At 51.3% G+C, this 113,661-nt stretch carries 122 protein-coding genes, 1 tRNA gene and 2 pseudogenes (2 of these 125 cut by a window edge); 49 read left to right on the top strand and 76 right to left on the bottom strand.

Annotated features, from left to right (window positions below; all coding sequences use genetic code 11):
• The 4 genes from cydD to infA all read left to right on the top strand — a co-directional run.
• A protein-coding gene (gene cydD, locus OGY67_RS19800) for a heme ABC transporter permease/ATP-binding protein CydD (RefSeq protein ID WP_003831887.1) crosses the window boundary here: on the top strand, positions 1–1,618 show its 3' portion. The gene continues 149 nt to the left of window position 1, outside the view; 1,618 of the gene's 1,767 nt are visible here — the last part of the coding sequence; its start codon lies off the left edge, out of view; its stop codon occupies positions 1,616–1,618.
• Complete coding sequence (gene cydC / locus OGY67_RS19795) at positions 1,619–3,340, top strand: heme ABC transporter ATP-binding protein/permease CydC (protein WP_286574425.1); 1,722 nt, start codon at positions 1,619–1,621, stop codon at positions 3,338–3,340.
• Between the two features lie 44 nt (positions 3,341–3,384).
• Positions 3,385–4,089, top strand: a complete 705-nt coding sequence (gene aat / locus OGY67_RS19790) for a leucyl/phenylalanyl-tRNA--protein transferase (RefSeq protein WP_008784251.1) — start codon at positions 3,385–3,387, stop codon at positions 4,087–4,089.
• Between the two features lie 285 nt (positions 4,090–4,374).
• Complete coding sequence (gene infA, locus OGY67_RS19780; RefSeq protein ID WP_002211347.1) at positions 4,375–4,593, top strand: translation initiation factor IF-1; 219 nt, start codon at positions 4,375–4,377, stop codon at positions 4,591–4,593.
• Positions 4,594–4,672: 79 nt separating this feature from the next.
• On the opposite strand, the gene OGY67_RS19775 is transcribed toward infA, so the two are convergent.
• Positions 4,673–5,584: a LysR family transcriptional regulator gene (locus OGY67_RS19775; protein ID WP_003831675.1), complete on the bottom strand. Its 912-nt coding sequence runs from the start codon at positions 5,582–5,584 to the stop codon at positions 4,673–4,675.
• 108 nt (positions 5,585–5,692) lie between these two features.
• Between OGY67_RS19775 and OGY67_RS19770 the strand changes: the two genes are divergently transcribed.
• From OGY67_RS19770 to OGY67_RS19760, 3 genes are all read left to right on the top strand, one after another.
• Positions 5,693–6,553, top strand: a complete 861-nt coding sequence (locus OGY67_RS19770; protein WP_286574424.1) for a pirin family protein — start codon at positions 5,693–5,695, stop codon at positions 6,551–6,553.
• 16 nt (positions 6,554–6,569) lie between these two features.
• Positions 6,570–7,247 carry an isochorismatase family protein gene (locus tag OGY67_RS19765; protein ID WP_003831673.1) on the top strand — a complete coding sequence of 226 codons (678 nt, stop codon included), beginning with the start codon at positions 6,570–6,572 and terminating at the stop codon, positions 7,245–7,247.
• Between the two features lie 149 nt (positions 7,248–7,396).
• Positions 7,397–7,484: transfer RNA gene (locus tag OGY67_RS19760), tRNA-Ser, on the top strand.
• A 383-nt stretch (positions 7,485–7,867) separates the two neighbouring features.
• Here the strand turns inward: OGY67_RS19760 and OGY67_RS19755 are convergent.
• From OGY67_RS19755 to OGY67_RS19725, 7 genes are all read right to left on the bottom strand, one after another.
• Positions 7,868–8,974 carry a PTS fructose transporter subunit IIC gene (locus OGY67_RS19755; RefSeq protein WP_286574423.1) on the bottom strand — a complete coding sequence of 369 codons (1,107 nt, stop codon included), beginning with the start codon at positions 8,972–8,974 and terminating at the stop codon, positions 7,868–7,870.
• Between the two features lie 43 nt (positions 8,975–9,017).
• The gene (locus tag OGY67_RS19750) at positions 9,018–9,329 is read right to left on the bottom strand and encodes a PTS fructose transporter subunit IIB (protein ID WP_103284954.1); all 312 of its coding nucleotides are present in this window, start codon (positions 9,327–9,329) and stop codon (positions 9,018–9,020) included.
• A 55-nt stretch (positions 9,330–9,384) separates the two neighbouring features.
• Complete coding sequence (locus tag OGY67_RS19745) at positions 9,385–9,855, bottom strand: PTS sugar transporter subunit IIA (protein WP_286574422.1); 471 nt, start codon at positions 9,853–9,855, stop codon at positions 9,385–9,387.
• Between the two features lie 135 nt (positions 9,856–9,990).
• Positions 9,991–10,668: a D-allulose 6-phosphate 3-epimerase gene (gene alsE, locus OGY67_RS19740; RefSeq protein WP_267451511.1), complete on the bottom strand. Its 678-nt coding sequence runs from the start codon at positions 10,666–10,668 to the stop codon at positions 9,991–9,993.
• Positions 10,669–10,690: 22 nt separating this feature from the next.
• Positions 10,691–11,953 (bottom strand): PTS ascorbate transporter subunit IIC, encoded by a 1,263-nt coding sequence (ulaA, locus tag OGY67_RS19735; RefSeq protein ID WP_080625471.1) that lies wholly within the window; start codon positions 11,951–11,953, stop codon positions 10,691–10,693.
• A 31-nt stretch (positions 11,954–11,984) separates the two neighbouring features.
• Positions 11,985–12,251, bottom strand: a complete 267-nt coding sequence (locus OGY67_RS19730; RefSeq protein WP_286574421.1) for a PTS sugar transporter subunit IIB — start codon at positions 12,249–12,251, stop codon at positions 11,985–11,987.
• Positions 12,252–12,261: 10 nt separating this feature from the next.
• Positions 12,262–12,702 (bottom strand): PTS sugar transporter subunit IIA, encoded by a 441-nt coding sequence (locus tag OGY67_RS19725; protein WP_286574420.1) that lies wholly within the window; start codon positions 12,700–12,702, stop codon positions 12,262–12,264.
• Between the two features lie 222 nt (positions 12,703–12,924).
• Here OGY67_RS19725 and OGY67_RS19720 point away from each other — a divergent pair, with 222 nt between their 5' ends.
• Complete coding sequence (locus tag OGY67_RS19720; RefSeq protein ID WP_267441720.1) at positions 12,925–13,983, top strand: LacI family DNA-binding transcriptional regulator; 1,059 nt, start codon at positions 12,925–12,927, stop codon at positions 13,981–13,983.
• A gap of 88 nt (positions 13,984–14,071) precedes the next feature.
• Here OGY67_RS19720 and rlmC read toward each other — a convergent pair whose 3' ends face one another.
• The 10 genes from rlmC to OGY67_RS19670 form a co-directional block, all read right to left on the bottom strand.
• Complete coding sequence (gene rlmC / locus OGY67_RS19715) at positions 14,072–15,199, bottom strand: 23S rRNA (uracil(747)-C(5))-methyltransferase RlmC (protein WP_048214585.1); 1,128 nt, start codon at positions 15,197–15,199, stop codon at positions 14,072–14,074.
• Between the two features lie 41 nt (positions 15,200–15,240).
• Positions 15,241–15,729 (bottom strand): YbjO family protein, encoded by a 489-nt coding sequence (locus OGY67_RS19710; protein WP_003035378.1) that lies wholly within the window; start codon positions 15,727–15,729, stop codon positions 15,241–15,243.
• Between the two features lie 59 nt (positions 15,730–15,788).
• Positions 15,789–16,634, bottom strand: a complete 846-nt coding sequence (gene potI, locus OGY67_RS19705; RefSeq protein ID WP_008784246.1) for a putrescine ABC transporter permease PotI — start codon at positions 16,632–16,634, stop codon at positions 15,789–15,791.
• Positions 16,631–17,584, bottom strand: a complete 954-nt coding sequence (gene potH / locus OGY67_RS19700) for a putrescine ABC transporter permease PotH (protein WP_286574419.1) — start codon at positions 17,582–17,584, stop codon at positions 16,631–16,633. The genes potI and potH overlap by 4 nt, the downstream gene beginning before the upstream one ends.
• A gap of 9 nt (positions 17,585–17,593) precedes the next feature.
• Positions 17,594–18,727, bottom strand: coding sequence for a putrescine ABC transporter ATP-binding subunit PotG (gene potG, locus OGY67_RS19695; protein ID WP_003831665.1), 1,134 nt, complete (start codon positions 18,725–18,727; stop codon positions 17,594–17,596).
• 138 nt (positions 18,728–18,865) lie between these two features.
• Positions 18,866–19,978, bottom strand: coding sequence for a spermidine/putrescine ABC transporter substrate-binding protein PotF (gene potF, locus OGY67_RS19690; RefSeq protein WP_003831664.1), 1,113 nt, complete (start codon positions 19,976–19,978; stop codon positions 18,866–18,868).
• A gap of 433 nt (positions 19,979–20,411) precedes the next feature.
• Complete coding sequence (locus OGY67_RS19685) at positions 20,412–20,888, bottom strand: type III secretion system chaperone family protein (RefSeq protein ID WP_003831662.1); 477 nt, start codon at positions 20,886–20,888, stop codon at positions 20,412–20,414.
• A gap of 90 nt (positions 20,889–20,978) precedes the next feature.
• Positions 20,979–21,881 (bottom strand): 30S ribosomal protein S6--L-glutamate ligase, encoded by a 903-nt coding sequence (gene rimK, locus OGY67_RS19680; RefSeq protein WP_003831660.1) that lies wholly within the window; start codon positions 21,879–21,881, stop codon positions 20,979–20,981.
• A gap of 59 nt (positions 21,882–21,940) precedes the next feature.
• Positions 21,941–22,663, bottom strand: coding sequence for a nitroreductase NfsA (gene nfsA / locus OGY67_RS19675; RefSeq protein ID WP_008784243.1), 723 nt, complete (start codon positions 22,661–22,663; stop codon positions 21,941–21,943).
• Positions 22,647–22,937 (bottom strand): DUF1418 family protein, encoded by a 291-nt coding sequence (locus tag OGY67_RS19670; RefSeq protein WP_008784242.1) that lies wholly within the window; start codon positions 22,935–22,937, stop codon positions 22,647–22,649. Before OGY67_RS19670 ends, nfsA begins: the two co-directional genes overlap by 17 nt.
• 172 nt (positions 22,938–23,109) lie before the next feature.
• Here OGY67_RS19670 and OGY67_RS19665 point away from each other — a divergent pair, with 172 nt between their 5' ends.
• Complete coding sequence (locus OGY67_RS19665; protein ID WP_003035358.1) at positions 23,110–23,373, top strand: GrxA family glutaredoxin; 264 nt, start codon at positions 23,110–23,112, stop codon at positions 23,371–23,373.
• A 34-nt stretch (positions 23,374–23,407) separates the two neighbouring features.
• Here the strand turns inward: OGY67_RS19665 and OGY67_RS19660 are convergent, their stop codons facing one another.
• Positions 23,408–23,788, bottom strand: coding sequence for an inner membrane protein YbjM (locus OGY67_RS19660; RefSeq protein ID WP_003035356.1), 381 nt, complete (start codon positions 23,786–23,788; stop codon positions 23,408–23,410).
• Positions 23,789–24,057: 269 nt separating this feature from the next.
• On the opposite strand from OGY67_RS19660, the gene OGY67_RS19655 reads away from it, so the two are divergent.
• Entirely contained in the window at positions 24,058–25,743 is a 1,686-nt protein-coding gene (locus OGY67_RS19655; protein WP_003831652.1) for an aspartate:alanine antiporter, read from the top strand.
• A 264-nt stretch (positions 25,744–26,007) separates the two neighbouring features.
• On the opposite strand, the gene OGY67_RS19650 is transcribed toward OGY67_RS19655, so the two are convergent.
• Positions 26,008–26,265, bottom strand: coding sequence for a hypothetical protein (locus OGY67_RS19650; RefSeq protein ID WP_148362183.1), 258 nt, complete (start codon positions 26,263–26,265; stop codon positions 26,008–26,010).
• 75 nt (positions 26,266–26,340) lie between these two features.
• Here OGY67_RS19650 and OGY67_RS19645 point away from each other — a divergent pair, with 75 nt between their 5' ends.
• Positions 26,341–26,979, top strand: coding sequence for a GIY-YIG nuclease family protein (locus OGY67_RS19645; RefSeq protein ID WP_286574418.1), 639 nt, complete (start codon positions 26,341–26,343; stop codon positions 26,977–26,979).
• Positions 26,980–27,042: 63 nt separating this feature from the next.
• Here OGY67_RS19645 and OGY67_RS19640 read toward each other — a convergent pair whose 3' ends face one another.
• From OGY67_RS19640 to OGY67_RS19605, 8 genes are all read right to left on the bottom strand, one after another.
• Positions 27,043–27,258, bottom strand: coding sequence for an ogr/Delta-like zinc finger family protein (locus OGY67_RS19640; protein ID WP_089617627.1), 216 nt, complete (start codon positions 27,256–27,258; stop codon positions 27,043–27,045).
• Between the two features lie 67 nt (positions 27,259–27,325).
• Complete coding sequence (locus OGY67_RS19635) at positions 27,326–28,426, bottom strand: phage late control D family protein (RefSeq protein ID WP_286574417.1); 1,101 nt, start codon at positions 28,424–28,426, stop codon at positions 27,326–27,328.
• Positions 28,423–28,908: a phage tail protein gene (locus OGY67_RS19630; protein WP_286574416.1), complete on the bottom strand. Its 486-nt coding sequence runs from the start codon at positions 28,906–28,908 to the stop codon at positions 28,423–28,425. Before OGY67_RS19630 ends, OGY67_RS19635 begins: the two co-directional genes overlap by 4 nt.
• A complete protein-coding gene (locus tag OGY67_RS19625) occupies positions 28,905–31,970 on the bottom strand; it encodes a phage tail tape measure protein (protein WP_286574415.1) in 3,066 nt (1,021 codons plus the stop codon). The genes OGY67_RS19630 and OGY67_RS19625 overlap by 4 nt, the downstream gene beginning before the upstream one ends.
• The gene (locus OGY67_RS19620; protein ID WP_001397628.1) at positions 31,963–32,082 is read right to left on the bottom strand and encodes a GpE family phage tail protein; all 120 of its coding nucleotides are present in this window, start codon (positions 32,080–32,082) and stop codon (positions 31,963–31,965) included. The genes OGY67_RS19625 and OGY67_RS19620 overlap by 8 nt, the downstream gene beginning before the upstream one ends.
• Positions 32,083–32,096: 14 nt before the next feature.
• Positions 32,097–32,399, bottom strand: coding sequence for a phage tail assembly protein (locus tag OGY67_RS19615; protein WP_001744189.1), 303 nt, complete (start codon positions 32,397–32,399; stop codon positions 32,097–32,099).
• A gap of 54 nt (positions 32,400–32,453) precedes the next feature.
• Positions 32,454–32,969 (bottom strand): phage major tail tube protein, encoded by a 516-nt coding sequence (locus tag OGY67_RS19610; RefSeq protein ID WP_286574414.1) that lies wholly within the window; start codon positions 32,967–32,969, stop codon positions 32,454–32,456.
• Positions 32,970–32,978: 9 nt separating this feature from the next.
• Complete coding sequence (locus tag OGY67_RS19605) at positions 32,979–34,151, bottom strand: phage tail sheath protein (protein ID WP_286574413.1); 1,173 nt, start codon at positions 34,149–34,151, stop codon at positions 32,979–32,981.
• A 133-nt stretch (positions 34,152–34,284) separates the two neighbouring features.
• Here OGY67_RS19605 and OGY67_RS19600 point away from each other — a divergent pair, with 133 nt between their 5' ends.
• Positions 34,285–35,100, top strand: a complete 816-nt coding sequence (locus OGY67_RS19600) for a S1 family peptidase (RefSeq protein WP_286574412.1) — start codon at positions 34,285–34,287, stop codon at positions 35,098–35,100.
• Between the two features lie 107 nt (positions 35,101–35,207).
• Here the strand turns inward: OGY67_RS19600 and OGY67_RS19595 are convergent, their stop codons facing one another.
• The 6 genes from OGY67_RS19595 to OGY67_RS19570 are packed head-to-tail and all read right to left on the bottom strand — an operon-like array spanning position 35,208 to position 39,486.
• On the bottom strand, positions 35,208–35,681 hold the full coding sequence (locus OGY67_RS19595) for a tail fiber assembly protein (RefSeq protein WP_286574411.1): 474 nt from the start codon (positions 35,679–35,681) through the stop codon (positions 35,208–35,210).
• On the bottom strand, positions 35,656–37,062 hold the full coding sequence (locus OGY67_RS19590) for a phage tail-collar fiber domain-containing protein (protein ID WP_286574410.1): 1,407 nt from the start codon (positions 37,060–37,062) through the stop codon (positions 35,656–35,658). The genes OGY67_RS19595 and OGY67_RS19590 overlap by 26 nt, the downstream gene beginning before the upstream one ends.
• Positions 37,059–37,664, bottom strand: a complete 606-nt coding sequence (locus OGY67_RS19585) for a phage tail protein I (RefSeq protein ID WP_202195233.1) — start codon at positions 37,662–37,664, stop codon at positions 37,059–37,061. The genes OGY67_RS19590 and OGY67_RS19585 overlap by 4 nt, the downstream gene beginning before the upstream one ends.
• On the bottom strand, positions 37,657–38,565 hold the full coding sequence (locus OGY67_RS19580; RefSeq protein WP_286574409.1) for a baseplate assembly protein: 909 nt from the start codon (positions 38,563–38,565) through the stop codon (positions 37,657–37,659). The genes OGY67_RS19585 and OGY67_RS19580 overlap by 8 nt, the downstream gene beginning before the upstream one ends.
• Entirely contained in the window at positions 38,552–38,911 is a 360-nt protein-coding gene (locus OGY67_RS19575; protein ID WP_286574408.1) for a GPW/gp25 family protein, read from the bottom strand. Before OGY67_RS19575 ends, OGY67_RS19580 begins: the two co-directional genes overlap by 14 nt.
• Positions 38,908–39,486 carry a phage baseplate assembly protein V gene (locus tag OGY67_RS19570; protein WP_286574407.1) on the bottom strand — a complete coding sequence of 193 codons (579 nt, stop codon included), beginning with the start codon at positions 39,484–39,486 and terminating at the stop codon, positions 38,908–38,910. The genes OGY67_RS19575 and OGY67_RS19570 overlap by 4 nt, the downstream gene beginning before the upstream one ends.
• 75 nt (positions 39,487–39,561) lie before the next feature.
• On the opposite strand from OGY67_RS19570, the gene OGY67_RS19565 reads away from it, so the two are divergent.
• Positions 39,562–41,007 (top strand): hypothetical protein, encoded by a 1,446-nt coding sequence (locus OGY67_RS19565; protein WP_286574406.1) that lies wholly within the window; start codon positions 39,562–39,564, stop codon positions 41,005–41,007.
• A gap of 7 nt (positions 41,008–41,014) precedes the next feature.
• Here OGY67_RS19565 and OGY67_RS19560 read toward each other — a convergent pair whose 3' ends face one another.
• The 11 genes from OGY67_RS19560 to OGY67_RS19510 form a co-directional block, all read right to left on the bottom strand.
• A complete protein-coding gene (locus OGY67_RS19560) occupies positions 41,015–41,461 on the bottom strand; it encodes a phage virion morphogenesis protein (protein ID WP_286574405.1) in 447 nt (148 codons plus the stop codon).
• The gene (locus tag OGY67_RS19555) at positions 41,454–41,885 is read right to left on the bottom strand and encodes a phage tail protein (RefSeq protein WP_286574404.1); all 432 of its coding nucleotides are present in this window, start codon (positions 41,883–41,885) and stop codon (positions 41,454–41,456) included. Before OGY67_RS19555 ends, OGY67_RS19560 begins: the two co-directional genes overlap by 8 nt.
• On the bottom strand, positions 41,848–42,096 hold the full coding sequence (gene lysC, locus OGY67_RS19550; protein WP_286574474.1) for an Rz1-like lysis system protein LysC: 249 nt from the start codon (positions 42,094–42,096) through the stop codon (positions 41,848–41,850). Before lysC ends, OGY67_RS19555 begins: the two co-directional genes overlap by 38 nt.
• Complete coding sequence (gene lysB / locus OGY67_RS19545) at positions 41,981–42,409, bottom strand: Rz-like lysis system protein LysB (protein ID WP_286574473.1); 429 nt, start codon at positions 42,407–42,409, stop codon at positions 41,981–41,983. Before lysB ends, lysC begins: the two co-directional genes overlap by 116 nt.
• Entirely contained in the window at positions 42,406–42,921 is a 516-nt protein-coding gene (locus OGY67_RS19540; RefSeq protein ID WP_286574403.1) for a lysozyme, read from the bottom strand. Before OGY67_RS19540 ends, lysB begins: the two co-directional genes overlap by 4 nt.
• Positions 42,902–43,117, bottom strand: coding sequence for an HP1 family phage holin (locus OGY67_RS19535; RefSeq protein ID WP_286574402.1), 216 nt, complete (start codon positions 43,115–43,117; stop codon positions 42,902–42,904). Before OGY67_RS19535 ends, OGY67_RS19540 begins: the two co-directional genes overlap by 20 nt.
• 3 nt (positions 43,118–43,120) lie before the next feature.
• The gene (locus OGY67_RS19530; RefSeq protein WP_001397651.1) at positions 43,121–43,324 is read right to left on the bottom strand and encodes a tail protein X; all 204 of its coding nucleotides are present in this window, start codon (positions 43,322–43,324) and stop codon (positions 43,121–43,123) included.
• Positions 43,324–43,788 (bottom strand): head completion/stabilization protein, encoded by a 465-nt coding sequence (locus tag OGY67_RS19525; RefSeq protein ID WP_286574401.1) that lies wholly within the window; start codon positions 43,786–43,788, stop codon positions 43,324–43,326. Before OGY67_RS19525 ends, OGY67_RS19530 begins: the two co-directional genes overlap by 1 nt.
• Positions 43,789–43,881: 93 nt before the next feature.
• Positions 43,882–44,532, bottom strand: coding sequence for a phage terminase small subunit (gene gpM / locus OGY67_RS19520; RefSeq protein ID WP_286574400.1), 651 nt, complete (start codon positions 44,530–44,532; stop codon positions 43,882–43,884).
• Positions 44,533–44,535: 3 nt separating this feature from the next.
• Entirely contained in the window at positions 44,536–45,597 is a 1,062-nt protein-coding gene (locus OGY67_RS19515) for a phage major capsid protein, P2 family (RefSeq protein WP_286574399.1), read from the bottom strand.
• 16 nt (positions 45,598–45,613) lie between these two features.
• Positions 45,614–46,447, bottom strand: coding sequence for a GPO family capsid scaffolding protein (locus tag OGY67_RS19510; RefSeq protein WP_286574398.1), 834 nt, complete (start codon positions 46,445–46,447; stop codon positions 45,614–45,616).
• A 142-nt stretch (positions 46,448–46,589) separates the two neighbouring features.
• On the opposite strand from OGY67_RS19510, the gene OGY67_RS19505 reads away from it, so the two are divergent.
• Both OGY67_RS19505 and OGY67_RS19500 read left to right on the top strand, forming a co-directional pair.
• Positions 46,590–48,356 carry a terminase ATPase subunit family protein gene (locus tag OGY67_RS19505; protein ID WP_052946289.1) on the top strand — a complete coding sequence of 589 codons (1,767 nt, stop codon included), beginning with the start codon at positions 46,590–46,592 and terminating at the stop codon, positions 48,354–48,356.
• Complete coding sequence (locus OGY67_RS19500; RefSeq protein ID WP_286574397.1) at positions 48,356–49,390, top strand: phage portal protein; 1,035 nt, start codon at positions 48,356–48,358, stop codon at positions 49,388–49,390. The genes OGY67_RS19505 and OGY67_RS19500 overlap by 1 nt, the downstream gene beginning before the upstream one ends.
• 15 nt (positions 49,391–49,405) lie before the next feature.
• On the opposite strand, the gene OGY67_RS19495 is transcribed toward OGY67_RS19500, so the two are convergent.
• Positions 49,406–50,110, bottom strand: coding sequence for a DUF4145 domain-containing protein (locus tag OGY67_RS19495; RefSeq protein ID WP_286574396.1), 705 nt, complete (start codon positions 50,108–50,110; stop codon positions 49,406–49,408).
• A gap of 532 nt (positions 50,111–50,642) precedes the next feature.
• On the opposite strand from OGY67_RS19495, the gene OGY67_RS19490 reads away from it, so the two are divergent.
• Positions 50,643–51,182, top strand: a complete 540-nt coding sequence (locus OGY67_RS19490) for a hypothetical protein (RefSeq protein WP_286574395.1) — start codon at positions 50,643–50,645, stop codon at positions 51,180–51,182.
• Positions 51,183–51,484: 302 nt separating this feature from the next.
• Here the strand turns inward: OGY67_RS19490 and OGY67_RS19485 are convergent, their stop codons facing one another.
• The 6 genes and pseudogenes from OGY67_RS19485 to OGY67_RS19460 form a co-directional block, all read right to left on the bottom strand.
• Positions 51,485–51,673, bottom strand: coding sequence for a hypothetical protein (locus tag OGY67_RS19485; protein ID WP_279217030.1), 189 nt, complete (start codon positions 51,671–51,673; stop codon positions 51,485–51,487).
• Positions 51,674–51,827: 154 nt separating this feature from the next.
• Positions 51,828–54,191, bottom strand: a complete 2,364-nt coding sequence (locus OGY67_RS19480; protein WP_286574394.1) for a replication endonuclease — start codon at positions 54,189–54,191, stop codon at positions 51,828–51,830.
• A gap of 82 nt (positions 54,192–54,273) precedes the next feature.
• Positions 54,274–55,047 (bottom strand): annotated as a pseudogene (locus OGY67_RS19475) (DNA adenine methylase); the annotation flags it as partial.
• Positions 55,044–55,271 carry a TraR/DksA family transcriptional regulator gene (locus tag OGY67_RS19470; protein ID WP_286574393.1) on the bottom strand — a complete coding sequence of 76 codons (228 nt, stop codon included), beginning with the start codon at positions 55,269–55,271 and terminating at the stop codon, positions 55,044–55,046. The gene OGY67_RS19470 and the pseudogene OGY67_RS19475, both read right to left, overlap by 4 nt.
• On the bottom strand, positions 55,271–55,504 hold the full coding sequence (locus OGY67_RS19465) for a DUF2732 family protein (protein WP_200055073.1): 234 nt from the start codon (positions 55,502–55,504) through the stop codon (positions 55,271–55,273). Before OGY67_RS19465 ends, OGY67_RS19470 begins: the two co-directional genes overlap by 1 nt.
• Positions 55,505–55,571: 67 nt before the next feature.
• Positions 55,572–55,913 carry a DUF5347 domain-containing protein gene (locus OGY67_RS19460; protein WP_286574392.1) on the bottom strand — a complete coding sequence of 114 codons (342 nt, stop codon included), beginning with the start codon at positions 55,911–55,913 and terminating at the stop codon, positions 55,572–55,574.
• Positions 55,914–55,992: 79 nt separating this feature from the next.
• On the opposite strand from OGY67_RS19460, the gene OGY67_RS19455 reads away from it, so the two are divergent.
• Complete coding sequence (locus tag OGY67_RS19455; protein WP_071697275.1) at positions 55,993–56,241, top strand: hypothetical protein; 249 nt, start codon at positions 55,993–55,995, stop codon at positions 56,239–56,241.
• On the opposite strand, the gene OGY67_RS19450 is transcribed toward OGY67_RS19455, so the two are convergent.
• From OGY67_RS19450 to OGY67_RS19435, 4 genes and pseudogenes are all read right to left on the bottom strand, one after another.
• Positions 56,232–56,456 (bottom strand): hypothetical protein, encoded by a 225-nt coding sequence (locus OGY67_RS19450; RefSeq protein ID WP_223232882.1) that lies wholly within the window; start codon positions 56,454–56,456, stop codon positions 56,232–56,234. The two genes, OGY67_RS19455 and OGY67_RS19450, sit on opposite strands and share 10 nt — an antisense overlap.
• Positions 56,453–56,620: pseudogene (locus tag OGY67_RS19445) on the bottom strand (phage filamentation protein Fil family protein); the annotation flags it as partial. The gene OGY67_RS19450 and the pseudogene OGY67_RS19445, both read right to left, overlap by 4 nt.
• 7 nt (positions 56,621–56,627) lie before the next feature.
• Positions 56,628–57,137, bottom strand: coding sequence for a phage regulatory CII family protein (locus tag OGY67_RS19440; RefSeq protein ID WP_286574391.1), 510 nt, complete (start codon positions 57,135–57,137; stop codon positions 56,628–56,630).
• A 64-nt stretch (positions 57,138–57,201) separates the two neighbouring features.
• On the bottom strand, positions 57,202–57,405 hold the full coding sequence (locus tag OGY67_RS19435) for a regulator (RefSeq protein WP_070613007.1): 204 nt from the start codon (positions 57,403–57,405) through the stop codon (positions 57,202–57,204).
• Between the two features lie 146 nt (positions 57,406–57,551).
• Between OGY67_RS19435 and OGY67_RS19430 the strand changes: the two genes are divergently transcribed.
• The 4 genes from OGY67_RS19430 to OGY67_RS19410 all read left to right on the top strand — a co-directional run bounded on the left by OGY67_RS19430 (position 57,552) and on the right by OGY67_RS19410 (position 61,787).
• The gene (locus OGY67_RS19430) at positions 57,552–58,112 is read left to right on the top strand and encodes a phage repressor protein CI (RefSeq protein WP_286574390.1); all 561 of its coding nucleotides are present in this window, start codon (positions 57,552–57,554) and stop codon (positions 58,110–58,112) included.
• A gap of 28 nt (positions 58,113–58,140) precedes the next feature.
• Positions 58,141–59,652, top strand: a complete 1,512-nt coding sequence (locus OGY67_RS19425) for a KAP family P-loop NTPase fold protein (protein ID WP_286574389.1) — start codon at positions 58,141–58,143, stop codon at positions 59,650–59,652.
• Positions 59,653–59,736: 84 nt separating this feature from the next.
• A complete protein-coding gene (locus OGY67_RS23735) occupies positions 59,737–60,789 on the top strand; it encodes a phage integrase (protein WP_353622380.1) in 1,053 nt (350 codons plus the stop codon).
• 200 nt (positions 60,790–60,989) lie between these two features.
• Entirely contained in the window at positions 60,990–61,787 is a 798-nt protein-coding gene (locus tag OGY67_RS19410; RefSeq protein ID WP_286574388.1) for an SDR family NAD(P)-dependent oxidoreductase, read from the top strand.
• Here the strand turns inward: OGY67_RS19410 and OGY67_RS19405 are convergent.
• On the bottom strand, positions 61,774–62,334 hold the full coding sequence (locus OGY67_RS19405) for a TetR/AcrR family transcriptional regulator (RefSeq protein WP_003831648.1): 561 nt from the start codon (positions 62,332–62,334) through the stop codon (positions 61,774–61,776). The two genes, OGY67_RS19410 and OGY67_RS19405, sit on opposite strands and share 14 nt — an antisense overlap.
• Before the next feature lie 85 nt (positions 62,335–62,419).
• On the opposite strand from OGY67_RS19405, the gene OGY67_RS19400 reads away from it, so the two are divergent.
• The 3 genes from OGY67_RS19400 (at position 62,420) to OGY67_RS19390 (ending at position 64,832) form a co-directional block, all read left to right on the top strand.
• A complete protein-coding gene (locus tag OGY67_RS19400; RefSeq protein WP_267451997.1) occupies positions 62,420–63,628 on the top strand; it encodes an MFS transporter in 1,209 nt (402 codons plus the stop codon).
• Positions 63,628–64,443 carry a Cof-type HAD-IIB family hydrolase gene (locus OGY67_RS19395; protein WP_286574387.1) on the top strand — a complete coding sequence of 272 codons (816 nt, stop codon included), beginning with the start codon at positions 63,628–63,630 and terminating at the stop codon, positions 64,441–64,443. Before OGY67_RS19400 ends, OGY67_RS19395 begins: the two co-directional genes overlap by 1 nt.
• A 107-nt stretch (positions 64,444–64,550) precedes the next feature.
• A complete protein-coding gene (locus OGY67_RS19390; protein ID WP_003831642.1) occupies positions 64,551–64,832 on the top strand; it encodes a hypothetical protein in 282 nt (93 codons plus the stop codon).
• 217 nt (positions 64,833–65,049) lie between these two features.
• Here OGY67_RS19390 and OGY67_RS19385 read toward each other — a convergent pair whose 3' ends face one another.
• Positions 65,050–66,282, bottom strand: a complete 1,233-nt coding sequence (locus OGY67_RS19385) for an MFS transporter (RefSeq protein ID WP_008784235.1) — start codon at positions 66,280–66,282, stop codon at positions 65,050–65,052.
• Positions 66,283–66,579: 297 nt separating this feature from the next.
• On the opposite strand from OGY67_RS19385, the gene ybjG reads away from it, so the two are divergent.
• Positions 66,580–67,188: an undecaprenyl-diphosphate phosphatase gene (gene ybjG, locus OGY67_RS19380; protein ID WP_126956738.1), complete on the top strand. Its 609-nt coding sequence runs from the start codon at positions 66,580–66,582 to the stop codon at positions 67,186–67,188.
• Between the two features lie 64 nt (positions 67,189–67,252).
• Positions 67,253–68,011: a DNA-binding transcriptional repressor DeoR gene (gene deoR / locus OGY67_RS19375; RefSeq protein WP_250671137.1), complete on the top strand. Its 759-nt coding sequence runs from the start codon at positions 67,253–67,255 to the stop codon at positions 68,009–68,011.
• 45 nt (positions 68,012–68,056) lie between these two features.
• On the opposite strand, the gene dacC is transcribed toward deoR, so the two are convergent.
• On the bottom strand, positions 68,057–69,259 hold the full coding sequence (gene dacC, locus OGY67_RS19370; protein WP_286574471.1) for a serine-type D-Ala-D-Ala carboxypeptidase: 1,203 nt from the start codon (positions 69,257–69,259) through the stop codon (positions 68,057–68,059).
• A gap of 328 nt (positions 69,260–69,587) precedes the next feature.
• Between dacC and OGY67_RS19365 the strand changes: the two genes are divergently transcribed.
• Positions 69,588–70,214, top strand: coding sequence for a glutathione S-transferase family protein (locus OGY67_RS19365; protein ID WP_003831628.1), 627 nt, complete (start codon positions 69,588–69,590; stop codon positions 70,212–70,214).
• Positions 70,215–70,219: 5 nt separating this feature from the next.
• Here the strand turns inward: OGY67_RS19365 and OGY67_RS19360 are convergent, their stop codons facing one another.
• Both OGY67_RS19360 and bssR read right to left on the bottom strand, forming a co-directional pair.
• Entirely contained in the window at positions 70,220–71,317 is a 1,098-nt protein-coding gene (locus OGY67_RS19360; protein ID WP_153753443.1) for a PQQ-dependent sugar dehydrogenase, read from the bottom strand.
• Between the two features lie 102 nt (positions 71,318–71,419).
• The gene (bssR, locus tag OGY67_RS19355; RefSeq protein WP_008784229.1) at positions 71,420–71,803 is read right to left on the bottom strand and encodes a biofilm formation regulator BssR; all 384 of its coding nucleotides are present in this window, start codon (positions 71,801–71,803) and stop codon (positions 71,420–71,422) included.
• A 220-nt stretch (positions 71,804–72,023) separates the two neighbouring features.
• Between bssR and OGY67_RS19350 the strand changes: the two genes are divergently transcribed.
• Entirely contained in the window at positions 72,024–72,950 is a 927-nt protein-coding gene (locus OGY67_RS19350; RefSeq protein ID WP_286574386.1) for a LysR family transcriptional regulator, read from the top strand.
• Between the two features lie 32 nt (positions 72,951–72,982).
• Here OGY67_RS19350 and glgP read toward each other — a convergent pair whose 3' ends face one another.
• Positions 72,983–75,433: a glycogen phosphorylase gene (gene glgP, locus OGY67_RS19345; RefSeq protein WP_286574385.1), complete on the bottom strand. Its 2,451-nt coding sequence runs from the start codon at positions 75,431–75,433 to the stop codon at positions 72,983–72,985.
• A 51-nt stretch (positions 75,434–75,484) separates the two neighbouring features.
• A complete protein-coding gene (locus OGY67_RS19340) occupies positions 75,485–75,670 on the bottom strand; it encodes a glycine cleavage system protein T (RefSeq protein WP_239497869.1) in 186 nt (61 codons plus the stop codon).
• A gap of 231 nt (positions 75,671–75,901) precedes the next feature.
• Here OGY67_RS19340 and rimO point away from each other — a divergent pair, with 231 nt between their 5' ends.
• Positions 75,902–77,209 carry a 30S ribosomal protein S12 methylthiotransferase RimO gene (rimO, locus tag OGY67_RS19335; RefSeq protein WP_003831616.1) on the top strand — a complete coding sequence of 436 codons (1,308 nt, stop codon included), beginning with the start codon at positions 75,902–75,904 and terminating at the stop codon, positions 77,207–77,209.
• 92 nt (positions 77,210–77,301) lie between these two features.
• On the opposite strand, the gene gsiD is transcribed toward rimO, so the two are convergent.
• The 6 genes from gsiD to OGY67_RS19305 form a co-directional block, all read right to left on the bottom strand.
• Positions 77,302–78,213 carry a glutathione ABC transporter permease GsiD gene (gsiD, locus tag OGY67_RS19330; RefSeq protein ID WP_032942798.1) on the bottom strand — a complete coding sequence of 304 codons (912 nt, stop codon included), beginning with the start codon at positions 78,211–78,213 and terminating at the stop codon, positions 77,302–77,304.
• Between the two features lie 2 nt (positions 78,214–78,215).
• A complete protein-coding gene (gene gsiC / locus OGY67_RS19325) occupies positions 78,216–79,136 on the bottom strand; it encodes a glutathione ABC transporter permease GsiC (RefSeq protein ID WP_032942797.1) in 921 nt (306 codons plus the stop codon).
• A 46-nt stretch (positions 79,137–79,182) separates the two neighbouring features.
• Positions 79,183–80,721 (bottom strand): glutathione ABC transporter substrate-binding protein GsiB, encoded by a 1,539-nt coding sequence (gsiB, locus tag OGY67_RS19320; protein ID WP_286574384.1) that lies wholly within the window; start codon positions 80,719–80,721, stop codon positions 79,183–79,185.
• Positions 80,722–80,749: 28 nt separating this feature from the next.
• Positions 80,750–82,621 carry a glutathione ABC transporter ATP-binding protein GsiA gene (gene gsiA / locus OGY67_RS19315; RefSeq protein WP_057067350.1) on the bottom strand — a complete coding sequence of 624 codons (1,872 nt, stop codon included), beginning with the start codon at positions 82,619–82,621 and terminating at the stop codon, positions 80,750–80,752.
• A complete protein-coding gene (iaaA, locus tag OGY67_RS19310; RefSeq protein WP_060682495.1) occupies positions 82,608–83,573 on the bottom strand; it encodes a beta-aspartyl-peptidase in 966 nt (321 codons plus the stop codon). The genes gsiA and iaaA overlap by 14 nt, the downstream gene beginning before the upstream one ends.
• Positions 83,574–83,764: 191 nt before the next feature.
• Positions 83,765–84,553, bottom strand: a complete 789-nt coding sequence (locus OGY67_RS19305) for an aminoglycoside nucleotidyltransferase ANT9 (RefSeq protein WP_032942791.1) — start codon at positions 84,551–84,553, stop codon at positions 83,765–83,767.
• A 174-nt stretch (positions 84,554–84,727) separates the two neighbouring features.
• Here OGY67_RS19305 and moeA point away from each other — a divergent pair, with 174 nt between their 5' ends.
• Together moeA and moeB are read left to right on the top strand one after the other, a co-directional pair.
• Complete coding sequence (gene moeA / locus OGY67_RS19300; protein WP_008784221.1) at positions 84,728–85,963, top strand: molybdopterin molybdotransferase MoeA; 1,236 nt, start codon at positions 84,728–84,730, stop codon at positions 85,961–85,963.
• The gene (gene moeB, locus OGY67_RS19295) at positions 85,963–86,712 is read left to right on the top strand and encodes a molybdopterin-synthase adenylyltransferase MoeB (RefSeq protein WP_153753452.1); all 750 of its coding nucleotides are present in this window, start codon (positions 85,963–85,965) and stop codon (positions 86,710–86,712) included. The genes moeA and moeB overlap by 1 nt, the downstream gene beginning before the upstream one ends.
• 86 nt (positions 86,713–86,798) lie before the next feature.
• On the opposite strand, the gene fsa is transcribed toward moeB, so the two are convergent.
• The gene (gene fsa, locus OGY67_RS19290) at positions 86,799–87,461 is read right to left on the bottom strand and encodes a fructose-6-phosphate aldolase (protein WP_128611528.1); all 663 of its coding nucleotides are present in this window, start codon (positions 87,459–87,461) and stop codon (positions 86,799–86,801) included.
• Between the two features lie 132 nt (positions 87,462–87,593).
• On the opposite strand from fsa, the gene OGY67_RS19285 reads away from it, so the two are divergent.
• The 4 genes from OGY67_RS19285 to OGY67_RS19270 all read left to right on the top strand — a co-directional run bounded on the left by OGY67_RS19285 (position 87,594) and on the right by OGY67_RS19270 (position 93,386).
• Positions 87,594–88,493 (top strand): glycyl-radical enzyme activating protein, encoded by a 900-nt coding sequence (locus tag OGY67_RS19285; protein WP_286574383.1) that lies wholly within the window; start codon positions 87,594–87,596, stop codon positions 88,491–88,493.
• Positions 88,494–88,498: 5 nt separating this feature from the next.
• Positions 88,499–90,931: a glycyl radical protein gene (locus OGY67_RS19280; RefSeq protein WP_286574382.1), complete on the top strand. Its 2,433-nt coding sequence runs from the start codon at positions 88,499–88,501 to the stop codon at positions 90,929–90,931.
• A gap of 224 nt (positions 90,932–91,155) precedes the next feature.
• Positions 91,156–91,971: a Cof-type HAD-IIB family hydrolase gene (locus OGY67_RS19275; RefSeq protein ID WP_048235770.1), complete on the top strand. Its 816-nt coding sequence runs from the start codon at positions 91,156–91,158 to the stop codon at positions 91,969–91,971.
• A gap of 152 nt (positions 91,972–92,123) precedes the next feature.
• Positions 92,124–93,386 carry a DUF1479 domain-containing protein gene (locus OGY67_RS19270; RefSeq protein WP_286574381.1) on the top strand — a complete coding sequence of 421 codons (1,263 nt, stop codon included), beginning with the start codon at positions 92,124–92,126 and terminating at the stop codon, positions 93,384–93,386.
• 78 nt (positions 93,387–93,464) lie between these two features.
• Here the strand turns inward: OGY67_RS19270 and OGY67_RS19265 are convergent, their stop codons facing one another.
• Positions 93,465–95,057 (bottom strand): ABC-F family ATPase, encoded by a 1,593-nt coding sequence (locus OGY67_RS19265; RefSeq protein WP_008784214.1) that lies wholly within the window; start codon positions 95,055–95,057, stop codon positions 93,465–93,467.
• Positions 95,058–95,289: 232 nt separating this feature from the next.
• Here OGY67_RS19265 and ldtB point away from each other — a divergent pair, with 232 nt between their 5' ends.
• Positions 95,290–96,210, top strand: a complete 921-nt coding sequence (gene ldtB, locus OGY67_RS19260) for a L,D-transpeptidase (RefSeq protein ID WP_003035268.1) — start codon at positions 95,290–95,292, stop codon at positions 96,208–96,210.
• Positions 96,211–96,304: 94 nt separating this feature from the next.
• On the opposite strand, the gene OGY67_RS19255 is transcribed toward ldtB, so the two are convergent.
• Both OGY67_RS19255 and mntR read right to left on the bottom strand, forming a co-directional pair.
• Positions 96,305–97,414, bottom strand: a complete 1,110-nt coding sequence (locus tag OGY67_RS19255) for an anion transporter (protein ID WP_137377812.1) — start codon at positions 97,412–97,414, stop codon at positions 96,305–96,307.
• Complete coding sequence (mntR, locus tag OGY67_RS19250) at positions 97,411–97,884, bottom strand: manganese-binding transcriptional regulator MntR (RefSeq protein ID WP_003831586.1); 474 nt, start codon at positions 97,882–97,884, stop codon at positions 97,411–97,413. The genes OGY67_RS19255 and mntR overlap by 4 nt, the downstream gene beginning before the upstream one ends.
• Positions 97,885–98,070: 186 nt before the next feature.
• On the opposite strand from mntR, the gene mntS reads away from it, so the two are divergent.
• Positions 98,071–98,199: a manganase accumulation protein MntS gene (gene mntS, locus OGY67_RS19245; RefSeq protein ID WP_003831584.1), complete on the top strand. Its 129-nt coding sequence runs from the start codon at positions 98,071–98,073 to the stop codon at positions 98,197–98,199.
• Between the two features lie 276 nt (positions 98,200–98,475).
• Positions 98,476–100,056, top strand: a complete 1,581-nt coding sequence (locus OGY67_RS19240) for a phosphoethanolamine transferase (RefSeq protein WP_048214618.1) — start codon at positions 98,476–98,478, stop codon at positions 100,054–100,056.
• Between the two features lie 139 nt (positions 100,057–100,195).
• On the opposite strand, the gene ompX is transcribed toward OGY67_RS19240, so the two are convergent.
• Positions 100,196–100,711: an outer membrane protein OmpX gene (ompX, locus tag OGY67_RS19235; RefSeq protein WP_048214619.1), complete on the bottom strand. Its 516-nt coding sequence runs from the start codon at positions 100,709–100,711 to the stop codon at positions 100,196–100,198.
• A 411-nt stretch (positions 100,712–101,122) separates the two neighbouring features.
• On the opposite strand from ompX, the gene rhtA reads away from it, so the two are divergent.
• The 6 genes from rhtA to ybiO all read left to right on the top strand — a co-directional run bounded on the left by rhtA (position 101,123) and on the right by ybiO (position 107,801).
• Complete coding sequence (rhtA, locus tag OGY67_RS19230) at positions 101,123–102,010, top strand: threonine/homoserine exporter RhtA (protein WP_008784209.1); 888 nt, start codon at positions 101,123–101,125, stop codon at positions 102,008–102,010.
• Positions 102,011–102,313: 303 nt separating this feature from the next.
• Positions 102,314–102,817, top strand: coding sequence for a DNA starvation/stationary phase protection protein Dps (gene dps / locus OGY67_RS19225; protein WP_003035253.1), 504 nt, complete (start codon positions 102,314–102,316; stop codon positions 102,815–102,817).
• A gap of 365 nt (positions 102,818–103,182) precedes the next feature.
• Positions 103,183–103,929 (top strand): glutamine ABC transporter substrate-binding protein GlnH, encoded by a 747-nt coding sequence (gene glnH, locus OGY67_RS19220; protein WP_048235778.1) that lies wholly within the window; start codon positions 103,183–103,185, stop codon positions 103,927–103,929.
• Positions 103,930–104,066: 137 nt separating this feature from the next.
• The gene (gene glnP / locus OGY67_RS19215; protein WP_003035248.1) at positions 104,067–104,726 is read left to right on the top strand and encodes a glutamine ABC transporter permease GlnP; all 660 of its coding nucleotides are present in this window, start codon (positions 104,067–104,069) and stop codon (positions 104,724–104,726) included.
• Positions 104,723–105,445 (top strand): glutamine ABC transporter ATP-binding protein GlnQ, encoded by a 723-nt coding sequence (glnQ, locus tag OGY67_RS19210; RefSeq protein ID WP_003035246.1) that lies wholly within the window; start codon positions 104,723–104,725, stop codon positions 105,443–105,445. The genes glnP and glnQ overlap by 4 nt, the downstream gene beginning before the upstream one ends.
• 118 nt (positions 105,446–105,563) lie before the next feature.
• Complete coding sequence (gene ybiO / locus OGY67_RS19205) at positions 105,564–107,801, top strand: mechanosensitive channel protein (protein ID WP_286574380.1); 2,238 nt, start codon at positions 105,564–105,566, stop codon at positions 107,799–107,801.
• On the opposite strand, the gene rlmF is transcribed toward ybiO, so the two are convergent.
• Positions 107,798–108,724, bottom strand: coding sequence for a 23S rRNA (adenine(1618)-N(6))-methyltransferase RlmF (gene rlmF, locus OGY67_RS19200; RefSeq protein WP_048226015.1), 927 nt, complete (start codon positions 108,722–108,724; stop codon positions 107,798–107,800). The genes ybiO and rlmF overlap by 4 nt on opposite strands.
• Positions 108,725–108,934: 210 nt before the next feature.
• On the opposite strand from rlmF, the gene mcbA reads away from it, so the two are divergent.
• The 5 genes from mcbA to ybiJ all read left to right on the top strand — a co-directional run bounded on the left by mcbA (position 108,935) and on the right by ybiJ (position 113,395).
• Positions 108,935–109,195, top strand: a complete 261-nt coding sequence (gene mcbA / locus OGY67_RS19195; protein WP_048235782.1) for a DUF1471 family periplasmic protein McbA — start codon at positions 108,935–108,937, stop codon at positions 109,193–109,195.
• Between the two features lie 290 nt (positions 109,196–109,485).
• Complete coding sequence (locus tag OGY67_RS19190) at positions 109,486–111,771, top strand: catecholate siderophore receptor Fiu (protein ID WP_286574379.1); 2,286 nt, start codon at positions 109,486–109,488, stop codon at positions 111,769–111,771.
• A 43-nt stretch (positions 111,772–111,814) separates the two neighbouring features.
• A complete protein-coding gene (ybiX, locus tag OGY67_RS19185; RefSeq protein ID WP_048214623.1) occupies positions 111,815–112,492 on the top strand; it encodes a PKHD-type hydroxylase YbiX in 678 nt (225 codons plus the stop codon).
• Between the two features lie 75 nt (positions 112,493–112,567).
• Positions 112,568–112,834 carry a DksA/TraR family C4-type zinc finger protein gene (locus OGY67_RS19180; protein ID WP_286574378.1) on the top strand — a complete coding sequence of 89 codons (267 nt, stop codon included), beginning with the start codon at positions 112,568–112,570 and terminating at the stop codon, positions 112,832–112,834.
• Positions 112,835–113,134: 300 nt separating this feature from the next.
• On the top strand, positions 113,135–113,395 hold the full coding sequence (ybiJ, locus tag OGY67_RS19175; RefSeq protein ID WP_286574377.1) for a DUF1471 family protein YbiJ: 261 nt from the start codon (positions 113,135–113,137) through the stop codon (positions 113,393–113,395).
• 98 nt (positions 113,396–113,493) lie between these two features.
• On the opposite strand, the gene OGY67_RS19170 is transcribed toward ybiJ, so the two are convergent.
• Positions 113,494–113,661, bottom strand: the 3' portion of a protein-coding gene (locus OGY67_RS19170) for a malate/lactate/ureidoglycolate dehydrogenase (protein WP_258735705.1). 918 nt of this gene lie beyond the right edge of the window; only the last 168 of its 1,086 coding nucleotides appear in the window; its start codon lies beyond the right edge, outside the window; it ends in the stop codon at positions 113,494–113,496.

Raw genomic sequence — 113,661 nt, 5'->3', positions numbered from 1 at the left:
CCATATGATCATGGACAATATCCCCAGAGAGGCGCTTCTGCTCCCTTTCATTGTGCTGGTATTGATTTTCATCCTGCGGGCATGGGTCGTCTGGTTACGCGAACGCGTCGGGTTTCATGCTGGCCAACATATCCGCTTTGAGATTCGCCGACAGGTGCTTGACCGTCTGCAACAAGCAGGTCCCGCCTGGATACAAGGCAAACCAGCCGGGAGCTGGGCTACGCTGATCCTCGAGCAGATTGACGATATGCATGATTACTATGCACGTTATCTGCCACAAATGGCGCTGGCCGTATGCGTCCCCTTATTGATCGTAGCGGCGGTATTCCCGTCAAACTGGGTAGCCGCCCTTATTCTGCTTGGAACTGCCCCGCTGATCCCGTTATTTATGGCGATGGTTGGTATGGGTGCAGCCGATGCTAACCGCCGCAACTTTCAGGCTCTTGCCCGCCTCAGCGGCCATTTTCTCGATCGCCTGCGGGGCATGGAGACGCTAAGAATCTTTGGTCGCGGTGAAGCCGAAACAGAAAGCATCCGCGCAGCGTCACAGGATTTCCGCCAGCGCACGATGGAAGTCCTGCGCCTGGCGTTTCTGTCATCCGGTGTCCTTGAGTTCTTTACCTCCCTGTCCATCGCACTGGTCGCGGTTTACTTCGGTTTTTCCTACCTCGGTGAACTCGATTTTGGCCACTACGGGACGGGCGTCACATTGGCTGCTGGCTTCCTGGCGCTCATTCTGGCGCCGGAATTTTTCCAACCCCTGCGCGATCTGGGCACGTTTTATCACGCCAAAGCACAAGCCGTTGGTGCTGCAGACAGTCTGAAAACCTTCATGGAAACCCCGCTTGCACATCCTGAGCGTGGTGATATTGAGCTGACAACAAAAGACGCAGTTTCAATTGAAGCTGAAGATCTGGTCATCACCTCGCCGGAAGGTAAAGTGCTTGCAGGTCCGCTCAACTTTACCCTGCCAGCGGGCCAACGCGCGGTGCTGGTTGGCCGCAGCGGCTCCGGCAAAAGTTCGTTGCTCAATGTCCTGTCCGGTTTTCTCTCTTATCAGGGATCGCTGCGGATTAACGGCTTTGAGCTGCGCGACCTATCGCCTGATTGCTGGCGCAAACAGCTGTCCTGGGTTGGACAAAACCCGCAGCTCCCTGCCGCCACGTTACGCGATAACGTGCTGCTCGCTCGCCCCGATGCCAGCGAAGAACAGCTGCAAGCCGCACTCGACAGCGCCTGGGTCAGTGAGTTTTTACCACTTCTGCCACAGGGTGTGGATACACCAGTAGGCGATCAGGCTGCTCGACTTTCTGTCGGACAAGCGCAGCGCGTTGCCGTGGCTCGCGCCTTACTCAATCCATGTCAGTTGTTGCTGCTTGACGAGCCCGCCGCCAGCCTTGATGCACATAGCGAACAACGCGTGATGCAGGCGTTGAAAGCAGCGTCACGCCGCCAGACCACGCTGATGGTGACACACCAACTTGAAGATCTTGCCGACTGGGACGTTATCTGGGTGATGCAGGACGGACAGATCGTTGAACAAGGCACTTATGCCGAACTTAGCGCAGCCAACGGGGCGTTTGCGACATTACTGGCTCATCGTCAGGAGGACATTTAAATGCGCGCTTTGCTACCTTATCTGACGCTGTATAAACGTCACAAATGGATGTTAACCCTGGGGATCGTTCTGGCGATCGTCACACTGCTGGCAAGTATTGGTTTGCTGACGCTTTCCGGCTGGTTCCTGTCGGCTTCTGCTGTGGTGGGTGTCACCGGGATTTACAGTTTTAACTATATGCTCCCTGCTGCCGGGGTACGCGGTGCGGCAATCACCCGAACCGCGGGCCGCTATTTCGAGCGATTGGTCAGCCACGACGCGACGTTCCGCGTGCTGCAACATTTGCGTATTTATACCTTCAGCAAACTGCTGCCGCTCTCCCCTGCTGGCCTGTCCCGTTATGGACAAGGTGAATTGCTTAACCGCGTAGTGGCAGATGTCGACACGCTCGATCATCTCTATTTGCGCGTGCTCTCCCCGCTTGTGGGCGCTTTTGTCGTCATCATGGTGGTCACGCTGGGGCTGAGCGTTCTCGATTTCACGCTGGCTATCACTCTCGGCGGTATTATGCTGCTGACCTTATTTATCCTGCCCCCACTCTTTTATCAGGCAGGTAAAAGCACCGGGCAAAGCTTGACGCATTTACGTGGGCAGTATCGTCAGCAGTTAACATCCTGGCTGCAGGGCCAGGCTGAACTGACCATCTTTGGCGCCAGTGAACGTTACCGCGCCCAAATGGAAGCCACCGAGTTGCAGTGGCACGAAGCCCAACGACGTCAGTCTGAATTAACGGCGCTATCACAGGCAGTCATGCTGTTAGTCGGCGCACTGGCAGTGGTTGTAATGTTATGGATGGCCTCAGGCGGCGTGGGTGGCAATACCCAGCCTGGCGCACTGATCGCGCTGTTTGTCTTCTGTGCGCTGGCCGCGTTTGAAGCTTTGGCACCCGTCACCGGGGCGTTTCAGCATCTCGGACAGGTTATTGCCTCTGCGCTGCGCATCACCGAACTGACCGAACAACAGCCAGAAGTCACCTTCCCGGATACCGGTTCTCCAGTTTCTGAGCAGGTCACTCTCACGCTACACGATGTTTCATTCAGCTATCCGGGGCAAACACAAAAAGCACTCGACACCCTTTCGCTGCAGGCTCAGCCCGGTGAACACATTGCGATTCTCGGTCGCACCGGCTGCGGTAAGTCAACGTTACTACAATTGCTGACCCGCGCATGGGATCCGCAGCACGGCGAAATTCTGATTAATGAGCAGCCGATTTCAGCCCTCAGTGAAACCACGCTGCGCCAGAGCATCAGCGTCGTGCCACAGCGCGTGCACCTGTTCAGCGCGACGCTTCGCGATAACCTGCTGCTGGCAGCACCGCACGCCAGTGATGACACATTATCCGCAATGCTGTGCCGCGTCGGCCTGGACAAACTGCTAGAGGGGGATAGACTCAATGCCTGGTTAGGCGAAGGCGGTCGTCAGCTTTCTGGCGGCGAACTCCGTCGTCTGGCTATCGCCCGCGCCTTATTGCACGATGCCCCACTGATGCTGCTGGATGAACCGACCGAAGGGCTTGATGCCACAACAGAAAGCCAAATGCTTGAATTAATTGGCGATGTCATGCGCGATAAAACCGTACTGATGGTGACACATCGTCTGCGCGGCTTGTCACGTTTTGATCAAATAATAGTGATGGACAACGGACACATTATTGAGCAAGGTAATCACGCAGATTTGCTAGCCCGGCAGGGGCGTTATTACCAGTTTAAGCAACGTCTGTAAGCTATTATTGAACGATCAAACTCGCGTAGTGGAGTTTCGCTGTCATGCGCCTGGTGCAATTGTCCCGCCATTCTATAGCCTTCCCTTCACCGGAAGGCGCTTTACGCGAGCCTAACGGTTTGTTGGCGCTTGGCGGCGATCTCAGTCCAGCTCGACTGTTAATGGCCTACCAGCGCGGAATTTTCCCGTGGTTTTCACCTGGCGACCCCATCCTTTGGTGGTCGCCCGATCCACGCGCCATTCTTTGGCCCGAGAAATTTCATCTCAGCCGCAGCATGAAACGTTTTCATAAAAACTCACCTTATCGCGTGACGCTCAATTACGCGTTCGGTCAGGTGATTGAAGGCTGCGCGAACGACCGGGAGGAAGGTACCTGGATAACGCATGATGTGGTGGACGCATACCATCGCCTGCACGAACTGGGGCATGCGCACTCTATTGAAGTGTGGCGACACAATGAATTAGTGGGCGGTATGTATGGTGTGGCGCAAGGCACGTTGTTTTGTGGCGAATCGATGTTCAGCCGTCAGGAAAATGCGTCCAAAACCGCACTGCTTGTTTTTTGCGCTGAATTTATCCGTCAGGGCGGAAAATTAATCGACTGCCAAGTATTAAATAGCCACACAGCTTCGCTGGGAGCGGTCGAAACACCGCGTCGGGAGTACCTTGAGCACCTGAGCAGACTGCGCCAGCAGCGGCTACCGAGCCATTTCTGGGTTCCTAGGACGTTATTTTTACCTCAGGGGTGAATGTTTTCGGCACATTTTTTGTCGGGGTGTTATAATTGTCGCGCAGAGTTGGTTTAGCCCATTACCCCGCCGCCGTTAAGGAACAGTTCGCGTCAGGCAACGCCTATCGTTTATCTCCTCGTTCCCTTACACGTTGCGCTTTAAGTGCGGCTTTGCCGTGTGTGGTTAGAGTAATGCGCCAAACCCGATTTGCTGTGTTTTAAACGCACAAATCTTTACTTATTAAAAGAACTTCGGCATTATCTTGCCGGTTCAAATTACGGTAGTGATACCCCAGAGGATTAGATGGCCAAAGAAGACAATATTGAAATGCAGGGTACCGTTCTCGATACGTTACCTAATACCATGTTCCGCGTAGAGTTAGAAAACGGTCACGTGGTTACTGCACACATCTCCGGTAAAATGCGTAAAAACTATATCCGCATCCTGACGGGCGACAAAGTGACTGTTGAGCTGACCCCGTACGACCTGAGCAAAGGCCGCATTGTCTTCCGTAGTCGCTGATTGTTTTTAACGCCCGAATGGCGTCCAGATAATAAAAGGTCGGTTTAACCGGCCTTTTTTGTGGGCCAAGGTCAGGTATTTAATCCTCAATCATCCGCGCATATTCTTCTGTTAAGAAATCCACTAATGTGCGTACTGACGGCAATAATCCCCTGCGTGATGGAAAGACTGCGTGAATTATTTCTCGCTTCGGTTCCCAGCCGTCGAGCAATGCCACCAGTTCACCCGCGGCTACTTGATCTTTTACCATCAGCTGTGGAAGTTGAACTACCCCCACACCGGCAACTGCGGCTTCACGTAACGCCAGCATATCGGTGGTGATCATACGCGGCGTGAAATGCACCTCCGCACGTGCGCCCTGCGGCCCGAATAACTCCCAACGATGCACATGTTTACCCGTCGCCAGACTCAGGCCAGGCCAACGCGTCAGCTCCGCCGGAGAATGTAGCGTTCCCATTTGCTCGATTAACTGCGGGCTGGCATACAAACGATGTCCCCTGTCCGCCAGCACACGCATCACCAGGTCGCTATCCTCAAATGGTCGGGGCCTGACGCGAATCGCCACGTCCAGGCCCTCTCCAACCACGTCCACGCGGCGGTTAGTGGCCTCCAGTTGCACTGATACGTCGGGATAACGCGCCATAAAACGGGCAAGCATTGGCCCGATATGCACATGCAGCAGCGTGACCGGACACGTCAACTTCACCACGCCACGCGGTTCAACCTGTAACGCGGCAATCGCATCCTGCGCTGCCTGCGCTTCCACCAGCATCGCCTTACAGTGTTCGTAAAAGGTTTGCCCAACTTCCGTCACGTTAAACTGGCGGGTGGTTCGCTGAATCAGTCGAACTCCCAGCGTCTCTTCCAGTTGCGCTATCCGTCGGCTTAGTTTTGATTTCGGTTCATCAAGCGCCCGACCCGCCGCCGCGAATCCCCCTTCCTCTACAACATGTACAAACCATGCAAAATCATTGAGATCCGGCTTTGTCATTTTATTGTCCTATTAATGAGACAGTGAGGACTATTTTAGCTACTACTCAGCTCGCTGTCATGAATATAAGCTTATTTACATCAAGATTACGCCACAGAGGAGACACATATGAAACAAGTAACAGGCGTCTACACCGCACCTCGCCCACACTGGGTTGGCGATGGATTTCCGGTTCGCTCGATGTTTTCTTACCAGTCTCATGCTGAACAGCTAAGTCCGTTCCTGCTGCTGGATTACGCCGGCCCACATACGTTTACGCCGGGTAACGAAAAACGCGGCGTAGGTGAACACCCTCACCGTGGTTTTGAGACGGTGACCATCGTTTACAGCGGCGAAGTTGAACACCGTGATTCAACCGGTCGCGGCGGCATTATCGGCCCCGGTGACGTGCAGTGGATGACCGCAGGAGCAGGAATATTACACGAAGAGTTCCATTCACCTGAATTTACCCGTCAGGGTGGCGAACTGGAAATGGTACAGCTGTGGGTCAATCTGCCAGCAAAAGACAAAATGGCCGTTCCGGGTTACCAGGGCATCAGAAGCGATGTGATCCCCACTGTCACCCTGCCAGATGAAGCAGGGAGCGTTCGTGTGATTGCGGGCAGCTATCAGGATACAAAAGGCCCGGCACATACCTTCTCGCCGCTGAACGTCTGGGATATGCGTGTGCAACGTAATCATCAGCTCACGTTGTCCCAGCCGGAAGGATGGAGCACTGCCCTAGTGGTATTGAAAGGGAATATCACCGTAAACGGCACTACGTCTGCCAGCGAAGCGCAACTGGTGGTGCTGAGCCAGCAGGGGAAAACGCTGCATATTGAAGCCTCCAGCGACGCCAGCGTGCTGCTGCTTTCTGGAGAACCGTTGAACGAGCCGATTGTAGGTTACGGTCCGTTTGTAATGAACACGAAACAAGAAATCGCTGAAGCCGTACGCGATTTTAACACCGGCCGCTTTGGCCAAATCTGAATCGAAGGAGAAGAATATGTCCAGTCCTGCAAACTTTAATGGTTCACGTCCGGTCATCGATGTGAATGATTCCGTCATGCTGCTTATCGATCATCAGAGCGGGTTGTTCCAGACCGTCGGCGACATGCCAATGCCAGAACTGCGTGCGCGTGCCGCCGCGCTGGCTAAAATGGCGACTTTGGCGAAGATGCCGGTGATTACCACAGCATCCGTACCGCAGGGACCTAACGGCCCGCTGATCCCTGAGATCCACGCCAATGCGCCGCATGCCCAATACGTGGCGCGTAAAGGCGAAATCAACGCCTGGGATAACGAAGACTTCGTGAAAGCGGTCAAAGCAACGGGTCGTAAAACGCTGATTATCGCCGGTACGATTACCAGCGTGTGCATGGCTTTCCCGGCTATCAGCGCGGTTGCGGAAGGCTATAAGGTTTTCGCTGTGATCGACGCTTCCGGTACTTACAGCAAAATGGCGCAGGAAATCACCCTGGCTCGTGTTGTTCAGGCTGGCGTCGTGCCGATGGATACCGCCGCAGTCGCTTCTGAAATTCAGGGCACTTGGAACCGTGAAGACGCCGCCGAATGGGCGGAAGTGTATACCAAAGTCTTCCCGGCTTATCAGTTGCTGATCGAAAGCTACAGCAAAGCTCAGGAAGTCGTGACCAGCGGCGAAAAACTGGACTCTCAGCGCTAATCCTTTCCTCCGCGCCTGCCTGGGCGGAGGAATATGTATATTGCGTAACCAAACGAGAGTTAACACGTAAATTCTGCTTGACCGTTTTAGCGCAACTCCCTATAGTAGCGCCCCGTTGCCCCCCAAGCGGTCAGGCAGCAATACAATATGGTGAGGTGTCCGAGTGGCTGAAGGAGCACGCCTGGAAAGTGTGTATACGGCAACGTATCGGGGGTTCGAATCCCCCCCTCACCGCCATATTTTAAGAAGAGCTCGTACGAAAGTACGGGCTTTTTTTTTCGCATGTTGCAGATCTGCGGGGAGATGAGAAGCCCCGACCGGGGTTCGACACAAAATTGCCGGGAGCAATTTTGAACAGCGCATGCGCTGGCCCCGTAGGGGCAAGGCCCAGGGATGGGCCGAGTAGCGGCGCAGCCAGCTGGACAGACCGCGAACGGAGTGAGTGGGCTGCCCGAAGGGCGAGCAAAGCGAGTCAATCCCCCCCTCACCGCCATATTTTAAGAAGAGCTCGTACGAAAGTACGGGCTTTATTTTCGCATGTTGCACGCCAGTGGGGGATGTAAATCCCCCACTGTGTGATGAACGCTTTCAGATATACACGGAGTACTTTTATTACGTACTTAGCTTATTTTAATATCATCCCAATCGATATCTTCCTCTTCTTGATCATTATTTATAATTACATCCCGAGGAACATCTTTTTTGATAATGGCATAGACAGTAGCCGTGACAAATATATTAACTATCAATGCCATAATACCGGCCATTGGATGTGACATTGTAGGAATCATCAAAACACCACCAAAAGGTACTGTTGCATCTGCGCCATAAACCATGGTGATTGCACCACCACAAGCACCGCCTATTGCTGCAGCAGCAATACCACGAACGATATCATTCATAACTATGGGTATAGATCCTTCAACAATATTCACCACCCCCATAGGAACAGCCGATTTTAACATTTCGATTTCTTCGTTATTATAAATATTTTTTCGAAAAAGTTTGGCAATAAAGAATGCAAGCCCAAAACCGATAGGTGTTGCCGTGTTAACTAACTGCAGGGCCGTAATTGGTTCATTTATACCCTGCGCCTGGAGTGTTAAGACAAATGCAAAACACGTTTTATTTATCGGACCGCCAAAGTCAACGATACACAACGCTCCTATAACAGCACCTAATAGTAAATTAGATGAAGTTCCCATACTTCTCAGGAACGATGTAAGAGCGTCTGTAAAAATACCAATAGGCGTACCGATGATATAAACCATAATCAGGGCACTGAGAACGGATGCAAAAAATGGCACAACCAATGTGGGCATTAACCCCCTAGCCCAGTCAGGCACCTTCATATTTTTAATAATAGCAAGAGCAATATACCCAGAAATGTAGCCGCCGATCATGCCACCAATGAAGCCCGCACCAATAGCATTAGCCGCCAGACCAACGACAAAACCAGGGGCTATACCGGGCTTACCTGCGATAGAACCGGAAATCCCGATAGCTATAACGACGGGTAATAGTCCAAGCGCCTTGGCCCCCATAGTCGCGAAGGCCTGCCACAGATCAAATTGACCCGGTACTAAAGTGTCCTGAACCGTCCCCCCAAGACCCATACCAATTGCAATAATAAATCCAGCACCACAAACAATGGGAATCAAGAATGAGATGGCAGTAAGCAGATGACCCTTAGGGTTTGCTGCTTTCCATACTTCTTTAATATTCATAAATTACGCCCTTTAATTTATATAGGATACGCATAGGTAAAAGTTATGAATTTACTAATTCACTGAGTTTTTCAATAAGCTTATTGGGAGATTTAACTGCCATTTCAGTTGGCACTCTGACTACTTTCTTTCCAGCGAATCTTTCTTCACCAGAAACCTTAACATCGGCGGCTAACAGTACAATGTCGGCTTGTATGATCTCATCAGCGGTTAAGGCATTCTCGATACCTATAGTGCCTTGTGTTTCAATTTTGACATTATGCCCTGCTTTTTTCGCAGCTATTTCAATTTTCTTTTGCGCAATATATGTATGTGCAATACCTACAGTACAGGCTGTAACGCCAACAATATTCATAACTATTCTCCAGGATTTAATTATTTGCTATGCTATGGCAGAGGTGTTGATTAAATTAAGCGTTAATGCCTTCATCTTCAGGGATCAAAAGTTCGATGATTTTCTGAGGATCATTTTCTTTCAGCAATTTTTCTATTATTTCTTCATCTGCTAATGAGCCAGAGACTTGTGATAGTAAACGGATATGAGTTGCATTTTGATCCACTAGACAAACAGCAAATAAAATAATACAACGAACATCACTACCATCCATTGTTTCCCAGGGTATTTGATGCTGGGTTCGTCCAATAGCCAATGCAGTACGGGCCACGCCTGAGGATTTCCCATGTGGGATCGCAACATGATTCTCGAACCCAGTGGAGCCTTGTTCCTCGCGTAGCCAGACATCTTTTAGAAAATCATTTTTACTGATAACAACTCCATCAAGCACTAATAAGTTGGTTAATTCTTCAATGGCTTCTTCTTTTGTTTTAGCCATCATATTTAGCTTAATGTTCTTTGCATTAAGCACATCCGAAATATTCATAACTCACCTTCATTAATATAATAGGGTTACAGCGCCCTCAACCGAATAAATCAAGAGCGAGAGTAAAGAGACAGATCGGTTAAATAGACTCTTTACCCTAAGTAATGGCTTAATACGGTTGAGTACGCTGTAATTTTAGGCAGCGACTTCGCGCTGATAGATATCGACCATTTTATCCCAGGCATCACTGACATTATCCGCCAGGGAGAACAGGCCCGAGGTTCCCACAATATAGACGTCAACACCGGACCGGGAGATCACATTAAAAGTTTTCTCGTTGCAGGATCCATCAATCTCAGTCAAGTAGTGGTAGCCTTTATTTTCACGCATCGCAATCAGTTCTTTGATTTTGGTGAGTGATTCCGGAATAAACTTCTGCCCTGCGTAGCCGGGGTCAACCGACATAACGGTCACTTTATCCAGCAGATGTGCGTACTCTTTAATAGCATCCGCTGGAGTTGCCGGATTCAACACCACGCCACAGCGGCGACCAGCATCTTTAATCTGGTTCAGCAGGCGGAATATTTTGTTATTCGCCGTTTCCGGATGGAAACTGATAATATCGGCTCCCGCATCAATACACATTGGAATAATATCTTCAGGGTGATTCACCATCAAATGCACATCAATTGGTACATCGGTAATTTTCTTCAGGTTTTCGATAAAGAAGGGTGACAGCGTAATGTTCTTCACATAGCTACCGTCCATAATATCGACGTGATAAAAATCAGCCCGGCCGTTCATTGCCGTAATTTGTTCTCTGAACCGCGTTAAATCCATACACATTAACGAGGGCGAAAATTTAGCTGCCATACCCTACCTCTATAAGAATCAATTAGTTAAATAATGAAACGACATGCCCAAGTATGATGCCAACAACGCCGAAGTCCGCATCACCAAAGGTGGTGGATGCAAAACCAAGGTCGCCCATTAGAGGCAGCAAGATTGCAGGCAAAAACGAAATCAGCAGACCGTGAGCGAAGGCCCCCACCACCGCACCTCGGCGACCGCCGCAGATGTTGCCGTAAACGCCCGCCGTCGCGCCGCAGAAGAAGTGCGGTACCAAACCCGGAACAATGACGCTTAAACCAAACAGAGGGCATAGGAACATGCTCACCAGACCCGCGGCAAAACTTGACAGAAAACCGACGATTACGGCATTCGGGGCGAACGGAAAGACGGTTGGGCAGTCGAGCGCCGGTTTGGCGTCTTTCACCAACTTGTCGGCGATACCTTTAAAGGCTGGAACAATTTCGGCAATAATCATGCGTACACCCGCAAGGATGATCCACACGCCTGCCGCAAAGGTCAGCGACTGGATAACGGCGAAGATGATAAAGTTCTGACCACCACTGACGCTGCTCTCAACAAATTCCTTACCTGCAACCAGCACCAGAATTACAAACAGGATCATCATCGTCAGAGAGATAGCAACCGAGGAGTCCCGCAGGAAATTCAGTGATTTCGGCACCTGCATTTCTTCAATTGACGGGCTACCTTTACCGACCGCTTTTCCCACCAGCGCCGACAGCAGATAGCCAGTTGAACCAAAATGACCTAGTGCCAGATCATCAGTACCGGTTATTTTGCGAGTAAACGGCTGCAGAATGGCCGGAGAGACCACCATCATGATGCCGAGGATCACCGCCCCGACCAGTATCACCCAAAATGGTGACAAGCCGCCGACGGAGAGAATGACAGCCAGCATCGCCGCCATATACAGCGTGTGGTGCCCCGTCAGAAAGATGTATTTCAGCGGTGTAATGCGGGCAAGTACAATGTTAAACAGCATCCCCAGCACCATGATCATTGCCGTCGCGGTACCGTAGTTTTTCTGCGCCAACGCCGCCATGGCGTCAGTATTTGGCACAACTCCCTGAATATGGAATGAGTACTCAAACAACTGGCTAAACGTTGTTAACGTAGTGGCAACAATCGCCGCACCGGATGTTAGTATTACAAAACCCATTATAGTTTTAAGAGTTCCGGAAATAACCTCGGAGACTGCTTTTTTTTGCAATAATAAACCGATCATGGAAAACAGACCGACCAGTATTGCTGGTGTACCCAATACATCATGAATAATAAACTGCAGCATAGAATGACTCCGTAGGGCCGCAAAAAATTAGTCAGAGATTCTCGGAAAGAATTTCTTTGATTTTATTGTTATCCAGTAAATTAGATAAGCCAAAGACCTGTGCAGCATGGCTGGATAGATGTTCAGCAATATCTTTAGCGCTAAGAATAACATCTGCACTTTCACTTTTTGCCGACGTCAGGTCAGTATGTGAAACAATTGCTTCTTTATTTAGCTCTTTAATGATTTTTTTCACGTTCATTTCAACGATAAAACTGCTGCCTAAACCGTTACCACACACAATCAGAATTTTTTTCATCTTTACCTCATTATCCTTTGATAACGGCTTGAATTTTTTCCAATGAGGATGCTTTTAACAATGCTGAAAGTCTTTCATCATCGCTAAAAATATCCGCAAGGGCTGTGATCATATTAATGTGCTCATCTCCCGAAATCGCACATAACATAATCACCACATAAATAGGATCATTGTCTTCCGAGTCAAAAGAAATGCCTTGTTTAATATGCAAAAGCGATAAGCCATTTTTAATCCCACCCTGTTCCGGACGAGCATGGGGCATCGCCAGACCAGGTGCTAAAATATAATAAGGACCGAGTTCCTGATGGCTATTTAAAATGGCTTTAATATAAGCCTGAGTTATCGACTCTTTATCCAATAAAGGTTGTGCCGCTAACGTAATGGCCTGTTTCCAGTCACAGACTGAATCCGCAATTTGGATATTTTCTGTAGGTAACCAGGTCGTAATCATAAATACCCCGATAGCGTTGAAATTGAGCCTACTATAGAGGAATGCCTTCACGCCTTACCGTGATCTCTCTCGCAAAGTTAGCGCTAACACAATGGCGATGTTAAAATTCTTGTTACCGCTAACTTCATTAACCATACTTATCATTACTTTGCAGTTGGGCAATGCGCAAAACGCTAAACATCATTTACAATGGGAGCCCAGACAGGCTAAAGGAGGACATCAGTGCAGACGTTACAAGCGGACGATAACGATAGCGCGCGAGAAAAACGCAGGAAAAACACTGGCAAAATTACGCTCGCCGAAGTGGCAAAACTGGTCGGCGTTAGCACGATGACCGTGTCGCGCGCACTACGTATGCCTGAAAAAGTGAATCCTGAACTACGCACCCGCATCGAAGCAGCGGTGAACGAGTTGGGCTATGTGCCAAACCTGCAGGCCCGCAGCCTCGCCTCTGCTGACTCCAGTCTCGTAATGGGTGTGGTGCCTTCTTTTTCCTCCCCTGGATTTCTTGCCGTCTCCGAAACGCTACAGACGGTGATCGCGACCCAGGGCTACAGCATGATGTTTATCGAGTCCGGCCAGGGTGGACAAAGCGAAGAAAAAGCCTTTGCACAAATGCTCGCCTATAACCCGGCGGCGATTGTTCAGTTCAATATTGATAACATCAGCAGTTGTTCGCAGATGATAAGTAATACCGGCGTGCCGGTGGTTGAGATTGGTGCTATTAATCGCGATGCTAACTGGGTCAGCATCGGCGTTGACTACGCTGCGGCCATTAAAAAGCTGGTCACCTCCCTTGCGCATAGCGGATACAAAAATATCGGCTTGCTCTGCACCGCCTCCAATAACATTATGTTTCGCCAGGTGCTGAGCGGCTGGAACAGCGCCATGCTCTCGGTTAACCACTCCCCACATCGCGTGGTGACCTCTCACCTACCAGCAGGCATAACGACCGGTTTAAACCTGCTGGGAGATATTCGTATCACCTGGCCAGAGCTGGATGCGCTGATTTGTACATCTGATGAAATTGCCTGCGGCTGCATTATGGCCTGCCACGGTGCAGGACAAAAAGTGCCCAACTCCCTGGCATTGGCAAGCTTGAGTGGTGGTACTCTTGCCGCAGTTTGCTCACCTTCTCTGACTGCTGTCGAGTTCCCATGGAGTGAAACAGGAACTCGCGCAGGAAAAACGTTACTTGATCTCCTTGCTGGCAATTCGACGGATAAATTCATTGAATTACCATCAACGTTACAAGTTCGCGCGAGCACCAGAAAATTGTAATGCGGTAATATTTATTAATTTGTCATCCTGCCTACAGCCCTGCATATCTCCGTAGGCCTGATAAGCGAAGCGCCATCAGGCATGGCAGTTATTGTCGGCTGAGCAGCGTTAGCACTTCATAGTGCGCGGTGTGTGGGAACATATCGAAAAGTTGGACGCGTTCAATGCGATACCCGGGCAACTCACGAATATCCTTCGCCATGGTTTGCGCATTACAGCTGGAATAAACGATATAACGCGGTGCCATGCGGGAGAGAAAATCGCACAGCGGCTTTCCAATCCCGCGACGCGGCGGATTCACCAGCACCAGGTCAGGTACTTCACCCTGAGCGGTAGCAAACTGGGTTGAATCCAGCGCCTGAAAATGCAGATTCTGCAACCCAAGCTCCTGCGCTGACTGCTTCGCGCAGGTAATCGCTTCTGGCGCGATTTCAATCCCCGTCAGTTTCATTTGCGGTGTAGCACAGTGCAGACCAAAACCCCCGACGCCGCAAAACAAATCCCACATGTGATTAACCGGAAGCTGACGCACCCAGTCACGCGCCGTGGCATATAACTGCCCCGCTACCACCGGATTGGTCTGGAAGAAACTCTGCGGGCGGATCCACAACGGTACATCGTTAAAGCGTTCCGCCAGCGCCTGTTGTTCCGTCAGGAAGATTTCTGTCTCCCCTTCCATAATCGCCATATGCACCGGCTGAATATTGGCAGTGATCACTTTTAACTGTGGGAGTTGTGCCTGCAACCAGGGTAGCGCCGCGCGCAGTTGTGCCAGTTTTGCGTCAGAACGCAGGACAAAACGCAGCATCATACCGCCGTCGTATCGGCTTTCCGTTAACAGCAGATATTTCAGCTCCCCGCGTTTGCGCGCCACGTTATAGGGCGTCAGCCCCGCCCGAGCGATAAACGGCTTAAGCGCGGCAAATACGGGCGCAAAAGACTCAGGATAGAGCGGACAGTCGCACAAATCCTCAGGCGTACCGTCACGATGCAGCATTCCCAGCAGCGGTTTTTCCACGCTGCCGCTGACCACCATTTTGGCTTTATTACGAAACGCGCTTTCCGGACCACTGACCGGCGCGCACCATTCTCCGACCGGATACTCGGCCAGCAGATTCTGCAGATCGGCTGTTTTTTCGAAGAGTTGATCGGCGACAGGCTGTGTTATCCACTGACAGGAGCGGCAGCGTTCGGCGTCATATAGTGCGCACTGCATACAAAGACCTACAAATTAACCGGGGGCCAAGATTATACACGTTATTGCAAACGGAAGAACCGCCTGCTGGACGCAGGAACAAACAGCAGCAGCAATACCAGCATATCCGGCAGTTTTTGCATCACCAGCGTATGCAGGATTTCGCGTCTGGACTCCCCCGCAATGCTGAACAGTTCTGGATATCCGTAGCCCAGCGAAGCCGCCCACAGATAGACGCTGGCGATAATCTGGGTCAACAGATAGATCCAGCGTGCCCAGTTCCGTCCTTTTACCAGCGAAAATGCGCAGTAAATTTCGATAAATAGCAGCACCAGACTGCCCAGAAACACCAGCGTCAAATTCCAGGTCTGCACACTGCGATGAATAAACTCACTGGTTCCACGAAACCCAAGCGTATTAAAAATCATCAACAGATCGAGACAGCGGATCATGATAATAGCCAGCGCCGCCACCTGCACCAAAGCAGGGACGTTTAAGCGAGCATGTGATGTGGATGATTTCTTAAAAAATCCCAACGCGTCGTCTTCCATGAAAACGGCGCAACCACCACAGCTGCGCCGTATAGACAGGTTGGCAGATTTTAGTTTTTTCAGCCGCGTCTTGCACGTTGGATATCGCGGATCCGTTGTTTTTCTGTTCGCGCCATCAGATACCACGCGATAAATCCGATAATTCCTACCACACCAAGGATCAGCGTCGCCAGGGCGTTGATCTCCGGGTTCACCCCCATACGTACGCTGGAGAACACCAACATCGGTAACGTTGTGGCGCCAGGACCAGAGACAAAGCTGGCAATAACCAGATCATCGAGTGACAGCGTGAAGGCTAATAGCCAACCGGAAATCACCGCCGGCATAATCATCGGCAGGGTGATGACGAAAAAGACCTTCAGCGGCGTGGCGCCGAGATCCATCGCCGCTTCCTCAATGGAGTGATCCAGTTCGCGCAAGCGTGAAGAAATCACCACCGCTACGTACGCCGTACAGAAAGTGACGTGCGCCAGCCAGATGGTCAGCATGCCGCGATCCGCCGGCCAGCCGATGGCGTGAGCCAACGCAACAAACAGCAGCAGCAGCGACAAACCGGTAATGACATCCGGCATGACCAGCGGCGCGGTGATCATAAAGGCGAAACCATTCGAACCACGAAAACGACCAAAGCGCACCATTACCACGGCGGCGATGGTGCCAAGGATTGCCGCCATCGTCGCAGCGCCCGCAGCAATCGTTAAACTCATGCCGACGGCGCTTATCATCGCGCTATCGTGGAAAAGCTCGCCATACCAACGTGTTGACCACCCCGCCCAGACCGTCACCAGCTTCGAGCTGTTAAACGAATAGATAACCAACATCAGCATAGGCGCGTACAGGAAGGTAAAGCCCACTACCAGGATAAAAATACGCCACGGCGAGCGAACGACCGGTAAGTTATTCATCCGTGTTCCCCCACGCTTTTTTGCTGATATTTATGGAACCACATGATTGGCACAATCAGTAACAGCAGCATAATAATGGCGACAGCAGAAGCCACCGGCCAGTCGCGGTTATTGAAAAACTCTTGCCAAAGCACACGGCCAATCATGATGCTATCCGGGCCGCCCAACAGTTCCGGGCTCACAAACTCGCCAACAGCCGGAATAAATACCAGCATTGACCCGGCGATAATGCCGCCCTTGGTCAACGGTACAATCACGCTAAAGAAGGTCTTCAGCGGCCGGGCACCTAAATCCAGCGCAGCTTCCACCAGCGAGTAATCAATACGGGTCAGCGCGGTATAAATCGGCAGCACCATAAAGGGCAAATAGGCGTAAACAATACCGATGTAGACCGCCAGATTGGTGTGCAAAATCGTCAACGGTTGGTCGATGACGCCCAACCACATCAGGAAGTTGTTCAGCACGCCGTTGTTTTTCAGGATCCCCATCCAGGCATATACGCGAATTAAAAACGAGGTCCAGGACGGCAGGATCACCAGCAACAGCAGAATATTACGCGTTGAGGGTTTACTGTGCGCGACGGCCCATGCCAGCGGGTATCCCAGCAGCAGGCAGCAGATTGTCGAAATTCCCGCCACCTGTAACGATTGCATGTAGGCATCGAAATAGAGCGGATCGTCCGTCAATTGCAAAAAATTGCCTAAATTGAGCGTGATGGATAACTGATCGTCAGCCCATGAAACGAGGTCCGTATAGGGAGGAATAGCGCGCGCCATTTCAGCCAAACTGATTTTGAAGACGATCAGAAAAGGCAGCAGAAACAGGAGCAGCAGCCACACATACGGCAGCGCGATCACCAGCTTGCGCCCGTGCTTCATTTGCAGCCGCGACATAAACAGCGTGAATCGCCCTGCTTTATCCACGCGTGCTGGAGGTTCAAGTGTACTCATCTTCGCTCCTTAAACCGTCAACACCACACAGCTGTCCGCATCCCAACACAAACGGACCTCGTCACCCCAGGTTGGTAACCCTTTACGATAACGATGTTCATTTTGTAGCTGGGCGCTCAACATCTGGCCGCTTTTCAAACGTACGTGGTACACCGACAAATCCCCCAGATAGGCAATGTGCACCACTTCGCCTACAGCGAAGTTATAACCCTCTGGCGGAGGCGCTTCGCAGAGCATGATTTTTTCCGGGCGCAGCGCAACATACACCGGGACGTTATCGACAACAGATGCATCGGCGTCCACCTTCAGCGGATGCACCAGACCAGGAGACTCAATCACCAGACCATCTTCCTGGCGTTCTTTTAGCAGTCCCTCAAAAACGTTTACCGAACCGATAAACTCTGCGCTGTAACGCGTAGTCGGATGTTCATAGATCTCTTCCGGCTCGCCAATCTGGACAAATTTGCCACGGTTCATGATCGCAATACGGCCCGCCATCGTCATGGCTTCTTCTTGATCGTGTGTCACCATCACGCAGGTCACACCGACGCGTTCCAGGATATCCACCACTTCCAGTTGCATGCGATCACGGAGTTTTTTATCCAGCGCCCCCATTGGTTCATCCAGCAGCAGCAGCTTCGGGCGTTTTGCCAGGCTGCGCGCCAATGCCACGCGCTGACGCTGACCGCCAGAAAGCTGATGCGGCTTACGCTTGGCGAACTCCTGCATATGCACGAGTCCCAGCATCTCATTCACCCGACTGGCGATTTCAGCCTTCGGCAGCTTGTCCTGCTTGAGGCCAAAGGCAATGTTCTGCTCCACCGTCATGTGCGGAAACAGGGCATAGGACTGAAACATCATATTAATCGGACGCAGATAAGGCGGGACATGCGCTAAATCGACGCCATCCAGCATGATTTGCCCGGTAGTCGGCAGTTCAAATCCCGCCAGCATCCGTAGCAGAGTCGATTTGCCACAGCCGGACGCGCCGAGCAGAGCAAATATTTCACCTTTGTAGATAGTAAGATTGACGTCATCAACGGCGTGCTGACCGTCAAATGACTTGGTCAGATTGCGAATTTCAAGCAGCGGGGTCAGCGCCTTGCGGATTTTCGCTTGTGGGCGTGGGGTTGCATCATTCACTCAGGTGCTCTCCGGCATAAAACAAAGAAACGGTGCAAATAACGCACCATAACGGTGCGTATTGCCGGGTTATATGTGTCCGGGTTCAACGCTGCCCGGCAGGCAAAAATCCTGCCGGGTCATGTCCCAAACATCGGTTTATTTCCCGCTTTTTACCTTCGTCCATGCGCGGGTACGTACACGATCGATCTTCGGATCCTGTACTTTCAGTGTGAACAGCTTGGCGCGAACATCCGCAGGCGGGTAGATACCCGGGTTGTCACGAACTTCAGGGCTGACCAGAGCCGTCGCTTCTTTGTTGGCATTGGCATAAAACACGTGGTCGGAGATATGCGCAATCACATCAGGGCGCAGCAGGTAATTGAGGAACTGATAGGCTTCATCTTTGTTTTTCGCATCGGCAGGCATCGCGAATACGTCAAAGAACGCCATTGCACCTTCTTTAGGAATTGAGAAGGAGATATTGACGCCATTTTTCGCTTCTTTCGCACGGTTTGCCGCTTGCCATACGTCCCCTGCCCAGCCAATCGCGACGCAGGTATCACCGTTTGCCAGGTCGTTAATATATTGCGAGGAGTGGAAGTAGCGAATATTTGGGCGCAGCTTCAACAGCAGATCGGTTGCCGGTCCGGTGTAATCATCCGCTTTGGTACTGTTTGGGTCTTTACCCAAATAGTTCAGCACCGTGGCAAACACCTCTTCGGGCGCATCGAGGAAAGAGACGCCGCAGCTTTTGAGTTTTTCCAGATTTTCCGGTTTGAGGATTAAATCCCAGCTGTTAACCGGCGCATCTGGCCCCAGCACCGCTTTGACTTTATCCACGTTATAACCAATACCGGTCGTAGCCCACATATACGGCATCGCGAACTTGTTGTCCGGATCGTGTTTACCCACCAACTTCAGCAGTTCAGGATCAAGATTTTTCCAGCCCGGCAATTTGCTCTTATCAAGCGGCTGGAATACGCCCGCAGTCAGTTGACGCTCAAGGAAGCTGGCAGAAGGAACGACAAGGTCAAAGCCGGTACTGCCAGCCATGAGCTTACCTTCCAGTACTTCATTGGAATCAAATACGTCATAGATAACTTTAATTCCGGTCTCTTTTTCAAAATTAGCCACCGTGTCCGGGGCAATATAATCAGACCAGTTATATATATGCAGCGTTTTTTGTTCAGCAGCGAGCGTGCCGGCAGAGATGGCCATCAGAGCACCCGCAACCAGGCCTGATAACCATTTTTTATTTAAGGCGGTCATAATCTCTTTCCTTCTGAAAGTTCGTTAACAAACGAACAAAAATGTCACACTCTAATGATATGCAAGAAACGTGCATATTCTTTCATGCGGCACCGATGAAAAGAGAGACCTCTCCTCATGCCGCTGTTGCTCGCTGGCATCCGCCTATGCATTCAACACACATTGTGGCCACAGGTCAGGTCACAAGGGGCTGTTTAAATGATGACGTTGGTAAGCTTCGCAAGAATAACTTTAGCCAGGAATTGTGGATATAGCCCAGATTAAAAAACGTCTTTTATCAATTTTTTATGCAGGAATTGTCTATGACATAAAGCGGAAGGCGCTGAATCGAGGTGAATAATTCTTTAATGAAAGGTTAAATGCAGAATAAAAACAGGCAATACGCAACCGCTCTGGCAGCGGCTGCGCGATATATGTCCAGATTCAGGAAGAATTAATGGAGGAAATGAATTTCAGCGGTGCTGTTTTGCGCATCTTCTTCAGCATTAAATAACAGCTGATGCGCTCCGGCTTCGAGGATCACCATCGATATTTGCTCTTCGCTCTGGCGAACAAAACATTCAAACTGCTCAAACGTTACGCCCGGCGTAACGGATAAAGACTGGCAAACCACCAGCTTTGGCAGATTATCATCCTGCATATCCAGAAACGCTTTCACCGTCAGTGAACTGGCATTGATCGCAGACAGATCGGCTGCCAGTGGCAGCAATGCAGAAGGTCTGACTTCCGCCATCGCAGAAAACAGAATGACGTTATCGACCAAATCAACTTTTGCATCAAAGATGCCGTCAAAATTCTGCATGTGTGGCAAGTGCAGCGCCTGACAGGTATCGCATTCAAAAAAACTCATGCCCAGGTCGTCGAGCCATTGACGCAACGTATCCAGAGTGGGAACGACCAGTGATGTCATAATAATGTGCGACCTCTATTGATGAAAAAAATACCGGCACAGCTTACGCAAAAAGAGCGTGTCATACCACGATCGCAATCGATATTGCGCTTAGCCGCCGATTTTAAGACAAAATTCAGGAGTAGCATGGCGCTCGATCCACTGGATCATTTTCGCGGCAATGTCTATTCCGGTGGTTTTCTCCACGCCTTCCAGCCCCGGAGACGCGTTGACCTCCATGACCAGTGGCCCTCGATCAGCGCGCAGAATATCAACGCCTGCAACGTCCAGGCCCATCGTGCGGGCGGCTTTGAGCGCAATTTCTCTTTCGCGCGGCGTGATACTCGCAATAGTCGCCACCCCACCACGATGGAGATTAGAACGAAAATCGCCCTCTTTAGCCCGTCGTTCAATGGCGGCCACTACTTCATCGCCCACCACGAAACAGCGGATATCGCGCCCCTTCGCTTCTTTGATATATTCCTGAACCAGGATATGGGCATTCACCCCACGAAACGCATCTACCACGCTTTCTGCAGCCTGCCGCGTTTCCGCCAGCACCACGCCAATCCCCTGGGTGCCTTCAACCAGTTTCACCACCAACGGCGCACCGCCAACCATGTCAATCATGTCGCTGGTATCGTCCGGAGAGTGAGCAATTCCGGTGATGGGTAAATCAATTCCCTGACGCGCCAGCAGCTGTAGCGAACGCAGCTTATCGCGCGCTCGCGTAATCGCTACCGATTCATTCAACGGATAGCTACCCAGCATCTCAAACTGGCGCAGCGCCGCGGTCCCATAAAAGGTAATCGCGGAACCAATCCGCGGGATCACCGCGTCGAAATGGGGAAGCTGACGGCCCTTGTAATGAATAGAGGATGCCGCCGGGCTGATGTTCATATAGCAAGAAAGGGGATCGATAACTTCAACCAGGTGACCGCGCTGCATCGCCGCTTCACGCAGGCGTTTACAAGAATAGAGCGTTCCGTCCCGGGACAAAATGGCAATTTTCACCCTGCACCTCTCTGAATGACCTGGTAAAAGCTGGCGTATCATACACTGGGTTAAAATCTTTAGCGCGTGGCCCATCCCTGTTTATGCAAATATTCCAGGATAAAGGGGCGACTTTCTTTAATGATGGTACGGCGAATATGATCGCTCCAGGTGTCGCGGCGGGTATTGCTGCCTCGGGTCAGATAGTACTGCGCGAGCTGCTCATCATATTGCGCCAACACATCACTGTTGAGTGGCTGGTATTGGTTTTCATGCACCACAAGCGACGCGGGCAGGCGCGGCTTGATATCCGGGTTATCCGCAGGCCAGCCGAGGCACAATCCAAAGAGCGGCAGAACATGTTGCGGAAGCTTCAGCAGTTCGGTGACCGGCTCAATATTGTTACGCAAACCGCCAATAAACACGCCGCCAAGTCCCAGCGACTCTGCCGCCGTCAATGCATTTTGCGCCATCATTGCAGTATCAACCACGCCCAGCAGCAGCTGTTCCGCCAGCCCAAGTTGCGCGTCAGGGCAAATCTGCAAATGACGGTTAAAATCAGCGCAAAACACCCAGAACTCAGCGGCCTGAGCCACATGCTTTTGGCCGCCAGATAAGGTAGCCAGTGATTCACGCAGGGATTTATCCGTTATGCGAACGATCGTCGTGCACTGTAGAAAACTGGAGCTTGACGTTCCCTGAGCGGCGGCAATAATCGCCTCACGCTGTGCATCCGAAATGGCATCATCAGTAAAATGGCGAATGGAACGGTGGCTGCGAAGTAAATCAATGGTTGGAGTCATCTCTTTTGTCTCTGTCTGAATCAGTTGAATCACCGGGTGCGCGAGACATCAGTTGCGGTGCCAGCAGTTGAGCAACACGCCACATCAACGCCACCGCAGCAGGGAGCATCAGCAGTACGCCCAGAAATATCATCACCACACAGGCTAACGGGCTGTTAAGCGGTGCGGGCAAGGTGAGGTAATCGTTAAGCGATAGCAGCGCCAGCGATAACAAAACCATCCCAATTATTTCCAGCATCAATACGCTTTTGGGTAATACACCAATTGTGCGCATACGCGGCCTCCCGGCGAAATGGCTTCCATTATAAAACGTTCCGGCTTGCCGTGTTTAACAGATATAGCTTGAGGATATCAAAGCAACAGGCTGAACCTGCTTTCCATCCGTCACAAATCGCGGCATCATAACCAGTATTGCCATCCGGCCTGATAAGTTCGAGGAGAAAGAGATGTTTGCCGTTATTTTTGGTCGCCCAGGGTGCCCGTATTGCGTGCGCGCAAAAGAATTAGCAGAAAAATTAAGCAGTGAGCATGACGATTTTAACTTCCGCTACATTGATATCCATGCTGAAGGAATTACCAAAGCAGATCTGGAAAAGACGGTAGGTAAGCCAGTTGAAACCGTTCCGCAGATTTTTGTCGATCAAAAACACATCGGCGGCTGCACGGATTTTGAAGCTTGGGCAAAAGAGAACATGAATCTGTTCGCCTGATAGCGGTTTCTACGCCCTCACCTTGAGGGCGTCATCAGTTCTTTTTCCGCCGTTGATGCTGATTGAATAAGCTACTGATAAATAAAAAACATAATGCGCCAAGTGCGCACCAAAACACCGCACTAAACAACCACGCCAGCTCTTGCCACAATGAACGCGTCGGCATAAAAACGAACCGCATCAGTAACAGGCAGCACGGCGCCGCCAACATTGCACCAAGCAGGGGTTTGAGCACTTCCCGACGATGGGAAAAAAAGCTTGCTGCAGCACCAGGTAAGATAAAAAACAACAATCCGACCTCAGGATGCCCTGCCGCTCTGAATGCCCCTTTCACGTTCAGCGTTAATGAAAGACACACCACAATAAAGAGCACAAAGCAGCAGACCGCACTCGCCCAACTTTGCTTATGTTTCAATCGTTCCTCCTGACACATTCTCTATCGAACACTCTTTTCGCCCGCAGGCGTCCAGTCAGATAAAGTAACTCGGCATTCCATGCCAAAAACACACCCACACGATTCTTATAGCCGTTGATACGTAATGAGATTAAACTAACCGCATATATTGTTATGCTGCATTATTCGGGGCTGTGTACGATGCTATCGCCCCTTAATTTCTGGCAAAAACATTAGCGTAAATTGCCATTTCTTTCAATAGCTTACTAGTAAACAAGAAGTTAGTCTCCGTGAATATAAACGTCGCAGATTTGTTAAATGGGAATTACATCCTGTTATTATTTGTGGTCCTGGCTCTGGGCCTGTGTCTGGGCAAATTACGTCTGGGTTCAGTCCAACTCGGTAATTCCATTGGCGTTTTAGTGGTCTCCCTATTATTAGGTCAGCAGCACTTTAGTATTAACACCGATGCATTAAATCTCGGCTTTATGCTGTTTATTTTTTGCGTCGGCGTCGAAGCCGGTCCCAACTTTTTTTCGATTTTTTTTCGCGATGGGAAAAATTATCTAATGCTTGCCCTGGTGATGGTCGGTAGCGCAATGCTGATCGCGTTGGGGCTGGGTAAGCTATTTGGCTGGGACATCGGCCTGACGGCGGGTATGCTGGCTGGCTCGATGACCTCAACGCCGGTGCTGGTCGGCGCGGGTGATACCTTGCGCCATTCAGGAATGACAGGGACACAACTTTCAAGCGCTCTCGATAACCTGAGCCTGGGTTACGCCCTCACCTATTTGATTGGTCTGGTCAGCCTGATTGTTGGTGCGCGCTATTTGCCGAAACTGCAGCATCAGGATCTGCAAACCAGCGCCCAACAAATCGCGCGTGAACGAGGTCTGGACACCGACGCCAATCGTAAAGTGTACCTCCCGGTGATCCGCGCCTATCGTGTTGGCCCTGAGCTAGTGGCATGGGCCGATGGCAAAAATCTGCGCGAACTGGGTATTTATCGCCAGACCGGTTGTTACATTGAACGCATCCGTCGCAACGGCATTCTGGCCAACCCGGATGGTGATGCGGTGTTGCAAATGGGCGATGAGATAGCCCTGGTGGGTTATCCGGACGCCCATGCTCGCCTCGATCCCAGCTTCCGTAACGGTAAAGAGGTGTTCGATCGCGATCTGCTCGATATGCGCATCGTCACTGAAGAAATTGTGGTGAAAAACCACAATGCCGTTGGTCGTCGCCTGGCCCAGTTGAAACTGACCGACCATGGTTGTTTCCTGAACCGCGTGATCCGTAGCCAGATTGAAATGCCTATTGATGACAACGTCGTACTCAATAAAGGCGACGTGTTGCAGGTCAGCGGTGATGCTCGTCGCGTGAAAACCATTGCCGATCGTATCGGCTTCATTTCCATTCACAGTCAGGTGACCGATCTGCTGGCCTTCTGCGCCTTCTTTATCATCGGTCTGATGATCGGGATGATCACCTTCCAGTTCAGTAATTTCAGCTTCGGCATCGGGAATGCGGCTGGACTGCTGTTCGCCGGGATCATGCTGGGCTTCCTGCGAGCCAACCACCCCACATTTGGCTATATCCCACAGGGTGCGCTGAATATGGTGAAAGAGTTTGGCCTGATGGTATTCATGGCAGGCGTCGGTTTAAGCGCAGGCAGCGGCATTGGTAATGGCCTGGGTGCCGTCGGCGGTCAAATGTTGATTGCCGGTCTGGTAGTCAGCCTGGTTCCGGTTGTCATCTGTTTCTTGTTTGGTGCTTACGTATTGCGCATGAACCGTGCCCTGCTGTTTGGTGCCATGATGGGCGCACGTACCTGTGCTCCGGCAATGGAAATCATCAGCGACACCGCACGCAGCAACATCCCTGCGTTAGGCTATGCCGGGACCTACGCGATTGCTAACGTTCTGCTGACATTAGCGGGGACACTCATCGTCATTGTCTGGCCTGGCCTTGGGTAGCGCTGAAATTTTCCCTTAATTGAAAAATTTTTGCAGGTAAGCAGAACTTTTCTTCAAGGCGTCAGTCATAACTATTGCCACTGCTTTTCTTTGATGTCCCCAATTTGTGGAGCCCATCAACCCCGCCGTTTTGGTTCAAGGTTGATGGGTTTTTTGTTGCCTGAAATTCACGTCTTTTTTAATCAATCAGTTACACGCCCACTGTTCAACGCATGGCGACAAAGTGGCGACAGCAGTTTTAGCATGTCGGTGTAAGTCTTTGCTTTATGCTGTTTCAATCGCGTACAACAGCTCAACCAAAGCAACCGCGCCGACATCATCCCAGCGCAAATAACTCGCTAAAGAACTTGTTCCTGAATCCTTCCCTAAAACTTTCTGACAGATTGGCTGATGATCGGCTGATGCAGAAACCCAAACACCTCCACTTTGTTGGCAAAAGTAAGTAGAACCTTTCAAACCATCCCGCTGAATGCGTTTCTTCCAGGTATCCACCTGCTGTGTCGTGACTCTCAAACTCATCATTCCCCCTAAGTAAATCAAGCATTCCCAGTTGATGATCCCATAAAATATCAGGATGAATCAGCGCGGAGAATATGAGTGTTTAATTTTTATCCTGACAAAACATTCAGCAGAACAGATGTCATGAGTTGCCCCACACCTGTTCCTGCTGTGAATGGGATTTATTTCTGGTGGTTCAAAGAGATCCCCTCTGGCGTACCAACTGAAGGCTGCATAACTCAGAATGGATACACACTGCTCTATGTCGGTATTTCACCTGATAAAAAAGGCAAACCGAATAGCCGCGCCAATCTTCGACAGCGCATCAAAACCCACTATAGCGGAAACGCCGAAAGCTCAACACTCAGACGCACGCTCGGGGTTTTACTGGCGACGGAAAGCAATTTCCCGCTCCGTCGGGTTGGCTCGGGAAAGAGAACGACATTTACCCACCCTGGCGAGCAATGGCTGGACCAGTGGATGGAAAAGAATGCAAAAGTATATTGGGTAGCCAATGAAGAACCCTGGGTACTGGAAGAAACGCTAATTTCCAGCATTTCGCTGCCATTAAACATTCAGGGTAACAACCACGCCTTTAAACCTATCCTTTCAGCAATGCGCAGCAAAGCCATGGCAGAAGCCAAACTAATGGAAATTGCAGATGAAACAGGATTTAGCAGGAGTGTAGTTGCAGAAATGGTGAAGCAAGCTGTCCCGGTGGAATTAAGCCACATATGAAATCCGCCGCTACGTAATCCAGTTCAGTACTGAGAACCCTATTACGCCAGCGGCGGGTCAATATCAGTAAGCTAATTGTTCCTGCATCCCTTTCGGATGAGGTGGTGCAGCGCTGATTTTTTGTGGACGGCACACTGAACGAACAAACGTTTCATGCGTTACGAAGGTATGCCCACATTCTATGTTAGTGCACTGGTTGTACCGTTCTTTGGTTTCATTGGAAACCTGGAAGCTGCTTCGAGTATGTGCCGCCTGCCCGCACATAGGACAATTCATCATAATAATCAGCCCTCACTATTAACCAGTCCGCAATAATGATACATCATTGTTCTCAATTTGGAACTAATCATTCAATATCGAACTCATCTATTTTCACTTCAAGCTCCATGCTGGTCGTAAATCCATTATCCGGGCTGACAGAATGCGTCAGGGTGGTAATGGTCCATTCTGCATCATCAATCGGCTGCTTAAACCCCATCACCTTCACCGGCATTTCCGTATAGAGATCAGCCCGCCCCTCAGCGAGCTGCAGGGAAAATGAAGCAACCCCACGCTGCAGACGTTCCCACTGCATTTTTGCTGCGCGCTCTGCATTGCTCCGGTTGGCGTAGGTACGATTAAGAACCAGCACGTTTTCATCCGTTCCCACCAGATAATCTCCCTGTTTTGCTTCCGGCTCTTTGGGTGTGGTGGTTTTCTTTCGACGACGCTTAACACTGGTTGTCTCTTTTTTCCTGGGTTCACGCGTATGCAACCAGCTGGCAATAACGCCGGTATAGGCACCACGATCAGCAAGGGTGAACCGATGACCGTCACCGGCTTTGCGCGTGATGGTGATAACCGGCAGCGGCTTGCCGCTTGCCGTTCTTCCCTGTCCCTGCCGGATAAACAGCAGGTTCCCGTCCTTAACAGAAGCAATCGCCCCATACTGTCTCGCCAGTTTCATCAGAAAACTTGCATCGCTTTCATTGGTCTGGTCCAGATGATCCAGCGCCTTATCCGTCAGGTCTTTACCCAGCGCCACTTTGAGGTTATGCCGGGCGGCGATTTCCTTTACCACCTCCCCCACCGTTGTCTGATGCCATGATTTTTCGCGCCGTGTATTGAGGGTTTCACGGAAATCTGCGCTACGCGCCCGGATGGTCAGTCGGTCAGGGGCACCGCTGTGTTCAATTTCATCCACGGTAAAAGCCCCTTTAGGGAAAAGCGGCTGGCCTTTCCAGCCCAGCGCCAGCTGAATCACTGCCCCACGTCGCGGCAGAGCAATCAGACCGTCGGCGTCGTCCAGCTCCAAATCAAGCTGGTCCGCTTCAAAGCCCCGGTTATCCGTCAGCGTCAGACTCATCAGGCGCGTATCCAGCACGGTCGTCACGTCCTTACCTTCAATGACGATACTGAATGCCGGGCTTTTGCTGTTCAGATTCAGGAGATCAGAATTAACGTTCACTGCAGCAATCCTCCAGCCGTGTTTTTAATCCCCCCAATAGCAGAAGCTGCAGAGTCCTGCAGGTTGCTGAGCTGGTCACTCAGGTTCCCGAACATGTCAGACAGCGACTCATCAACCCGTTTGAGGGTGATCGTAAACTCAATGCGCCGGGGCATTCCGCCTGCAAAAAACTCCGTCTTTGTCTGGCTCAGACTCTCAATAACAAACATGCCGTAAATGGTTCCGCTGCCTTCAATCAAAGGCCAGGCTTTGCCCTGCTCTGCCATCAACTCCAGCGCCAGCAATGACAGCCTGCCACCGGTGACTTCCGGCAGCAGCACACCGGACAGGGTCAGCGAGTCGTTATCCGGGCCAAGAAACTGCGTGGAAGGACGGCGGTTTACCCGGCTGTTGACTGCATGGCGCCAGCTGCGCTGATACTGCAGTTCCTGATAAGGGACAGTGCGCAACATAAAGACATATAAACCCAGCACCATCATCATGATTCATACCCCCCCTGATCGCTGAAATTGCTGCGCGCTTTTGCCCTGGCCCTGCGTTCCCGCTCGTCAAGCTGGCGTGCCACTTCACGGGCAATATCCTGCGCACTCTGTCCCGGCTGCGCGACGATATGAATGGGCGCATTTATCTCATAACGAATAACTGACGGCGGGCTGTCAACCTTCACTGGCTGAGTCTGGTATGCCCTCGCAGGCAGACTGAACGGATGAAGCGGAGCCGCTTCTGCAGGTGCCGCAGCTACCCCCATCACGCCAGCAACGACAGAGGCAAGTGCAGCAGTACGCCGTCTGCTGGTGACATTTGCCGGTCCGTTCACAATTTCAGGGCCATTTTCTCCAACAATGCCAAACTGCCCGCGTGGAATGATCCCGCCCGTGTCGTACATCCCTGCGTAAGCCGGGAACCAGCCGGGCGGCAGCACCACTTTGCCGTCACTGTTCACTGTGGCGGATTGTTGCTGCGTGACCTGCGCAGGCAGTTTCGCCTTTGCCGCCTCCTTACTGACTATACCGAGCTTTTCCAGTAGCCATGACACACCGGATTTAAGAGACTCCAGCGGGTGCATCACCCTATTCAGACCTTCCGCCAGCGCCTCACCAAACCGGCGCCCCATTGCAGCTGCGCTGTTCAGTTCTTCGGAAGTGGATTTAACCGGGGTAAGTAAATCACTGAACCAGCCCCACAAGGCTTGCACCCTGTCACCAATCCACTGAAACACGGATCTGAGCGGCTCAAAGGCGGCGCTGATGGGTGCAGCAGCGGCTTTGAACCCTTCCACCACGCCCCCCAGAAATGCACTGATGGGCTGCCAGTATTTCCACACAACCAGCGCCACACCAGCCAGCGCAGCCACAACCAGCCCTATCGGACTGAGCAGCGCACCCAGCAGGCCAGAAATGCCAAACAGCGCACCGCGAAGTAATGCCAGCGGACCAGAAACAAGAAAACGCAACACGCCACCGGCAGCTGTCAGCCCACCCCGCAACGCCGCCAGCGGGTTCATCACCATACCGATAACATTACGGATGCCTGACATACCGGCACGGAACACGGCAAGCGGCGCACCTGCCACCGTTTTCAGTGCATTACCCGCCATTCCAACTGAGCGACGCAGGGAATTAAGCGGGGCACTCAGCAACCCGACACTGCCACCGGATGACGCCATCCCCCGACGCAACAGGGAAAGTGGCGCACCTGCCAGCCATGACAGGGCACCGCCAGTACGTGTTACTGCAGCAGCAACGGAAGGTAATGTTTTTACACCCAGCACAGACAGTCCAAACCGAATCACCGCAATCGGCCCCAGCACAGCAGCCATCGCCACGGCAAGTGTACCCAGCCCGACAGTGATAGCCGCCGTAGCCGCCGCCACTTTCATCAGCGTGCCAGCCAGCACGGGATTCTGCTCCACCCAACGACGCAGCGCCCCGGTCACGCCCTTAACCATGCCCATAATATCCATCAGTGGCTGACGCAACGTTTCCCCCAGGCTGCTGAAAGCGTTCTGCGCGCCCGTCTTAACCAGCAACCACTGCGCAGACAATGAATCCTTGTTAATGTCGGATTCTTTCTGCATGGAGCCATTAGCACCACTGCCTGATGTGAGTTTCAGCTGACGCTGCAGCTCAGGCAGGTTGTTAGCCAGCTTTGCCGCATCATCGCCAAACTCTTTACCAAAAATCATTGTCATGGCTGACAGGCGTTTATCCTGCGGCAGATTGTTGACCTTCTCCAGAACCCGCTGAATGGTGCCCATTGCATCGGTGGTCATCTGCTTTTCAATCTCCGCAGGATTGAGTTTCAGCATGTCCATACCTTCAAAGAAGCGTTTACTTTGCATGGTGGCAATGGACAGTTCACGCACCATGGCATTAGAGGCGCTGGCGGCGATTTCCGGGGCAGCCCCAAGAGAAAGGAATGTTGAACCCAGCGCCGCAGCCTTTCGGAAGTCAAGGCGGTCAGCCACGCCCCCCATGCGCTGCAGGACGTTGATAATGTCCCCGCCCTTTGACATGGCGTTATCGTCCAGGTAGTTCAGCGCATCGCCCAGTTGTTCAATATTGCGCGTCGGAACTTTATAGAGCTGCGCGATTTTTCCCAGCCCTTCCGCCAGCTCATCGGCTGGCAGCTCAAAGGCCGTTGCAGCTTTTGCCGCCGTGGATGCAAAGGCCAGCAGGTCACGTTTCTGGTCTTCGTAAGGATCATCCTGGCTGGTCACGCCCATGCGCGCGCCCCCCTCAACCAGCGCGGCATAGTCTATAGCGCCATTCTCCATCGGCAGCTGCTCACTGGCAGCCTTGATGGCATCCTGCATGTCATAAAACTGTTTTGTACGGTTGCCGTTATCGTCACGCAGCCCGTTTACCTGCTTTGCCACGCCTTTCATGGCATCTTCCATACTGGCGTAGCTCTTAACTGCAGCCATAACCGGCGCGCCCATTGCCAGCCCCGCAGCCGTGGTGGTGGCCCCGGCTCCGGCAATGCGATCCCTTACCTCAAGACTCCTGGAGTATGCCGCACGGGCGGCGTGCATTTTTCGCTGTTGCTCCCCGACACGTCGTAACCTTGCTTCCTGTTCAGAAAGTTGCCTGTTATAACGCATTGTTTCACGGGTAATGCGGGCCGTCGCGCTGGCACCATCACTGGCTGAAATACCGGCACGATAAAGCTCTGCACGCACAAGCGCAGTCTGCTGCTGCAGCTTTTTCTGGCGTTCTTCCAGACGCTGAACAGCCAGCTGTTGGCGGCCCAGAGCAACAACCTGCCGTTGGGAAGGTGGCCCCATCGCGCCCAGCTCATGACTGAGTAAATTTGCACGCTGGCGGGCATAGTTCAGCCGGTCGCCCAGTTTCTGATTTTCTGCCTGTAGCTTTCGGAAGCTGTCCAGACGGCTCCCGGCCTGATCAAGCTGCTTTATTGCATCGCGGGATTTTTTGACAGCAGCAGCCAGCTCCCTTGAGCTGGCCTGCGCGGATCGAAATGGGCGGGTGAGCTTGTCAACCGCATTCAGAATCACCTGCAGACGCAGGCTATTGTCACTCATCGCTGGCCCCGCTTCTCTGAATCGCTTTGTGCCGCCACTCCAGCACCTCAGTCAGCGGCATAACGTCAGTGATGGACGGCGACCAGTGAAAGATGGTGGCGATATCCGCCACCAGGTCATCAATCGTCAGGCTGTCGGTAAACCGGCAAGCACCGACTTCTTCAACAAAAAAGTCACCACCTCGACCGACAGCGCGGTGAGATCGGCGGGGTCCAGTTCAGCCATTTCCTGTGCGGTCAGTGTCGGGGTGGAAATACGCGGGATCACTGTCATCATGGCCCCCACGTCCATATCCATAATGGCCTGCAGGCGGGTGCCGCGCAGCGCACCGGACTGCGGCTTACGCAGCACTATTTCGGTGATTTGGGTTTTACCGCGCATGATGGGCGTATCCAGTTGTACGGTTTTTTCAGTCAGCTTGTCGCTCATGTTCGTTTCCTGTTAATCAGAGACTGGCGCGGGTCACCGCGCCGTTAAGTTAAATCAGAGGCCGAGGGCGTTACGGTGTGCTTCCATAAGGTCCACACCGTCCACGATTTCAATCATGTTGACCAGATCAACCTCATAGAGCACTTCGCCGTTAATGGTCAGCTTCGCGTAGCTGTTGGTGCTGCTGACCTTGGTGGTGCTGCTCTCGCCGGTTTTCCACTCGCCGGAATCCACTTCTTTATGACGCCCGCGCACAACCAGCTCAATGGCCTGCACTTCGCCGGTATCGTCACGCTGAATGGAACCGGTGAAACGCAGCTGGATTCCGTCAACGGTTGCCTTGCCCATCTGCTTGAATAACAGCAGTTCGGTGCCGCCGATTGAAAATTCCGTGTCCAGTGCGCCGTCATCCAGCCCCATATCCACATCCACCGCGCCCGGCATACCGCCGCCGCGATACTTCTCAAATTTGCGGGTGAATTTCGGCAGGGTCAGGGACTCAACGATCCCCCGCCAGTTGTTCCCGTCGTTGAACAGGTTCAGGTGTTTTAACTTGCGTGGTAATGCCATGTATCCCCCTTATGCGCTGACACGGCTGACAAAATCGACCAGGTAGCGATCGGTGATGCGCTGGCGCAGCATCAGATTTTCAAGCGGCGGCACAGGCGTGTAGTCGTAGTCGATGGTGAGTTTCCCGGCTTTCAGGGAGTCTTTATCGTTCACTGACTCATCCAGCCAGCAGTCCGCCCCGATGAGGTATCCCTGATTCACCAGGCTGCGTAATTTGGCGCGGATACCTTCGATAATGTCGCGGGCCAGTGACGGATTCAGTGGCTTATCCACCGCCCACATGTGCCCCTCTGCAATCGTGTCAGCCAGCACCTGCGCCGTGCGGGTGTAGTTCTCAAACGCAAACAAGGGATCGTCACTGAGGCAACGGGAACCCCAGAAGCGGAACCCGTCTTTGCAGATCAGCGTGGTGACGTCATTCTGGTTCAGCAGCCCCGCATCCGTTGCCGGATCCTGCAGATCCCAGAACACATCAGCGGAAATACCGGTGACACCATTCACACCCACGTTGGACAGGGTTTTGTGCCATCCGGTCTGTTCGTCGATTTTGGCGCGCAGACCGAGCGCACGGGCGGAGGCGTAAGCCGTTGCATCATCTTTCAGAACGGTGTCAAAGTTGATGAAATCAGGCCAGATCAGCATCCCCTCTCGCTGGCTGAAATTGTCCCGGTAAGCAATGGCTTCTTCCACCGTCTTGCAGCCATAGGCGGAGAGGTAGGCAAACCCTCGCAGACTCTGCGCCACACTCATCAGCTCAGTGGCTACCGCCTGCGTGTCATGCCCCGGCACACCGAGAATGCGCGGCTTAACTTTCAGCTGCGACTGCGCAGAAAGCAGCGCTTTCATACCCGTTTTTTTACCGTCGGACGTGACGCCACCGATAATATTGGAGGTGGTTTCCGCTTCGGTTTCGCCCTGCGCTACGCGCACAACGACGGTCACGGGTTTTGACTGGTCGGCAATCGCATCCAGTGAACGGGCCAGCGTGCCGGACTCGCCCGCTTTACCGCTGGCGGTCAGCACATCGGTCAGCAGAACCGGCTTATTGAGGGGAAACATGGACGCATCAGCATCATCGCCGGTGCAGACCATGCCCACGATGGCGGTGCTCACCGTGGTAATGGATCGGGTGCCGTCGTTGACTTCAACAACGCGCACCCCGTGGTGGTAATCCTGAGCCATAAAGATATCTCCAGTTATATTACTGAGATACATTGGCCTTATTGATGCTTTACATCATCCAGTTGACATTGTGCCATTGACGGTACAATCAGACTCAGGTAAGTGTTAGTCACATTTACATACAGGAGTCCACATGCTAATCCCTTCCTTCAATTATCCTTATCCATCTATATTAGAATTATACCCTTACGGTATAGATGATAACCTTGCATCACAACTTACAGAAAAATGGGAAAGAGCTTTTGTCTCATTCCATGCGCCAAAACCAAATAGCAGAAAAGAAACGCTTACAATGGGCAGTGGCTTTCTGATGCTATTAGGTGGCAATCCTTTTATAGTTACAGCAAGTCACGTCATTCATGATTTAAAAGACCTTGATAGCCGATATTTTAGAGTTGAAGATAAAGTATATCCTTTTGAGAAAGTCTCTGTTTTTTTCAATTCCGAACAAGACTATGCCTTCATTGAACTCCCAAAGGAAATGCTTACCTCTGGAAAAGGTTTTATATTTTTCACCGATAGCCCCCGTACTGATCTCATCCCCACATCTTCCATGATAATTTCTGGTTTTCCCTCATCGAAAAACAAAATCCATAAAGACAGACCAGGCAAAGGCTTGCAGCGATTTAATTTCGTGCACCATCATTTTGAATACAACACTCTAAATGAAGAGCTTCATTTCCCATTCGATTCAAGGCAAGGGAAAGGAACGCCTGTAAGGACAGAACCTGCCAGCACTTTCTCATCAGTGCCATTACTGGAAGGAATGAGTGGTGCACCGGTGTTACAAATAATGCAGAATATTCATACTGAAGCGTTGACACTTCGTGTCGTAGGGATATTTAAGGAGCATAGATCTAAAACTGAGAAATGTTTAGTGGCCTCAACCTTCATTCACTTTGCGGAAGAAACAAATAACATTCTCGATATTAAAAGCCCCTACGAATGAAAAAATCCGATTCAGCGAATGTAAATATACTGTTGCCCCCCATTTACTTTCCGCATTAAAAACACAGCAGCAAAATTTAGAGGCCCCCCGCAGATGCGGGGGATGTATTAATATTCCGGAGGCACAGGCCAACTGATAGCGTCCACATCTGAGATAGTCATTACATCCAGTATATCAAGATAATCCAGCCACAGATTATACTGTGCCAACTCGTTACCCCTCAGCCTGCCAATTGCCGCTTTACCTGGCCATTGTTTACTGTTCATATAGTCATTAGCCTGAGCAATAAGTACCTGCCTGGCTTTTTCCGCTTCGGCGATGAGTTGCTCTTTGCTCTTTGATGGCGCATCAATCCAGCAAGGCATACCGTTAGCATCGGAGCGTCTTATTTTCCCCTCTGGCGGTATTCCTGAATATTCAAAATAAATTTCGTCACTTGCACCGACAGGATCGCCAGGCCATGATGACGCCTTTTCATAATCCGCCCGCAAAGCAACAGGATAAAATAGATTACTGGTCGGGCTATAAACGTAATTACATGTTTTATCCATAGTTTTATTTCCCATATGCGATAAATCCATAATCAGCAATTGCCTGTGTCATTGATGAGTTATAAATAGTGATCTGGTTTTTTCCGCTCCATTTTATCCCCACACTTGCGTCAAATCCCGGACCTAACGCGCCGGTATAAGGTACAACGGCAAGAATGCCGGAAGGGAACGGGAAAGGAAGTTCAATCACTTTTGCTTCACCCGCTACCATTCCACCTGTATTGCCTCCAACCCATTGCCTGATTAGACCAGAAGGCTCTTTGGCATAGCCACTAAGGGACAACTTAGCCTCAAATGCGGACATATCCGGTATCTGGTTTACGCCAGTGCCCACGTTCCGTTTCGCCGCTTCTCCCAAACCAAGGTATTGTAGAAGGGCCGAAACACTTTTCCCGCTGAGGTTAGTCAAAGTGGCATCGAGGGGCTGTTTTCCCGCCAGCGCGTTCATCACTGTTGTCGCAAAGTTAGGATCATTCCCCAGCGCAGCAGCCAGTTCATTCAGTGTATCCAGCGCCTCCGGCGACGAACCGATCAGCCCCGCAACGGCAGATTTCACAAACGCGGTAGTGGCAATCTGCGTATTGTTCGTCGACTGAACTGCTGTTGGGGCCGTAGGCGTTCCAGTTAGGGCCGGACTTGCCAGCGGCGCTTTCAGTGCCAGCGCATTGTTAATGGTGGTACTGAAATTCGGGTCATTATTGATAGCCTCTGCAATTTCTTTCAGCGTATCCAGCGTTGCCGGTGCCCCCCCAATCAGGGCAAGAATAGCAGCCTGTACAAAAGCGGTGCTGGCAATGAGGGTGCTGTTGTTTCCTGCCGGTGGCGTTGGCGTTTTAGGCATCCCTGTCAGAGTTGGACTGTCTTTTGGTGCATACTGCGAATGGGGATCAACAGCAGCAAGATGCTTTGCCATCAGGTCATCCACATATACCTTAAGCTCCAGCACCTTATCATCCACATACTTGCGGGTTGCCAGGACCACAGCAGGGTCAATTTTCAGGGTGATGTTATCGGTGCTGCTGGTAATCAGTACCATACGCACGGTCTGTGTGCGACCACTGCCCTCCGCCAGCTTCGGCTTGTAGCTCTCCGGGCAGTTTCCCACGGCAATCAGCGCACCGGTTTCATCAAACAGGCCAACTTCACGGATCCACCACCCGCCCTCATTTTCCGGGATCACCTGCTCAGCAATAATCTGGCTGCTGTTCTGCGGGTCGATATACAGCATATTCAGCGCTGCGCGGCGCTCCTCTGCAACTAACGCGGTCTGTTGCGCGTTGGGTGTGGGCAGTACACCGCCACCACTACCCACCGCCATATGGGTAATTTTCAACGGGACACCGAGCGCGGCGGCGCTTGCCAGTTTCGCCGCGCCGATCTCCGTCAGCAGGGTATAAAATTTTGCGCTCATGGGTTCACTCTCATCGTGTCAATAACATGGACCGCTCCGCCCTCATAAGCGGTGCCGCCGGAAATAATGGTTTCGTTGATATACGGGTAGATCGTGATTTCTTCGCCGGTGTAGGTGGCTGCGCCCACAAAATACGGTCCGCCTGTCTGCAGGTTGATGGACATACCAACCAGATGACGGCTGCATGGTTTGGCGTCACCGATCAGGCGCTCCAGCTCCAGATAGGTTTCTTCTGTTATGCCCTGGTCCTGCACGCCAATATCCAGACGGAACGTCCCCGGCGTTTCGCCGGTCTGCCACCACTCAATGATGCGGATCAGGAAGCCGAATGGCTCCACCACGCGCCGCACGGCGCTGGTTGTCCCCTTGTGCTGATGGATATAAAAAGCGTCCTGCACAACGCGACGTTTGACGTTTTCTGTCCAGCTTTCATCCCAGCGGTCAACAGAAAACGCCCAGGCCAGATAAGGCAGGAATCTGATCGGACAGGTTGCCGGATTCCACAAATCACGCAGCGATACCTGCAGATCGGAAATCCCGCTGCAGGTCTGCGCCAGTCGGCGCTCAAGCGGCGACGAACCCGGCGGCAACAGACTATTCATCTGTGCCCCCGTTGGTGACGCTCCACTCTGTACAGGACGCCGCCTGCGTCTTATCCAGCACCACATCTTCCAGCGGGGACGCCAGCTCCACACGCTGGACGCCTTCCACGTGCAACGCGGCATAAATGGCGCTGCGGCGGATATCACGTCCCAGCCGCGTTTGACTGGCGATGTATTTCTGCAGACTGGCTTTTGCTTCTGCCATCACCGGCTCAGCCTCCGGCCCCGGATAAAGGAAGATCGTTGCATCCACGCTGTACGGAATAATTTCAGCGCTGCGCACCGTCAGGCGGTCTGCTACCGGGCGAACCTTTTCACTGTTAAGCGCTTGATCTACCACTGCCAGCAGGTCAGCCCCTGCCGTACCGTCACCCTCGCGGCTCAGTACGGTAAGCACCACCTCTGCCGGTGCCGGACTGGTTGCGCTGGCATCAGCCACGCGCCCGTCGGCGCTTCTGGCGTGGAACTCATAGGCTCCCGTCGGCCCTGCAACGGACAGCCCCTCAAATGCTGCAGGAATGCGCTGGCGTAATGCTTCATCACTTTCCATCACTGCGGCGACCGGCGGCACCGCGTCATTATCTGCAGGGACTACCGTCAGGCGCTTCACGTTGCAGTTGCCTGCCAGTTGCTCAAGGTCATTTCCCATTGAATAGGCCACCATGACCGCCTGCGCAGCCTCATTAATACGCTGGCGCAGCAGGATTTCGCGGTAAGTATTCTCCTGCAACAGTTTGGTGACAGGTTCTGACTCCAGCGCTAACGTGCGCATAACGGCCTCCTGTTCATCAGCCGGATGGAGGGCCACAAAGGCGGCCTTGCGTTCTGCCAGCAATGCCTCAAAGTCCGGCACATCCACAATCTGCGGCGGCGGTAGTCGGGAAAGATCAATGACTGCCATTGTCTGCTCCTGTTGATACGGAAAGGGAAACTGGCGCGCCGTTATCGCTGTGTCCGGTAAGTTCAACCACCATAGAGCCGTCAAAATTGCCGTTGATGGTGATGGAGTCCAGCGTAAGGCGCGGCTCCCAACGGTTCAGCGCCACATAGACCGCAGACATAATCTGCAGGCGCAGCGCCGGGTTCTGCGGCTGGTCAATCAGGGCAGACAGCAGGGAGCCATATTCCCGGCGGGCAAGACGGCTGCCCTGCGGCGTCAGCAGAATATCCCGCACCGACTGGCGCAGATGGTCTGTATCTGCAATGACCTGCCCGTCATTCCTGCTCATACCGATATACAACGTCATACCGGTCCCCCCGTGTTGTCGCGGCCTTTCAGAACACCACTATGCTCATGGTCATCAACCACGACTCCGTTAGAACTCATTGCGCCGCCGCCCTGGGTGACGCCGCCATTGATCACCACCTCACTGTTGATGCGGGTAGTGTCGGCCTCCACCACAAACTCCCCGGTTTTAAAGGTGACGTTATCTGCCGCCTCGATCACCATGGATTTAATGCCGCGCACGTACCAGCGTCCGGTGGAGGGTTCGTATTCAAACCAGCCGCCGTCGTCATACGCCGTCACGTTGCCGTCCTCAGAGTCTGAGGGTGGCGGAAACTGATTTGAGTAGACGGCAGGCAGGGCAAAGGCGGTTTCCAGATTGCCGCCCAGGCTGAACAGCACTACTTGCTCACCTACAGACGGTTTCCACCATGTCCGGGATTTCCCGGCACGGCAGGTCAGCCAGTTAATCCAGTTGGTTTCAAGGTCGCCCGTTTTCACCCGGCACAGCCAGTTAGCCCAGTCCACTTCCGTTACAGTTCCGGTGCGGATCAGGTTGGTGATAAGGCGCATGATTTCTGTTAGTTGTGTGTTCATTTAGTTATTATGAAAGAGTGAGATATGCCAAAATACTTCTCCTAATTGTCCTATTTTTTACACAATGGAGAGGTCATGAGTCAGCATCTTCTGGAATCAAAGTTGGTTACTTTTAATTTTTCGACTACAACGTTAGAAAATATTAGATGTGATATTTCAATTGATGACATCACTACTTGGAGCGGGATAAAAATAAAAACAAAAGACAGTGCCGCCCTTGCTTTAATTGACCAAAAAGATATCAACATCCGCATCCAGACCCATGGCGAAAAATCAGAAATAAATGATTATATATTTATCCACGATGCTTTCATCGACTCTTTTGAAAAATTCATGAACCACCCCAATTCTTATTATGAGTTCAAAGTAATCCCCAAAAATATCTATACTCATACTGAGTCATACACTAAAGAAACAGAAACACCAAGAACAATAAGGTTCTTTATTAATGACGCACCTTTAATTGCTCCATTCAGCCACTTCCAATCAACTGAAGATGGAGTCATTAGTCATTCCAAAGGTGAAGTATTTTCTGTCTGCATTGATGCTAAAAACATAGCAACAATGGATATAAAATTCACTAGCCACATAACGAACAAAAGTATAAATCTAGAAAAATATCAAATCATCGAAATACAAACCCTAGAATCTGAATACGACGTTGAAAAAATAAACTCAGAATTATTCAATAAAATTGACTCCCTTTGCGACATAATTTCATTAGCCCATGGTGAAAAGGTAATATGTACAAGTTGGTTGTACCAATCCCCAGAAAAAAGAATATTCTTCCACAGAAAGAACTATAAGGAACAACCAAATATTTCAACTGAGAGCAATAAAAGAATCATTGAAAAAAGAATGATAAAAGATTTTCTACAGCGTACATATGACAACTATATCTCCTCACCTTATTACGATAGTCTTCGTTTAGCAATTAACTCTTTAACTATCGACAGGATTTTTGTAGAGCAACAATACCTATCATTATTCCAAGCATATGAGTCTTTAGTCTTGAACTTCAAAAAGCAACAATGCCTTGAGAATATCATTAAGGCAGAAGATTTTTCAAAGCTCAGAAAGAAAATCGAGAAACAAATAAACAAAGATGACATACCTGACAAAGAAGCCAGATCCAGAATGAAGGCAAAACTTGCTGAATTAAACAGACCTTCACTTGAAGATATAACAAAACTATTACTTGAAGAAACAGAAATATCGAATAAAGATTTATGGCCTTTATTCAAAGATGGGAAAGGAATATCTTTATCCGAATTGCGCAACATCATCATACATGGAGAAATATTACCTCCCCATTGTATTATTGATTTACACATTGCATCTGAGCACTTAAAAATACATCTTTCTAGATTAGTATGCACATTGTTAAAATGGGAAATTAACAATACCAACATATCCGAAGAAAGATTGCAAAAACGATTTAATTTAACTGATAAATCTTTCTGCAATACCCACAGAAACTCATTATCCACAGCATGTGACAAAAATTTGAATCCACGATAGTTGAATATCAAATTACTAACCAACGTAATAGCATTTCATGGGTCAGCATTTTCGCTTCAATGCTGAAACCCAGCAGGTTTCGCTTAGCATAACGCACCTCCAGACCATTACGGCTGACGCGATCGCGCAGGCCGTAATGGTGGACGTGGGCAATGCGCTGCACCTTGCCCGCAAACTGCACGCTGGCTGAATCCGCGCTAGCGGCAGTTTTCAGGTATTTACCCGTACGAATTTTTGCAAACATCTGGCGTTTAATGCGCCCCTTTTTAGTCCGGGCAGTAACTTTTCGCGGCTCGTATCCGCTTCCGTCAGGATTGCGCTGCAGCCGGATATTGTTTTGCTGATTCCGGCGTAATTCCTGCGCCAGTTCGCGCATCATACTCTGGCGTGCGACAGGCTCCAGATTCGCCAGCAGCGCTGCCAGCCACTCATCCACTTTATGCAGATTATCCACATTTCACCGTCCACATTTCTTCGAGTTCGTTGGGTTCTGGCTCCGCCTCAACCGTTGAGATACCTCCGTCAGTGCTGACCAGCACACGCTCCGTCAGTTGTAGGTTCAGACTGATATCGCACACATCGTTGCGCAGAATATCCACTTCAAAGGTGAACAGTTTTTCGCGCAGCTCCGGGTTGTTGATGGCGTCCGGCTGGTTTTCTCTGAGCCACAGCAACACGGGAGCCATCAGCAGATTCTGGTCGCCGCTGAAATCCTCGATCACCACATTCAGGGTGTAGCGGTATTCCCATGACATAGAGCTGGCACCGGTTGCCACCAGTGAGCCGTTATCAACGAAAAGGTGCAGCTTATCCGGGTTGTTGCGGACATACGCCACCGCTTTATTCAGAGCGCTGCGCAGGGACTGCGGTTTGTTCACTGTTTCGCTCCTGACACGCAACTATCGTGTCGACTTTGTCAGCACAGACTGCCCAGGCGGCCTCTGTTTCATCCAGTGCCGCAATCAGATCGCCGTTACTGCGCGGCGCTGACCTTTCCAGGCGGCACTGCGTCACTCTGGGACAGCCATTCACGGTAAGCTGCACCTCCGGCAAGGGCCGGACGTTCGCGCAGCCGGATAATGTCAGCAGGCAAAGGAGCGTCAGCCCAGCGGCGTAAATCCTCGTTTTCACGTTTCAGTTCCTCGATCCGGCGCTGGCGGCTTCGCAGCAGTGTAGTGGTCTGTTCCGCTGCCGCATAAAGCCGCGTCTGCTCCCGGCTGTTGGTTTCGGTCAGAATGGACAGGCCGATCAACTGACTGTTTTTCTTCGTCAATTCCTGCCCTTTCGTTTCCAGTTCACGCCCCTGTGTCTCGATGGTGTGACTGGCATTGTTAAGCCGCCACGACTGCCAGCCCAGCGCCGCAAAAGCCAGCGCCAGCACTGCCGCCAGCAAGCGCGTCATGCCCCAGCTCCTTTTAAGCACCAGGCCAGTTCCCGCGCGCGGCGATTCTCCAGACCTTTATTTTTCACACCGTTAACGTAAATCCAGCGCGGTAGCTGGTTGCATGCCTGCCACCACTGCTGACGATTGATATATGACACCATGGTTGACCTGCAGATCGCGCCGGTCCCCACATTGAAACCAATACTCACCAGCGCATCGTAGACATGTTGCGGGGGCTTAACCGTCAGGCAGGCATCCAGCCTTTTTTCAGTCAGCAACACATTGTTTATTAACCCCTGCGCCGCCTGCCGTTCCGTGATAGCTTTCCCCGGCACCACCCCGGATGTATTGCCGATCCCGTCAGTCCAGACACCTGCGCTGCACTGATACGGCTGCAGACGACATCCCTCGTATTCGGCAATCAGTTTCAGCCCTTCAACGGAGGTTTTGAGCGACTGGAAACCGGGCAGCGTGGCGGCGATAGCCAGCACAGCCCCTACAAGGCAGCGCTTAACGATTGAAGGATTCATATTCCCCCTGTGAAATTTTGCCATCGCGCAGCAACCTGAAAGACTGGTGTTTGTAGTACCAGTTGATAGCCAGCATCAGCACACCAATCAGCACGCCGCCAACCGTTGACGCATCCTTGAGCGACAGATCGCCCAGCCATGCCAGCAGCACGGCGATGCAGTAAGTGATAAAGGCGCTGATTCGTTCAAGCGTCATAATTCAGTCCCATAGCTGGACGGTCTGCGCCGTGGTTGACGCCGTAATGTCCGGCAGTTCCACCTGCAGCCCGTGCGGTAAAAATGGGCCGTACTCTGCCAGCCCCGGATTTGCCTTCAGAACCTGCTCAGTGACCCCCTGCGTGCGCCCGTAATGACGCCAGCAAAGCGCGTCCACCGTATCATACTGATGCGCACGCACTTTCATCAGATAAGCTCCACCGTATAGTGCGGCGCATCCTGCACCCGGCTGATGGCCCAGCGGGCATCACGCCACAGATCACCGCTGGCCTCCGCCAGCTCCTCCCCCCGTGTCACACCTGACGCCGTGGCGTCATAGTCCTGATAACGCTCATTGAGTACGGCGCGCGTCCAGCAAAAAACGGCGTTATGGTAATGCCGGATACGCTCGCTTTTACCGTCCAGCATGTCCGCCGGAACCTCAGCCAGTGCCCGGTAGCCCAGCAGTTGCTGGCGGTTGCGGAAGTCGTACAGCTCAGCGTTAACCTCAGAAATAGCCGTCAACACAACCTGCTTTAAACGCGGCTGCGTCACCGTGCCGTCAGTTCGCATCACACTGCGAAATTCCGACAGGTCCACATCAGGCCAGAACGGCGTATTTTTGATGACCTCCGCCTGTTCCGGTGCCTGTTCGGGCGCAACAAACTTCATGCGGCTTTCTCCTGAATAAGTGGGCGGTGGACAGAATTTTGATGTGGCAGTGCCTTTCGCCATCCCGTGCCGCCCGTGCGCGGGGCACGTTCGTTAGCGACTGTCATTGCGCAGTCTGCGCTCCAGTTGCTGCTTTTCTTTTTTCACACCGCAGCGGGGATCAAGCTGCAGCGCTTGGTTAAGGTGATTCAGGGCAGATGCCGGGTTGCTTTCGCTCAGTACAGCGCCGATGGCTTTATGCAGGCGCGCCCGCGACTGGTCCGGCATATCCAGATCGGTTGTCAGGTCCAGCGTCTGCAGAAGCAAATCGGCATCAAATCCGGCAGCGGCTAGCAGAGCGCTTTGCGCCGCGTCTGCCATTTCTTCTGCCAGCACGGTCTGCACGTTACGGTTGCCCAGCGGCATCACCCAGCCATGGTGCAGAGCATGGCGCCCGATTTCCAGCGCACCGGCATAATCACCGGCGTCAATACGCCACAGCATCACGTACATCAGCACGTCATCCTGTTGCGTACCTCCGGCAGCCAGCACGCCGTCTGCCCAGGCGGCATATTTCGGCAGCAGCGCCACCTTAATCGCCGCCTTTTTCACCGTGGACTGGATACCCTTGAGGCGGCGACGGTCTTCTGCCAGTTGCAACAGCATCAGGTCATAGCCCGACGCATGGCGAACACTGCCGCCCTCACGGGCGGCCTGTTCGGCCTGAATGCGCAGGCGGTGCTGCCGTGCGGGACTCAGGCTCATGCGTTATTCCCCACCTTCCGGTGCAACAGGCACACTGAAATCACCGATTTCGATGTTTTCAACCAGCGCCGCGCAGCGGTAGTCCTCGACCACATACGCCTCGTTGACGGATTCAAAGTTTTCAATCCGGTCACGTTTCGGGTTATCGATAACAGAACGGCGGCGGGTGTCTTCCTGCCAGTAGATGGACAGGTTATCCAGACGGGTGATCAGCAGGGAATTTGCCGGGAAGAAAGGCGCGCGCACGGCCTGCAGGCCGCCCATGCGTTTCTGGCTAATGATCAGATCGGCAGAAATTTTTTCGCTGTTGTCCTGCTCTTTGTTGACCAGCGGGAAATATTTGTCAGATAACAGTTCACGACCACAGACAACCACCAGATCGTCATCATCCTGGTAAACCACGTCGATCAGCTCGTTGACGGCATCCATCACCAGTGCGTCCAGGTTGGCGTAGTCGCCCTCCTTGCCCACTTTCACTGCATCTTTGGTGGTTACGCCGTCTTTTGTGGTGCTGCCCATGACATGATCCGGCGCGTCTTCGCGGATTTTCTGCAGCCAGCCTTTATTGACGTCCTGCAGTAGCGGGTTTTCAGCACGACTGGAGGTTTTGGCGCGCTTCACGCCGTTAAAGCCAATCATGATGCGATCCAGCGCCTGACGCTTAACGATGGCGTTGCGGATACGCACCTGGAAGTCCTGGAACTTCGCCCACAGGTCCAGCTTTGCGTAGGTCAGCACTGTGTCAAAGTTGGTCTGTTCGCATTTATATTCCGCGTCCTCCATCAGCATCGGATCGGTAGGTTCGCGCTCTTTGGTGGTGGTGTCGGTGGTTCCGGCAATGGTGCTGCCAACGCCCAGCCCCAACAACTGACCGGACTGCTCCGTAACCGGCGTGATGTTAATCAGCGTCAGAAAAGCGGCAGACTGCTGGATCTGGTCTTCCAGCGTCTGCTGCACGGACGGCTCCACGGTGAACTTGCTGGAGAGTTCTTCAACCTCCACACCGTTCAGGCGCGCCAGTTGCTGCAGGTAAGCGTTAAAGGCAAAGCGGGTTTTCTTTTTCATTGGGTTTTATGCTCCATCAGCAATTGGTCAGGGTGCCTGCCGGTGCGTCACCGCCCGGCGCGCGCTGGCGGTAATCCTTGCGGCTGTCTTCACGGCTCAGCTGCTGCTGTAACTCGGCAAAGGCGGTCTGCTGTTCCTGCAGGGAGGACTCCAGCTCAGAAAGGCGCTGGTCCCGATCGGACAGGGATTTGTCAGTGCGCTCGCTCAGGAGCTGCTGCTCAGTAGCGACCAGCTCCACGGCTTTATGCACATCAGAGAAGCGCGCATCGTCGGTCTGTTCTTTTTTGGTGAACAGCGCGGTGACGCGGGCAAAGAGGGACGGCTTTTCGTCCTGGGCTTCTTCCAGTTCGATCTGCGTTTCTTCGGCAGCGGTAAAAAGGTTTTCAGGATTCTGCTTACGGTTTGCCAGCGGGTTATGTGCGGCACTGGCGCTGAATGCCAGCATTTCGGTGCCGAGACTTGCCGGATCATCTGTTGCAGCCAGTCCCACAAGATAGGCTTTACCGGTGTCAGCAAACTTCGGGCTGACCTCCATGGAGGTAAACAGCTTCTGGCCTTTTTTCACCAGTGCCACCAGGGAGTCCGTCGGTTCAACATCGGCGTAAAGTGCCATCTTGCCCGCCAGCGGACCGTCCTGGATTTCTTCCTCAACCAGCGCCGTCACTTTGCCGTAACGGTTGAAGGCACTGTCCGGGGAATAAGACTTGATGTGCTCAAGGTTAATCAGCGCGGTATAGACCGTCGGGTTGTAGCTGGCAGCCATCTGTACCAGCCATTCACGCTGGATCTCGCGCCCGTCAGTGGTGGCACCTTCCACCCCGATACGGAAACGCTTTGCTTTCACTGTCATGAGCCATGCTCCGTTAGAAATAACTTACTGGAGCCTTATGTTTGCGGTGATGGGGGGAGTGAGACAACGCGCTGTATTTGTACGGTAAACCACACAAAACGCAGCCGGGGAAAGCCGCCATACAAGGTCGTATGTTTGGGCCATGAACACGACACTGACCCCCGCAGACCTCGATCCCCGTCGGCAGGCTATGCTGCTGTACTTTCAGGGATACCGCGTAGCCCGCATTGCTGAAATGCTGGGCGAAAAAGTTGCAACCGTTCACAGCTGGAAAAAACGCGACAAGTGGGGCGACTATGGGCCGCTGGATCAGATGCAGCTCACCACCGCCGCACGTTACTGCCAGCTCATCATGAAGGAGCAGAAAGAAGGGAAAGACTTCAAGGAAATTGACCTGCTGGCGCGCCAGTCAGAGCGTCACGCCCGGATCGGAAAATTTAACGATGGCGGGAACGAAGCAGATTTAAACCCGAAAGTAGCCAACCGTAACAAAGGTCCGCGCAGGCAGCCGGAAAAGAACGTTTTCTCCGACGAACAGATCGAAAAGCTGGAAGAAGTCTTCCATGCCTCAATGTTCGACTATCAGCGTCACTGGTTTGAAGCAGGAAAAACAAACCGCATCCGCAATCTGCTCAAGTCGCGCCAGATTGGCGCCACGTTTTATTTTGCCCGTGAAGCATTGATTGACGCCCTGCTGACCGGACGCAACCAGATTTTCCTTTCTGCCAGTAAGGCACAGGCGCACGTTTTTAAGCAGTACATCATCGACTTTGCCAAAGAAGTTGAGGTGGAGCTGAAAGGCGATCCCATGGTGTTACCCAATGGTGCAGCTTTGTACTTTCTCGGCACCAACGCCCGCACGGCGCAGAGCTACCACGGCAATCTGTACCTGGATGAGTATTTCTGGATACCGAAATTCCAGGAGCTGCGCAAGGTGGCCTCCGGGATGGCCATTCACAAAAAATGGCGACAAACCTACTTTTCCACTCCATCCAGCCTGACCCACAGTGCCTATCCGTTCTGGTCCGGTGCGCTGTTCAACCGGGGCCGTGCCAAAGCGGACAAGGTGGATATTGACCTGACCCACAGCAACCTTGCGCGCGGCCTGCTCTGCCCTGACGGACAGTACCGCCAGATCGTCACCGTGGAGGATGCGGTGCGCGGAGGCTGTAACCTGTTCGACCTGGACCAACTGCGCATGGAGTACAGCCCGGACGAATACCAGAACCTGCTGATGTGCGAATTTATTGACGATCTGGCGTCAGTATTCCCGCTCAGCGAGCTGCAGGCGTGCATGGTGGACAGCTGGGAAGTCTGGACCGATTTTCAGGCGCTGGCGCTGCGCCCGTTTGGCTGGCGGGAAGTCTGGATCGGTTACGACCCGGCGAAAGGTACGCAGAACGGTGACAGCGCAGGCTGTGTGGTTATGGCGCCACCCACTGTACCTGGCGGAAAGTTCCGCATCCTGGAGCGTCATCAGTGGCGCGGGATGGACTTCCGCGCCCAGGCTGATGCCATCAAAAAGCTGACGCAGCAGTACAACGTGACTTATATAGGCATCGACTCGACCGGCGTTGGGCACGGCGTTTATGAGAACGTAAAAGCGTTCTTTCCTGCCGTGCGGGAGTTTGTCTACAACCCCAACGTCAAAAACGCCCTGGTGCTCAAGGCGTACGACATTATCAGCCACCGCCGTCTGGAGTTTGACGCCGGACACACCGACATAGCGCAGTCCTTTATGGCAATCCGACGCGCTACAACCGCCAGCGGAAACCGCCCCACCTACGAAGCCAGCCGCAGCGAAGAAGCCAGCCATGCAGATTTGGCTTGGGCAACGATGCACGCACTGTTTAACGAACCGCTGCAGGGCGAATCCGCCAATACCAGCAACATTGTGGAGATTTTTTGATGGGTAAGAGTAAGAAAAACCGCGCTGCAAGTGGGAACAATACTCAACATAAAGGAGGCATGGCTACAGAGGCATTCAGCTTTGGCGATCCCATTCCGGTACTGGACCGCCGCGAGCTGCTGGATTATGTGGAGTGCGTGCAGATGGATCGCTGGTATGAGCCACCAGTGAGTTTTGACGGACTGGCACGCACCTACCGTGCAGCGGTGCATCACAGCTCCCCGATTGCGGTGAAGCGCAACATTCTGACCAGCACCTTTATCCCGCACCCGCTGCTGAGCCAGCAGGCGTTCAGCCGCTTTGTGCAGGACTATCTGGTATTTGGTAATGCCTATCTGGAGAAGCGCACCAACCGGCTCGGCGGCATTCTGTCGCTTGAGCCATCGCTGGCGAAATACACCCGGCGCGGCGTGGATCTGGATACCTACTGGTTTATGCAGTACGGCATGACCACCCAGCCGTATGAGTTCACCAAGGGCAGCATTTTTCATCTGATGGAGCCAGACCTGAACCAGGAGATTTACGGCCTACCGGAATACCTGTCCGCCATCCCATCCGCCCTGCTAAATGAATCCGCCACCCTGTTCCGCCGTAAGTATTACATCAACGGCAGCCATGCGGGATTCATCATGTATATGACCGATGCCGCGCAGAACCAGGAGGACGTGAACAACATCCGCCAGGCGATGAAAAGTGCCAAAGGGCCGGGAAACTTCCGCAACCTGTTTATGTACTCGCCCAACGGCAAAAAGGACGGGATTCAGATCATCCCGCTGTCAGAGGTTGCCGCTAAAGATGAGTTTCTAAATATCAAGAATGTGAGCCGGGACGACATGATGGCAGCTCACCGCGTGCCGCCGCAGATGATGGGGATTATGCCGAGCAATGTTGGGGGGTTTGGGGATGTGGAGAAGGCTAGTCACGTATTTGTTCGGAACGAACTAATCCCCCTACAAAAAAGACTTCAAGAAATTAACGGATGGTTAGGCGAAAACATCATTAAATTTGAATTATATAACTTAGATTCAAAATAAAAATTACAGCGGTTCTTAAGAACCGCTATTTTCGTGTCTTTTTTTACGTCTGATTTTTGCTTCTTCTAAACGTGCTTTTTCGGTGTATAACCTCTCAAGTAATATATATGTGAATTCTTCGAGGTCATCGGCAGATGTTTTATCGAGTAACCCATCATGAGCACCGTCATTTCCATCATCTTTAACACATTCTGCTAAATCCCTCATGGCTTCAGGTAAGAGCTGATTATCAAACAGCCAATCCATTCTAAAACCTAAGCTACGCCGAATTTTGTTTGCAGGTTCTTGCCCTTCAGGTGGTAACAATTCTTTAGTTGCAATATCCAAGCATAGCCTAAACATAGTTGCAGAGGCGTTATAACAACCTACTGACAAACATTTAGAACCTTCAATAAAAATATCATTAATTTTTTGTGGTAAAAACTCTGGAGGAGGATTTGTTTTTAATTCAGCTGGGTTAACTACACCCAGTATTTTTCCCATTGAGTTAAAATTAAACCCAGATCGCCAATCAATACCATCAAAAGATTCTTGTCGGCCACTGGGGTATGCAAAAAAGATAGTGCCACGTACACACTCACGGCAGATACAATACAACTCGTAAACTTTGACCGTTTCTCTCAGATTTAGCTGTCGGTTTGCTACATAATGACCATTTTGAATATTAAATGTGATTTTCTTGCTTCCGCAACGAGGACAATCATCAACCATCATCGCCATCGTAATACTCCCTCTTAACCAGAACCACAATGCATTTATTTTAAAGAACTTGATTCAAGTTTACTATGACAACGTCCATTGTTTTTAGCTTTTGCGCGCGCTCGTATCCCCGCCACGCCTGCCCACTTCATGTAGTGGTTTTCATGCGCCTGCATGACATCAGCAAAAACCCACCAAGAGTGGTCAATCTCGTCCTAAAAGAGTCCCAAGTAATCATGCGGATCCATGCGGCATAGGCATGCATTGCCGCGTTGTGGAGCTTCGATTATTTCAACTGAGTCCGTGCCCCCTTATCAAGCTAAAACCATGACATTGCGTGATCCCACAACCACCCGCCTTAAAAATTTAAGCCTCATACACCTGAAAGACTCTCAGCATCACAAACCATACCTGCTCAAAAACAGTACAACAACGAAACACTACACAGATTACTCAATCAAGTACTCAATAAAATACTCTTGACCAACTCAACCAATCGCGCATAAACTGCAGTCATTACTAGTAGTGATTCTAAAAAAGAGGGCACAACAAAATGGCTAACACTAACTGCATTACTGTACTTACCGCACGTGGCATCACCGAAATCCTGAATACAGGGGGAAGTCAAGCATGGAGACTAGATGCTAGCCATGCAGCCAAGCACGAATATCTAGTTTGTGTACAAAATTCGAAGGCGGACTGGGGAACACAAGAAGCCAAGCATCACCATGCATTTATGGTCGGTCGAATCTCGGGAGTCAGCAGAGCTCCAGAAAACTCTCACCGTTGGATCATTAATATTGATTCTTATGCGGAAATTGACCTTCCGGAGCAATGGGATGGTAACCGAAACCCCGTTTCTTACCGTAACCTCGAAGACATTGGCATCGAGCTTGGCAAACTGGAATTTAAAGCTGTTCCAAAATTATCTCCGACTAATGTAATCATCGGAAAAGCAGGTGATGAGTACGAAGAAGAAGAAGAAGAAGAACAAGAAAGTGTAAAACCGTTAACACTTAAAGAAGCAAAGGCTGGGCTAGCCCTCTATTTTGGTGTCAATGAAGAGAACATTCAAATAACCATACAAGGTTAAGTGCTTAATATGCGGGTAGGTTGCAATTAGTTTGCGTTAGTTTTCGTGCGAGGCGGCATTCTCAGGTTAAAAAGCACCTAATGGGATTTGAGCATATATCTTAAATCCCCAAAAATGATTTGCCGTTCCTCGCACATAGTGAAGCTCATGTACGGTTACCCAAAGCAGTACTGGGTAGCCAATCTCAAGCCAGAAACAGTCGTAGTAAATGCGGCCCAACTAGTAACTAACGCCTCGCTCAGGTCGTTGTTCAACCTTGCTGACGTCAGAATCAAGTTCTCACGCCAGCAACGTTCCTGCTACTAACTGGGAAGATCCATTGAGCGGCTGTACTCATGAGCACGAATCTTTGCCATCAGCTCATCCGTCAACTCAGAAACCCACTGGATAGCCAGCTGCTTTTCTTCATCGTCACACTCACTAGCCGCTACAAGCTTGATAAAAAAATCAATGCGCTGGAGCTTTAACGACTCCAAGAAATAGTCCTGCATCTTCCCTCCTATCGATACCACTGCACAAATAACTGTATATATATCCACTGTTTATATATACAGTATAGAAGAAGTTTCTGATTGTAAAATGCTTTTTTAGCTTTCAGTCGGTTAGCCATGCGAAGGTCACGATTCTGCACTTATCGGACGATACTCACGAGTACCACTGCCTCCACTTATCATCTTCCTGCAGACGCTGGTTGCGGTAGAAAATACGCAGCCCGGCCCCGGACGGAATGCTGCCGCCACGCAGAAGCAGATCCACCTCTGTTTCACTCGCTTCAAACCCTCTGGACCTCAGCTCCGCGTTGAGCTGCCGACGCTGGAGATCGGTAATTTCTTGTTTGTAACCTTTCCGGCGCTTCGGTTTTACTAGCCTCAGCCGGGCTGTCAGCTCCCGCCGTTCCTTCGCGCTCAGATCGTGGAGGTCCGGCAACGTCTCTGGCTCTCTGGATTCAGGTAATTCGCCCCCTGATTGGTTCAAATTTTCAACAGGGGGACAGTTATTGCCACGAGTCCAAGGGGCGCAAGCGCCCTGGTCGGCTGTCGCCTCCTTAACGTCAACGGCCTTGCGAACCATTTTCCACTTAACCGCATGCGTGCAAATCTTGCCCTCTGCAATCGGGGACCAGATGCCATAAATACGAATACCGTGATCGCCGTAGGCGCTCGGCTCGTCGTTAAGTTCGTAGGCAGTTCTGACAAGGTGATGCTTGCGGGGAACCAGCACACCGCCCTGTTTCATAATGTAGGTGGCAAAGCAGCCCGCATCAGCGGCAGCCAGTACCGCATCTAGACGCGGGTTATCCAGTACCGGCGCGCCCGCTTTACGTTCACCCTGCACTCTCGCGGCCTGACCAGCCAGCAAACGCAGCTCGCGGTATGCCTGGCGCCCCGGAATACCAAAGAAGCGAAACTGCTGGACGCGATGCAGTGACGCCCATGCACTAACATGCTCGGCGCTGTCGCGCAGCGATCTGCCGGTTTCTTTGCTGATTTCTTTAGCCAGTCCGCGCCCGTCAATATTCTTGCTGATGTATTTGGCGATATAGCTGGTCGGCGTGCCCTTACGCGGGTTGATAAGCTCGGATTTGAAGCGCGGCCCCGTATTGTTGCCCAGCTCCTCGCGGTCTTCACGAATGGCAAATTTACGCAGCAGCGCGGTAATGGAGCGACGGTCTTTTTTGCGCATGAAGCACAGCAGGTGCCAGTGCACAGTGCCGTCATGGTGCGGTTCTGCAACGCGGACGCCATACCAGCGCAGCCCGGCTTTGTGCATTGCCTTGCGGAAAGCCGCGAACGTATCAACCAGGTAATCACTGCTCTGGCGGACAGTGGCGCTGGTCCACTTAGGATTTGGTCTGCCGTTGTTGAGGGTTGCGTGGAAGCGTGACGGGCAGGTGATGGTATAGAACACAGCGCAGTCTCCGCGCATTTCCGCGATCAGCTCCAGCCCTTTAACACAGGCCATCATTTCATTACGGCGGTGTGCCGGGTTGCTGTTGCTGGCGTTCACCACGTCTTCCATATCCAGCGTGTCGCCGTCTGCATTAACCAGTTCGTGCGACTGGAAAAACTCCAGCGATTTGCGGCGCTGCTCGCGTTTGTGGATCACGGCTTCATAGCTGACATATGGCGATGCTTTCTTGTTGACGAGGCAGACTGCGCGCAGTTGTTCCTCCCGCCATTCACAGCGCATTTGCCACAGCTTGCGATACCACCAGTCCGCGCACAGCATGCGTGCCAGAGAGGATGGGATCAGCTCGTAAGGCACCGGCTTGCGGCGGCGTTTCTTGCGGCGCAACTTCTCAAATGCTGGCGGAATCACCTCAAGACGCATGGCCTCTGCAGCAACCTTTTCCCATACCTGGCGGATTTCTTCTGGTTTAACATCGTCACTGACAAACAGATCACCGCATGCCGCATCAAGACACATGCTCATATGTGCCGCAACCAGCGTGGAAAGGCGCTTGACCTGATCCTGATTCATTTCAGGCAGTACCAGCAGCCCCGCCAGTCCGTCCTGGCTCGCCATGAATCGGAAAGACGCAGACACCTGGCTGTCGCGCGCGCGCTCCAGCCGCTCAAGACAAGGCCTGATTGTTTCGCGCAGATAGCGGGAATAAGCTTTAGCCCTGCCCAGGCTATGGAAGTATTTAATACGTTCCAGCAGAGGCTTGCTGATATGGGCAGGCATGGCGCTTACATCGGCAATAATCACCAAATCGGGATTAACACGCTGCTGTTCGCGGGCCATTTTGGCATGGCTAATCAGCCGATCCTGCTCCATTTCACGCTGGACAGGATCACGAGACTCATTGAAGAAATAACGTTCCCAAACCTCATCACTCAACGCCTCACGGCGCAGATGCTCCTGCTCGTTATCCGCAGCGTACAGAGTAATGAGGTTTGAAAGCGCAGACTCCGGCGCAAATTCCGCCGGGTCCAGATATGGGTTAACCGCCTTTTTTGGGGTATTCCATGGAAAGGCCACACTGTAGCGATCAAGCTTTGACACGTGGCAAACCAAACTTTTTAACACATTGGTAGAAGGATACTGCATGCCCATACAAAGGAACGGGAGGTATAAATTCAGAAACAGCTATGATTTCGTCTGCAGATTTCCCCTCACCTGCCGCCACGCCCATGCTGCGCTTAGTGGTGATACGGTGTCTGGTGAAATTGTGATAAATAGAATTGATCAGCGAGGTATCACTGTTTGAGACAACAACCGGATGCCCTTCCGAGGAACGGCGTTCAAGGATAGCTGCTAAGCGATACTGATCACTCTCGGTAAATCCTGCTGTATGGTATGCCGCAAAAGTACCGTCATAAGGAGGATCGCAGTAAACCACATCACCCGCCTGCAGCATTGCCAGTGTTTCGTCATAGCTGGCGCAGATGAACGTGGCACACTTGGCCTTTTCGGCAAATTCGCGGATCTCTTTCTCTGGAAAATACGGCTTCTTATAATTACCGTAAGGAACATTAAAATTACCGTCCAAGTTATAGCGACATAGTCCGCGGTAACCATAGCGATTTAAATATAAGAAATACAATGCGCGTTCAATTGCACCACCATGGCGCAAGCTAAAATCTTGTCTCGTCTTGTAATATGCCTCAGAATCATTACGGGCTTCAAAAAGATATCGACCCTCTTTGATGAAGTATTCAACGTCATTCTTAATCACCTGATAAAGATTAATCAGGTCTGGATTAATATCCGCGACAAGATAATGAGGATAGTCTGTCTCCATCATCACAGCGCACGACCCCGCGAAAGGCTCAACCAGTCGCGGGCCTGCTGGAAGGTGTTTTTTCAGTTCTGCCATGATGGCGGTTTTATTACCCGCCCATTTCAGGATAGTGCTCATACAGCACCGCCTACGTAATGTTTGCCTTTCAGCTCAGCGATTTCCTGACAGGTGATGCAGCACTGCACGCCCGGAATAGCGTGGCGTCGAGCTGGCGGGATCGGTGCATCGCAATCTATGCAGAGAACACGGGAAACGCCCGGCACTTTGGCGCGGGCGTTGCGGATGTGGCGTTGGAGGTCTTCTTCCACGCGCTGTTGTACAAGGTCCATTGAATCAGCCATCAGTGGATCTCCTTCGCTTCGCTCTGAATGTTTTCAGCCGTAACACGCAGCAGCTCCGCCGCCTCAACGTGGTTAAGCTGGCGTGATGTAATATGACAAGCCAGACTATCAAGACGGGCAGCCATTGCCGCAGCTCGTGCCCGGCGTTCTTCCATGCGGGCATCAGTCAGCAACTGGTTCAGGCCAGCATCATCTGGTCCGGTTTTGGTGATACGGGTTTCAATATTTCGCATAGTTGTTTCTCCTGAATTTGGGCAATAAGAAGCCCGGCGGGTTTACGCCATTAATTTCTGTTGTGGATTAATTCGGCATGGTTAGCCGTTTTGGAAATAAGCTCACCACTGCACGAAAATGATTCATTGCTTTAATCAGTTCCCGCTTTTCGTCAGTAGTCAGATCACTAATATTGACGCTATGACGTTCTGCCGGAATTTTTGCCATATAAAATATGGCTGCCAGTGCCCTCACATTATGTTTATTGTTAACGTCCCTTTGGTTGCGCATATCTTCAATGAACCTTTCAAGCTCCGACTCAATGTTCAGGCCGAACACTTTTGCACGTAGTTCCGCAATATGGTTCAGTCCGTCCAGGCGTTTACCGGGGCTTAATGGGACAGTCACCACAGCGCCTTCAATAGCCATAAATTCCTCCACAGATCACTTGCTACTCCTTCTCTGATATGATTTTCCGATGCAACGAGATAACTCAGAGGATGTACCAATGTTGAACCTGGTTGAGAAGGAACGGATCGAGCAGCTTGAAAATGAAATTGCGCGACTGCGAGAGGATGTTGAGATGCAACAAATCCTGCTGTCTGGCTTACTACACAGCGTGCTACGAGGAGAATCATCGAATCAGTCAGCATTTTTAAACATCCTTCGTGAAGAATTAAACAAATTGCCGCCAGGCTCACTCAAACGTCAGGAATTCACCTACAAACTTCAGGAGCTAATAGAGCGTTACCGATAAGTTTGTTGGCGATACTGTTCAAGAGGTGATGTGCTTTTCCGCATCACTTCCTGAACCCGTTCCCCCCGAAAGAATGTCCCATCTCGCAACGTAAAATAGTAACTACCATCACCCGAAAGAGACGGATAACAACTTGCAAACTCGTCCTCATGAATTGAATACTTTTCGCCCTTATGGAAGAACTGGTAAAACACACCTTCTGTAGCTTGCGCCATGATTTCCCCTTTTTGGTTGTAGACAGTTCATCCAGAAGCGCATTCTGAGTACGGCACGGGTGCCAGCGCTTGCCATCCTTCCCCATAATCCAGCCGTGACCGCAATGCATTGCCGGGCTTTGCCTCACCAACAGTGATGCAAATGAAGGTTCTTTCGTCAGCATAACTACCTCAGATCAAACCGAACGAAGCGCCGAGACCCGTCACGGTATCCACCGCACTTGCCATCGCCGGATTTGCCTGTAGACGTGCCTGCAAAGAAACTGCGGTCAGAGCCATCAAACGCGTAACTGAATTAATGCTGCTAATTACATCGCGGCGACCTGCGGTAGTTTTCACATCACCAGAGACAGCACCAGCAGCAACACGACCTATTTCTGCGGTAGCGCTCATGACGTAATGCGGCAATTTCTCTTTTGCAACTTCGTTTACCGGAACACATGGCAGGCAATGGATCTGCGCCAGAAAACCGTCAACCAGCGTTGAGTCTTCGGTGAGATCGGTCAGCAGCCAGATATCTGGCGCTGTGAGCTGGTGAGGCTGCTCCGGGTTCAGCTTGTTACGCAGGGTTTGAACATTCATGCCAGCGCGTTCTGCCAATTTCGCCATGTTGTGATGCAATGCGAAGGTGCGACAAGCTTCATCAAAATGGTTTTGTTTGGAAACTCTGTAATCAAACATGGTTTTCATCTCCGAACTTATCGCAAAATCGAACCATAAAAGTGAAAGCGATAAGCAAAGGTTTTCACGCCGAAAGTGCATCTACTGTCAAAGCGGCCATGTTAATCATGACTTTTTCGCGTTTCTTGTCTTTGCGGAGACGATGTCGCGGAAGGCGACCATCAGCCAACATGTCATTGATCGTATCAACAGGAAGGCCTGTGAGTTCGCTATAACGTTCAATTGTGACGTGCGGCGTATTCAGAGTGATTGAAATGTTTGGGATCATGGTGCAACATTCCTCTTTCAGTCCGGCTTGTGGCGAGCCGTTGTTTAACGTGATTAGTAGTGAAGGCTCCAAAAGAACACTTCGAGTTCAACTTTAAGATCGCTTTTGGAATCTGTCAACGAATTTTAGATTGCTTTGGAGGTCTTGTGGATTTCAGCAGCGGCGGTAAGAAAGTCATTGAACGATTGGTAGAGGCGTATGGGTTCACTACTCGCCAGGCACTTTGCGATCATTTGGGCGTGTCTAAGAGCACCATGGCAACGCGCTATATGCGTGACATTTTCCCTGCGGACTGGGTTTTGCAATGTGCAATGGAGACAGGATGCTCCCTTGAATGGCTGTCATTTGGCATGGGGGAAAAGAAAAATATTACTAAAATTGAGACTCGAACCCTGATAAAAAAGACATTAGTCAATGGTATGCTTGAAGACAATGGGTCATATTTATTCGACACCAATTTCCTACCACAGAATTTAAAAAAAGCAGTAGTTGTCACTTCCGAAACAGCTGAATTAATCTGCGAAATGGAATTTGGCGATGTAAGAGATGGAAAATGGCTAGTCAACATCGATGGAGAACATTCATTCAGAATGATAACTCGTCTACCTGGAGGCAGAATACATCTTACTGCTGAAAATCATTCTTTTGAATGTGCATTAACAGATATTGAAATCATTGCAAAAGTAGTATTAAGTTGCTTGCGCTAAGTTAATACTTTTATAAGGATGTTCTAAATTGAAACGCGGCGAATATAACTGGAACTGGGATGAAGCAACCACATTCACATTAGATGATGAAAATGAGGCATTATCTAATGACAAATTAAACCGAAGGCACTATGCAGAATATCTATATTATTACCTTGAAAATAAAGGACAAAAAAACAACACAGTAATTAATCTTAATGCCGAGTGGGGGGCAGGAAAAAGTTTTTTTATAAAGAGATTTTATAACTCAATAAAAGATGTACACCCTTGTGTTTACATTGACGCATGGAAACAAGACTTTTCCGATGATGCTTTTCTAACCTTGTTTTCATCCTTATCTCAACAACTACAAACATATGCAGGGAAACTTGATGCGCGATTGATACAAAGTGGACATGCTATTGGACGCTTTACAAAGGGTGTGATTCCAGAAATACTTTCCGGACTAATCAAAACTTATGCAGGTATAGAAAGCGTAGGTGATATAGCCAAAGAAGCCTCATTATTGATGCTAAAGGAGCATCAAGAGAAACTCAAAAGTATTCAAGTATTGAAAAAGGAATTAGCGTTGTGGTCAAGACTAGCATTTGAAAAGGAATTTTCAAGTCCGATATTTTTATTTATAGATGAATTAGACAGATGCAGACCAGACTATGCAATTTCTCTTCTAGAGATCGTTAAACATATTTTCGACATTAATAACTTTGTATTCATTATCGCTACGGACACAGACCAATTACAACATTCAATCAAAAATGTATACGGGAATGATTTTTCGGCAAATGACTATTTAGGCCGATTTTTCCATAGGCGATTCACATTAAAAGCCCCTGAAATTTACACCCTAATACGCGAAATTATTAACGATGGTTTGGCACCCGTCTATGAGGAGGCGTCACATTTAGTTTATCCATTAACATCCACCCCAGATGATTTTGCGAAAAATATCTCATCTATTTATGAAGCATTTAATCTTAACTTAAGAGATTCAATTAGAAACACTGAAAGATTAATTGATATATTGAAGTCAAACTTAGTCAAGAAAAAAATTGACTACCTTTTTCTTTTAACACTTATGATAATATACGACAAAGATCGTCGAATTATAGATAGCCAAATAGGAAGGCATATAATCAGCGAGCCTCTTACTGATTCATTGAAAAAAAGCATATATTTAAAGGGGGCAGCCCAAGCTAGTTTGCATCTTATTTTTGATACTAACCAACAAAATCTTGGAGTTAATTATAGATATGAGTCAACTCATCGAAGGATAATGACAACGCAATTTTCTCCGGAGATAAGCATAAGTCTTCATAAATATTTAGACACTGCTTTTTATTTTATTAAAAACATTAGAACGTTAAAAAAAGATGTTAAAGAAAAGAATTATAATACTTTGATGATATGTGATCACACCCCCTCAAGCGATACAATCGTAAAATACCTTCAAGGAGCTATCCTTGAAAAGGACGTGCAAACTAATTTTTATTCATTTAATAGTTATATTGAGTTTATTGAATTAGCAACTTCTTTTGAATAAGTTATGTTTAAAAATTCGATAACAAACATTGACCACTGTTCAAACATACAGTTAAATTTACCCCTCAAACATGGGGGCTTTTTAATGGCAGTACGAAAACTCGACACAGGAAAATGGATTTGTGAATGCTACCCCGCCGGGCGCAGTGGTCGGCGCGTGCGTAAGCAGTTCGCCACCAAAGGCGAAGCAATGGCATTTGAACGCCATACGATGGATGAGACAGAGGCTAAACCCTGGCTAGGTGAATCAGTAGACCGCCGAACTCTGAAAGACGTCGTTGAACTCTGGTTCAAACTGCACGGCAAATCCCTAACCGCTGGCGAGCATGTTTACGACAAGTTGGTTCTAATGGTCGATGCACTCGGAAACCCTCTCGCCACTGATCTCAGCTCGAAATTGTTCGCACATTATCGTGACAAACGCTTGACCGGTGAAATCTACTTTAGTGAGAAATGGAAGAAAGGTGCCAGCCCGGTCACGATCAATCTGGAGCAAAGCTATCTGAGCGGAGTGTTTAGCGAACTGGCCCGACTCGGTGAATGGACAGCGCCAAACCCACTGGAGAACATGCGCAAGTTCACCATTGCCGAAAAGGAGATGGCCTGGCTGACGCATGAACAAATTACTGAGCTTTTGTACGACTGCAACCGCCAAAGTCCCCTGCTCGCCCTGGTCGTTAAGATATGCCTAAGTACCGGAGCACGCTGGCGCGAAGCTGTAAATCTCACACGCTCCCAAGTCACTAAATACCGAATCACGTTTGTCAGGACCAAAGGTAAAAAGAACCGCAGCATTCCTATCAGTAAAGAGCTGTATGAGGAAACCATCGCCCTTGACGGCTTCAGGTTCTTTACCGACTGCTATTTCCAGTTTTTATCTGTGATGGATAAGACCTCTATCGTGCTGCCACGCGGGCAGCTTACCCACGTTCTGCGCCACACATTCGCTGCTCACTTTATGATGTCAGGTGGAAACATCCTCGCCTTACAGAAAATCCTAGGTCATCACGACATTAAAATGACTATGCGCTATGCTCATCTGGCACCAGACCACCTTGAAACCGCCCTGCGCTTCAACCCGTTGGCTACGCTGCCAAGTGGCGACAAAGTGGCGGCAGCGGTTGGCAATACTCCGTAATCGCCACCTTTTACCACCAAACTAACTTATTGATTATGTTACAAGCAATTGTTTTTACTAACCCATTTACATAAATGGGTTTTTTGTTGCCTGAAATTTGCGTTCATCGCCTTCCACCTCTGAAACACCTCCCAAATTTGCAGCATGCCGGTTATGGCACATACTTTAAAACGGTGCTTTATCGGGGATGGGGGTTAGTCATGTTGCTTACTGGCAAAGTCGCAGTAATTTTTGGTGGCAGCGGGGCTATTGGTAGTGCGGTTGCGCAGGCCATGGCGCGCGAAGGAGCCCATGTGTGTCTGGGTGCTCGCAGCCAGGAAAAACTTGATCGGACGGCCAGTATTATCCGAACGGCAGGTGGTACAGTCGAAACCTTTATCACCAATGTACTCGACGAGCACAACGCATCGAAGGAAGTTACCCGCCTTGTAGAGCAAACCGGTGGAATAGATGTGGTGGTTAACACAACGGGATTTATGCACGAACAGGGCAAACGCATTGACGCATTATCCCTCTCTGAGTTTATGAGCGGCATCACCCCTTTCCTCTCGGCGCAGTTCAATATCGCTAAAGCCGTAACGCCGCACATGGGCGGCAATCGTGCGGGCGTCATTCTCAGCGTTGTTGCCCCCGCGGCCCCGATGGCGATGCCTGGTCATCTGGGTCATATTGTTGGTTGTGCAGGAACAGAGGCTTTTATTAAAGCATTCGCCAGCGAGGTAGGACCGGCAAATATCCGGGTCGTCGGCGTGCGCTCGCATGCGATTGTGGATGCTGTTGCAGCTGGCTCCTATACCGGAGAAATTTTCTCCGCTAAAGCACAGTCAATGGGTTTAACCGTCGATCAATGGTTAGGAGGTGCGGCGCAAAGTACCATGCTCGCGCGCCTGCCTACGCTTGCACAAATCGCTGAGGTCATGACCTTTCTTGCTTCAGACCATGCCAGCGCCATGACCGCGACGGTGGTGAATATTACCGGAGGCGCTACGCACAGCTGACTGTCGCGGGTATCCCTGCAATACGCTCCACCATCAGCAAGATATCTTCTCGCTGCAGCGGTTTTTTGTCCGTGACAAAATGCAGCGTCATTCCTTCAATAAACGCATCCAGCGCCCGCGCAGTAACCGGATCAAACCACTGCTCCAGCGTTTGTTGGCTGCGTAGCATCCAGTTCTGCATCACCGTTTTCAACGCTGGTTTACGGCTGGCAAAAGCATACAGCTGATACATGAGCTCCATATTATCAGGCGTTGTGACCTGAGAGCCGTAAATCATATCGGTAATGGCATGGCAAGCCTGCGACGCATCCTTAACATCGGCAAAAAAGTCCTGATACTGCAGCATCATCCTGTCAGTAAAACGGCCAAATGCCTCCATCAAAAGCTCATCGATTCCCGAAAAGTAATAGGTCATAGAACCCAGTGGTACCTCGGCAATCATAGCGATTTTACGGTGTGTAACCCCATGAATACCATGGGCTATTACTGCATCCAGAGTCGCCTGAACTATTTTTTCCCGCCGCTGCGGATCGTTTGCACGTCGCACTACATTTCCTCTTCTTGCATTTGTGTACAAATGTACACAGTCTTGCTAATGTTGTCTCCTTCCCTCTTTTCTTTGGCTCGAATTCATGACTGGCATCTCATCACGCAAAGCCTTAAGACGTCGCACCTGGGCGCTGTTCACGTTCTTCTTTTTACCAGGATTATTAATGGCCTCCTGGGCAACGCGTACCCCTGCCATCAGAGATATCCTCTCCATCTCCACTGCCGAAATGGGTGCGGTGTTGTTTGGGCTCTCTATTGGTTCGATGAGTGGCATACTTTGTTCGGCCTGGCTGGTGAAACGATTTGGCACGCGTAAGGTGATCCGCACCACCATGTCTTGTGCCGTTCTCGGAATGGCGATCCTCAGCATAGCGCTCTGGCTACATTCCGCATGGCTTTTCGCGTTTGGCCTGAGCGTATTTGGCGCCAGCTTTGGCGCGGCAGAAGTTGCCATCAACGTCGAAGGTGCGGCAGTTGAGCGCGAAATGAACAAAACCGTGCTGCCGATGATGCACGGTTTTTACAGCCTGGGAACGTTGGCAGGGGCTGGAGTTGGAATGATGCTTACCGCCTTCAGCGTCCCGGCTACCGCGCATATTCTTTTGGCTGCAATGGTTGCTATCACACCTATTTTCATCGCCATCAAAGCTATTCCTGACGGCACGGGCAAAAATGCCGCTGACGGTTCTCACTCCGGTGAAAAAGGGCTGCCTTTTTATCGTGATATCCAGCTATTGCTGATCGGCGTTGTAGTGCTGGCAATGGCATTTGCTGAAGGTTCCGCCAACGACTGGCTTCCACTGTTAATGGTGGACGGACATGGATTTAGCCCGACATCAGGCTCGCTGATTTATGCCGGTTTTACGCTGGGTATGACCGTTGGGCGATTTACCGGCGGCTGGTTCATCGACCGTTACAGCCGCGTTGCGGTGGTGCGCGCCAGTGCGCTGATGGGCGCTCTCGGGATTAGCCTGATTATTTTTGTCGACAGTTCCTGGGTGGCGGGTGTGTCCGTTATTCTGTGGGGACTCGGCGCATCGCTCGGCTTCCCGCTGACCATTTCAGCCGCCAGCGACACCGGCCCCGATGCCCCAACCCGCGTCAGCGTCGTGGCGACCACCGGTTACCTGGCGTTCCTTGTTGGACCGCCGCTTCTGGGCTATCTGGGTGAACACTATGGCCTGCGCAGCGCTATGTTGGTGGTGCTGGCGCTGGTGCTTGTCGCCGCCGTCGTCGCGAAAGCGGTAGCGAAACCGGATCTCAAAAATACTACGGTGATGGAGAACAGCTAATGAGTATCAAATTAATTGCGGTCGACATGGACGGCACATTTTTAAGCGACCAAAAAACCTATAACCGTGAGCGCTTTATGGCGCAATATCGCCAGATGAAAGAACAAGGGATCCGCTTTGTGGTCGCCAGCGGTAACCAATATTATCAGTTGATTTCCTTTTTCCCCGAACTGGCCAATGAGATCTCATTTGTCGCCGAAAACGGTGGTTGGGTAGTCAGTGAAGGTGAAGATGTCTTTAACGGCGAACTGGCTAAAGACGATTTCCATGCCATCGTAGATCATCTGCTGACCCGCGCCGATATCGACATTATTGCCTGTGGTAAAAACAGCGCCTATACATTGAAACAGTACAGTGATGAACATAAGAACGTTTCCGCCATGTACTATCATCGTCTCGAGTTTGTAGATAATTTTGACAATCTTAACGACGTTTTCTTCAAGTTCGGGCTGAATATTTCCGACGACCGAATTCCACAGGTACAGGACGACCTCCACGAGGCGATTGGCGATATTATGGTACCGGTGCATACCGGCTACGGCAGCATCGACTTAATAATTCCCGGCGTGCATAAGGCTAACGGTCTGCGCCTGCTGCAACAACGCTGGAATATTAACGACAATGAAGTTCTTGTGTTTGGCGATGGCGGAAATGATATTGAGATGCTGCGCCAGGCAGGATTTAGTTTTGCAATGGCCAACGCCCATGAGCCGGTGATCGAGGCGGCAAAATATCGCGCAGGCTCGAACAACGAAGAGGGCGTGCTGGATATTATCGACCGCGTGTTAAAGAATGAAGCACCGTTTACGCATTAACGACTCAGCACAGACGGCAACAAAATGATGGCATGATCTATTCATAATCCGCCTCAAATTAACCCGCTGGATTATTACTTCCAGTGAATATTTCAGGCGAGCGGATCATGAAGAAAAGTGTACTGATGGCAACATTGTTGCTGGGCTTTGCGGGGACAACATTTGCACAGAGCGTTACCGTTGATGTCCCCAGCGGTTATAAAGTGGTGGTAGTGCCCTCTTCCGTCAGCGTCCCGCAGGCGGTCAGCGTAACGACCGCACCACAAACGGTATATGTTGCTCCAGCGCCTGCTCCGGCCCCTGTCTATCGCGCACATCCTTATGCGCGACATGTGGCAAGCGTCGGTGAAGGGATGGTTATCGAACATCAGATTGACGACCACCACTAAGTTGTCGCCAGGCCCAGACAACCGTAATACTGGTCAGTTAAGATCTTTGGTGAGCGGTAGGCCGGATAAGGCGTTTACGCCGCCATCCGGCAATTTGCTACAGGCCGCCGGATGGCGCTTCGCTTATCCGGCCTACAGCGTGATTCTATTATCAGCATAATGATGAATTTATCGGCGTCATTATGCTTATCTGCACTGGATTGCGGAAATCCGGACCTTAGCCTTCCCGGGAATTCCCTACCCGTTTATCTTTCAGGAAGATAACCATCAAAATCAGCCACAGTACGCCGCTTGCCAGATTGAACAGGCTGAACAAGCCGTTCCCTCCCAGCAGATACGCGTGTTTACTCAGCTCAATACCGACGGTAAAAATCAGCATCTGCAACATACCCATTGCGGCAGAAACAGTACCCTTACTCATTTCGCTGGCAAACAGCGTCAGGCGCACCAGCCCCGCATTCGCCACGCCAATGCCAAACGCATAGATACTCAAACCCGCCGTCATCCATAGATATGCATGGGATGACACCACCGTGGCCGCAGCGGCAATAATCAGGCCAACGGCGATTGGCCAGCCGCCCATGATAATTAGCGAACGCACGGTTTTTCGCGAAGTCAGACGCGCCAGCACCAGGTTACCGGCAATCAACGCGCCAAAAATCGGCACCTGCAACAGACCATATTCGTAGCTGCTGAGATGTTCACCACTGATGATAATAATCGGGGACTGCGCAATCCACGCCAGTAACGGCAGGCTGACAAAACCCAACGCCAGTGCGCCTGCAACGAAACGTACGTTCCTCAGCACCAGCTTATAATCCTTGCCCAGCTCTTTAATGGACAGCTTTTCACCAAGCCGGGTTGCCGTTTCCGGCATCGCGCGTTGCAGACCAAAAAAGGAGATGGCCGCCAGAGCAGCAAACAGGATAAACATCCCTTCCCACGGCAGAACATGTACCCAGGCTGCGCCTACCAACGGCCCCAGCAGTGGCGCAATCAGCGCCACGTTTGCCATCAGCGCGGTAATTTTTATGCAGACCGCTTCTTCAAAGGATTCCTGAATGGCGGCGTAACCCACCGCACCAATAAAGCACAGGCTTATCCCCTGCAAAAAACGCAGGAAGGTAAATTGCTCAATATTCTGTGCAAGCAGGGTCGCAAGACAGGTAACGATGAACCAGATCACGCCGGTTAACATTACCGGGCGACGACCAATACGGTCCGACAGCGGTCCTAACAACCACTGCAAAAACATGCCGCCTGCCAGATAGGCGGTCATGGACGTAGGTACCCAATCTAATCCGGCGTTATATTGCGCCACCACCGCCAACATTCCGGGCTGGATCATATCGTTGCCGATATAAGTGGAGAATTCGTAAAGCACCAGACAGAGCGGGAAAAGTAATGCCTGACGCCCCAAACGGACGCCTGAAGATAAACGGTTCTGCATGCAATCTCTTAACTATAGAAAAATCGCGCAAAGTGTAATAAATGCGCCGTACTGGTGATAGTGAATTATGTGATTTGAAAGCAAAATGCGCACATTTTTACACTCATTTGCTCAAGAACATTTTGCTTTAAGGTTAATTTAAGTTGAGACCGCTATCATGCTCAATAAGTCTCATTAATTGTCTTAAAAATCGTCATTTAACAGGCAAATAAGACAAGACCGCTTTTTATCCCGTGAAAGCAATTTTATGCTCTCCCCAAATGGGTCTATTTAACGATTACACTGAGTCTGGACGTTATGCTGGAAAATCTGAACAATTCGCTTTTTTACTTGATCAATGCAACACCCGACTCTGCGCAATGGGCAATTTCGCTCGCCATTTTCATTGCCAAAGATCTGATCAGCATTGTGCCGCTGTTAGCCGTTGTGCTCTGGCTTTGGGGACCTCGTGGTCAGGTTACGCTCCAGCGCCAGTTGGTCATCAAAATGGCCATTGCGTTGGTAGTCGGTCTGACGATTTCCTGGCTGATGGGGCATCTTTTCCCCCACGATCGTCCGTTCGTTAACCACATCGGTTATAACTTCCTGCACCATGCGGCAGATGACTCTTTCCCGAGCGACCACGGTACGGTTATCTTTACCTTTGCTCTGGCCTTCCTGTTCTGGCATCGCTTGTGGACGGGTGCTCTGCTGATGGTTGTCGCCGTGGCGATTGCCTGGTCACGTGTTTACCTTGGCGTTCACTGGCCGATGGATATGCTGGGCGGATTACTGGCCGGGTTGATCGGCTGTCTGAGCGCCCAGATGATCTGGCAACGGTTCGGCACAACCTTGTACCTCGGCTTGCAGACGTGCTATCGCACCTGCTTCGCTCTCCCCATCCGTAAAGGTTGGGTACGTGACTAACCCGCGGTAAAAAGAGTAGTATTAAGCGCGAAACTGAGCACTTATTCTATTCTCCAGGGGAACTATGGAAACTCGACGCGACGAGCGTATTGGTCAATTACTGCAGGCGCTGAAACGCAGCGATAAATTACACCTCAAAGAAGCCGCGACGTTGCTGGGCGTATCTGAGATGACCATTCGTCGCGACCTGAATAATCATGATGCTCCCGTCGTGCTGCTCGGGGGCTATATTGTTCTGGAACCCCGCAGCGCTAACCACTATTTAATCAGCGATCAAAAATCCCGTCTGGTTGATGAAAAGCGTCGCGCTGCCCAGCAGGCGGCGAGTCTCGTGCAGGCGCATCAGACCATCTTTTTCGATTGCGGTACGACCACGCCGTGGATCATTGAAGCGATCGACAATGAACTGCCCTTCACCGCAATCTGCTACTCGTTGAATACGTTTCTGGTGCTGCAGGAAAAACCGCAGTGCCGCGTCATTCTGTGTGGTGGTGAATTCCATGCCAGTAACGCGATTTTTAAACCGCTCGATTTTCAGGAAACGCTGAACAACCTCTGTCCGGATATCGCCTTTTATTCCGCGGCAGGTGTTCACATCGAAAAAGGCGCGACCTGCTTTAATCTGGAAGAACTGCCGGTGAAGCACTGGGCGATGTCGATGGCGCAGCATCACGTTTTGGTGGTCGATCACAGCAAGTTTGGCAAGGTGCGACCTGCGAGGATGGGGGAATTGAAACGCTTTAATACCATCATCAGTGATAACCGCCCTGACGATGAGTTTGTTGAGTACGCTAAAGCGCAACGTATCACGCTGAAGTACTAACAGATACTGCCGGACGGCGATTGCGCCATCCGGCAATAGATAAGATTAAGAGAACCAACCACCAAACCACTGGTGGAATTTCATCATCACAAAGTCCCACATGCGGCTAAAGAAACCACCCTCTTCCACATCTTCCATCACCATCAACGGACGCTGCTCAATGGATTTTCCGTTCAACTGGAAGTCGATAGTGCCCACAACCTGACCTTTCTTCAGCGGTGCAGTTAGCTGTGGTTCAGTCAGGGTAAAGCTGGCCTTCAGGTTTTTGAGCTGGCCACGCGGAATGGTCACAGAACCCCCTTCTCCGGCGCCCAAATTCACTTCACTCTTATCGCCAAACCAGACGCGCTGGGTGACGAAAGTCGCATCCGACTTGATCGGCGTAACGGTTTCAAAGAAACGGAAGCCCCAGGTCAGCAGTTTTTCTGACTCATTGAAACGAATGCGGTCGGTTTTTGCTCCCAGCACCACGGAGATCAGGCGCATATCGCCCTGGGTCGCGGAGGCCACCAGGTTGTATCCCGCCCCGGCAGTGGTCCCGGTTTTCATACCGTCCACGTTCAGGTTGGTGCTCCACAACAGACGGTTGCGGTTCGGCTGGCGGATTTTATTGAAGGTAAATTCTTTCTCTTTGTGAATAGCGTACTCTTCCGGCACATCGTGGATTAACGCCTTCCCGAGCAACGCCATATCACGTGCGGTACTGAACTGTCCTGCCGCATCCAGGCCGTGTACCGTCTGGAAAGTCGTGTTGGTCAGCCCCAGTTTTTTCGCATAGCCGTTCATCAGACCAATAAAAGATTCCTGACTGCCGGCAACGTAATCAGCGAGTGCAATACAGGCATCGTTACCTGACTGAATGATAACGCCTTTATTTAGATCGGACACCGCGACCTGATCGCCGGGCTTGAGGAACATGACCGACGAACCGCGCAGGGCTGGATTACCGGTCGCCCAGGCGTCTTTGCCCACGGTGACCATGTCGTTGAGGTTAATTTTTCCGGCCTTCAGCGCCTGCCCAACCACATAGCTGGTCATGATTTTGGTCAGACTGGCAGGATCCAGTTTCTCATCAGCATTACCTTCCGCCAGCACCTTACCACTGGCGTAATCCATCAGAATCCACGCACGCGCCTCCACGCTCGGCGGGGCCGTCGGTTGCTCCGCCGCCTGTACGGTCGGCGCCAAAAGGATTAAGAGTGCAGAACCTGCAGCAAAGCTGCGAAGTGAAGAGAAGTATTGCGTCATAAATGCCACCCGAGTATCCATTCCAAAAAACCACGTCATACCACACCGTGTTTACACAAAACCGGCCAAGCGACCTCGACCAACCCATGCAGAAAAAGTCTGATGGATGACGTGTAAAATAAGTGCGGTGAGTAATAACGCACTAACGAGCTTAAAGAAACCGTAAGTTGGTAAAGTTTTTAAAGTTTATGCAATAACGCCGCGCTGCGCTGCTCCTGGCACGATTTTTTTAGACTTTGTTGCGTAAATATTAGGTTTACCCCACCATGTGAGCTAGTCAGATGGCATCTGCAGCCATAAAGCTGCTCAATTAATTTGCGGGGTTACTATGATTACACTGTGGGGTCGCAATAACTCGACCAACGTAAAAAAAGTATTGTGGACGCTCGAGGAACTGGAACTGCCGTATAACCAAATTCTGGCGGGCGGGCAGCATGGCGGTAACCGCGATGCCGACTATCTGGCACTGAACCCGAACGGACTGGTCCCGCTGCTACGCGATGATGAAACGGACGTTGTATTGTGGGAATCCAATACCATTGTCCGCTATCTGGCCGCTCAGTACGGACAAAAACGTTTGTGGATTGACGCCCCGGCCGCGCGCGCCGTCGGTGAAAAATGGATGGACTGGGCAAATCAGACGCTAAGCCCTGCGCATCGGGTTATCTTATTTGGTCTGGTCAGAACACCTGCCGATCAGCGCGATATGGCGGCCATTGAGGCAAGTAAGCAAGTTTGCGATAACCTGTTTGCCATTCTGGATAACGCGCTGGCAGACCAGCCATGGTTCTCCGGGGCTGAATTTGGCACAGCGGATATCGCTGTTGCACCGTTCATCTATAACCTGTTCAACGTTGGTCTGAGCTGGACCCCGCGCCCGCATCTGGAACGCTGGTATCAACAACTGACTGAGCGACCGGCGTTTCAAAAAATCGTGATGATCCCGGTCAGCTAACCAAATCAGGGACTCACTTTCAGTAATTCCCCGTCGGACTCGTCGGTTAGCACGTACAAATAACCGTCTGGTCCGACGCGCACATCACGGATCCGCTGCCCCCTTTCCTGCAACAGACGACCATCCTCAGTGACCGTATTCCCCTTAACGCTCAGCACGATCACTTCTTTATCTTTCAACGCGCCGATGAACAACTTCTGCCGCCACTGCGGGAAGGTATCGCTATTGTAAAAAGCCATTCCACTAACCGCCGGCGACTTTTCCCAGTAAAAGATGGGTTGTTCCGTGCCTGCAACAATTTGACCTTTTGCTTCGGGAATTTTCAAACCACTGTAGTTAACACCCCAGGTCGCGATAGGCCAGCCGTAGTTTTTCCCTTTCTCGGGGATATTGATTTCATCGCCTCCGCGTGGACCATGCTCATTGAGCCACAGCACATCACTCCACGGATTCATCGCCATCCCCTGCGGGTTGCGGATGCCATACGACCAAATCTCTGCCCGCGCTCCCGCCATGTTCACAAACGGATTATCCGGCGGAATTTTTCCCTCGTCGGTCAGTCGGACTAATTTACCCTGCAATTTATCCAGGTCCTGGGCGGTAGCGCGTTGATTATTCTCCCCCAGGCCAATAAACAGATAACCGTTACCATCAAAAACCAGACGTCCACCAAAATGGTTCCCGGTGGAAAGCTTAGGCTGTTGGCGAAAAACGGTCTGAAATCCTTGCAGTTGTTTGAGATCGTCACTCAATCGCCCGTAGCCTACCGCGGTGCCCGCTTTGCCTTCGCGGTCGGCTTCAGCGAAGCTTAGCCATACCCGGCGAGATTGTGCAAAATCCGGTGCTAACGCCACATCAAGCAGTCCTCCCTGACCATTTGCCCAAACTTTGGGTACGCCGGTCAGCGGGTCGGAAAGCCCTTTCTCAGGCTGCCAGAGTCGAAGCTGTCCACCTTTGAGCGTAATGAGCATACCGCGGTTATCGGGTAAAAAAGCCAGTGACCATGGGTGATCGAGTTTAGTTTGCAGCACTTCCACTTTTACCGCGGCGGCATAAGTGGAAAATAGCGCAAGTGGAATAGCACAGAGAAAGAGTCGACGCATAACACCTCCTTAATGGCTCTGCATAAAGCGTAGCCAGCAAGGGGAATTATCCCGCTACATTTACATAACCTTGACGAAAAGGGGGAGCGCCCTCCCCCTGATTCAGACGTGTTCCAGCGTTGGGTAAGATTGCAAACTCTGGATACTTAGCGTCAGCGTTGTCAGGCAGTTTTCCAGTTTCTCTGCGTTAACGGCGATAAACGTTGGACAATCGTGATGTCCACTCATAAGACAAACAGCGGCGGCGGCTAACGCCCCTTCAGCACGATGAAGGGCATTCCACTCTTCCTGATCAAGATGCATACCGTGAAGCTGTGATTGCTCGTGCAATTCGCGATTCAGTGCAAAAAAAACATCACGCAGGCGATCGCTCTCGCTAACTGACATGTAGCCTTTCGCTTTTCTCAACTGCAGATAAGCGGCAAGTTCGATACGGGCGTTTATCAATTTGTTGAGAAGATCGGTTCTCAGTCTGTCAACAACCATACTTTGTTCCTCCTCTTTCCAACTATGGTGCAACTTAATAGTATGGTTGTTTTTTGAACAAATAGATGTCCTACATCAATAAAGCCCAATTGATTAACATAATTTACAATGTTACAACTTCATTCTGTACGCTTATCGAAGGCGCTCTGTGTCTGACTCGCCTGACTTTTTTTGCTATACCTGATGTGGTTACTGCCATGGTGTTGATGATGAGGGGTCTATGTCGAAAGCAAATGATGCAGAAAAAATACGCACACTATCAAAAATAGATCTCAATCTGCTGACCATTTTCTGTTTGATCTATAGCGTGGGTAGCATTTCCAGAGTCGCTGACATGCTGAACATCTCACCTTCCGCCGTCAGCCAGTCATTAAGAAAACTGCGCGAAATGATGGGTGATAATCTGTTTGTCCGTAGCGGGAATGCACTGTTACCGACGGTCTATTCTGATGAACTGTATGATAATACAATCCCAATTATCGATAAGCTATCAACGCTGATGCCGCTTTCCACGCCTGCCGCCAAAAAAAGGTTAACGCTTTATACGGAATCTTTTATTTCCCCTATCGTTATTCCAGATGTCACCGCCAGAATAATCGAGACTGACGCCGATATCAGCCTCCTGCACCTTACCGCCGACCTGAATGAACAGAGTATTATTGAACTGCTGAATATGCGTCAGGCAGATGCCGTTTTTTCTACCTTTGCCGTAGAGTCAGCAAGTCTTTCATGCCAGAAAATATGCGATATGCGCCTGGTACTGGCGGCCTCGCAGAATAATTCTTTATATGGTAACACCATCAGTGAAGCGCAATTCAGAAACGCTAACCTGGTCGGTTACAATACTAAGAATGAGAAAATCATTTATCATCGCAGTATTGTGGATAAAAAATTCAGAACCGGAGAACGCTGCCTGCTTACCTCATCGTTTACGGCGATTCTGACGATTGTGTCCAATACCCATTGTTTAGGGGTGATCCCGGAAAAGGTATTTGAAACACACGCTCAACTGTATGGACTAAAAAAAATAAACACTCCGTTTCCCTTGCCGCAATTTAGCGTGTTTGCCTCATCGCGCAAAGAAAGCAATACCCACAAAATCCTCTCAGCTATTCTGGCTGATTTGCAAACAGCCTCCCTGTTATGAAAACCAGAGAGGCTGAGCGTTAGAAATACTGGCTACACGCGAATTTTTGCTATGCGCCAGATATGGTCGGCATATTCCTGAACCGTTCTGTCCGACGAGAAATACCCCATGTTAGCAATATTATGCATGGTTTTTGTCGTCCACTCCCGGGGAGTACGATACAACTCGTCCACCGCATCCTGACAATCTACATAGCTGCGATAATCTGCCAATACCTGATAGTAGTCGCCGAAGTTAATCAATGAATCCAACACGTCTCTATAACGCCCTGGCTCCTGCGGACTGAACACCCCTGTACCGATTTGCGTCAGCACCTGATGAAGTTCCTCATCCTTTTCAAAGATGTGCCTCGGGTCACAGCCATCACGTCGCAGAGTTTCAACCTGATTAGCCGTATTGCCAAAGATAAAGATGTTATCTTCCCCAACGTATTCGCGCATTTCGATATTCGCACCGTCGAGCGTACCGATAGTGAGCGCACCATTCATACCGAATTTCATATTGCTGGTCCCGGAGGCTTCCGTCCCGGCCAAGGAAATTTGCTCTGACAGATCGGCTGCCGGAATAATTAGCTGAGCGAGACTGACGCTGTAATCCGGAATAAATACTACTTTCAGTTTGCCGCCAATCAGCGGATCGTTATTGACTAACTGCGCCACATCGTTAATCAAGCGAATAATTTGTTTTGCCATGTGATAAGAGGAGGCCGCTTTTCCGGCAAAGATATTCACTCGCGGTACCCAGTTGGCATCCGGCGCGGCTTTAATCCGGTTATAGCGTGTAATAACGTGGAGCACATTCATGAGTTGCCGCTTGTACTCGTGGATGCGTTTCACCTGCACATCAAACAGCGCATCAGGATTCACCACCACGCCATAGTGGGTGGCAATATGGTGCGCCAGCCGCTGCTTATTTTCACGTTTCGCACGATGCACAGCCTCATTCACCGACGGATAATCTATAAACTGCTTCAGCTCGCCCAACTGCATTAATTTAGTCCGCCAGCTGTCACCGATATTTTCGTCCAGCACTTTGGCAAGCGGTGGATTCGCCAGCGCCAGCCAACGACGCGCAGTCACACCATTGGTTACGTTGGTGAAACGCAAGGGAAATATACGCGCGAAGTCTGCAAACAGTGATTCGGTCATCAATTTTGAATGCAATGCCGACACGCCGTTTACCTTATGACTGACAACTACCGCCAACCATGCCATACGCACCACACGACCATTGGACTCATCAATTAACGACACACGTTTCAGTAGATCGCTGTCATTACGATAACGTTCCTGTAAGGTCTTCAGAAAACGATCGTTAATCTCAAAAATAATCTGCAAATGGCGCGGTAAAATTCGACTTAGCATTTCTACTGGCCAGATCTCCAGCGCCTCACTCATCAACGTATGGTTGGTATAAGAAAAAATCTGACAGGTCACGTCAAACGCGTTATCCCAACTAAACTGATGCTGATCAATCAATAAACGCATCAACTCAGGGATCGCCAGTACCGGATGCGTATCATTAAGGTGAATCGCAATTTTATCGGCCAGATTGTCGTATGTTTTGTGCAACTGATAATGACGACTCAGAATATCCTGAATCGTCGCCGAGGCCAGGAAATAGGCCTGGCGTAAACGCAATTCACGCCCCGCATCGGTGGAATCATCCGGGTACAAAACCCGCGAGATACGATCGAAGTGATATTTGTTTTCCACTTCAGTAGCAAAGTCGGCTTGCTGATTCAGTTTGCCCGCATTAACTTCGCTATTCACCTGCACGTTCCACAAACGCAACGTATTAGTCGTGTCCGTCGCATAACCTGGAATAATTTGATCATGCGCCACGGCCAGAATATCTTCGGTTTCAAGCCAGCGGGTTTTATTCCCCTCCTGTTGAACACGCCCGCCAAAACGTACTTTATAATGCGTATTATGACGTTTGAACTCCCAGGGATTACCGTATTCCAGCCAATAATCGAGCGACTCTTTTTGTACACCGTTAACGATATTTTGTTTGAACATACCGTAATTATAACGAATACCGTATCCACATCCCGGCAACCCAAGCGTCGCCAGTGAATCAAGGAAGCAGGCCGCCAGACGACCGAGACCACCATTACCTAACCCGGGATCGTTTTCTTCGTCAATCAGTTCTTCCAGTTCAAGCCCCATTGCCTCCAGCGCGCTTCTGACTTCGTCATAAATACCTAAAGAGAGCAACGCATTGGATAGAGTACGGCCAATTAAAAATTCCATCGACAGATAATATACCTGGCGCGCATCCTGAGAGAATTGCGCCCGATTAGAACGGTGCCAGCGCTCGACCATCCGATCGCGTACCGCATATAACGTCGCATTAAGCCACTCCCGTTTCGTGGCGATTGCGGGATCTTTGCCAATAGTGAATAAAAGTTTATTAGCAATATCATCTCTAAGTTTATCAAAATCAGAGTCCGTGGCGACTGGAAGTGGCGAAATATACATATTAACGTTACCTTTCAAATTTTGTAGGATGGTAATAGACAGGTGAATTATTTAAAGTTTGGGTACGTGAGCGTTAGCTTTTTGTCGAATATTTTCATGACTGGCGATAAACGTTAATTCTGTCATTAATACATGCCAACTTAAGCCTGTGGCAAGTGAGATATAATATAAACTCACACCATTAGCATAAAGAGTTTTAGCCATTTCAAGTTTCGACTTCAAAACAATATCTTTCAAATTTAACCTCATTAGTAACGCTCGACGAGATAAAATTTACGATAATGAGTGTCTATAGCCAAGAAGCGGCACTTAAAGCCGGAATTAGACTCACTAAACACCTTTCACTAACCGATCTACTCTTTATAGGTATCGCTCTTTATTCTCTCCGTCTTATGCTGATCAGATATAGATGTACCGTGAAGGCATCTGTATAATCCCCCGATTACGAGCAATGTACAGTATAAGAAAATGGCAAAAATTGGTTTTATATCACTAGGTTGTCCGAAAAACCTCGTCGATTCTGAGCGCATCCTGACCGAACTTCGTACCGAAGGCTATGATGTTGTGCCAAGCTACGACGACGCGGATATGGTTATCGTTAATACCTGCGGCTTTATCGACAGTGCGGTTCAGGAGTCCCTGGAAGCAATTGGCGAAGCGCTGAACGAGAACGGTAAGGTGATCGTCACCGGCTGTCTGGGCGCGAAAGTCGATCAGATCCGTGAAGTCCACCCGAAGGTACTGGAAATCACCGGGCCGCATAGCTATGAACAGGTTCTGGAGCACGTTCACCACTATGTGCCAAAACCAAAACACAACCCGTTCCAGAGTCTGGTTCCTGAGCAGGGCGTCAAGCTGACTCCTCGCCATTACGCCTATCTGAAGATTTCCGAGGGCTGTAACCACCGCTGCACGTTCTGCATTATTCCATCCATGCGCGGCGATCTGGTGAGCCGTCCGATTGGCGACGTCCTTAGCGAAGCCAAGCGTCTGGTCGATGCGGGCGTGAAAGAGATTCTGGTAATCTCTCAGGATACCTCTGCGTACGGTGTAGATGTGAAGCATCGTACCGGTTTCCATAACGGCGAGCCGGTCAAAACCAGCATGGTTGATCTGTGCGAACAGTTATCAAAACTGGGGATCTGGACGCGCCTGCATTACGTCTACCCTTACCCGCACGTTGATGATGTGATCCCGCTGATGGCGGAAGGCAAAATCCTGCCGTATCTGGACATCCCGTTACAGCATGCCAGCCCGCGTATTCTTAAACTGATGAAACGCCCGGGCTCCGTGGACAGACAGTTGGCGCGCATCAAGCAGTGGCGTGAAATCTGCCCTGAACTGACGTTGCGATCCACTTTCATTGTTGGTTTCCCGGGTGAAACGGAAGAAGACTTCCAGATGTTGCTCGACTTCCTGAAGGAAGCGCGTCTGGATCGCGTGGGCTGCTTTAAATACAGCCCGGTAGAAGGCGCTGGCGCTAATGACCTGCCGGATCAAATCCCGGAAGAGGTGAAAGAAGAACGCTGGAACCGCTTTATGCAATTGCAGCAGCAGATCTCTGCTGAACGTTTGCAAGAGAAAGTGGGCCGCGAGATTCTGGTTATCGTTGATGAAGTTGACGAAGAAGGCGCAATTGGTCGTAGCATGGCTGATGCTCCAGAAATCGACGGCGCGGTATACCTGAATGGTGAAACCAAGGTGAAACCTGGCGATATCATCCGCGTGAAGGTCGAAAACGCAGATGAATACGATCTGTGGGGCACCCGCGTTTAATTAGCGTAACCCAACGTAGGCCGGATAAGGCATTTATGCCGCATCCGGCAATGCCTGATGGCGACGCTGAAGCGTCTTATCAGGCCTACGGTTTATCCTTTTATCTTCGGGTCCAGCGCGTCGCGCAGACCATCTCCCAGTAAGTTAAACGCCAGCACCGTCAGGAATATCGCTACCGCCGGGAAAATCGCCACGTGCGGCGCGATCACCATATCAGCGCGCGCTTCATTAAGCATTGCCCCCCACTCCGGCGTCGGCGGCTGTGCGCCTAATCCCAGAAATGACAGGCTTGCGGCAGAGATGATCGACGTGCCAATTCGCATGGTAAAAAAGACCACGATCGATGAGACCGTTCCAGGCAGAATATGGTTGAAGATGATGGTCGCATCGCTGGCACCAATACTGCGCGCAGACTCAATAAACGTCTGTTGCTTCAGCACCAGCGTATTCCCACGCACCAGGCGCGCGAAGGCTGGAATGGAGAAAATGGCTACGGCAATGATCACGTTAGCAATACCGCTGCCCAGCACGGCGACCACGGCTATCGCCAGCAATATCCCCGGAAAGGCGAACAGCACATCGCAGATTCGCATGATCAGTCGATCCCACCAGCCTTCGTAGTATCCCGCCAGCAGCCCCAGTACCGTACCAATCGCCGCGCCAATAAATACGGCAAAGACTCCTGCCGCCAGCGAGATTTGCGCCCCAACCAGCACGCGGCTAAAGATATCCCGTCCCAGTGAGTCAACGCCAAACCAGTGCAGCATCGACGGCCCATCATTCAGACGGTCATAATCGAAGTAATTCTCGGCATCAAATGGCGTCAGCCAGCGGGCAAAAATCGCTACCACGATCAGGAGCAATACAAACAGCCCAGCGACCATCGCCATGTGCTGTCGACGGAACCGACGCCAGAACTCATGCCACGGTGTGCGTATCTGCTCTGGCTTAACAAGGGGCATCGCATTTAAAATCGCCTGTCGGCGCCAGTTAAAAAATCGCATCCTTACTTGTACCTGATAGCCGGATTAATGGCAGCGTAGAGCACATCCACCACTAAGTTAATAAGAATAAATTCCAGAGAAAACAACAGCACCTCGGCCTGAATCACCGGGTAGTCGCGCATTTCGACGGAGTCCACCAACAGTCGCCCAAGCCCGGGCCAGTTGAACACCTTCTCAACCACGATTGATCCACCAAGCAAAAAGCCAAACTGTAGTCCCATCATGGTGACCACCGGGATCATCGCATTACGCAGACCATGTTTTAACACCACCCAGGTTTCACTCACCCCTTTAGCCCGCGCGGTGCGCATATAATCTTCGCTAAGCACATCAACAAACGAGGCGCGAGTAAATCGGGCTAACACCGCAGCCACCGCCGCGCCCAGCGTAATAGACGGGAGGATGTAGTGAAGCCAGGTGTCTGCGCCCACGGTAGGCAACCAACCGAGTTCAACGGAGAATATCTGCATCAGCAGCATGCCAAGCGCAAACGCCGGGAACGAGATCCCGGTGACCGCCAGCGTCATGCTTAATCTGTCCGGCCAGCGATTTCGCCATACGGCAGCAATGATCCCCGCCGTCATACCAAACAATACCGCCCACGCCATACTGGCAATAGTCAGCCATAGTGATGGCATAAAACGACTGGCTATCTCTTCAGATACCGGGCGACGAGAAACCATCGAGGTGCCAAAATCGCCTTGCAACACGTTGGTCATGTAATGCCAGAACTGAACATGCAGCGGCTGGTCCAGACCCAGCTGCTTGCGCACCAGTTCAATAACCTCGGCGTCAGCTTCCGGTCCGGCAATCAGCCGGGCCGGATCGCCGGGTAGCAGGTGAACAAATAAAAATACCAGCACCGCAACAATCAACAGAGTTGGAATCAACCCCAGCAGGCGCTTGAAAACATAGTTAAGCATCAGGCTCCCTTCGTCGGCCCCTGTGCTAAGGGGCCGAATGCATAGCTTATTTTAAATCCGCATCATCAAAACTAAATCCGGTATCCGGCATAATCCAGAACCCGGTCAACCGGGTACTGTGCGCCGAAATCAGTTTTTCCACCACCAGCGGGATCCACGGCGACTCTTTCCAGATAATATCCTGCGCGTCTTTGTACAGCTTCGCTTTCTGCGCCGGATCGTTAGTTTGCAACGCTGCCGCTAAATCACTGTCCACCTGCTTATTGCTGTAGAACGCCGTATTAAACAGTGTCGGCGGCCAGTTTTGTGATGCAAACAGCGGTGACAGCGCCCAGTCAGCTTCACCCGTAGACGCCGACCAGCCGGTGTAGAACATCCGTACCCCGCTCTCTTTCTGCGCTTTACCTTCAACTTCCGCGGCGCGCTGACCGGCATCCATCGCTGTAACCTGAGCCTTAATGCCCACCTGCGCCAGCTGCTGCTGGGTAAATTGCAGAACTTTCTGCGCGGTACTGTGGTTATGCGATGACCATAGCGTAGTGGTAAAACCGTTCGGATAACCTGCTTCTTTCAGCAGTTCGCGCGCTTTCGCCGGGTCGTATGGCCATGGCGTATAGCTTTGCGCATAGGCTATCGACGGGGGGAGAACGCCGGTTGCCGGCGTCGCGTAACCAGCAAAAGCCACTTTCACCAGCGCCTGGCGGTTGATGGCATAATTCAGCGCCTCACGCACTTTTGGGTTGTCGAACGGTTTTTGCGTGACGTTCATGCTGATGTAACGCTGCATAATAGACGGACTGGCCACCAGTTCCAGGTTTTTGTTCTTCGCCAGTAACGCCGCCTGCTCGTAAGGGATTGGGAAGGCAAACTGCGCTTCCCCAGTTTGCAGCATGGCCGCACGCGTGTTGTTGTCGGTCACCGGACGCCAGGTAATCGTATCCAGCTTTGGCAACCCTTGCTGCCAGTAGCCCGCGAACTTCTTAACCTTCACAAAATCCGTCTGATTCCAGGTATCAAGCTGGTACGGCCCGGTCCCCACAGGATGGAAACCGATCTCCTTACCGTATTTCTCCAGCGCGGCGGGAGAAATCATCGCCGTTGCCGGGTGCGCCAGAATATTGATAAAGGCAGAGAACGGCTGTTTCAGCGTAATCTTCACCGTCGACGGATCGACGACTTCGGTTTTATCGATATTCTTATACAGGTTGTAACGTTTCAGATGGTTTTCCGGGTTACTGGCCCGATCGAGGTTAGCTTTTACCGCATCGGCATTGAAGTCGGTTCCATCCTGAAACTTCACGCCCTGGCGCAGCTTAAGGGTATAGGTCAGCCCATCATCAGAAACCGTATAACTCTCCGCGAGCACATTTTTCAGTTTCATCTCTTTATCAAGGCCAAACAACCCCTGATAAAACGACTTCGCTACCGCCTGTGACAACGTATCATTCGCGTCATAGGGGTCGAGCGTCGTGAAATTGGACCCCACGGCTACCACTACATCTTTGGCGGCCCAGCCAGCCGATGCGGCCAGTGCAGAGACCACTCCCACAGCAACCAGCCATTTTCGAGCAACAATTTTTGTCATGTTATTCTCCTTAAACCCTGCCTGCCTGTTATAAACGCGAAAGCGCATTTTCTGGTAGCGGACGCGCAACATAATGCCCCGGACCAACTAACTGGAGTGATACGGGGGAAATCTCTTCGCCACGTTTACGAATATTGCTGGGGATATCGTCCGACAACAGCACGCGCTGGGGACGGTGATGGGATGGATCGGCGACCGGAACTGCTGCCATCAGCTTGCGAGTGTACGGATGTTGCGGATTTTCAAACACCGCCCGTCGGGTGCCTATCTCAACGATCTGCCCCAGATACATTACCGCCACACGATGACTGATCCGTTCCACTACCGCCATATCGTGGGAAATAAACAGGTATGCGATACCCAATTCTCGCTGCAGGTCGAGCATCAGGTTGATGATTTGCCCACGAATTGAAACATCCAGCGCCGAGACAGATTCATCGGCAATAATCACTTTGGGATTGAGCGCCAATGCCCGTGCAATACAGATACGCTGACGCTGACCGCCGGAAAACTCGTGCGGATAGCGCCAGGCATGCTCAGGTAGCAAGCCTACACGTTCCAACAACCATGCAACCCGTTTTGACCCCGCATCGCCCTGCAATAACCCATGTACCCGTAGCGGCTCCAGAATGGAATATCCCACGGTCTGGCGCGGATCGAGCGAAGCATACGGATCCTGGAAGATAAACTGAATATCCCGACGCAGCGGCTGCAACTTGCTGGCAGCAAGGGTATCAATACGCTGTCCGTTGAAAATGATTTCCCCACGCTGAGACTCAACCAGGCGCAGCAGCGCCCGCCCGGTGGTGGATTTCCCGCAGCCCGACTCCCCCACCAGTGAGAGCGTTTCTCCCGGCCACAGGTCAAAGCTGACGTTTTCCACTGCATGCACCTCGCGAGTCACGCGATTTAGAATACCGCTGCGCAGAGGAAAACGCGTCACCAGATTGCGTACCCGTAGGATAGGCTCGCCTTCAACCACTGTGTCCTGCTCGGTTTGCGGTTCGACATGACTGGGATCGTGCAATGAAATGAGCGGGAAACGGCGCGGAAGCTCATGCCCGTTCATCGCCCCAAGCTGCGGCACGGCTGCCAACAGCGCTTTGGTATAGGGATGCTGGGGAGCGTGAAAAATTTGTTCAACGCTGCCGGTTTCTACCGCCTCGCCCTGATACATCACCAGCACGCGGTCAGCAATATCCGCCACAACGCCCATATCGTGGGTAATGAAGATCACTCCCATCGACATATCCTGCTGCAACACTTTTATCAGTTGCAGGATCTGCGCCTGAATGGTGACATCCAGCGCGGTCGTCGGCTCATCGGCAATTAAAACCGCAGGGCGACACGACAGTGCCATGGCGATCATCACCCGCTGGCGCATACCGCCGGAAAGCTGGTGTGGATAACGCGATAAAATCGCCTTCGCCTCGGGGATACGCACCTGATCGAGCATCCGCTTCGCTTCTACCATCGCCTCTTCATGGCTGGCGCCCTGGTGCAAGCGTATAGACTCAGCAATTTGCTCGCCCACGGTAAACACCGGATTGAGCGATGTCATAGGCTCCTGGAAGATCATCGCGATATCCGCACCGCGCACGTGACGCATTTGTGATGCGCTCTGTTCACCCAGCTCAATAACCTGCCGGTTGCGGCGTCGCAGCAGCATTTCATCGCAGCTTACCTCGCCGCCTGCTTGTTCAATCAGATGCATCAGCGACAAGGCCGTTACCGACTTTCCTGAACCGGACTCACCAACAATCGCCAGCGTTTCGCCACGCTTCAGGCGAAATGACAGATTACGCACTGCGCTGACACGTTGCTGTTCCTGTTCAAAGGCAATATTCAGATTGCTGACTGCCAGCACGTCGCTGGCATCAAGCTCATCACTGTGTGGCAACGCTATCTCCTTTTTCCCGATAAATACCGGTGGTTGGCGTATCGCCTGCATATCCCCAGGCGCGGTACATGCCTTCGCTATTAAACGGCAAGGCGACATTGCCCTCATGATCGATAGCAATTAAACCGCCACTGCCGCCAAGCGCCGGTAATTTTTCCATCACTACGCGTTCACACGCTTCGGATAAACTCAGGCCGCCATAGTCCATCAACGCCGCAATGTCATAGGCCGCCAGCGCACGAATAAAGACTTCCCCGGTTCCGGTGCAGGAGACTGCCACACTTGCGTTATTGGCATAACAGCCTGCGCCGACCAACGGACTGTCACCCACCCGCCCAGGTAATTTGTTGGTCATCCCCCCGGTCGATGTTGCGGCCGCCAGATTGCCAAACATATCTAACGCGACCGCCCCCACGGTACCCATTTTGTTGTTTTCATCCAGCGGGCTCGCGCTATGGTCCAGTACCGTTTCTCCCGCTGTTCGCGCCGCCAGTAGTTGAGCGTAGCGTTCTGGCGTCGAGAAAATATCCGCTGATACGCGCTCAATACCCTGCGCAATGGCAAAGTTTTCAGCCCCTTCACCGATCATCATGACGTGTGGGCTGTGTTCCATTACCAGGCGCGCCGCGAGAATCGGATTGCGTAAATGGCTGACTCCGGCGACGGCTCCCGCATTAAGCGTGTTACCGTCCATCACGCAGGCATCCAGTTCATGGGTTTCATCACGGGTATACACCGCGCCAATTCCGGCATTAAACAACGGACACTCTTCCAGTAAGCGCACGGCTTCGGTAACGACATCCAGTGCGCTACGACCGTCTTCAAGCATCCGCTGGCCGGTTTCAACGATATCCGACAGCGCCTGTATATAACGCAACTCTTGCTCCTGGCTCAGCTGCGAACGGGTGATAGCCCCTGCGCCGCCGTGAATTGCAATGACTGCTTTACCCATTTTTTTCGTCCATCAGGTGGCAGGTACCGGGGTTATAAATATCAGAATTTCTGTGACTTATTGATTCGATTTTTGAATATAGAAAGATGCAGACGTCATGTAAAGGTTAAGGCCCGTACCTCACGCCCCATCCCATCAGGTTATTTAGATGAGTTAAACAGAAAGAGTTTCTTCCAACATCGTTGAATATATTATTCAAGCCGATCGGCAATCTGTTTTTTTGCATAAAACACAAAGCGTTCAACAGATGGCATAGACGCAGCCCAGTTCTTTTTGGTTAACCCCAGGTATTCTGCACGTGCGGCTTGCAGCGTATCAGCATACTCATCGGGTAATTGCGGTATAAGCCAGGAGGCAGCTTCATCTTTAGCGACAATATTGCCCGTAACTACGCTGTACCAAATACGCGCCAGAGTAAGGATGATATTTCGCTCGTCACCCTCTAAATCGCCCGGTTTCTGCCACATATCAAGGATATGCCGAAACGTTTGCACGACATCGCTAAAAGGGATGACGTTGAATAACGTCTCAGCGGGTTCACCGAACAACGCTACGCTGGCGCGCCGGGCCTGGGTCAGCAGGATCGAAAGATCAGGATCCACCTGTCTCGGTTCAACAATTCCCGCGCGAATATCGTCACGCAACCATTCGCCAAATTGCATTTCTCTTGACGGTGGGAATCGCCACGGCACAAGTTGTGAATAGACCACAATGGTCACTTCCAGCGCCCGATAGCTATCAACGCTGCCAGGCGGTGCTGATATTTCCAGAAAACCCTGCATCAGATCTTTTCTTTGCCGGGTATTCAGTGGCTGCCTAATGGTAACCAGTAAATCGATATCGCTTTGGGGCTTTAAGCCACCTTCAACAGCAGAGCCATACAAATGAACAGCAACCAGGTCGCCCTCTATAATCCGCGCAATCAGTGCACTGGCGGCATTCACCTGTTGTCGAATTGAATTCGGGATAGTCGCAGCCATTTAGCCTCCTGGAAAAAAGCAGAAATAATGAGTCTATACTGCATTTTTCCTGTAGCGCTATTCTCTGGCAGAAAACCTGTCTCAGATCGGATCCTAAGCCTGAGGTAGCATACTGTCCGCGTCCATTTTCTGACATAATGAGCGGATTCGATTTTGCCCCGCAGGAGTCTTCTCATGGAATTTACCGCCGGACTGATGCCGCTTGAAACGGCTCTCTCTCAGATGCTTTCGCGTATTACCCCACTCACCGCCGTCGAAACGCTGCCGCTGGTTCAATGCTTTGGCCGCATTCTGGCCACCGACGTCATCTCCCCGATTGATGTGCCGGGATTCGATAACTCGGCAATGGATGGCTATGCGGTGCGATTAGCCGATTTACAATCAGACCAGCCTCTTGCGGTGGCTGGCAAAGCCTTTGCTGGTCAACCATTCCACGGCGAGTGGCCTGCGGGAACCTGCATCCGCATTATGACCGGTGCCCCGGTGCCTGCCGGTTGTGAAGCGGTGGTGATGCAGGAGCAAACGGAACAAACTGACGACGGTGTGCGTTTTACCGCCGAGGTCCGCAGCGGACAAAATATTCGTCTGCGCGGTGAAGATATCGCAAACGGCGCGGTGGTATTCCCTACCGGAACTCGTCTGACAACCGCCGAGCTTCCTGTTCTGGCCTCGCTCGGCATTGCCGAAGTACCGGTCGTTCGCAAAGTTCGCGTGGCGTTGTTCTCCACCGGTGATGAGCTGCAACTGCCGGGTCAACCGCTGGGCGACGGGCAGATTTATGACACAAACCGTCTGACCGTTCACCTGATGCTGCAGCAGTTGGGCTGCGAAGTGATCAACTTAGGAATTATTCGCGACGATCCCAACGCGCTGCGGGCCGCGTTTATCGAAGCCGACAGCCAGGCCGACGTCGTCATCAGCTCTGGTGGCGTTTCGGTAGGCGAAGCGGATTACACCAAAACCATTCTGGAAGAGCTGGGAGAAATTGCCTTCTGGAAGCTGGCCATCAAACCCGGTAAACCGTTCGCGTTTGGTAAACTGAGCAACAGCTGGTTTTGCGGCCTGCCGGGTAATCCGGTTTCTGCGGCCCTCACCTTTTATCAGCTGGTGCAACCGCTACTGGCGAAACTCAGCGGCAACACCGCCTGTGGGTTACCTCCGCGCCAGCGCGTGCGCACAGCCTCACGCCTGAAGAAAACGCCAGGGCGTCTGGATTTTCAGCGCGGTGTATTGCAGCGTACCGCGGAAGGCGAACTGGAAGTCACCACCACCGGACACCAGGGCTCGCATATTTTTAGCTCCTTTAGCCAGGGCAACTGCTTTATCGTGCTGGAGCGCGATCGCGGTAACGTTGAGGCCGGAGAATGGGTTGAGGTCGAGCCGTTTAACGCACTGTTTGGAGGCCTGTAATGGCAGAACTCAGCGACCAGGAGATGATGCGCTATAACCGGCAAATCATTCTGCGCGGCTTCGATTTCGAAGGTCAGGAAGCGCTCAAAGATGCGCGGGTACTGGTCGTTGGTCTGGGGGGACTGGGATGCGCAGCAACTCAGTACCTTGCGGGCGCTGGCGTCGGACATTTAACCCTGCTCGACTTTGACACGGTCTCCGTGTCGAACCTCCAACGCCAGACGCTGCACAGCGATGCAACCGTCGGGCAACCCAAAGTGCTATCCGCCCGTGACGCGCTAGCGCGGATTAACCCTTATATCGCCATTACGCCGGTGAATGCGCTGCTTGACGATAGCGAGATTCACGCGCTTATTACCGAACACGATTTGGTGCTGGACTGTACGGATAACGTCAGCATCCGCAATCAGCTGAATGCAGGATGTTTTGCCGCCAGAGTCCCGCTGGTTTCCGGTGCAGCTATTCGCATGGAAGGACAAATTACCGTATTTACATACCAGGACGGTGAGCCCTGCTACCGTTGCCTGAGTCGTCTGTTCGGTGAAAATGCCCTGACCTGCGTAGAAGCCGGAGTGATGGCCCCGCTGATCGGCGTGATCGGATCGTTACAGGCGATGGAAGCCATTAAGCTACTGGCAAACTACGGTAAACCGGCATCCGGAAAAATCGTCATGTACGATGCCATGACCTGCCAGTTTCGCGAAATGAAGCTGATGCGCAACCCGGGGTGTGAGGTTTGCGGGCAGTAAAAAAGTCGGGTGGCGGCTTCGCCTTACCCGACCTACAACGGCTCGAACGTAGGCCGGGTAAGCGTTAGCACCACCCGGCAACAGCATCAGATCGACGTGCGTCCAAATGCACTCTGCCAGTCGTGCTCAAACTTCGCGACGGCAGCATCAACCGCCGGAGAGCTAATCATCTGCTGAGCAACGTCCAGCGGTAGCGTGATGGACTCGCAGCCCGCCAGCAGACAATCCAGTGCCTGACGCGGTGTTTTAAAACTGGCTGCCAGTACTTTGGCGTGCGGGGCATGCATTTTCAGTAACATCTGCAGGTCGGCCACCGTCTGAATGCCATCCCCTCCTTGCGCATCCACGCGGTTAACGTATGGCGCAACGTATTCCGCACCCGCCAGAGCAGCCAATAACCCTTGAGCTGCACCGTATACCGCAGTACCCAACGTCGGGATCCCTTCTTCTTTCAGCAATTTTATAGCCGCCAGACCTTCTGCTGTCACCGGCACTTTGACCACGATATCAGCAATGATTGCCCGCAGCTTACGCGCATCGCTGACCATCCCTTCGGCGGTGGTCGCCATCACCTGAGCAAACAGACGCCCTTGCCCTCCCATCGCTTCCTGCAGTTGCGGCAGTAGTACTTCCAGCGTCTGGTTCCCTGCCGCCACAATGCTCGGGTTAGTGGTCACCCCTGCCAGCGGGAAAATGCGCGCCAGAGCTTTTACCGCATCAACATCAGACGTATCTAAATAGAGTTCCATAACCTTTCCTCAAACGAATAATTAGCATGAATAAAAGGTAGCACGGCGAAACCTCACTGTTAGTTGACGCATGTCAATATAACTTTCATTCGAAAGTAATTTAATCTTTATACGAAAGAAAAGAGGTCGCTTATGATTTTCAATATCCAGCGCTACTCCACGCATGATGGCCCCGGTATTCGTACCGTGGTGTTCCTTAAGGGATGCTCCCTGGGCTGTCGGTGGTGCCAGAATCCGGAAAGCCGCGCACGCACGCAGGACCTGCTTTATGACGCGCGTTTGTGCCTCGACGGTTGCGATCTCTGTGCTCAGGCTGCACCCGCGGTGATTGAACGGGCGCTGGGCGGATTACTTATTCATCGCGAAAAACTGACCGATGACGCACTCACCGTACTGACCGACTGCTGTCCGACTCAGGCGTTAACCGTCTGCGGAGAGGTAAAAAGCGTGGACGATATCATGGCGACCGTATTGCGAGATAAACCGTTTTACGACCGCAGTGGCGGAGGCCTCACCCTGTCCGGCGGTGAACCGTTTATGCAGCCAGAGCTGGCAGCTGCTTTGCTCAAAGCCAGCCACGACGCAGGCATTCATACCGCGGTGGAAACCTGTTTGCATGTCCCGTGGAAGTATATTGAACCATCATTACCTTACGTCGATCTGTTTCTGGCAGATCTAAAACACGTTGCAGATGCGCCGTTTAAACAATGGACCGATGGGCGTGCCTCTCGCGTACTGAAAAATCTAAAAAAGCTGGCTGCCGCCGGTAAAAAAATGATTATCCGCGTACCGCTGATTCAGGGATTCAACGCAGACGAAGCTGCTATTCAAGCCATTACCGATTTTGCCGCCGATAAGCTTCACGTCGGTGAGATCCATTTCTTGCCCTACCACACCCTGGGCATCAACAAATACCACTTACTCAGTCAACCCTACAACGCACCGGATAAACCGCTTGATGCGCCAGCACTGCTCGAATTTGCCCAGCAGTACGCCAGCCTTAAAGGTTTAACCGCGACCCTACGAGGATAATCGCCATGACCACTCTGAAACTGGACACACTCAGCGACCGTATCAAAGCGCATAAAACGGCCCTGATCCACATCGTGAAACCACCGGTTTGTACCGAGCGCGCCCAGCACTATACCGAGATGTATCAGCAACACCTGGATAAGCCGATCCCGGTACGCCGCGCGCTGGCTCTGGCCCATCATCTGGCGGAACGCACCATCTGGATCAAACATGACGAACTGATCATTGGTAACCAGGCAAGCGAAGTGCGTGCCGCGCCTATTTTCCCGGAATACACCGTCTCGTGGATTGAAAAAGAGATCGACGACCTCGCCGACAGACCGGGCGCAGGCTTTGCGGTAAGCGAAGAGAACAAACGTGTATTGCATGAGGTGTGCCCATGGTGGCGTGGTCAAACCGTGCAGGATCGCTGCTACGGGATGTTCACTGATGAGCAGAAAGGGCTGCTGGAAACCGGCATTATCAAAGCCGAAGGTAACATGACCTCCGGCGACGCACACCTGGCGGTAAACTTCCCGCTGCTGCTGGAAAAAGGTCTCGACGGCCTGCGTCACAAAGTCGATGAACGTCGCTCCCGCATCAATCTGACATGTCTGGAAGACCTCCATGGCGATCAGTTCCTGAAAGCGATTGATATCGTGCTGGAAGCCGTCAGTCTTCACATTGAGCGCTTTGCCGCGCTGGCGCGTAAAATGGCGTCCACGGAAACCCGCACCAGCCGTCGAGATGAACTGCTGACCATGGCGGAAAACTGCGATGTGATCGCCCATGAACCGCCAAAAACGTTCTGGCAGGCATTGCAGTTATGCTATTTCATCCAGCTGATCCTGCAAATTGAATCAAACGGTCACTCGGTGTCGTTTGGTCGTATGGATCAATACCTCTACCCGTTCTATCGTCGTGACGTTGAACTGAACCAGAGTCTTGATCGTGAGCACGCCATTGAACTGTTGCACAGCTGCTGGCTGAAACTGCTGGAAGTGAACAAAATCCGTTCCGGCTCCCATTCGAAAGCCTCGGCGGGCAGTCCGCTGTATCAGAACGTGACCATTGGTGGTCAAAACCTGGTCAACGGCCAGCCGATGGATGCCGTCAACCCGCTCTCCTACGCGATTCTGGAGTCCTGCGGCCGTCTGCGTTCTACGCAGCCAAACCTGAGCGTGCGTTATCACGCGGGGATGAGTAATGACTTCCTTGATGCCTGCGTGCAGGTGATCCGCTGCGGTTTCGGGATGCCAGCCTTTAACAACGATGAAATCGTCATACCGGAATTCATTAAGTTGGGCATTGAACCGCAGGATGCCTATGACTATGCGGCCATTGGGTGTATCGAAACCGCAGTCGGCGGGAAATGGGGCTACCGTTGCACCGGCATGAGCTTTATTAACTTTGCCCGCGTGATGCTGGCGGCACTGGAAGGTGGGCGTGATGCCACCAGTGGCAAAGCCTTTCTGCCACAGGAAAAAGCGCTCTCGGCTGGTAACTTCAACAATTTCGACGAAGTGATGGATGCCTGGGATACGCAAATCCGCTACTACACGCGTAAATCCATAGAAATTGAGTATGTCGTCGACACCATGCTGGAAGAGAACGTGCACGATATTCTGTGTTCCGCGCTGGTAGACGACTGCATTGAACGGGCGAAAAGCATTAAGCAAGGCGGCGCGAAGTATGACTGGGTATCGGGTTTGCAGGTGGGTATTGCCAACCTCGGTAACAGCCTGGCAGCAGTGAAGAAACTGGTCTTTGAACAGGGCGCTATTGGTCAACAACAGCTGGCCGCTGCGCTGGCCGATGATTTTGACGGTCTGACCCATGAGCAGTTACGCCAACGACTGATCAACGGCGCGCCGAAATACGGCAACGATGACGATAGCGTTGATACGCTACTGGCCCGCGCTTATCAGACCTATATCAATGAACTGAAACAGTATCATAATCCGCGTTACGGACGTGGCCCGGTTGGCGGCAATTACTACGCCGGGACCTCGTCTATTTCGGCAAACGTGCCGTTCGGCGCAGCAACGATGGCAACGCCGGATGGCCGTAAAGCACACACTCCGCTGGCAGAAGGCGCAAGCCCGGCTTCCGGTACGGACCATCTCGGCCCAACGGCGGTAATTGGTTCGGTGGGTAAACTGCCGACCGGTTCGATTCTCGGCGGCGTGCTGTTAAATCAGAAGCTCAACCCGGCCACGCTGGAAAATGAATCCGATAAGCAAAAGCTGATGATCCTGCTGCGTACCTTCTTCGAAGAGCACAAAGGCTGGCATATTCAGTACAACATTGTCTCCCGTGAAACGCTGCTGGAAGCCAAAAAACACCCGGATCAATATCGTGACCTGGTGGTCCGTGTAGCAGGTTATTCCGCCTTCTTCACTGCGCTTTCTCCGGATGCGCAAGACGACATCATCGCGCGTACTGAACATATGCTGTAAACAATATTGTCGGCCGGATGAGATTCCACACCGCCATCCGGCACGCTACCCTACCCATTGCCGGATGCGCTGACGCTTATCCGGCCTACAACGACTCTCTCCATAGCCGGGTAAGGCGAAGCTACCACCCGGCTTTTTACTTTCATTCGAAATTAAATTTGTGCTACAGGTCACATTGTTATTAGAATGTTTCTGGTTGCAGTAATCGCCAGGAGCCTATCTTTATGACCATCAAAGTTATCGTCACCGATATGGACGGAACTTTTCTCGACGACGCCAAGAAATACGATCGTGCACGTTTTATGGCGCAGTATCAGGAACTGAAAAAACGAAATATCGAATTTGTCGTGGCCAGCGGCAACCAGTATTACCAGTTGATCTCCTTTTTCCCGGAGCTCAAAGAGGAAATTTCTTTTGTCGCTGAGAACGGGGCTTTGGTCTTTGAACATGGCAAGCAACTGTTTCACGGCGAGCTTACCCGCCACGAATCCCGTATTGTCATTGGTGAACTGCTAAAAGATAAGCAGCTCAACTTTGTGGCTTGCGGGCTGCAAAGCGCTTACGTTAGCGAAAATGCGCCAGAGTCCTTTGTCGCATTGATGTCAAAACACTACCATCGCCTGAAACCCGTAAAGGATTATCAGGATATCGACGATGTGCTGTTCAAGTTCTCGCTAAATTTACCGGACCAACAAATCCCATTGGTTATCGATCACCTGCATGCTGCGCTGGACGGCATCATGAAGCCCGTCACCAGCGGCTTCGGGTTTATCGATCTGATCATTCCGGGCCTACATAAAGCCAACGGGATCAGCCGCCTGCTTAAACGCTGGAACCTGTCACCGCAAAACGTAGTCGCCATTGGCGATAGCGGAAACGACGCGGAAATGCTGAAAATGGCGCACTACTCTTTCGCCATGGCCAACGCGGCAGAGAATATCAAAGCGATTGCTCGCTATCAGACCGACGACAATAACCATCAGGGCGCGCTGAACGTAATTCAGGCTGTGCTGGATAACACCTCCCCTTTTAACGTCTAATCCTGCCAACCGGGGTATCTCTCATCCCGGTTTTCATACTTTTTCTATTTTGCTCACTCCATCAAGTTTTAAACTTGCGTTAACTAAATTTTAACTTATATTATCATCTGTAAGTTAGTTAAGTTTCGAATGAAAGTTAATGCGAGGTGGATATGGCTTTTACTTTTACCAGCGGCACGCTGCCCGCCGATCACAAAGCGGCAATCCGGCAGATGAAACAGCAACTGCGGGCACAGCTTGGGGATGTTCAGTTAATCTTCAATCAGTTGAGCGATGCTATCGCCACCCGCGTGGCGGAAATCAACGCCTTCAAAGCGCAAGGTGCCCCAGTGTGGCCAGTGATATCTTATGCAGATATCAAAGCAGGCCACGTAAGTGCAGAGCAGCGTGAAGAAATTAAGCGTCGCGGATGCGCAGTCATTAAAAGTCATTTCCCTCGCGAACAGGCTCTCGGATGGGACAGCTCAATGCTGGACTATCTGGACCGCAACCACTTTGACGACGTCTATAAAGGACCCGGCGATAATTTCTTCGGTACTCTGAGCGCATCACGGCCTGAAATCTACCCCATCTACTGGTCCCAGGCGCAGATGCAGGCCCGCCAGAGTGAAGAAATGGCCAATGCACAGTCGTTCCTCAATCGTTTGTGGACCTTTACAAGCGAAGGTAAACAATGGTTTAACCCGGATATCAGCATTATTTACCCTGACCGCATTCGCCGTCGACCGCCGGGAACCACGTCTAAAGGGCTGGGCGCGCATACGGATTCCGGCGCGCTGGAACGCTGGCTTCTTCCGGCATATCAGCAGGTCTTTGCTCATGTTTTCAATGGCAAGCTGGAAGATTACGATCCGTGGCAGGCGGCGCATCGCACTGAGGTAGAAGAGTACACGGTGGATAACACCACCAAATGTTCGGTATTCCGTACCTTCCAGGGCTGGACTGCACTGTCCGATATGCTGCCAGGTCAGGGATTGTTGCATGTGGTCCCGATCCCTGAAGCGATGGCGTATGTGCTGTTACGCCCATTGCTTGACGATGTGCCGGAAGATGAACTTTGCGGCGTCGCGCCCGGCCGGGTGCTGCCGATTTCCACGCAATGGCATCCTCTGCTGATTGAAGCGTTAACCAGCATTCCACAACTGGACGCCGGAGACTCCGTCTGGTGGCATTGTGATGTGATTCACTCCGTCGCACCGGTGGAAAATCAGCAGGGTTGGGGTAACGTGATGTACATTCCTGCCGCACCGATGTGCGAAAAGAATCTGGCCTACGCCCACAAAGTGAAGGCCGCGCTGGAAAAAGGTGCATCACCGGGTGATTTTCCACGGGAGGATTATGAAACTAACTGGGAAGGACGCTTCACGCTGGAGGATTTGAATATCCACGGTAAACGCGCGCTGGGGATTGTTTAATTTTATATCCCCTTATCCCTAAGTATCTCGTGTTACAGGTGCAACCATCACACCTGTAACACGAGAACGACGGGAGACTTATTCGACGCCTTTACTACGCAGGTAATCTTCGTAGTTACCGGTGAAGTCGATTACGCGTTCCGGCGTAATTTCAATCACGCGGGTTGCCAGCGAGCTGACGAACTCACGGTCATGAGAAACGAAGATCAGCGTGCCCTGGTACATTTCCAGCGCCATGTTCAGCGACTCGATAGATTCCATATCCAGGTGGTTGGTCGGTTCATCCATAACCAGGATATTCGGTTTCTGCATCATCAGCTTACCGAACAGCATGCGTCCTTTTTCACCACCGGAGAGGACTTTTGCAGGTTTCTTGATATCGTCCTGGCTGAACAGCAGACGACCAAGGAAGCTACGTACTACCTGCTCATCATCGCCTTCCTGCTTCCACTGACTCATCCATTCGAAAACGGTCAGATCGTTTTCGAACTCGTATTCATGATCCTGCGCGTAGTAACCGACCTGGGCGTTTTCAGACCACTTAACGGTACCGTTGTCCGGCTGTAAGTCGCCAACCAACGTTTTCAGCATAGTGGATTTACCCACGCCGTTGGCACCAATGATGGCAACCTTCTCCCCTACTTCCAGCAGCAGGTTGAAGTTTTTAAACAGCGGGCCTTCATCAAAACCTTTCGCCAGCGCTTCCACTTCCAGCGCGTTACGGAACAGTTTCTTATCCTGTTCGAAGCGGATGAACGGGTTCTGACGGCTGGACGCTTTCACTTCGTCGAGCTTAATCTTATCAATCTGACGCGCACGAGAAGTCGCCTGTCGAGATTTAGACGCGTTGGCGCTAAAGCGGCTGACGAAGGATTGCAGATCGGCAATCTGTGCTTTCTTCTTGGCGTTATCGGCCAGCAGACGTTCACGCGCCTGGGTTGCCGCCGTCATGTATTCGTCGTAGTTACCCGGATAAACACGCAGTTCGCCGTAGTCCAGATCCGCCATGTGTGTACAGACCATGTTCAGGAAGTGACGGTCGTGCGAAATGATGATCATGGTGCTGTCACGCTCGTTCAGCGTCTGCTCCAGCCAACGGATGGTGTCGATATCCAGGTTGTTCGTTGGTTCGTCGAGCAGCAGAATGTCCGGGTTAGAGAACAGCGCCTGTGCCAGAAGCACACGCAGCTTCCAGCCGGGTGCGACTTCACTCATCGGGCCGTAATGCTGTTCTACCGGAATACCTACGCCCAGCAGCAGTTCACCCGCACGCGCTTCCGCAGAGTAGCCGTCCATTTCGCCATACTGAACTTCGAGGTCAGCAACTTTATAGCCGTCTTCTTCGCTCATCTCGGCCAGAGCGTAAATGCGATCGCGCTCCTGCTTCACTTCCCACAGTTCAGCGTGACCCATGATCACGGTGTCAAGCACGGTGAACTCTTCAAAGGCGAACTGATCCTGGCGCAGCTTACCAATACGCTCGTTAGGATCGAGGGAAACGTTGCCCAGCGTCGGTTCGAGATCGCCGCCGAGAATTTTCATAAAAGTGGATTTACCGCTACCGTTCGCGCCAATCAGGCCGTAACGGTTGCCGCCGCCAAATTTGACGGAAATATTTTCAAACAGCGGCTTACTGCCGAACTGCATGGTGACGTTGCTGGAAACTAACACTGGCGTATCCTGAAAGAGAAAGAAATATGTGACAAACCGCTTATTATGCCATAAGTCTGCAAGAAGATCGCGTCTTCATGCGGAAGGGAAAAAGTGAAACCAAAAGGAAAAAAATGTGATTTAGTACACATCCGAATTCCTTGTTGCTCAGATTGCACATATAATGCGTGCCCAACACTACATAAATCTCAACCCACTAGCCTGCCTGGCACTGAATCTCGCATACATGAATATGAATATGAAATTAACAACGCTTTTCGCGGCGGCACTCGCAATAGTTGGTTTTTGTAATACCGCTTCAGCCGTCACGTACCCGCTGCCGACTGATGGTAGCCGTTTGATTGGCCAAAACCAGGTCATTACTATTCCTGAAGGCAACACCCAACCGCTGGAGTATTTTGCGGCAGAGTATCAGATGGGTCTGTCTAACATGCTGGAAGCCAACCCGGGCGTGGATACCTTCCTGCCGAAAGGCGGCACCGTGCTGAACATTCCTCAGCAGTTGATCCTGCCGGATACCGTGCATGAAGGTATTGTTATCAACAGCGCTGAAATGCGTCTGTACTACTACCCGAAAGGCACCAACACCGTAATTGTTCTGCCGATCGGTATCGGCCAGCTGGGCAAAGACACGCCAATCAACTGGACCACCAAAGTAGAACGTAAAAAAGCGGGCCCAACCTGGACGCCAACGGCGAAAATGCATGCGGAATACCGCGCTGCGGGCGAACCGCTGCCAGCCGTTGTTCCGGCAGGTCCGGATAACCCGATGGGACTGTACGCGCTGTATATCGGTCGCCTGTATGCCATCCACGGCACCAATGCTAACTTCGGCGTAGGCTTACGCGTCAGCCACGGTTGCGTGCGTCTGCGTAACGACGACATCAAATTCCTGTTTGAAAATGTGCCAGTCGGCACCCGTGTACAGTTTATTGATGAGCCGGTAAAAGCCACTACCGAACCAGACGGCAGCCGTTACATCGAAGTACATAACCCACTGTCTACGACTGAAGCACAGTTCGAAGGCGGAGAAATCGTACCGATTACCCTGAACAAGAGCATTACCAGCATCACCGGTCAGTCTGACGTCGATCAGGCCGTCGTTGAGCAGGCGGTACAGAACCGTTCAGGTATGCCGGTTCGTTTGAACTAATCTGCTATATATGCCCGATGGCGCTACGCTTATCGGGCCTACCAACGCAGTAGGCCGGATTAGGCGCCAGCCGCCATCCGGCACATCACATCAATTACATCAACAGCAGCAAACCATACCCCACCAGCGCCGCCCATATCAGCATCGGTACCGAATACCAATGAAAACGCCACCAGATCCGTCGGTCGTTTGCCATCCGTAACGCAATGAGATTCGCCAGCGATCCCGGCAACAGACCAAAGCCGCCCACATTAACTGCCCAGGCCAGCAGCAGCGTCGGCGGGACATAGTTCAGCAGCAAAATCGTACTCGGCACATTACTGATAAACTGCGACAGGCCAATAGCCGTCAACCAAAGTCCCGGCGCTGAGAGCGTGCCAATCTGGTGGGTAATCCCCTGCAAGGCCGGGAGCTGCGTCAACAAATGCACATCAATGAACATCGCCATAAACACTAACAGCAACGTCCAGTCCACGCTGAGGATCACGCGACGCGCCAGCACCATGAACCCTGCCGCCACAATCGCCAGACCCCACAGCTCTTGCTTTAACTCCAGCGCCGCCAAGAAGATGATATACAGCGCCAGACAGCTCCATACCAGGCGTGGTTGCCAGTCAGACGCGCGCGTACCGGTATGATAGTGCAACGCTTTATGCGGGAAACTGAACCAGCACAGCACCACCAGCGTCAGCATCATGGCCCCCGCAAGCGGCGCCATTTGCCAGGTAAACGCGGTAAACGATAAGCCTGAGCGTCCCCACATCAGAATGTTTTGCGGATTACCTATTGGCGTGAGCAACGATCCGGCGTTTACCGCCAGCGCCTCAAAGATAATCAGGCGATTCACCGGAATGGCACATAATTTTTTCAGGGTGATGGTCAGCGGAACAACAATAAACAATGCAACGTCGTTGGTCAGAAACGTCGACAACAACGCCGCCGCCAGCACCATAAATATCGCCAGCTGGCGCTCTGTTTTGAAGCGGCGGGTCATCTTGCGACCTAACACATCGAAATAACCGCTTAGCTCCACGCCTTTGGTCAGTAACATCAGGCCGCTAAGCGTGATAATCGTGTGCCAGTCAATCGCCCCTGGCCAGGACCGGGGCGTAAATGGCGTGAACAGACTCAGTACAACCCCAACGATGATTAACAGCTGGAAAAAACGATCGCGCTGTAAGGCACGTAATAAAGGAAAACTCATTCAGAGCCCGTTCCTTGCTGTTGCGTAAACCGGCTAAAAGCCTCCAGCGTTTCCTTACTGACGTGATGCTCCATCCCCTCCGCGTCGCGACGGGCAATTTCCGGGCTGATGCCTAACATCAACAGGAAATTTTCCACAATCTGATGACGTTCCCGGCTCTCCTGGGCTAGTCGTTCACCTTCTGCGGTTAAAAACACCCCACGCCACGGGATCATTTCAATCAATCCGACTGAGGCAAGGCGCTTAAGCATTTTAGCAACCGTCGGCTGGGAAACCCCAAGTCGCGCGGCCATATCCACCTGGCGCGCTTCACCCACCTCAATAATGAGATCGGAAATCAGCTCTACGTAGTCATCAATCAGTTCGCGGCGATGCGCCTCCCGGACCTGACGAAATCCTTCAACGTGTTCTTCGACATTCACCAATTGCGTCACTTTTTTGGTTGTTGGCATACCTGCGCGACGACTCATTCTGCTTCCTCGTTACTGTGACGCGTTAACGGCATCTGATTAGAGAGCGCTCATTGTAAACCAGAGTTGCGTGGGCACAAAAAATTAACGTTTTAGCAATAGCTATATAATATAGCCTGTGCTATATCTGTATATAATAAAGACATCCCTCAAGGACTGATGGGATCGTGAAGTCAGGAGGTTTACATGAATGAATTTAAGAGGTGTATACGCGTGTTTAGCCACTCTCCCTTTAAAGTACGGTTGATGCTGATCTCTATGCTGTGTGACATGATTAACAGCAAACCAGAGCAGGATAAACCTTCAGAAAAATAATGCGGCGTCGCGGTACGCCGCTTCATTTTCCTGCCGTCATTCGGGTACGGTGGTGGTTTTCGTCTCAATAACCTTTCTTTTTGTCAGTTTTGCCACGCCCCTCGCAAAACAATTTCTTTGTAGTAGTTGACCTTCTCTTGCGCACACTCTATCTTTTCGCAGCCCTGCGTATATTGCGGCTCGCGGATGCGGACCCTATCCCTCTTCTCGCTCTCTCAGGCAGGCAATGACCCTTAGCGCCAGGGTAAGCACATGGCGTTTTTGTAACAGTGGCATATGAATTTAACCCTCAAAGATTCAATCATTGCTCGTAGCCGGGCAATTAGTCCGTGGACTGGCCTCTATTTCTTACAGTCTCTGCTAATAAACCTTGCTCTGGGCTATCCGCTTAGCCTGCTCTATAGCGTTGCTTTCACCTGTATATTGATGCTGCTGTGGCGTAGCGCGCCGCGCGCGCAGAAGGCACTGATTGGCATTTGCTCACTCATTGCGGCAATGTACTTTCCGTTCGGCCAGGCTTACGGCTCACCGAACTTCAATACCTTGCTGGCGCTGCACTCAACCAATATGGAAGAGTCAACCGAGATCCTGACCATCTTCCCCTGGTACAGTTATCTGGTTGGGGTGTTTATTTTTGCCCTTGGCGTTATCGCCGTACGCCGTAAAAAAGATGTGCAGCAGCGCAGCTGGAATAAGTTCGACAGCATTTGTTTGCTGTTTAGCGTTGTCGCATTCTTTGTTACCCCGGTACAAAACCTGGCCTGGGGCGGCGTGTTCAAGCTGAAAGACACTGGCTATCCGGTTTTCCGTTTCGCCAAGGACGTTATCGTCAATAACAACGAAGTGCTCGACGAACAAGAGCGTATGGCGAAACTGTCGAGCGTAAAAGACAGCTGGACGGTAACCGCCGTTAAACCGAAGTATCACACCTACGTCGTGGTAATCGGTGAAAGCGCCCGCCGCGATGCGTTAGGCGCGTTTGGCGGTCACTGGGATAACACCCCGTTTGCCAGCTCCGTTAACGGCTATATCTTTGCGGATTACATTGCTGCCAGCGGTTCAACGCAAAAATCGCTCGGCTTAACGCTTAATCGGGTAGTGGATAATAAACCCCAGTTCCAGGATAACTTTGTCACCCTGGCTAACCGCGCGGGCTTTCAGACATGGTGGTTTTCCAATCAGGGACAGATTGGTGAATACGATACGGCCATCGCCAGCATTGCGAAGCGCGCTGATGAGGTTCAGTTCCTCAAAAGCGGTGACTTCGAAGCGGATAAAAACACCCGTGACGAAGCGCTGTTGAAGATGACTGCCCAGGTGCTGGCAACCGAGCGCACCCAGCCACAGCTCATCGTGCTGCATTTAATGGGCTCGCATCCGCAGGCCTGTGACCGAACGCAGGGTAAATACGAGACTTTCGTCCAGTCAAAAGAGACATCTTGTTATCTGTACACCATGACGCAGACGGATGACCTGCTGCGCCAGCTTTACGAGCAGTTACGTAACAGCGGAAATAGCTTCTCGATGGTCTATTTCTCCGATCATGGCCTCGCGTTTAAAGAGCGGGGAAAAGAGGTGCAGTACCTGGCGCATGACGATCAGTTCCAGCAGAATTTCCAGGTGCCTTTCATGGTGCTGTCGAGCGATGATAAAGCGCATCGGGTGATTAAAGCTCGTCGCTCCGCCAATGATTTCCTAAGTTTTTTCTCGCAGTGGACGGGGATAAGCGCAAAAGAAATCACCAACAGCTACCGCTTTATCTCAGAGAAAAAAGCCGGGCCGGTGTACATCACCAACTTCAAACTGCAGAAGGTGGATTACAACCATCTGGGTACCGATATTTTCTCAACCAAATAATACGTTGTCGGCCGGATAAGGCATTTTGCTACCGATGCCTGATGCGCTGCGCTTATCAGGCCTACAACGACATTCCTTCCTGCATTACACGCAAAAAAAATCCGCCCCAAGAGGCGGATTTTTCATATCACCGAAGTGATTAGAAGCGGTAACCCACGCCAGCAATCCAGGTGCCAACGTCAACGCTACGAATACGGCTCTGCTCGTAGGAGAAGTCCAGAGCAACGTTTTCGATCGGGTTGAACTGCAGACCAGCACCGTAAGAGAAACCGTAGTCGCTGGTGCTGTGGTTGTCAGCCGGAGATGCTGCGTTCTGGAATTTACCGTAACCAACACCCACTACACCGTAGATGCTTGCCCAGTCGTTCAGACGGTAAGCCGGACCAGCAGTGATGCCGTAGTACTGGGTTTTGTTGTAGTCGCCAGAAGCATCGGTACGATCTTTTTCAGTGTAAGTGAAGGAACCGATAACACCCAGCGGGTTGTTGTCCTGCTCGTAGCGATACTTCAGGTTGAAACCGTTCATTTTGTTCGCTGCGCCCTGAGCATCGCTCTGAGCGTAACCACCGGTAACGGTAGAAGTAGCAGCTACAGCAGTACCTGCGGAGAAAGCCAGAACAGCGGCCAGTGCTGAAAGACATGCAATTTTTTTCATAACCACCTCAAATGTGCTTCAAGTAAATCTTAAGTTTTAAATATACCAAAAATTGATGGGAAACTCTTTGCGATTCGCGATGTCTAACGGGGTCTTTCATGTAACAGAACATTTCAAAAACCCGCTATCTCTTTCAATTAACATCACTTTTTCAACTGAAAATACCATTATTGCGCGCACAATATGGCACATTCATCCAGAACATTCCTAATCACACAGATTATTAATCCATCATTTTCATGCCATTGTACGGAACTGAGTAATTTTTTTTTCAACGAATACTCAACCAGTTGAGCGTAATTCCATTACACTCGCTGTTTTACTTTTCTATACATAAAATCATCTGCGTCGTAACAATGCTGAAGCGTGGCACAGATGGAGACGTGTAATCATCATTTGACAGGAGAAAGGATGCCGGGGTTGTCACGTAAAGCGCCAGTCTGGTTGCCTATTTTGGTTTTGCTTATTGCTATGTCCTCCATTCAAAGCGGAGCATCACTGGCAAAATCTTTGTTCCCACTCGTCGGTGCGCCGGGCGTTACCGCGCTGCGCCTTGCGCTGGGTACGCTCATTCTTATCGCTTTCTTTAAGCCCTGGCGTTTACGATTCGCTAAAGAACAACGCCTGCCGCTACTGTTTTATGGCCTGTCTCTGGGCGGGATGAACTACCTTTTCTACCTGTCAATCCAAACTGTCCCACTGGGAATCGCCGTGGCGCTGGAATTTACCGGCCCGCTCGCGGTAGCGCTGTTTTCATCCCGACGCCCGGTGGATTTCATTTGGGTTGCGTTGGCAGTACTCGGGCTCTGGTTCCTGCTGCCTCTGGGTCAGGACGTTTCTCACGTAGATTTAACCGGCGCAGCGCTGGCGCTGGGGGCTGGCGCCTGCTGGGCCATCTATATTCTTACCGGGCAGCGAGCCGGGGCGGAACACGGTCCGGCAACCGTCGCAGTAGGGTCATTCATTGCAGCACTGGTATTTGTTCCAATCGGCGCACTCCAGGCCGGAGATGCCCTGTGGCACTGGTCCATTCTGCCGTTAGGCCTGGCCATTGCAGTTCTCTCTACTGCGCTTCCCTATTCACTGGAGATGATTGCATTGACGCGCCTGCCTACGCGTACTTTCGGTACATTGATGAGCATGGAACCCGCGCTGGCAGCGGTTTCCGGAATGATCTTCCTCGGTGAAACGTTGACGCTTATCCAGACGCTCGCTCTGGGCGCCATTATTGTCGCATCAATGGGCTCTACGCTCACTATTCGTAAAGAGCCACAAATAAAACAAGTCGACGTGAATTAACCACGTATTATTCTGCATGGTTTGCATAATCATGCAGAATATCCAATTGTAAATCTGCGTGATAATAATTCTAATAAATATAATTTTCTCATCCGCATATTTCATTTAATCTTAAAATTAACATAAAAATAACACTACGCAAGTAACAAAACCATCATCACATTGATTTTATTTGATATTTTATATTCACCCTCGTCTTCACTATTAAAGTGATAGGCAACACCGGAAACAAAAATCCAAATTTAGCGCTATACTTAATTCCGTTGAAGAGTTGGGACATAAATATCAAGAGGATATGAAAATATGAGTACCGCGAAACTGGTAAAAACAAAAGCATCCGCCCTCCTTTATACCCGCAACGATGTGTCTGATAGCGAAAAGAAAGCGACCGTAGAACTGCTGAATCAGCAAGTAATCCAGTTCATTGACCTGTCATTGATCACCAAACAGGCTCACTGGAACATGCGCGGTGCAAACTTCATTGCAGTACATGAAATGCTGGATGGCTTCCGTACAGCTCTGACCGATCACCTCGACACCATGGCTGAACGCGCCGTACAGTTGGGCGGTGTGGCACTGGGCACAACTCAGGTTATTAACAGCAAAACGCCTCTGAAAAGTTACCCGCTGGATATCCATAGCGTACAGGACCACTTAAAAGAGCTGGCCGAACGTTATGCCGTAGTTGCAAACAGCGTACGTAAAGCTATCAGCGAAGCAAAAGACGAAGATACCGCGGATATCTTTACCGCAGCTTCTCGCGACCTCGATAAATTCCTGTGGTTTATCGAAGCCAACATTGAGTAACAGCAGACATAAGAATTACCTATATAACCCTCGCTCCGGCGGGGGTTTTGCACATCTATGGTGCATAACATTGATCATTCGTCACTCCAAAGTAAATTATTTGTAATAATCACCTCACACAATCGTTAACGAAAGATTGTTTTATCAACAATTTTTACGCTAAATAGTCATACCGTTTGCACCGTGACTGGTTCGCACCAAATGAGTGCCCCAAAACAGTGCAGATTATTCGCTATGCCCTACTTATTGTGCAGAGAAACGAGACACCCTCTTGTTAAAACAATGAGTTGCAAAATTGGCACGATTTTTTCATTAAGCCATATGTTCTCGCAGGGGATCGCCCCGTGGATATAAAAGGAAATCCTATGAAGTCTGTATTAAAAGTTTCACTGGCTGCACTTACCCTGGCTTTTGCGGTGTCCTCCCATGCCGCAGACAAGAAACTGGTTGTCGCAACCGACACCGCGTTTGTACCGTTTGAATTCAAACAGGGTGACAAATACGTTGGTTTTGATGTGGATCTGTGGGCTGCCGTGGCCAAAGAACTGAAACTGGATTATGAACTGAAACCGATGGATTTCAGCGGCATCATCCCGGCACTGCAAACCAAAAATATCGACCTGGCACTGGCAGGTATCACCATCACCGAAGAGCGTAAAAAAGCGATCGACTTCTCCGACGGCTACTACAAAAGCGGTCTGTTAGTGATGGTGAAAGCGAATAACAACGACGTCAAAAGCGTAAAAGATCTGGATGGTAAAGTCGTTGCAGTTAAGAGCGGCACCGGTTCCGTTGATTACGCGAAAGCGAATATCAAAACCAAAGACCTGCGTCAGTTCCCGAATATCGATAACGCATATATGGAACTGGGCACCAACCGCGCAGACGCTGTACTGCACGACACACCAAACATTCTTTACTTCATCAAAACAGCTGGCAATGGTCAGTTCAAAGCTGTAGGCGAATCGCTGGAAGCCCAGCAGTACGGTATCGCCTTCCCGAAAGGCAGCGACGACCTGCGTGAGAAAGTGAACGGCGCGCTGAAAACGCTGAAAGAGAACGGTACTTACAACGAAATCTACAAAAAATGGTTCGGTACTGAACCTAAATAATAACCGGCAGCGTTGCCCGGTAGCGTGATGCTTACCGGGCCTACGCCTGGATTTTTGAGACCTGTAGGCCGGATAAGCACAGCACATCCGGCAAAACGGGCATTTGAATATTTACACCACGGTAACAGGAACGACATATGCAGTTTGACTGGAGTGCCATCTGGCCCGCCATCCCGCTTTTGATTGAAGGCGCCAAAATGACCCTGTGGATCTCGGTCCTCGGTCTGGCTGGCGGTCTGATAATCGGACTTGCAGCAGGGTTTGCGCGCACTTTCGGCGGTTGGATCGCCAACCACGTAGCGCTGGTGTTTATCGAAGTCATTCGCGGTACGCCAATCGTTGTGCAGGTAATGTTTATTTACTTCGCTCTGCCAATGGCATTTAACGATTTACGCATTGACCCCTTTAGCGCCGCCGTTGTCACCATCATGATCAACTCCGGGGCCTATATTGCGGAAATCACCCGCGGTGCCGTGCTCTCAATCCATAAAGGGTTCAGCGAAGCCGGTTTGGCGCTTGGACTTTCACGCACAGAGACTATCCGCCACGTTATTTTACCCCTCGCACTGCGTCGTATGCTGCCACCGCTAGGCAACCAGTGGATCATCAGCATTAAAGATACCTCGCTGTTTATTGTCATTGGCGTCGCTGAACTGACCCGTCAGGGCCAGGAAATCATTGCCGGTAACTTCCGCGCACTGGAAATCTGGAGCGCCGTTGCGGTGTTCTATCTGATCATTACGCTGGTGCTGAGCTTCATTCTGCGTCGTCTGGAAAGAAGGATGAAAATCCTGTGATTGAATTTAAAAACGTTTCTAAGCACTTTGGTCCAACTCAGGTGCTGCACAATATTGACCTGAACATTCAGCAGGGTGAAGTCGTGGTGATTATCGGGCCGTCAGGATCCGGTAAATCTACCCTGCTGCGCTGCATTAACAAGCTGGAAGAGATAACCTCCGGTGATCTGATCGTCGATGGTCTGAAAGTAAACGATCCGAAGGTAGACGAGCGCTTAATCCGTCAGGAAGCCGGAATGGTATTTCAGCAGTTCTACCTGTTCCCACATCTGACGGCACTGGAAAACGTCATGTTCGGACCGCAGCGCGTACGCGGGGCGAATAAAGAACAGGCCGAGAAACTGGCGAAAGAGCTGCTGGCAAAAGTGGGTCTGGCCGAACGTGCACATCACTACCCTTCTGAACTGTCCGGCGGTCAACAACAGCGTGTGGCTATCGCCCGTGCGCTGGCAGTAAAACCGAAAATGATGCTGTTTGATGAGCCAACCTCAGCACTCGACCCTGAACTGCGCCATGAAGTTCTGAAAGTGATGCAGGACCTGGCGGAAGAAGGGATGACCATGGTGATTGTGACCCACGAAATCGGCTTTGCCGAAAAAGTGGCTTCACGCCTGATTTTCATTGATAAGGGACGAATTGCCGAAGACGGTAATCCGCAGGCCCTGATTGAAAATCCACCCAGCCAACGCTTACAGGAATTCTTGCAGCACGTTTCCTGATAGCTCAACCTCCCTTCGCCCGAAGGGAGGTTTTTCACCAGAATCCTCTCATTTCAATTCCCTCCCGCTCTGACATCTATACTTATCCTTTTGAATTTATTTTCTCATGGGAGGAGTCATGCGCTGGATCCTGTTCATCTTTGTTTGTCTGTTGAGTCTTGCGACTCAGGCAGTGACGATACCTGGCGTCACCTCGCCAACGTCAACCAACGCACAAACCGCGCCAACGAAAGAGCCGGATGTTGAACAGAAGAAAGCGGCCTACGGCGCACTGGCGGATGTGCTGGAAAATGACGCCTCACGTCAGGAACTGATCGATCAGTTACGCAAAGTGGCGACAGCGCCCCCTGCCGAGCCGGTGCCAACCATTGTTCCACCCACATTAACAGAAGAAAAAACGGTGCTGGAAAACGTCACCGATGTCACCCGACACTACGGTGAGGCGCTCTCCAGCCGCTTTGCCCAGCTTTATCGCAATATTACCGATGCACCGCACAAGACCTTTAACCCGCAAACGTTCACCAATGCCCTGACTCATTTTTTAATGCTGGCGGCGTCAGTGTTCGGGTTTTACTGGCTGATCCGCCTGTGCGCGCTGCCGCTGTATCGCAAAATGGGGCAATGGGCGCGGCGGAAAAACCGCGAACGCAGCAACTGGCTGCAGCTTCCGGCGATGATCGTTGGCGCATTCATTATTGATTTGCTTCTGCTGGCGCTGACATTGTTTGTCGGGCAGATACTGAGCGACAGAATGAACGCCGGCAGTCGCACCATCGCCTTTCAGCAAAGCCTGTTTCTCAATGCCTTTGCCCTGATTGAATTCTTCAAAGCCATTCTGCGTCTGATATTTTGCCCAACGGTGGCCGAACTGCGTCCGTTTAACATTCAGGATACCGGTGCGCGCTACTGGAATCGGCGTTTGAGTTCATTAAGCAGTTTGATTGGTTACGGGCTTATAGTTGCCGTTCCCATTATCTCCAATCAGGTCAATGTGCAGGTCGGCGCGATGGCCAACGTCATCATCATGCTGTGTATCACGCTATGGGCGCTGTACCTGATTTTCAGAAATAAGAAAGAGATAACGCTGCATTTACAGAATCTGGCAGAAAGATCGTTAGCTTTTTTCAGCCTGTTTATCCGCGCCTTTGTGTTGGTATGGCACTGGCTGGCCAGTGCCTACTTCATTGTGCTGTTTTTCTTTTCGCTGTTTGATCCGGGCAACAGTCTGAAATTCATGATGGGCGCTACGCTGCGCAGCCTGGTAATCATTGGAATTGCCGCCTTTGTTTCCGGCATGTTTTCCCGCTGGATAGCCAAAACTATTACCCTTTCGCCACACACCCAGCGCAGCTATCCGGAACTCCAAAAGCGGCTGAATGGCTGGCTGTCGACGGCGTTAAGCGTGGCCAGGATCCTAACGGTGTGCGTTGCGGTGATGCTGCTATTGAATGCCTGGGGACTGTTCGACTTCTGGAACTGGCTGCATTACGGTGCAGGAGAAAAAACGGTGGATATTCTGATCCGTATCGCGCTGATTTTATTCTTCTCCGCCATCGGCTGGACGATCCTTGCCAGCCTGATTGAAAATCGTCTGGCCTCCGATATCCACGGCCGTCCGCTACCCAGCGCTCGTACCCGCACCCTGTTGACGCTGTTTCGCAACGCGCTGGCGGTGATCATCAGCACGATCACCATCATGATTGTGCTGTCGGAAATTGGCGTTAATATCGCCCCATTGCTGGCCGGGGCCGGGGCGCTGGGGCTGGCAATCTCTTTCGGCTCGCAAACGCTGGTAAAAGATATTATTACCGGGATTTTTATTCAGTTTGAAAATGGCATGAACACCGGCGACCTGGTGACCATCGGTCCACTCACCGGTACGGTTGAACGAATGTCCATTCGTTCTGTGGGCGTGCGTCAGGACACCGGGGCGTACCATATCATTCCCTGGTCATCGATAACGACCTTCGCCAACTTTGTGCGTGGAATTGGATCGGTCGTCGCCAATTACGACGTAGACCGCCATGAGGATGCGGATAAAGCAAATCAGGCGTTGAAAGACGCGGTTGCTGCGGTGATGGAAAAAGATGATATTCGCGGGCTGATTATCGGCGAGCCGTCGTTTGCCGGGATTGTAGGATTAACCAATACGGCATTCACGCTACGGGTCTCGTTTACCACCTTGCCGCTGAAGCAGTGGACGGTACGTTTTGCACTCGACAGCCAGGTGAAGAAATACTTCGATCTGGCCAACATACGCGCCCCGGTACAGACGTATCAAGTGTTACCTGCACCAGGGAATGGCCCTGCGTCGGCGGCAAGCGAACCGCTACCGCCAACCGAGCCAACGCTTTAGCGTTTACGCGCCATAAAACGACGACGCTGATCGTTATCCATAAAGGTCCAGGCAATAAAGCGACTCTGCTTTTGTCCCTGGGCCATCTCTTTCTTGACCACTTTCACCGCGCCCGCATCCGTTAATGCATGGTACAGCGGAGGCAAGTTCTCACCGCGCGACACCAGCGTGGTGAACCACATCACCTGGCGACCAAAGGCCTGGCTTTCAGCAATCATTTTCTTGATGAACGCCACTTCACCGCCTTCACACCACAGCTCCTGCTGCTGTCCGCCAAAGTTCAGCGCATCGTCTTTGTCCTGTCCCAGATTACGGCGTTTGCGCTCGCTTCCGGCACGGGCTGATGCCGCAGAATCATGGAATGGCGGGTTACACAATGTGGCTTCATACTGCTCATTTTTGTGAATGATGCCGTTGAAGATTGCCGTTGCATCTTTCTGGCGACGCAGACGAATAGCACGGGTTAATCCCGGATTGGCGTTGACGATCGCCTGAGCGCTGTTAAACGCTTCGCTACTGGTTTCACTACCCGTGAATCGCCAGCCATATTCATGCACGCCGATCAGTGGATAAATACAGTTTGCCCCCACTCCCACGTCCAGCACGCTCGCATTTGCCGGAATGGTTCCGCTGGTTTCACCCAACAGGTCGGCCAAATGGTGTATGTAGTCAGCACGACCAGGCACCGGCGGGCACAGAAAACCATCTGGAATATCCCAGTTTTTCACCGCATAAAAATGCGCCAGCAGTGCTTTATTAAGCGCCTTTACTGCCTGCGGATTCGCGAAATCAACACTCTGCTCACCGCCGGGCGTGAGGGTGAGAAATTGCGTCAGCTCGGGCGTAACCTGGCATAAAGTCGCAAGATCATAACGGCCATTGTGGCGGTTGCGTGGGTGTAATCCCGGTTTCTGGGCGGACATAGCATTCTCCTTTTAACAGCGGCGTAAGATACCCGCATAACGCCACGCGGTAAACACACACAACAAGGAAATTTGATTTTTTACACCTGTTTGACGCCTTGCTGATTGTTCAAAAAACAGACAGTTCATCACCAATTTTTTGCGGTAAATGTCATCCGCTGACGACCTAAACTTATCAGGCACACCTGTTGTTTTTCAGAGGACATCACCATGAAGAAATGCCTCACACTACTTGCTGCTACCGTACTTTCCGGCATGACATTTGCCTCCTTTGCTGCACAGCCCAACACTAGCCCTGCAACCGGTCAGCTACATGCTTCCGGCACCGTATCCGCTACCGGCGCCTCTAATCTGAGCGACCTGGAAGACAAGCTGGCGGAGAAAGCGAAAGAGCAAGGCGCAAAAGGCTTTGTCGTTAATTCTGCAGGCGGTAAAAATCAGATGTACGGCACCGCAACCATCTATAAGTAACCCCTTCTCAGCCCAACTGCATTCATCCCGAATGCAGTTTTCTGCGCGCTGTTCACTTCATTGCAGTTCAATTTGTAATCAATATGTTGGCATTTTGAATCCAATGTAAATAAATGTATTTATTTTTGAATTAATGAATGCTAAAACGTCGCACTGATTAGTAATGCTTATCAAAATCATTATCAATTACACATTCATTTCCGCGAGGCCTGCAGGGTATAACATCCATAGAGATGTCCCTTCGCGCGAGTGAAACCGTCCACTCAAGAAATAATAAGTCACTCATTAACATGGATAAAAATCGCAACTTGCCGTCCAGTAGCTTTCACTCACTGACTTTTTTTGCCGGTCTGTGCATTGGCCTGTCCCCTATAGCTCAGGCTGTCGCTGCGGACGACCAGGATAAAAAACAAGAAGACACTCTGATCGTTGAAGCGGCCAAACCTTCGCTGTACGCCCCAACACAGTCTGCCGACCCTAAATTCTCCCGTCCGGTGGCGGATACAACCCGCACCATGACGGTGATTTCTGAGCAGGTGATTAAGGATCAAGGCGCAACAAATCTGACCGACGCGCTGAAAAACGTCCCGGGCGTTGGCGCATTTTTCGCCGGTGAGAACGGTAACTCCAGCACCGGTGACGCGGTTTACATGCGTGGTGCGGATACCTCGAACAGTATTTATATCGACGGTATCCGTGATATTGGCAGCGTCACGCGCGACACCTTCAATACCGAACAGGTGGAAGTAATCAAAGGTCCTTCCGGTACCGACTATGGACGTAGCGCACCGACTGGCTCTATCAATATGATCAGCAAGCAGCCACGCACTGACTCAGGAATCGATGCATCGGCCAGCGTCGGTAGCGCCTGGTTCCGCCGTGGTACGCTGGACATGAACCAGGTCATCGGCGAGACCACCGCCGCACGTTTAAACCTGATGGGTGAAAAAACGCATGATGCTGGTCGCGATAATGTTAAGAATGAACGTTACGGTGTGGCCCCCTCTCTCGCTTTTGGCTTAGGGACTGAGAACCGACTGTACCTGAACTATCTGCATGTCACCCAACACAACACACCGGATGGCGGCATCCCTACCATTGGCCTGCCGGGATACTCCGCACCTTCTGCGGGGACTTCTGCACTGAATCATTCAGGCAAAGTGGACACGCATAATTTCTACGGTACAAACTCGGATTACGACGATTCGACAACCGATACCGCGACGATACGTTTTGAACATGACCTGAACGACAGCACCACTATTCGCAACACCACCCGCTGGTCGCGCATTAAACAGGATTATCTGATGACGGCGGTGATGGGCGGCGCGTCTAACATCACCCAACCCACCAGCAGCGTCGACAGCTGGACCTGGTCACGCCTGGCAAATACCAAGGATGTCAGCAATAAGATCTTGACCAACCAGACCAACCTGACCTCAACGTTCTACACGGGATCCATCGGTCACGACATCAGCACCGGCGTGGAGCTGACGCGCGAAACACAAACCAACTATGGCGTGGCGCCGATCACCCCACCACCGGTGAATATCTATCACCCCGACAGCAATGTGAATATCGGCGGATTATCTCGTAACGGCGCCAACGCTAACGGGCAAACAGACACCTTCGGTGTATACGCTTTTGATACGCTACAAATTACCCGTGAATTCGAGCTGAACGGTGGTATTCGCCTCGACAATTACCGGACTGAATATGACAGCGCCACCGCTTGCGGCGCTTCCGGTCGCGGCGCAGTCGCGTGCCCGACAGGCGTGGCTAAAGGTTCCCCGGTCACCACTGTAGATACTGCCAAATCAGGCAATCTGGTGAACTGGAAAGCTGGCGCGCTGTATCACCTGACCGATAACGGTAACGTGTACATCAACTATGCCGTTTCTCAGCAACCGCCGGGCGGCAGCAACTTTGCTCTTGCTCAGGGCGGCAGCGGTAACAGTGCGAACCGTACCGATTTCAAACCGCAGAAAGCGAAAACCAGCGAGATCGGCACCAAATGGGAGGTGCTGGATAAGCGCCTGCTGTTAACCGCCGCGATTTTCCGCACAGATATTGAGAATGAAGTTGAGCAGAACGACGACGGTACCTATTCCCAGTACGGAGAGAAACGCGTTGAAGGCTACGAGCTCTCGGTAGCAGGTAACATCACTCCCGCATGGCAGATTATTGGGGGTTACACCCAGCAACGCGCGACCATCCACAGCGGTAAAAACGTTGCTCAAGATGGATCCTCTTCCCTGCCATATACACCGGAACATGCATTCACGCTGTGGAACCAGTATCAGGCTACCGATGATATCTCCGTTGGCGCAGGCGCTCGCTACGTGGGCAGTATGCATCGCGGTTCCGACGGTGCGGTGGGTACGCCATCCTACACTGAAGGTTACTGGGTCGCTGACGCCAAACTGGGCTATCGCGTGAATCGCAATCTCGATTTCCAGCTAAACGTCTATAACCTGTTCGACACCGATTATGTATCTTCCATAAACAAGAGTGGATACCGCTATCATCCGGGCGAGCCAAGAACTTTCCTGCTCACCGCCAATATGCATTTCTAATCCATCGCGTGGGGCGTAAGCCCCACTTTCAGGAGAAACACTGATGATGTACCACATTCCCGGCGTTCTGTCGGCGCAGGATGTAGCCTGGTTTCGCGAACAACTGGACGCTGCCGACTGGGTTGATGGCCGCGCAACCACCGGCGCTCAGGGGGCGCAGGTTAAAAACAACCAGCAGGTGAATACGCAAAGTGAACGCTACGGCGTTTTACAACAGGCGGTACAGACTGCGGTAAATAACAGCGCGCTTTTCTTCGCCGCAGCACTACCGAAAACGCTCTCCACACCGCTGTTTAATCGCTACCAGGACAACGAGACCTACGGTTTTCACGTTGACGGTGCGGTGCGTAGCCATCCGCAAAACGGCTGGATGCGCACGGACCTTTCCGCAACTTTATTCCTGAGTAACCCGAATGATTATGAAGGGGGAGAACTGCTGGTCAATGATACTTACGGCCAGCATGCGGTGAAGCTTCCGGCAGGCGATCTGGTGCTTTACCCTTCCAGCAGCCTACATTGCGTCACGCCAGTGACCCATGGCGTTCGTGTAGCGTCTTTTATGTGGATACAGTCGATGGTCCGTGACGACAAAAATCGCGCCATGCTTTTTGAACTGGATAAAAACATTCAATCCCTGAAGGCTCGCCATGGGGAGAGCAGCGAGATCCTGTCATTACTCAATCTCTACCATAACCTGCTGCGCGAATGGTCTGAAATCTGATACTGCTGGCGCGTGGTCGTTTTTCAACCATCACCTTCGCTATACTTAGTCTGTAGACATCAGCAGGAGGTACACATGGCATCCGGATGGGCAAATGACGACGCGGTTAACGAACAGATCAACAATACTATTGAAGATGCTGTTGCCCGCGCTCGCGGTGAGTTACCGACGGGGGAAAGTCTGTATGAATGCGAAGAATGTGGGGATCCTATCCCTCAGGCCAGACGTGAGGCCGTGCCAGGGGTACGCTTATGCATCACCTGCCAACAGGATAAAGATTCACATAACTCAGCATTTTTAGGATATAATCGCAGGGGTTCGAAAGACAGCCAGCTACGTTGACTTATCTTTACCAAAAGTTTCAGCGCATACGATTTCCTTTACGAGCACGCTTTTTTGCACCCTGTGTAGCAAAATGTGCCGTTGTCGCCTTCTCTGTAAAGCGCAATGACAAGAACTGTAAATCCCTTACTCGAATTTATTAATATTCAATAAGTTATTTGTCATTCAATTTTTTTGATTGATGTCGTCAATTCTATTCGATTTTCTCTCACCAAAAAAAACGTGATACTTATCACATCGACGGAACAACGTCTTCTTAAAGAACACTGACTAACAGAACAACCCTGCGAGAGATTAATCATGAAAAATATCAAATTTGCTGTTGCTGCCATCGCCCTGTCCACCCTGTCATTTGGCGTTTTCGCTGCCGAGCCGGTTTCCTCTACTCAGGCGCAAAACATGAACAAAATTGGTGTGGTATCTGCTGACGGCGTCACTACGCTGGACGGCCTGGAAGCCAAACTGGCTGAGAAAGCGAATGCTGCTGGCGCAACTGGGTACAGCATCACTTCCGCTATCGGCAAAGACAAAATGAGCGGCACCGCGGTTATCTATAAATAACCGAAAGATTACCTGTACGACCCAATGCTCCAACCCTCATTGACCCTGTTTGTTACCCTTTGTTTGCCCGTCCGCCACTGGACGGGCTTTTTTTTTGCCTATTGTTTCAGCCGTTGGCAGAATTCCTGCAACACGGCGTCTGGCATCCCAATTTGCAGTGCCGCCTCACAAATCGCTTGCCAACTTCCGGCATCCAGCGGAATACCGTGTTCCAGCCGTTCCTCGCGAGTGTTCACCTCCCACTCCCCAGGCAACAGGATCGGGGC

The organism is Citrobacter sp. Cpo015, from assembly GCF_030333035.1.
Lineage (GTDB): Bacteria > Pseudomonadota > Gammaproteobacteria > Enterobacterales > Enterobacteriaceae > Citrobacter > Citrobacter portucalensis.
This window is presented reverse-complemented; position numbering and strand designations above follow the sequence as displayed.

Excerpts from the sequence above, each read along its gene's own strand:
- cydC (WP_286574425.1), top strand. The coding sequence starts at position 1,619 with ATGCGCGCTTTGCTACCTTATCTGACGCTGTATAAACGTCACAAATGG.
- aat (WP_008784251.1), top strand. The coding sequence starts at position 3,385 with ATGCGCCTGGTGCAATTGTCCCGCCATTCTATAGCCTTCCCTTCACCG.
- infA (WP_002211347.1), top strand. The coding sequence starts at position 4,375 with ATGGCCAAAGAAGACAATATTGAAATGCAGGGTACCGTTCTCGATACG.
- OGY67_RS19775 (WP_003831675.1), bottom strand. The coding sequence starts at position 5,584 with ATGACAAAGCCGGATCTCAATGATTTTGCATGGTTTGTACATGTTGTA.
- OGY67_RS19770 (WP_286574424.1), top strand. The coding sequence starts at position 5,693 with ATGAAACAAGTAACAGGCGTCTACACCGCACCTCGCCCACACTGGGTT.
- OGY67_RS19765 (WP_003831673.1), top strand. The coding sequence starts at position 6,570 with ATGTCCAGTCCTGCAAACTTTAATGGTTCACGTCCGGTCATCGATGTG.
- OGY67_RS19755 (WP_286574423.1), bottom strand. The coding sequence starts at position 8,974 with ATGAATATTAAAGAAGTATGGAAAGCAGCAAACCCTAAGGGTCATCTG.
- OGY67_RS19750 (WP_103284954.1), bottom strand. The coding sequence starts at position 9,329 with ATGAATATTGTTGGCGTTACAGCCTGTACTGTAGGTATTGCACATACA.
- OGY67_RS19745 (WP_286574422.1), bottom strand. The coding sequence starts at position 9,855 with ATGAATATTTCGGATGTGCTTAATGCAAAGAACATTAAGCTAAATATG.
- alsE (WP_267451511.1), bottom strand. The coding sequence starts at position 10,668 with ATGGCAGCTAAATTTTCGCCCTCGTTAATGTGTATGGATTTAACGCGG.
- ulaA (WP_080625471.1), bottom strand. The coding sequence starts at position 11,953 with ATGCTGCAGTTTATTATTCATGATGTATTGGGTACACCAGCAATACTG.
- OGY67_RS19730 (WP_286574421.1), bottom strand. The coding sequence starts at position 12,251 with ATGAAAAAAATTCTGATTGTGTGTGGTAACGGTTTAGGCAGCAGTTTT.
- OGY67_RS19725 (WP_286574420.1), bottom strand. The coding sequence starts at position 12,702 with ATGATTACGACCTGGTTACCTACAGAAAATATCCAAATTGCGGATTCA.
- rlmC (WP_048214585.1), bottom strand. The coding sequence starts at position 15,199 with ATGCAGTGCGCACTATATGACGCCGAACGCTGCCGCTCCTGTCAGTGG.
- OGY67_RS19710 (WP_003035378.1), bottom strand. The coding sequence starts at position 15,729 with ATGGAAGACGACGCGTTGGGATTTTTTAAGAAATCATCCACATCACAT.
- potI (WP_008784246.1), bottom strand. The coding sequence starts at position 16,634 with ATGAATAACTTACCGGTCGTTCGCTCGCCGTGGCGTATTTTTATCCTG.
- potH (WP_286574419.1), bottom strand. The coding sequence starts at position 17,584 with ATGAGTACACTTGAACCTCCAGCACGCGTGGATAAAGCAGGGCGATTC.
- potF (WP_003831664.1), bottom strand. The coding sequence starts at position 19,978 with ATGACCGCCTTAAATAAAAAATGGTTATCAGGCCTGGTTGCGGGTGCT.
- OGY67_RS19685 (WP_003831662.1), bottom strand. The coding sequence starts at position 20,888 with ATGACATCACTGGTCGTTCCCACTCTGGATACGTTGCGTCAATGGCTC.
- nfsA (WP_008784243.1), bottom strand. The coding sequence starts at position 22,663 with ATGACTCCAACCATTGATTTACTTCGCAGCCACCGTTCCATTCGCCAT.
- OGY67_RS19670 (WP_008784242.1), bottom strand. The coding sequence starts at position 22,937 with ATGCGCACAATTGGTGTATTACCCAAAAGCGTATTGATGCTGGAAATA.
- OGY67_RS19665 (WP_003035358.1), top strand. The coding sequence starts at position 23,110 with ATGTTTGCCGTTATTTTTGGTCGCCCAGGGTGCCCGTATTGCGTGCGC.
- OGY67_RS19650 (WP_148362183.1), bottom strand. The coding sequence starts at position 26,265 with ATGATGAGTTTGAGAGTCACGACACAGCAGGTGGATACCTGGAAGAAA.
- OGY67_RS19640 (WP_089617627.1), bottom strand. The coding sequence starts at position 27,258 with ATGATGAATTGTCCTATGTGCGGGCAGGCGGCACATACTCGAAGCAGC.
- OGY67_RS19630 (WP_286574416.1), bottom strand. The coding sequence starts at position 28,908 with ATGATGATGGTGCTGGGTTTATATGTCTTTATGTTGCGCACTGTCCCT.
- OGY67_RS19625 (WP_286574415.1), bottom strand. The coding sequence starts at position 31,970 with ATGAGTGACAATAGCCTGCGTCTGCAGGTGATTCTGAATGCGGTTGAC.
- OGY67_RS19615 (WP_001744189.1), bottom strand. The coding sequence starts at position 32,399 with ATGAGCGACAAGCTGACTGAAAAAACCGTACAACTGGATACGCCCATC.
- OGY67_RS19610 (WP_286574414.1), bottom strand. The coding sequence starts at position 32,969 with ATGGCATTACCACGCAAGTTAAAACACCTGAACCTGTTCAACGACGGG.
- OGY67_RS19605 (WP_286574413.1), bottom strand. The coding sequence starts at position 34,151 with ATGGCTCAGGATTACCACCACGGGGTGCGCGTTGTTGAAGTCAACGAC.
- OGY67_RS19600 (WP_286574412.1), top strand. The coding sequence starts at position 34,285 with ATGCTAATCCCTTCCTTCAATTATCCTTATCCATCTATATTAGAATTA.
- OGY67_RS19595 (WP_286574411.1), bottom strand. The coding sequence starts at position 35,681 with ATGGATTTATCGCATATGGGAAATAAAACTATGGATAAAACATGTAAT.
- OGY67_RS19590 (WP_286574410.1), bottom strand. The coding sequence starts at position 37,062 with ATGAGCGCAAAATTTTATACCCTGCTGACGGAGATCGGCGCGGCGAAA.
- OGY67_RS19585 (WP_202195233.1), bottom strand. The coding sequence starts at position 37,664 with ATGAATAGTCTGTTGCCGCCGGGTTCGTCGCCGCTTGAGCGCCGACTG.
- OGY67_RS19580 (WP_286574409.1), bottom strand. The coding sequence starts at position 38,565 with ATGGCAGTCATTGATCTTTCCCGACTACCGCCGCCGCAGATTGTGGAT.
- OGY67_RS19575 (WP_286574408.1), bottom strand. The coding sequence starts at position 38,911 with ATGACGTTGTATATCGGTATGAGCAGGAATGACGGGCAGGTCATTGCA.
- OGY67_RS19570 (WP_286574407.1), bottom strand. The coding sequence starts at position 39,486 with ATGAACACACAACTAACAGAAATCATGCGCCTTATCACCAACCTGATC.
- OGY67_RS19565 (WP_286574406.1), top strand. The coding sequence starts at position 39,562 with ATGAGTCAGCATCTTCTGGAATCAAAGTTGGTTACTTTTAATTTTTCG.
- lysB (WP_286574473.1), bottom strand. The coding sequence starts at position 42,409 with ATGACGCGCTTGCTGGCGGCAGTGCTGGCGCTGGCTTTTGCGGCGCTG.
- OGY67_RS19540 (WP_286574403.1), bottom strand. The coding sequence starts at position 42,921 with ATGAATCCTTCAATCGTTAAGCGCTGCCTTGTAGGGGCTGTGCTGGCT.
- OGY67_RS19535 (WP_286574402.1), bottom strand. The coding sequence starts at position 43,117 with ATGACGCTTGAACGAATCAGCGCCTTTATCACTTACTGCATCGCCGTG.
- OGY67_RS19530 (WP_001397651.1), bottom strand. The coding sequence starts at position 43,324 with ATGAAAGTGCGTGCGCATCAGTATGATACGGTGGACGCGCTTTGCTGG.
- OGY67_RS19525 (WP_286574401.1), bottom strand. The coding sequence starts at position 43,788 with ATGAAGTTTGTTGCGCCCGAACAGGCACCGGAACAGGCGGAGGTCATC.
- gpM (WP_286574400.1), bottom strand. The coding sequence starts at position 44,532 with ATGAGCCTGAGTCCCGCACGGCAGCACCGCCTGCGCATTCAGGCCGAA.
- OGY67_RS19515 (WP_286574399.1), bottom strand. The coding sequence starts at position 45,597 with ATGAAAAAGAAAACCCGCTTTGCCTTTAACGCTTACCTGCAGCAACTG.
- OGY67_RS19510 (WP_286574398.1), bottom strand. The coding sequence starts at position 46,447 with ATGACAGTGAAAGCAAAGCGTTTCCGTATCGGGGTGGAAGGTGCCACC.
- OGY67_RS19505 (WP_052946289.1), top strand. The coding sequence starts at position 46,590 with ATGAACACGACACTGACCCCCGCAGACCTCGATCCCCGTCGGCAGGCT.
- OGY67_RS19500 (WP_286574397.1), top strand. The coding sequence starts at position 48,356 with ATGGGTAAGAGTAAGAAAAACCGCGCTGCAAGTGGGAACAATACTCAA.
- OGY67_RS19495 (WP_286574396.1), bottom strand. The coding sequence starts at position 50,110 with ATGGCGATGATGGTTGATGATTGTCCTCGTTGCGGAAGCAAGAAAATC.
- OGY67_RS19490 (WP_286574395.1), top strand. The coding sequence starts at position 50,643 with ATGGCTAACACTAACTGCATTACTGTACTTACCGCACGTGGCATCACC.
- OGY67_RS19485 (WP_279217030.1), bottom strand. The coding sequence starts at position 51,673 with ATGCAGGACTATTTCTTGGAGTCGTTAAAGCTCCAGCGCATTGATTTT.
- OGY67_RS19470 (WP_286574393.1), bottom strand. The coding sequence starts at position 55,271 with ATGGCTGATTCAATGGACCTTGTACAACAGCGCGTGGAAGAAGACCTC.
- OGY67_RS19465 (WP_200055073.1), bottom strand. The coding sequence starts at position 55,504 with ATGCGAAATATTGAAACCCGTATCACCAAAACCGGACCAGATGATGCT.
- OGY67_RS19460 (WP_286574392.1), bottom strand. The coding sequence starts at position 55,913 with ATGGCTATTGAAGGCGCTGTGGTGACTGTCCCATTAAGCCCCGGTAAA.
- OGY67_RS19455 (WP_071697275.1), top strand. The coding sequence starts at position 55,993 with ATGTTGAACCTGGTTGAGAAGGAACGGATCGAGCAGCTTGAAAATGAA.
- OGY67_RS19450 (WP_223232882.1), bottom strand. The coding sequence starts at position 56,456 with ATGGCGCAAGCTACAGAAGGTGTGTTTTACCAGTTCTTCCATAAGGGC.
- OGY67_RS19440 (WP_286574391.1), bottom strand. The coding sequence starts at position 57,137 with ATGTTTGATTACAGAGTTTCCAAACAAAACCATTTTGATGAAGCTTGT.
- OGY67_RS19435 (WP_070613007.1), bottom strand. The coding sequence starts at position 57,405 with ATGATCCCAAACATTTCAATCACTCTGAATACGCCGCACGTCACAATT.
- OGY67_RS23735 (WP_353622380.1), top strand. The coding sequence starts at position 59,737 with ATGGCAGTACGAAAACTCGACACAGGAAAATGGATTTGTGAATGCTAC.
- OGY67_RS19410 (WP_286574388.1), top strand. The coding sequence starts at position 60,990 with ATGTTGCTTACTGGCAAAGTCGCAGTAATTTTTGGTGGCAGCGGGGCT.
- OGY67_RS19400 (WP_267451997.1), top strand. The coding sequence starts at position 62,420 with ATGACTGGCATCTCATCACGCAAAGCCTTAAGACGTCGCACCTGGGCG.
- OGY67_RS19395 (WP_286574387.1), top strand. The coding sequence starts at position 63,628 with ATGAGTATCAAATTAATTGCGGTCGACATGGACGGCACATTTTTAAGC.
- OGY67_RS19390 (WP_003831642.1), top strand. The coding sequence starts at position 64,551 with ATGAAGAAAAGTGTACTGATGGCAACATTGTTGCTGGGCTTTGCGGGG.
- OGY67_RS19385 (WP_008784235.1), bottom strand. The coding sequence starts at position 66,282 with ATGCAGAACCGTTTATCTTCAGGCGTCCGTTTGGGGCGTCAGGCATTA.
- ybjG (WP_126956738.1), top strand. The coding sequence starts at position 66,580 with ATGCTGGAAAATCTGAACAATTCGCTTTTTTACTTGATCAATGCAACA.
- deoR (WP_250671137.1), top strand. The coding sequence starts at position 67,253 with ATGGAAACTCGACGCGACGAGCGTATTGGTCAATTACTGCAGGCGCTG.
- dacC (WP_286574471.1), bottom strand. The coding sequence starts at position 69,259 with ATGACGCAATACTTCTCTTCACTTCGCAGCTTTGCTGCAGGTTCTGCA.
- OGY67_RS19365 (WP_003831628.1), top strand. The coding sequence starts at position 69,588 with ATGATTACACTGTGGGGTCGCAATAACTCGACCAACGTAAAAAAAGTA.
- OGY67_RS19360 (WP_153753443.1), bottom strand. The coding sequence starts at position 71,317 with ATGCGTCGACTCTTTCTCTGTGCTATTCCACTTGCGCTATTTTCCACT.
- bssR (WP_008784229.1), bottom strand. The coding sequence starts at position 71,803 with ATGGTTGTTGACAGACTGAGAACCGATCTTCTCAACAAATTGATAAAC.
- OGY67_RS19350 (WP_286574386.1), top strand. The coding sequence starts at position 72,024 with ATGTCGAAAGCAAATGATGCAGAAAAAATACGCACACTATCAAAAATA.
- glgP (WP_286574385.1), bottom strand. The coding sequence starts at position 75,433 with ATGTATATTTCGCCACTTCCAGTCGCCACGGACTCTGATTTTGATAAA.
- rimO (WP_003831616.1), top strand. The coding sequence starts at position 75,902 with ATGGCAAAAATTGGTTTTATATCACTAGGTTGTCCGAAAAACCTCGTC.
- gsiD (WP_032942798.1), bottom strand. The coding sequence starts at position 78,213 with ATGCGATTTTTTAACTGGCGCCGACAGGCGATTTTAAATGCGATGCCC.
- gsiC (WP_032942797.1), bottom strand. The coding sequence starts at position 79,136 with ATGCTTAACTATGTTTTCAAGCGCCTGCTGGGGTTGATTCCAACTCTG.
- gsiB (WP_286574384.1), bottom strand. The coding sequence starts at position 80,721 with ATGACAAAAATTGTTGCTCGAAAATGGCTGGTTGCTGTGGGAGTGGTC.
- iaaA (WP_060682495.1), bottom strand. The coding sequence starts at position 83,573 with ATGGGTAAAGCAGTCATTGCAATTCACGGCGGCGCAGGGGCTATCACC.
- OGY67_RS19305 (WP_032942791.1), bottom strand. The coding sequence starts at position 84,553 with ATGGCTGCGACTATCCCGAATTCAATTCGACAACAGGTGAATGCCGCC.
- moeA (WP_008784221.1), top strand. The coding sequence starts at position 84,728 with ATGGAATTTACCGCCGGACTGATGCCGCTTGAAACGGCTCTCTCTCAG.
- moeB (WP_153753452.1), top strand. The coding sequence starts at position 85,963 with ATGGCAGAACTCAGCGACCAGGAGATGATGCGCTATAACCGGCAAATC.
- fsa (WP_128611528.1), bottom strand. The coding sequence starts at position 87,461 with ATGGAACTCTATTTAGATACGTCTGATGTTGATGCGGTAAAAGCTCTG.
- OGY67_RS19285 (WP_286574383.1), top strand. The coding sequence starts at position 87,594 with ATGATTTTCAATATCCAGCGCTACTCCACGCATGATGGCCCCGGTATT.
- OGY67_RS19280 (WP_286574382.1), top strand. The coding sequence starts at position 88,499 with ATGACCACTCTGAAACTGGACACACTCAGCGACCGTATCAAAGCGCAT.
- OGY67_RS19275 (WP_048235770.1), top strand. The coding sequence starts at position 91,156 with ATGACCATCAAAGTTATCGTCACCGATATGGACGGAACTTTTCTCGAC.
- OGY67_RS19270 (WP_286574381.1), top strand. The coding sequence starts at position 92,124 with ATGGCTTTTACTTTTACCAGCGGCACGCTGCCCGCCGATCACAAAGCG.
- ldtB (WP_003035268.1), top strand. The coding sequence starts at position 95,290 with ATGAATATGAAATTAACAACGCTTTTCGCGGCGGCACTCGCAATAGTT.
- OGY67_RS19255 (WP_137377812.1), bottom strand. The coding sequence starts at position 97,414 with ATGAGTTTTCCTTTATTACGTGCCTTACAGCGCGATCGTTTTTTCCAG.
- mntR (WP_003831586.1), bottom strand. The coding sequence starts at position 97,884 with ATGAGTCGTCGCGCAGGTATGCCAACAACCAAAAAAGTGACGCAATTG.
- mntS (WP_003831584.1), top strand. The coding sequence starts at position 98,071 with ATGAATGAATTTAAGAGGTGTATACGCGTGTTTAGCCACTCTCCCTTT.
- OGY67_RS19240 (WP_048214618.1), top strand. The coding sequence starts at position 98,476 with ATGAATTTAACCCTCAAAGATTCAATCATTGCTCGTAGCCGGGCAATT.
- ompX (WP_048214619.1), bottom strand. The coding sequence starts at position 100,711 with ATGAAAAAAATTGCATGTCTTTCAGCACTGGCCGCTGTTCTGGCTTTC.
- rhtA (WP_008784209.1), top strand. The coding sequence starts at position 101,123 with ATGCCGGGGTTGTCACGTAAAGCGCCAGTCTGGTTGCCTATTTTGGTT.
- dps (WP_003035253.1), top strand. The coding sequence starts at position 102,314 with ATGAGTACCGCGAAACTGGTAAAAACAAAAGCATCCGCCCTCCTTTAT.
- glnH (WP_048235778.1), top strand. The coding sequence starts at position 103,183 with ATGAAGTCTGTATTAAAAGTTTCACTGGCTGCACTTACCCTGGCTTTT.
- glnP (WP_003035248.1), top strand. The coding sequence starts at position 104,067 with ATGCAGTTTGACTGGAGTGCCATCTGGCCCGCCATCCCGCTTTTGATT.
- ybiO (WP_286574380.1), top strand. The coding sequence starts at position 105,564 with ATGCGCTGGATCCTGTTCATCTTTGTTTGTCTGTTGAGTCTTGCGACT.
- rlmF (WP_048226015.1), bottom strand. The coding sequence starts at position 108,724 with ATGTCCGCCCAGAAACCGGGATTACACCCACGCAACCGCCACAATGGC.
- mcbA (WP_048235782.1), top strand. The coding sequence starts at position 108,935 with ATGAAGAAATGCCTCACACTACTTGCTGCTACCGTACTTTCCGGCATG.
- OGY67_RS19190 (WP_286574379.1), top strand. The coding sequence starts at position 109,486 with ATGGATAAAAATCGCAACTTGCCGTCCAGTAGCTTTCACTCACTGACT.
- ybiX (WP_048214623.1), top strand. The coding sequence starts at position 111,815 with ATGATGTACCACATTCCCGGCGTTCTGTCGGCGCAGGATGTAGCCTGG.
- OGY67_RS19180 (WP_286574378.1), top strand. The coding sequence starts at position 112,568 with ATGGCATCCGGATGGGCAAATGACGACGCGGTTAACGAACAGATCAAC.
- ybiJ (WP_286574377.1), top strand. The coding sequence starts at position 113,135 with ATGAAAAATATCAAATTTGCTGTTGCTGCCATCGCCCTGTCCACCCTG.